This is a genomic window from Sinorhizobium glycinis (assembly GCF_001651865.1).
GTDB lineage: Bacteria > Pseudomonadota > Alphaproteobacteria > Rhizobiales > Rhizobiaceae > Sinorhizobium > Sinorhizobium glycinis.
Map to the genome: position 1 here is coordinate 1 of NZ_LPUX01000067.1, position 112709 is coordinate 112709.

Below are 112709 nucleotides of genomic sequence, written 5' to 3' on the forward strand. Positions count from 1 at the left end.
CTTCGCCGGTCGGATCATTTCGGGGTGGCTGACGCGTTATCTGGCCACCGACGCGCCGCAAGGGACTGCGCCTATCGAACAGGTGCGCGTGACGGAAACGGGCGAAGGCAGGTTTCAAAACGCGGTCCAGGCCGGCAGCCATCGGCTATTCGCGGACGAATCCGAAAGCGTGGGCGGGCTCGATTCCGGACCATCGCCTTATGACTTCCTGTCGATCGCACTTGGCGCCTGCACGTCGATGACGTTGCGTCTATATGCCGACCACAAAAAGCTGACTCTCGGGCGCATCGGGGTCGACGTCTCGCACGCGAAGATCCATGCCAGGGACTGCGAAGAGTGTGCCGAATCGGAACGCAGCAGTGGCGCCCGGATCGATCGTTTCGAGCGCGTCATTTTCGTCGATGGCGAGGTCTCCGAGGAGCTTCGCGACAGGATTGCCGAGATTGCCGGCAAGTGCCCTGTGCATCGCACGCTCGAAGCTGTGGCGAAGATAAAAACCGTGGTGAAATCAGAATCTCGAGTGACAGAACGATAGCNCAGTATCACTTCTAAGAAGATTATCATTGGCCCGCTTGAGGTTAAGCGCTGCGGCTGTGGAGGGTGGTTTTCGGGAGGAAAGCTATGTCCAGTTGGAACTCCGGCCGCATCGTCGGTCAGAAGCCTCCATTGAAACCGAAAGAGGTCTGGGCCATCCGAACCCGCCTCCAGTTGCTGGGTGCGGTGCGCGACCTGGCGCTTTTCAATCTCGCGATCAACAGCAAATTGCGAGCTTGTGATCTCGTGGCGATCTCGGTTGGTGATGTTTCGATTTCTGGAAGGGTTCGGGACCGGGCGATCATCATCCAGAGGAAGACCAGCCGACCTGTGCAATTCGAACTGACCGACCAAACGCGGGAGGCTGTCGCTGCATGGATTGGAAGTCGCAGGCTGGGTGAACGGGATTACCTGTTTCCCAGCCGCGTGCACGCCTTGCCGCATCTGTCGACTCGACAATATGGCAGGATCGTCGAGCGGTGGGTGTCGAGCATCGGACTTGACCCCAAGCGCTACGGCACGCACTCGAAGAGGAGAACCAAGGCGGCGCACATCTACAAGAAGACCGGCAACCTGCGCGCCGTGCAGCTCTTGCTCGGCCACAAAAAGCTGGAGAGCACCGTCCAGTACCTCGGGATCGAGGTTGATGACGCCCTAGCCATCTCTGAACAAGTTGAATTGTAGGTTGCATTGCGGCGCTTCTCATTGAAGCGCCGTTTGCTGGCCGCACTGAGGGCAAACGTCGACCCAAAGCCGTCGCCCACGATGGGTAGAAGGAAAGTCACGACTTGGCCCGAATGCGGTCATGCGTGCGTGTCGCTGTCGCGAATTGCCCCGTCAGCCGAAAAGCGAATGTCTTTGCAGAGGGCATTTCCGAGACGTCCGCCGCATGGTCGTTGCAGTGATGACCTTGGGGCCCTGCTACCATCGCCAGACGGAATTATAGCTCCAGCCTTCGCAGGCATCGATGCGAGTTGCGCCCGACGCGATCAATTCCAGCGCGGTCAGTGCCGTGACCTTGTAGGTGCGGCGAGTGCCGCAGACCACGCCATCGTTCGCGAAGATCTCGAGCACGCCTCTATCGAAGAAGACGGTCAGATTTTCGAGTGAGAGCGGTGTCGAGCGGTATTCAATTTCGCCGGCATCTTCCGCGACGTTGACCTGTAGACGTCCAGAGACGTGTGCGATTGTAAAGCTTTCACCGTCACCACCGCGTCCGACGATTCGAATTCCATCGAGAGCGCCTGTCAAGGATAGTTCGATCGGCTCTCCGGGTTCGCAGATGAAATGGCCGGCGGCTGCTTGCGTCAATGCGTGGGAGCGCAGAGCTCGATAGCCCACCTCAGGCAACATCGTCAGACGTAGCTGAGCGTCGACACCGAGCACGCGGGGCAACGACAGTTCGCCGCTGTAGGGCGATCCTGCCGGCTTTCTGAATTCCCAGTTGAAGAGCCAAGCAAAGGCGATCTGCCGCTCCTTGGCGCGGAAACTCTGCATTGCATAGAAATCGGTTCCGAAGTCCAATTCCTGCAATGCAGGGGTCAGGGGCATGAAGCGGTCGTCGTCAAATGTGCCGACCTGTGCGTAAAGAAGGTTGTGGCGGCCGGTTGTCGGCTCGGTGTACCCGACGAAGCCCATCACGAGCACGAAACGGCCGTCGAGTTCGAAGAAGTCGGGGCACTCGACGCAGCGTGCTCCATGCTGACGGAAATGTTCCGGGGCGCGGTAGAGGACCGACAGGAATTTCCAGTCCGCACCATCCTCCGAGCCGTAGAGCAGCACAGCCGGGTCTCCGTCGATTGCCGCTCCGAGCACCATGCGGTATTCCCCGCCCGCCGCATCGTACCAGACCTTGGGATCGCGGAAGTCATGGGCACTGCCGGGCGGGCCATTGTCGAGTACAACACGATTGGTCTCCGGACGGAGCAAGTCCGCCGATGGGACCACCAGCTTCTGCACCTCCTTGTATTCCTTGAACAGGTCGTACGCTGGCAATCGCTCGGTGTAATAGAAGCTCAACCCGCCATCCGGGCCGACGAAGGCGCTTCCGGAGAAGGCGCCGCCGGTGGCACCTAGCGACCAGAGGTTCTGTTCTGGATGGAGAAAGACCGGCAGATGCGTCCAGCGGTAAAGGTCGTCGCTTACGGCGTGGCCCCAGTGCATCGGTCCCCATTCGGCCTCGACCGGATGGAACTGGTAGAACAGGTGATAGCGGCCGTCGACGAAACACAGGCCGTTTGGATCGTTCATCCACGCCTGAAACGGTGAGAAGCGTAGCTGCGGCCGGTCGGGATCGCTTTCGCACCACGTTGGCCAAGCCACCTTCGGTCGAGCGACGAGGCGGCCGCCCTGCAGATCCAGGAAAGTCACCCCTTCCTCAGCCACGCGGATGGGATCGAAGCGATAGAACAGCGAAAGCTCGATGATGTTCTCGTCCCACTCGAGTGTGAGCGGGCCGCCCGCGTGGTGAGTATACGCGTAGAACTGACAGTAAGGCGGCGGCGGCGCGATCCGGTAGACGATGCGCTTACCAGCACGAAGTGCGAATACCTCGCCAGCGGAATCCTCCGCCCGTGATTTTGCCGCCTTCCGACGGGCCCAAAACTCGAAGCGCGTTCCGCGTGCCGCGTCCAATTCCACGATGTTGCTCATTGCTCCTCCACTGCGCCGCACTGCGCGCTGAACTTTCAAGCTTGACAAATGTCGACGTCGATATTTAATTTCGACGTCGACATTTGGCAAGTCCGTATGCTGGAGGATGCGTCACGGGGCCAGGTCGAGGAGGAGAATATGGCTGATTTATACCTTGAGGGCGTCACCAAGTCGTATGGTGCCGCCACGGTGATCCGCGGCATCGAACTTCAGATACCATTCGGCGAATTCGTCGTTTTCGTCGGACCGTCGGGCTGCGGAAAGTCCACGCTGCTGCGGATGATCGCCGGCCTGGAACCGATTTCCGGAGGCGTGATCAGGATCGGCGGAACCGTGGCAAACCTGCTCGAGCCCGCTGAACGTGGCGTGGCGATGGTGTTCCAGTCCTACGCACTCTATCCGCATATGACCGCCTACAAGAACATGGCCTTCGGCCTGAAAATCGCCGGACTGGACAAGGGCGAGATCGACCAGCGCGTCACCCGCGCTGCCAGGATGCTGCAGATCGAGGAACTGCTGCACCGCATTCCAAAGGACATGTCCGGCGGCCAGCGCCAACGCGTTGCGATCGGACGTTCGATCGTGCGCGAGCCGCGCCTCTTCCTGTTCGACGAGCCCCTGTCGAACCTCGACGCGGCGCTCAGGGTTCAAACGCGGATCGAGATCGCGAAACTCCACAAAATCGTGGATGCGACGATAATCTACGTGACCCACGACCAGGTCGAGGCGATGACGCTCGCCGATCGGATCGTGGTGCTCAACCAGGGCCGCATCGAGCAGGTCGGCACACCGCTCGAACTTTACCGAACGCCGGCAAATTTGTTCGTCGCCAGCTTCATCGGCAGCCCCAAGATGAATTTCTTTCCGGTAACCCTTGAACGCGAAGGGCTGGCCCGCGGCCCACTTGGGACGGCCATCCCGGCCCCTGCCGGCCCGACAGGCCGTGCAACGCTGGGCGTGCGGCCGGAAAGCCTCGTTCTGTGTGAACCAGATCAGGCCTTTCTCAGCGCTCGGCTGCAGTTCGAGGAGCATCTCGGCGAGCACCGCCTGATCTACGCACAGACGGGCGACGGCATTGAGCTGATCGCCAAGGAGCCGGACGGGCCGTCCCTGGCCGAGGGCTCCATCCTCCATTTCCGCTTTGCGCCTGAGAGCGCGCACTTCTTCGGGCCGGACGGCAATCGTCTGGGCCTTTCAACCAAGGGAACTCATTGATGACGAGCAGCCACCCAGGACATTCGATGCTTGCCGACCTCGCGCGCGTCAAGGACGCACGCACCGGACGCCTTTCCAGTTGGGACCAGGAGGGCAAGAACCAGGACTATTGGCTGATCCCGGCCAACTCCACCGTCCGCCTCGCCACTATTGAGGGTCCGGGCTGCATCACGCATATCTGGATGACGCAATTCTGCCGTCGCGTTCTCGGGGCCGGCCTGATTGATCCGACCGCCGGCAATTACGTCGCGCCGGTCTTCGAGATCCACAATGCTCTCGGCCTCAACTGGGAGGTTGCCGACCCGCATTACTATCGCAAGGTGCTGCTGAAGATCTATTGGGATGATCAGGACACTCCGTCGGTTCTGGTGCCGCTCGGCGACTTCTTCTGCACCGGTCATTCGATGCCCGGCAACTTTTCTTCTCTGCCGATCTCCGTCTCGAGCAAGCCGGAGGAGCGCTATCGCTTCGGCGGCAGCGCTGCATTCAACAGCTATTTCCAGATGCCGTTCGGCAAGCGCGCCATTATCGAAATCGAGAACCAGAACGACGTCCCCTACGGCCAGTACTTCTACATCGATTTCGAGCGCTACGAGGCGCCGCTGGCCGACGATATCGCCTACTTCCACGCGTCCTGGCGGCGAGAGAACCCCTGCGGTGGCTGGGGTCCGAATCTGCAGACCAACAGCCCCGAAACCAACATTCCCAATCTCGACGGCAAGGAGAACTACGTCATCCTCGAGACCGAAGGACGCGGCCAATATGTCGGCTGCAACCTGTCGGTTGCGCACTTCCAAGGCTCCTGGTGGGGCGAAGGCGACGAGATGATCTTCGTCGACGAAGACACCTGGCCGCCCTCGATCCATGGCACTGGCACAGAGGACTATTTCAATCACGCCTGGGGGATGCAGAACAACGCCTTCCTGACGAACGGCTCGGTGATCCACGAGAGCATCGTTCCCGGCTATCAGGTCTCCTATCGCTTCCATCTCACCGATCCCGTTCGGTTCAAGAACCGTATCCGCGTGACGATCGAGCACGGCCACGCCAACCACCTCAGCGACGACTGGGCCTCCACGGCCTATTGGTACCAGACGCTTCCATCGCCGAAGCTGAGCATCCTGCCGGTTGAGGAAAGGCTGCCAACGCCGCCCGGCGACCGCACTCCGGAGAGGGTCGCCCGCGATCGCCTGACGCCCGAACAGGCCAGGCAGATCGATGCTGCCGACGAGCGTTTCCGCGCCTATGCGGAACTCCGCGACATCGAAATCGAAAAGAAGTTGGAGATCACGCGGCGCCGCTCGGCGGCGAATGTATCGAAAGGAAACTGAAACGACGCTGAAGCGCGTCGCATTCCTCATGCGACGCGCTTCGGGTCTTTGTTCTTGTGCCTGTCGCTACGAAAACCGCTGACATGCACTCGGCGCTCATCCTGAGGAGGAGAAGGAAATGAGCATGAACAGACGAGACCTTCTGACCAAGGCGACGGCGTTGGCCGCAGCCGGTGTCCTGACACCAACCCTGTTCCCGGCAAAGGCAGCGCAGGCAGGCGCTCCGGCAAAAGACACCGCAGCCCAGCTCACCACCTACAACTGGGGCAACCCGTCCGAGGCGAAGACCTATGGCGAGGCCTTCGAACGATTTCGAAAGATCTATCCGAACGTCACGGTGCAGGACAACATCGCTCCGATCTCCTCATGGTCGGACTACGCTGACAAACTGGTAACCCAGATCGCCGGCGGGAATCCCCCCGACATCATCAACATTGCGGTCGAAGGGTTGCGACTCGCCGTCGACAAGAAATTGCTGATGCCGCTCGACGAGCTGATCGCCGCCGATCCGGAAGCCAAGGCCCTGGTCGACAAGATCCCGGCCAAGCTGAAGGACGCACTCACCGTCGACGGCAAGCTCTATGAAATTCCGAACGGGGGCCAGACGATGGTCATCCACTACAACACCCGCATCTTCAAGGAGGCGGGCGTCGAGCCGCCGAAGCCGGACTGGACCTGGGACGACTTCGTCGCGATCGCCAAGAAGCTGACGACCGGAGAAGGCGACAAGAAGATCTACGGATATGGCCTGCCCTGGTTCAATTTCGCCATTCATCCCTGGTACCTGACCAACGGCACCTATCCGGTAACCGCGGATTTCAAGCATTCCAACCTCAACGATCCGAAGATCCGCGAGGTTGCCGAGTTCATCCACGCGCTCGTTTATGAGCATGGTGTCTCTCCCGACCCGATCGGGCTCAACGTCTATGACCAGTTTGCCGCCGGGCGTTTCGCCATGGTCGGTGCTGGCCGCTGGCCGGTGACCGGCTGGGTGGCGAACGGCTTCACCGATTTCGACATCGTGCCCTGGCCGCGCAAGGCAAGCGCCGAAACGGTGTTCGGCTGCGGGGGCTGGGGCATCAGCCCGCAATCGAAGAATCCAGAGCTCGCCTTCCAGGCGATCAAGCAGTTGATCTCACTCGAGACTGTGACCGCGCTGATGGAGATCGGTCAGCAAATCCCGATCTACGAGGAAGCGGCGAGGAAGGAGAGCTTCCTTTCAGCGCCGAAGAGCGCACCGGTCTTCTTCGATGCTTTAGAGACGGCGAAGCCCGTGGCGGCGCCCGCCTTCTTCAACGCGCTTGACCGCATCCTGGGCCGCACCTTCGATCAGATCATCACCGAAGAGTTGACGGCGGAGGAAGCGCTGGCCGCGGCCCATGAGGAACTCGAAGCCGAGATCCAGCGGGGTTGACCCATGACCAGTATCGCCAATGATGCGGCGGCGGGTTGGTTCTCGCCGCAAAACCGCAAGGAGACCATTGCCGGGCTCCTGTTCATCGCGCCGGCCTTGATCGGCTTCGCTGTCTTCGTCGCAGGACCGATGGCCGCCACGGTGGTCCTCAGCCTGATGAAGTATGACCTGTTCAGCAATCCCAGCTTCGTCGGGCTCGCCAATTTCGAAGCGATGCTGGACGACCGGCGGCTTTGGAAGGTCCTCGGCAACACGGCCTTCTTCGCCGTCTTTGCTGTGGCCGGCAATGTCGGCCTCGGCGTGGTCCTGGCGGTTCTGCTCAACCGCAACATGTCGAAGACTGTGCAATATGCATATCGCGCCGCCTATTTCTTCCCGTCCCTCGTCGGCCTTATCTTCGTTGCCGTGATCTGGCAATTCCTGTTCCAACGCGACATCGGGGTAATTAACTACTACCTCGGTCTTGTCGGCATCGAGCCCGTCCGCTGGCTTTCGAGCGCCCGCAACGCTCTCTGGTCAGTCATCATCCTCGACATCTGGAAGAACGTCGGCTTCGCGATGCTGATCGCGACGGCAGGTTTGCAGAGCATCTCAAAGGACTATTACGATGCCGCACGAGTCGATGGCTCGAGCAGCCTGCGGACCTTCTGGCAGATTACCCTGCCGCTCCTGTCTCCGACGATCCTTTTCCTGCTCACCATGAACACGATCGGCGCCTTCAAGGTGTTCGAATCGATCGTCGTGCTGACCAATGGCGGGCCGGGCGATGCCTCACGCAGTCTGGTCATGTACATCTACGAGCAGGGCTTCAAGTCGTTCAACATGGGCTACGCGTCGGCGATCTCGCTGCTGCTGCTCACGATTACCGTCATTGTCACGGCGATCCAGTTCGCCCTTTCCAAGCGGTGGGCTTTCTATGAATAAGCCAATGCACATCTCATGGGATATGACGCCGGCTCGCCTGTCGGCGCGTCGTCTCTCTCCGGAAACGCGGGCAATGATCTCGCGGCTGCGCACCGCGCTGATCTATGTGGTGCTCGGGCTCGGCGCGCTGGTGATGGTGGCGCCGTTCCTGTGGATGTTCACCACCAGCTTCCGGCCCGTGGCGGAAGCCTTCACGCTGCCGCCACGCTGGCTGCCGGGACTGGATTCCAGCCTGGAAAGCTACCGCCGGCTGCTTGCATCGGATGTTCCGATCGGGCGCTTCTTCTGGAACTCGACCGTGCTTGCGACCACAGTCACTCTCGGTTACGTCGCAACGACCACGATCGCCGGGTACGCCTTCGCGCGGCTCCGCTTCCCGTTCAAGAACGCCCTCTTTGCTCTGCTCCTCGTGTCGCTGATGGTTCCCATCCAGACGACGCTGGTGCCTCTATTCCTGCTGATGCGCTGGCTCGGATTGGTGGACAGCCAGTGGTCGATCATCGTTCCCGGCCTCACCGGCGCCTTCGCGCCCGGCATGTCGGGCGTGTTCGGCATCTTTCTGATGCGGCAGTTCTTTCTTACCCTTCCCAAGGAACTGTTCGAGGCGGCGCGCGTCGACAATGCCGGGCATTTTCGCACCTTCTGGTCGATTGCCGTGCCGCTCGCGGGCCCGCAGATCGCGGCACTCTCCGTCATTATCTTCACCATGACCTGGAACGACTATTTCATGCCGCTGATCTTCCTGAACTCGGTCGACCAGATGGTGCTGCCCGTCGGGATCATGTCGATCCGCGATCCGGTCGGGAACTCATCGGCGACCTCGGAAGTCATCGCGGCGGTATCGCTGTCGATCCTGCCGGTGCTGCTGGTGTTTCTGGTGGCGCAGCGCTGGATTATCGACTCCTTCGTGCGGGCCGGCGTGAAAGGCTGACACGTTGTGGTTGATGAGGTGGAGCGCATGGCTATGGAACCAGTCGTTATGCTATCGGAGACGCCCGTGAGGCGGTTTGAGTGCTCAGTTGGGGAAGAGAATGGTCAGTATCAAGGACGTTGCAGCACTTGCCGGCGTGTCGGATCGAACGGTATCGCGCGTCGTCAACGACGAAGGTCTGATCCGTCCGAAGACCAAGAAAAAGGTGCAGAAGGCGATCGAGGCGCTGGGTTATGTTCCGAACCAGGCGGCGCGGTTGATGCGCACCAGCCGTTCCAGCGTGCTTGGATTGATCACTGACGTCGTCTCGACGACGCCGTTTTCGACCGACATCGTGCGCGGCATTCAGGACGCCCTCGATGACACGCCTTACACGCTGCTGACCGTGAACACCTCCGCCGATCCGGCGAAAGAGCAGCGCGCCTGGAAGATCTTCCGCGAGCATGGCATCGGCGGCGTATTCTATGTGACGATGTTTCATCGTCACGTTCCGCGGGATACTGAATTTCCGAGTACGCCGACCGTGCTGGTAAATTGCAGCGCTCCCGACCAGGCTCTGCCGTCAATCGTACCGGACGACTATCAAGGCGGACTGGATGCTGTCCGCCATCTCGTCGAGCAGGGACATCGAAAGATCGCCTATGTCGTGCTGAATGAACTGATCCTGGCGGCCGACCTTCGCGGCCGGGCATTCTTCGACGGGCTGGCGGCGGCTGGCATCGAGGTTCGAAAGGAATGGATCGTTCCGGGGCGCGTAGGAGCCATATTTGCCGACAAGCTTGTGGCTTTCGAGAACGCGCGGCGCATTCTTGACAATCCTGACCGACCGACGGCAGTCGTTTGTGGCAATGACGAGATCGCGCTGCAGGTCTATTGCGCCGCCACGGATCTCGGACTGCGGGTGCCAGATGATGTCTCCATCATCGGCTTCGACGATTTCCAGGTCATCACGACCGGCATTCAGCCACCCCTCACAACGATGGCATTGCCTTATCGCGACATGGGCGCTCTGGCAGTTCGAATGTTGCTCGACATCATCGCGGGCCACCCCCCGAAAAAGAAACATGTCGAGTATCGCTGCGAGCTCGTCATTCGCAATTCGGTTTCCCCACCGAAATAGCTGACGCCAGATCTGCTCAGCCCTTGATCCGGGCGGTTCCCGAACGGCGCGCTCCCCACGGCTTCAAGCCGATGGCGTCGCCATGGCGGCATTGATTAACAGAGGATGCTCCGTTCGAGAAAAAAGGCCGGCGCGAACGCCGGCCAGTCTGCTCGGGAGGAAAGCTTATCGATCCCACAGACCATGTTCGGCCAGCGGCGCACGAGCCGTTGGTCGTCATGAATAAAACTCCGAATTGTCCATGAAATTTCCACAAAAAGACCTAGCTACGATCGGTCTATATGGAATTTCCTCGACTATTGTCCAGGAACTGGAGTGCCCCTAAATGCATTCATCGCTCTATCCATCTCTACCTGTTCGTCACTGCCTGTATCTAGGACTGTATTCCGCGCAGACCCCTTTTTCACCAGTACTGCCGTTACTTCGAGCGCCGTCAAATTGCTCGTTGAAAGCAATGCTCCCACTTGTGTTGAAAAACAGGCACTGTTTGGTGCATCATTGATCTGCGATTTTTCGGTTGTGGCCACAATGTGATTATTGGCTATGTAATTGCCGCTACCGGAAACCACGTTAATTATCACGGGCTTTACGGCAATGGGCTTGAGATATTGAGTATCTATAGTTACCGAAATGTGATTCGCGATTACCGAATTGTTGCTGCCGTGAATTTGCAAAAGTCCGAACAGATCATCCAAGCCGTTATCGTATTTCTGCATGGGCGCCCACGGCTCTCGATCTCGCAAAAAGTGATTTGAGGAAACCAAATTTTCGCAACAGTTCGCAGCAAAAACCAGCATTCCGGGATAAAACGAATGGAATCTATTTCCTGTGACCGAGGAACGCACCACGGCGGAAAAATACACACTACTAGCACCTCGAGGGAATACGTTGTTTGAGGATACTAGAATGCCCCCATAATTTTCAGCATAAATGGAATGCCCCCTATAACCGGCTCCGATAAAATTATTTGCTATTCTTGAGGCCTGCCCCATACCTTTCAATTCGATACAGTTTCCGCACTCCGCAATGAAATTGTTGTCTATCGCCAGCGCGTCTGCATCATGAACAATAGCTCCATGCTCTAGATAGATAAGACCCATCCCCGTTATTCGGCATGAGTCATTGGCGCTGCCTACATAGATTCCCGTTTTGCCATTCTTGTATGTATTTTCTGCATCATTGTGCCCCGAACCATCGTCAATGAAATGCAGGCCATCAATGCAAAAGTCAGCAAACTCCACAGAGCTTATACGAGGATTTCCGGTGCGCTTAACATAAAATGCGGCTCCAGCAGTCTCACCGTCAGCGGCCTCTGGAGAGATGTCCACAAGTATACGGCTACCGCCCGGCCACACTTCGTGCCAGCGCGCCAGCTCGTTTGTGGGTGTGTTGAAACGGATGCTCGAAGACGTAAAACCGTGTCCAGAGCCCACTATTTTCAGATAGCTCACGTCAATAACGACTTGAGTGGCAAGACGGTAATCGCCCGGCGGTACATAGATAACTGCTCCAGGTTTCCCGCCATCATTTAGATCGCAAACAGGTTGCCTGCTTTTAATATCTGCAATGATGCTATTGATGACCGCTCCAATATCCTCATAGGGATTACCGACGGAATACTTTGTTACGTCGTAATAGTTTTCGCTAACCATTGGTAACGTCTCCGCGGACATTTCTTACTCCAGAGCGGTGGTAGACTGATGTTCGTGATTAGGTTGTTGCTTGCAAGCCGCCTGGAAATGCATCCAGCTCTCTGTTTGATCGAGATCCGAAAGAGTTGCGGCGTTTGATCACGATAGACGGGCTAGTTATTCTTGTTTTTCTCCTGGCTATACCATCACCGGATGCTGGTGCGGGTATCCGGTTCAAAGAAGTGAAGTTCTTCGGCATCGACAGCGACGCGCGCGATGTCACCTGCGCGTATTGTGCTCTTCGGAGAAAAACGGGCTACAGCAGCTTTTTCGGCGCCGATGTCGGCGACGGCGTCCGGGTCGCCAGCATCCACCCAAGATGCATCGATATTCAGATGCACCATGGATTCAGAACCTAGCGCCTCAACAAGAGTGACCGGGGCCGAAATCTCGGCCGAAGAAGGCCGGATTGCGGCGTCGTTCATGTGCTCGGGCCGGATACCGACAATGACCTGACGGTTAGACGCACCGTTGAGCGAGGGTCGGCCTTCGAAAACCCGGTCAGGGATTTCGAAACTGTTGCTGCCCAGGGTCAGCGTTCTTCCATTCAGAACGGCTTCGTACAAGTTCATCGAGGGCGATCCGATAAACGCGGCGACAAAGACATTGTCAGGGCGCTTGTACAGGTTCTGCGGTGTGTCGACTTGCTGCAGCACGCCGCCTTTCATGACTGCTACGCGGTCACCCATCGTCATCGCCTCGACCTGGTCGTGGGTCACGTAAATCGTAGTGACATTCAGTTTTCTTTGCAGGCTTGCGATCTCGGCGCGCATCTGTACGCGCAGCTTGGCATCGAGGTTCGACAACGGTTCATCCATCAGGAAGGCTGCCGGCTTTCGGACGATCGCTCGCCCCATGGCGACGCGCTGGCGCTGTCCCCCGGAGAGAAGCGCCGGTTTGCGGTCGAGCAAGGTAGTCAGCTCGAGGATGCGCGCGGCCTCGTTCACGCGGCTGTCAATCTCAGCCTTGGGCAGTCCGGCCATCAGCAATGGAAAGGCGATGTTTTCGCGCACCGTCTTATGCGGATAGAGCGCGTAGGATTGGAAGACCATGGCAATGTCGCGCTCTTTGGGATCGACATCGTTGACGAGCCGGTCATCGATCTTAAGTTCACCGCTGGAGATGCTCTCCAGGCCCGCGATCATTCTGAGCGCTGTCGACTTCCCACATCCCGACGGACCGACAAACACCATGAACTCGCCGTCCTTGATGTCGAAGCTGAGATCATGCAGAGCGTGAAAGCTGTTTCCGTAGATCTTGTTAATATTGCGCAGTTCTATACCGGCCATGCTTGTCTCCTCATCCCTTCACAGCGCCGAACGTCAGCCCGCCGACGATCTGTTTTTGAAGTGCGAGCGTTACGATGATGACGGGCAGCGAATAGAGCACGGCCGCCGCGGTCATCGCTCCCCAGGCAAGTCCGTAGACGGAATTGTATTCGGCAATGACGATCGGGGCCGTCTTGGTCGATTCGGACGTCAGCAGCAGCGCGTAGAGGAACTCGTTCCAACTCGTGATGAACGTGAAGAGCGCGGTCACCGCGATCCCGCCCGTGATGATCGGAAGGATGATCTTGCGAAAGGCCTGGAAACGTGTGCATCCGTCCATGCGCGCGGCCTCTTCGAGTTCCTTCGGCACGCCTTCGAAGAAAGCCGACATGAGCAGCAGCGCCAGGGGCACAGCTGCGGAGGTGTGAGCGAGAACGAGGCCAGGAATGGTGTCGAGCAGGCCTATGGACTTTAAAAGCTGGAACAGCGGCACACCGAGAGACACCGATGGGACCATACGGGTGACCAGGGCAAAGAGCAGGAAAAACGTCGTGATCCGGCGGCGATACTGGGTGGCAACATAGGCGGCCGGCACGGCCACCATCAGCGAGAGCGCCGTCGTCAGCATCGCCACCGTGAGCGAATTGATGAAGGCCTTCGGCAGAGTAGACGATTGCAAGACTTCGCGAAAATTCTCGAACGATATGACGGCGGGGAAAAAGCTTGGCGGGATCTGCTGGACATCGGCCGCCGGCTTGATGGACGTCATCAGCAGATAGATGTAGGGCAGCGCGTAAGACAGCACGAGCACGAGGGCTGCGGCGTTAATCAAGATTCCGCTGACACTGGGGCGGGACACTCTATGCATGGGCCGGCCTCCAAATTTTCCAATAGGCAATCCCGGCCAGGACCATCATGACGAGAAGGAACAAGGTGCCGGACGCGGAGGCTTCGCCGAGGTCGCCGAAACGAACCATCCTCTGATAGATGTTCATCGAGAACACTTCCGAAGCATGGCGGGGACCACCCTGCGTCTGAATCCAGATGAGGTCGAAGGTCTTGGCCGCATCCACGCCACGCACGATTACGACGACCGCGATCACCGGCCGCATCAGCGGCAGGGTCACATGCCAGAATCGTTTGAGCGCGTTCGCCCCGTCGATCCGTGCCGCCTCAAGCAGGTCCTTCGGGATGTTCGTCAGCCCTGCGTAGGAGACGAGCGCGACAAAGGAGGTCGTCAGCCAGATGTCGGCAAAGGATACGGAATAGATGACGATATCCTCGCTGGATAGCCAAGCGATCTCATTAGGGTCGCTGATCAGCCCCAACTGTACGAGGCCATAGTTCAGGATGCCGATATTGCCGACGAGGAGGAATCTCCAGAGCAGGCCGGCAACGATGGGCGGAACCATCAGCGGCAGAGCGAAGATCGTGCGGTGCCAACGCGACTGGCCGACCATGGCCGAGAACAGCAGCGCCGCACAGAAGCCGAACGTGAATTCGAAAAAGAGGGCGAAGACCGAATATTGCAGCGTCCGCAGAGCACTTTCGGCGACACGTTTCGAGGTTAGGGCATCGATATAGTTCTGCAGCCCGACCCATTCGCGTATGTGGGGCGTGATCGTTTCGACCTTGAAAAAGGAATCGAAAATCAGCAGCCCCACCGGGTAAGCGACCAACAAGCCGAGGATCGCAACCGCGGGCGCGAGCATGCAGAGCACAAATCGGTCTTCATCCGACATGTCGGTCTCCGAAAGCTGGTGGCGCGAGCGGCATAGATCCGCCCGCGATTGAGGAACGTACGAGGTTAGTCGAGAATGTCCTCGATCGTTTCCTTGGCTTCCGTCAGGACTTCGCCGACATCGGCCTTGCAGGTCAGCGCCTGCTGGACCGCGGGCAGGACGGCTTCGTCGACGATTTCCTGATATTTCTCGTTGATCGGCCGGCCTTGCGTTGCAGGCGCACCCAGCGTCTCAAGCAACGGCGTGAAGTGCTCGTAACCGGGCTTGCTGGCATAACTGCTATAGGCGGAATTCGTCGCGGCGAGGCCGAGCGGGGCTTCGATGCCCAAAGCGTTGTTGGCGATCGCAAAAGCGATGAACTTCTTCGCCGCTTCCTTGTGCTGTGAAGTCGAGGGGACGACATTGTACCAGGGACCGGGAATAGCTGCGATCCCTGCATCGCCGGCGAGCATCGGAGCGACGCCGACATTACCGCTGACCTTTGAATCCTCTGGCGTCATCTTGTAGGCGTGCGCCCAGAATTTCATCATCGCTGTCTTGCCCTGATAGAACAGGTTCTGCGCTTCGCCCCAACCGATCTCGTTGACGTTTTCCGGGACGGAATGATCGGTGCAGTGCGGTGCGATGTAGAACTCGAGCGCCTTCTTGTGCGCCTCGTTGTCGATGATGACCTTGCCATCCTTGTCGAGGATCACGCCGGGCGAGCCCGCCTGCAGCACATGCGCCATCCATTCCTCCGAGAAGGTGCCGATGGTGTCGGTGCCCCAGAAATCGACCTTGCCGTCACTGTCAGTGTCGCGCGTGAAGAATTTTGCTATGTCGCGCCATTGCTGCCAGGTCTTGGGCGGAGCAAGGGGAGATCCATACTTCGCCTGGAAGGCCTCTTTTTCCTCCGGCTTATCGAACAGGTCCTTTCGATAGAAGACAATCTCGGCGTTCGCCCATGTGGGCATCCCGATCAGTTTGTCTCCGACCTTCGCGTCAGCGAGCAAGGCAGGCGGCAGGTCCGCGCGAACCGCGTCGGTGAAAAGAGCCGACAGATCCTCGACATGTTTTGCGAATTTTGCATTCCAGACCACGTCGATCGTTACGACATCGAATGCCGACGAACCGGAAGCAATCTCCGCGGAGAATTTGTCGAATACGCCCTGATAGGGAACGACGGTGAACTTCACCTCAATACCGGTCTCGGCGGTGAACTTCTCGGCTACCGCCTTCTGAAGCATCTCGCCGCCACCTTCCACCAGGACGTTGATGGTTTCGGCTCGGGCGGAGGCCGCCATGAACACAAGCGCAAGCGCGCTGGCACTAAGCAGTCTATTCATCGTTTCCTCCCTGTTTTAAGCCCGAGATCCTCACCCGGGCTTTTACATAGAGGAAGCATAATGCTGTGTTGACGACGTTGTCAATACGAATTGTCGACGTTGTCATGCCCAGTTTCGCAATTCTTGACGAGTTCCCGGACGATTAGCGGCGCGAGATGGTTGAGATGACGATGCGCAGAATGGAAACGCCCTACTCAGCGGTATACCCGAGATCTCGGGTTAGATGATCGCGACCGGTGTGCCCGGCTGCCAACCCTGAGAACCTTCGACTCCAGACAGCTGTTTCACACCGAACACACAGAATCGCGTTCGATCAAATTGCACGCCAGAACGCGACGACTCGGGCGGATCTTGTCGCCCGCCACCACCCTATTCAACCACTCCGCGCCCTGAAGGCCGAGATCATAGTAAGGCAGCGCGGCAGTGGTCAGTTGGGGTTTCAGCGCCATCGAGACTGTCCGGAAATCGTCAAAGCCGACGATGCTGATGTCCTGCGGAATTCTGAAGCCCAATGCCATGGCTGCGATATAGATTTGAATCGCCATCTCGTCGTTGCCACTCATGATCGCGGTCGGGCGATCCCTTTGTTGAAGAATCTCGGTCGCCGCCGCGAAGACATAGTTCTCCTCAGCGCCAACCGGTCCCTCCATGCCAAGACGGATGGAGAGGTCGCTGTCCGCCAGACCAAATTCCCTCGCGGTCTGGCGGACTGCGTCGAGGCGGAGCTCCGCGCCCAACAGGATCGGGTTGAGCCGGATGTAACCGATCTTGCGATGCCCACGTTCAAGCAGATGGCGGGTCAGATCCTGCGCGCCTTGGAAGTCGTCAGGCTCAATAGACGGCCAGTCCTCGGCGGTTTGCGGCCTGCAATTGACCATCACTGTTGGAATGCTGACATCGCCGGCTGCGGGGTCGACGATGCGGCGGTACATCGTCACATAGAGAACGCCATCGATGCGATGGGACTGGAACATTTTCCAGATTGTCGCCTCCCTCTCGGAAGATCCCACTGTGTTTGCGATCAGGATGGTTTTCCCATTGGCGTTCGCCCAGTCCTGGATCCCGCGTACGATGTCGACCGAATAGGGCGTCGTGGAAACATAGTCGGTGATGATACCGAATGTATTGGAGCGGCTCGACCGAATCTGGCGCGCGGCCATGTTCGGAACATAGCCCAAATCCCGGATCGCCTTCTCTACGCGCTCGCGCGTTTCTTCCGTCACATGCGGCTCGCCGTTGATGACGCGCGAGACGGTTTTGTTTGACACTCCGGCCGCCTTGGCGACGCTGATTATGCTGACCATGCCTTCATCTCTCCTGCTCAGTGCACCATAAATCAGTTCAATGACAACGTCGACAAATATTGTTGACAACGTCGTCACACCGAGTTTATGCATTCTGCCCGATGTGAAGACGTGATGATCGTAGCTTTCCTGGAGGAGGATGCTGCGCGAGAGAGAATGCGGCCGTTATCCCTTTGTGCGCGCCGATGAGCAAGCAATCACTGTTTACACCGGGGAGGAAAGGAATGAGTTCTGGCAAGGCAAACCGCGCATTCCTTCGAAATTGCCGAGGATGAGTTCATCTAGGGGCCATACGCCCACTCGACGCTACGGCAGAGCTCCACATCTCCCCTGACATCAGGCCGGGGGCTTCGTTTCGCCCTTCGGTACTGAACATGCTTTCGCCGCCTCCTGGGTGGCGCCGATTCTCATCGAGACGACGACCAACAGCGGCTTCGTCCGCGATCACCAATGGATTAGATGCCGAGGATTTCCTGGTCGGTCAAGGCGAGGATACTCTCGCCAAAGCAATCACGAAAACAACCCAGCTCCCAGACGATCCCGCATCGAACGCACACAGGACCGGCTTGAGGGACGACGACGGACCCCGAACGGCCGAAAGGGTCCGCAAAGCGGCCGTCCTGTCCCTTCGCAGTGAACTTCCGCTCCCCACCCTATGCGGCCGTAGGGACGAGGACCGGAATGGCTCGATTGAGCCCAATCCAGTCCTTCCAGGTGTCTCGTCGGCGGCACAGGTGAGTGGGTGAGCGGTCCTCCGAGGCTAGGTATCGCCGCCACCAACCGACAAGGTCATGGGCAGCGCCACCGATTTGGCGACCCCATCGACCATGAATTCCAGCGGCAGCACGCCACCCGTCGCGGAGGAACGGAAGCCGACCATGCGATGTCCTTCCAGTTCATTCCAGCTTTCGGGCATGCCAAAGCGCGCGGTGTAATCAGGCGAGGCGACCGTGACTTCCCGCAGCAGCGCGATGCGTCGGCTGACAAGATCGCTCTCCTTCGGCGTGCCGCTGCGCAACACGCAGTCGATACCTTCGCCGACCAGATCGACATAGCGGTCCGTCTCGCTCAGATAGAGTTCGATATCGGGATATTCCGAGAAGAATTGCGGCAGGGCTGGCACGATGAAGCGCCGAGCTTGGGCGCCATGCACATCCACATGCAGCAAGCCCCTGGGCCTGGTGCCGCTGAAGGCGGTTTCTGCCTCCTCTATATCGGCCAAGATGGACAGGCAGCGCCGATAATAGGCTTCACCGTCCAGCGTGACGCGGACCTGGCGCGTGGTCCGCTGCAGCAGTCGAACCTTAAGCCGAGCTTCGAGCTGCTTCACCGCATCTGTCGCCGTGGAGGCGGGTAGGTCCAGATCTTCGGCGGCGCGGACAAAACTGCGGCGCTCTACGACCCGCGTGAAGACGCGCATGGAATCGATCCGGTCCATTGTCCGAGTTTCCCGAATGAAGTTCCCGAAAAATGCCTGATTACAGGCCTCTTGGGAAGTGTCACTTGTAGATCGCCCGAAGGGACCGGGCCAGACATTCAAGGAGACATCCCATGACAAACAGCAGCACAAAGATCGCCCTCGTCACCGGCGCCTCACGCGGCATCGGCGCGGCTGTCGCCCGCCGGCTCGCCTCCGACGGCTATACGGTCGTCATCAACTATGCCGGCTCAGTCGGCCCGGCCGAAGAACTCGCGTCCGAGATCGAGAAGGCGGGTGGCAAGGTCCTCACCGTCCAGGCCGACGTGAGCGACGCAGCCGCGGTCGCCCGCATGTTCGACAGCGTCGAGGCCGCCTTCGGAGGCATCGACGTCCTCGTCAACAATGCCGGCATCATGAAACTGGCGACGCTCGCCGACGGCGACGACGCGTTGATCGACAGCCAAATCGCCATCAATCTCAGGGGCACGATCAACACGCTGCGCGAGGCGGCGAAGCGCCTGCGTGAAGGCGGCCGCATTGTCAACTTCTCGACCAGTGTCGTCGGGCTCAAGCTTGAGAGCTACGGCATCTATGCCGCAACCAAGGCGGCGGTGGAGATGCTGACCGCCATTCTCGCCAAGGAGCTGCGCGGCCGCTCGATCACCGTCAACGCCGTCGCGCCGGGACCGACCGCGACGGCGCTGTTCCTCGACGGCAAGTCGCCCGAGCTGATCGAGCGCATGTCGAAGATGAACCCGCTCGAACGGCTCGGTACGCCCGAGGACATCGCCGCAGCGGTCGCCTTCCTCGTCGGCCCCGACGGCGGCTGGATCAACGGCCAAGTGCTGCGCGCCAACGGCGGCATGATCTGACCGATCTCGCCATGTCCAAGATCGTTCTCGTCACCGGCTCGTCAAGCGGCTTTGGCCGCTTGACCACCGAGGTCCTCGCCCGCGCCGGCCACACCGTCTATGCCTCGATGCGGGACATCGCCGGCCGCAATGCGAGGTGGAAGCGGAAGCTCCAGGCGAAGGGGCCGGCAGCCGCTTTGCGGAGAAAAAGACAAATGACCGCCGCTGGCCGACATCACAACACCCGTACGCTGCCCGGCCAGCAGATAGAGAGTGGCCGTGAAAACCGAAAGCGGTCCAGCGCATATAAGCACCCCAGATGTCTCCGACCGTGGGAAAGCTGCAGTTCGCGCACCGGGGCTCGGCCGCGCCGGAGGATTGCAGGCTGGGAATATAGCCAGCGCCTCCGGGACTGTCTCGTTCAGGTTTGGCACTTCCATTCTCCTTCTGCCTTCATTAAAATTGGGACAATCGAGACATAGAGGAATTGAATTGGCTTGATTCTCCGGCGAAATCGGTCTTCATTGTCCCGGATTCGGCGGCAAATGGGGGTGGTCCATGCTGCGTGACTTCAGCGATACGGTGGCGTTCGTAAAGGTCGTGCAGGAGGGTAGCTTCACCGGTGCCGCGCGGGCGCTGCGAACGCCGAAGACGCGGATCAGCCGCAAGGTTCAGGAACTGGAGGCGCGGTTAGGGGCCCAGCTTCTCCACAGGACAACGCGCAGGCTGAAGCTCACCGAGGCTGGCACGATCTACTTCCAGCGTTGCGAGGGCTTGGTCAAAGATATCGAAGATGCCGAAAGCGCTGTGGCCGAGCTGCAGCAACGTCCCAAGGGCTGGCTCAGGATCACAGCCCCACACTGGTTGTCGACGCGCATTCTGGCGCCGGTGCTCAGCGAATTCAGAAGGTTCTACCCGGATGTCTATCCGCAGTTGCTTCTGGCCCATGAGGTGCTGGATGTCGTTGCCAAGGAGATCGATATCGCGCTGCGTCTGTCGGAGGGGCCCTTGCCCGATTCCTCGCTCAGTGCCCGCCGGCTTGGCGATCTGCCAATGGGCATATATGCGGCTCCCGCTTATCTTGAACGACACGGAAGCCCTTCGAACCCGGCAGAGCTCGTCAGTCATGCTTGCCTGTTGACACAGTTCTATTTCGACAAGCCGGTCCACGCCTGGCCTCTGACACTCGAGGGGCGGCGCCACGAGTTCCCGGTACGCCCCGTTGCGGTGGCCAGCGATCCCGAAGGGTTGCACGGCTTTCTGCTGGCCGGCGAAGGTCTGCAGATGACGAGTCATCTCCGTGTCAGGTCGGACGTTGCCGCAGGACGTCTCGTCCGCGTGCTTCCCGAATGGTCCGGGCCGGCCCCCACGCTTTACGCGATGAGAGCCGGCGGACGTATCCAGCCGCCAAAGGTCAGGGCGTTCCTCGACTTTCTGGTGCCGAGACTGAACCTCACTGAGATCCGCGACGAGAATCTGGCCGCTTCGCACTGATCGGCTCTGCGGCAGGGGCATGGTGAGGAGGGCTTCATGTTCCCGGTGGTCGCAATCAGTTGGTTGGTCGCACAGGGGCCTATCGAAGCCGGGACCGATGGCGATCGGTGCCGCCCAGACATGGAACCGGCGCAACGGGCTCCGCTCCGTTGCGCCGCGATGGGTCATTTCAAGAGGCGTAGTTGATGGGAACCCAGTCGTAATTCGTCGCATCGCGGCGAACATGGCCGATGCCCGGGAAGGCAGTATGAGCGCCGGCCACCAGGTATTTGCCGTCGGCCGCATGCGCGAAGGCCGCCTCTCTGGCACGAATGGCCTCGGACTGATCCGTATCGAACTGGATCGCCACGTCCGGCTCGTCGAACTGAAGCACGTCTCCATGGGTAATGTCACCCCAGAAAACGATCTTCGCGCCGGCGCTTTCCACAACGATCGAGCTGTGCCCCGGCGTGTGCCCGGCCCGCAGGATCGAGCCGATGCCCGGCAAGATTCTGGCATTATCGGCGAAGGTCCGAACCCTGCCGGCTTCGGCATAGGGCCCCAGACTCTCATGCGCCTCGACGAAATAGCTCAGCGGCACATTGGCCGGTCGGCTCTCCACCGGCGTCTCCAGCCAGAAAGCATGTTCACGCTTGTTGACGTGAACGGTCGCATTGGCGAACACCGGCTTGCCTTTGATCGTCAGCCCGCCGGAATGGTCGGTGTGGATATGGGTCAGGATGATGTCGTCAATCTGGTCCGCTTTGTAGCCGGCCGCCTCGAGATTGGCGACGAGCTCGCCGAGCGCACCATCGAGATAGCTGCCCGTGCCGGCGTCGATCAACACCAACCTTTCCCCCGTGTTGACGAGGAAGGCGTTGACCGACGTATCTGTCGGCGTGCCCATGAACGCCGCGGCCAGCGCTCTCCGCGCATCTTCGGCGTCGGTGTTTGTGTAAAGCTCCGGAAGAGGCAGCGGAATAGTGCCGTCCGAAAGCGCCGTCAATTCGAAGCTCCCAAGCTTCATTCTGTAAAAGCCGGGAGCCTGGAAAGATTGAAAGGGTGCCTTCGCGAGGGCCGGGGTGAACCCGCCCGAAACGGTTCCCGCTGCGACGAGCGCCGCTGCGCTCTTGATGAGGCCTCTACGGGTGAGCATGGCAGTTCTCCGATGTTTGACGTTTCGTTCACCGTTTCCATGTTGATGGCCAACTGGTGTGAGCAGAAACCTAATCGGGATCGGATGATCGCAGTAGGCGATGAAAATGGACCGCATTGTCTCGAAAATAGATACAATTCGCATGAGTCTATTGCGTGAGGGGAGACGGGTTTGCAGGTCCCGAGTTGCGATTAGCACACCACGGCACCGACACTTGTTCCAAGAACGAAGCTTGCCAAGAAAGGTGAACGTCCGCTTCGCGCCCCCAGCACGGACATATCGGCCGTATCGGCGAGCGGCAGCTACGGGCCGAACGCGGCCCTACCAGCCGCCAATTCGAACGACTTGAAAGTCCGCTTTTCGGCCGTGCAGTTTGCCCGCAGCGATCGGCGCGGTTGAGCCCTATGCGGTCCTTCCAGGTGTCGAGGCCAGCGGCTTAGATGCGCCACAAGCGGAAATCAACCCAACGTACCTGCGAACCGTTCTGGCCACCTCTCGCGTTGGAAGACCTCGCCTAGGAAATCGATAAACACGCGGGTTTTGGTGGGTAGCAAGGTCCGGCTCGCATAGTAAACCGAAATCGGACCAGCATCGGCGTACCAAGCAGGTAGCAGCCGGACAAGCTCGCCGTTCTCCAGGTAGGGCAGCGCGTCCGGCTTCGCGATCATGGCGACGCCTAGTCCGAGAACCGCGGCGGACCGCATTGCGGCCGGGTCGTTGACGACGATCCTTTCCTTCAACACCGCCGGCTGCTCGTCGCCTGCGACGTTCCTCATCTGCCATTGCCGGATTCGACCGGTGCGCATCGAACGCATGACGATACCGTCCAGCTCAACCAGACCGGACGGATCATGAGGAGGAACACGGCCCTGCATGTAGGATGGTGAGGCAACCGCTATAATGTGAGCCGAGGCCAGTGTCTTTGCGATGATGCCTGGCGTCAGATCGAAACCACCGCCTATTGCCGCGTCGTATCCCTCGCCGATCAGGTCAACCTGCCTGTTCTCGAACATCCATTCCGGCCTGATCAGCGGATATCGGGTCATGAACTCGGGCAAGGTCGGAAGAATATACTCAACCCCAAATGTGGGGCTCATGCTGAGTCTCAGCACGCCCGCCGGTTCGGCCTGTTCATTTGAAGCCTCGGCAATCGCAACTTGAAGGCTCTCCAGGTGATCACGGACCGAATGGAGGAAGCGCTCGCCTGCCTCCGTCAGTGTCAAACTCCGCGTGCTACGCTGGAAGAGCCGGAGCTTCAGGTTGGCTTCGAGGGCGGCGACGTTCCTACTCACTGCGGCTGGAGTCAACCCCATCCTACGGGCTGCGGAAGAGAAGCTGCCAAGTTCCGCGCTGCGAACGAAGGATTCCAGATTTGCCAGCGTTTCCATTTTCTTCTTTCAACGAATGCTTGAAATTAATAACAGCCAATTCCGTCTAATCATAGGGGAATAGGAGAGCGATATTCACTCCGTCGAAACCAAGCAATGGAGTGAACGCAATGACCGACACCTCTTTGAAACTGTCCGGCAAGACCGCTCTCGTCACGGGCGGTTCGCGCTCTATCGGCGCGGCCATCGCACAGCGCCTCGCGGCAGATGGAGCCGCAGTCGCTCTCACCTACAGCGCCTCGCCGGAGAAGGCAGCCGCGGTCGTGAAGGAAATCGAAAACACAGGCGGTCGTGCCATCGCCATCCATGCCGACTCCGGTAATCCTGAATCCGTGCGTGCCGCGGTGGCCAAGACGGAGGAGACCTTCGGCTCTCTCGACATCCTCGTCAACAATGCCGGTATCGCACTTGGTGGTCCGATCGAGGACATCAAGTTCGAAGACTACGAGCGCATGATTGCGGTCAACGTGACCGGCGTGTTCGTCGGCACGCAGGAAGCTGCACGCCGCATGAAATCGGGCGGTCGCATCATCCATATCGGTTCGTCCATGGTCCGCTATGCAGCCTTTCCGACAGCCTCTCTCTACACGCTGACGAAGGGAGCTGTCGCCGGCTTCAACCGCAGCCTCGTGCGCGATCTCGGTCCCAAGGGGATTACCGTGAACACCGTGCACCCTGGACCGACCGACACCGACATGAATCCGGATGGAGGTCCCGTCTCGAAGATCGTCGGCCCCGGTATGGCGATCGGCCGCTACGGCAAGGCCTACGAGGTCGCCAGTGTCGTGGCTTATCTCGCCAGCCCCGAGGCTGCCTTCGTAACCGGCGCTGACATCGTCGCCGATGGCGGCTTCACCGCCTGATCAGCGATCCAACCTGGAGACTACCAATGTCTATCGGCATCATTGGCGCCGGCGAGATCGGCGCCGCATTCGCCCGCGCGCTTGCGCGAAACAGTATCGCCGCAACGATCGCGAACAGCCGCGGTCCGGACACGCTTCGGGACTTCGTACGCGAACTGACACCACACATCACGGTAGGCACTGTCGAGGAAGCGGCCAAGGCCGATCTCGTACTGGTCGCCGTGCCGTGGTCGAAGTTGCCAAAGGCCTTGGCGGGTCTTCCTGATTGGGCCGGGCGCATCGTGATCGACGCCAACAACCCGATCGAGCGTCCTCTCTTCCAGCCAGCGGAGCTCAATGGTCGACTGTCGACCGAAGTGTTCACTGACCTGGTGCCAGGCGCCCGTGTCGTAAAGGCGTTTAACCATCTCCCTCCGCATCTGCTCTTTGGTGATCCGCGCGCCGAAGGTGGAAGCCGCGTCCTCTTCTACTCGGGAGACGAGGCGAGGTCGAAGGCCGAAGTTGGCGCATTGATCGCCAAGCTGGGCTTCGCGGGGATCGATCTCGGTCCGGTCTCGGTCGGTGGAAAGCTCGTGCAGTTCCCAGGCGGTCCGCTCCCCGCACTCAACCTTGTGAAATTTGGATGAGAGAGATTTGCCGGGAGCGAGAACGCTTGCTTCCGGCCTTCCCTTGCATCCACAAAGTCGCCTATTAGACCGCTTTGGGCTGAATTCGGCCCTACCAACCGCCAATTCGAACGACTTGAAAGTCCGCATCTCGGCCATTCGGGCTAACCGCAGCAGACGACCGGTCACGACCCGAAGCTGCCGCTCGCCGATAGCGCCCGCAACGCCCGCAGACTGCCCGAGAGCAGCCGCTTGCGCAAAATCTTACATATATCCCATCATTGGAGGCACAAGCAGCCTGTCGGCCATCTGTTTCTGCGCTTCGTTGAGCGACTGATAGAGAGGAGCGAGGGCGCCTTTCAACTTGCGTATGCTTTCGAGCCTGTTGGCTAAGGTGCCTTCCCGCTGTTCAATAAGCTGCAATGGGCTTTCAACGGCTCGGCTCGCCCCTTCCATTCCGCCAGGCATCTGCATCATGCCATCCTGTGCGCCGCGAGCGTTCGATCGCAGCACCTCAGCGAAGGCGCTCCACAAGGACTCCTGCTCGGAGGTTATCTTGAGCTCCGTTTTCAGGAAGGCAATACGCCCCTCGATGTGTTCAGGGGCCGTCATCTGCGCCATCGCGCTCATGCCGGTCTGCCCCATAGGTGCCTGACCGGCCATCATGCCCATGGGATTTTGTCCGCCGGTCATCATGCGCATCATGCCGCCCATCATGTCACCGCACATCATGCCGCTCGGCATCGTGGCGCTCGGGTTGGCAGCGGGAAGCTGCTGTTGCGCGGCTTTTTCACTCGCTTGTCCCGCGGCGGCCTCGGGATGATGCGCGTCTTCGGCAAGGCCTGGCGTCCCCAGCATAAGCAGTGAAGTAGCCAGCAGGAAAGTTCGCAGCGTGCCCATTTGACTTCTCCTCACCTTGCATAATGGTTTGACTCAAAGGATACGATTGCCGAGAAATCCTCACCTTGACGCAGATCAAGTCCGGATTGGCTAGGCAGACGTCGCCTTCACACATCAACGTCCCGAGCCAGCCATCGCCAGTTCCGTATCTCCCGCAAGTCCTCTCCATTCTCGCGGATGTAGGCGTCATGTTCGGCGAGCTTTTCGTCGATGAAGCGGGCGAAGCCCTCCCGTGACGCGGCCAGAGACGGGACTCGGTCGACGACTGCCTTCGCAAGGTGGAATCGATCGAGCCTGTTGAGCACGGTCATGTCGAAGGGAGTCGTGGTCGTCCCTTCCTCCTGATAGCCGTGCACATGAAAATTGGCGTGGTTGGCGCGGCGGTAGGTCAGCCGGTGAATGAGAGAGGGATAGCCGTGATAGGCGAAGATCACCGGCTTGTCGGTCGTGAACATCCGGTCGAAAAGATCATCGGCTACGCCGTGCGGATGCTGGCTGGGGGCCTGCAATGCCATGAGATCGACGACGTTGACGACCCGCTGCCTGAGCGACGGAAACGCCTCGCGCAGAATTAGGACGGCAGCAAGTGCTTCCATAGTCGGTATGTCGCCAGCGCAGGCGACCACCACATCCGGATCGCCTTCGTCATTGGAGGCCCAATCCCAGACGCCGAGCCCGGTTTTGCAATGCGCTATGGCCGAGTCCATGTCCATCCACTGCAACTGTGGTTGTTTGCCGGCGACGATCACGTTGATGTAGTCGCGGCTCCGAAGGCAGTGGTCGACGACCGATAGAAGCGTATTGGCATCCGGCGGAAGGTAGACGCGGATGACGTCCGCCTTCTTGTTCGCGACGTGATCGATGAAGCCGGGGTCCTGATGCGAAAAGCCGTTGTGGTCCTGCCGCCAGACGTGCGATGTCAGAAGGTAGGTAAGCGACGCAATCGGCCTGCGCCAGGGGATGTCTTGGCAGACCTTCAGCCACTTGGCATGCTGGTTGAACATGGAATCGACGATGTGGATGAAGGCCTCGTAGCACGAGAAGAAGCCGTGCCGCCCTGTCAGCAGATACCCCTCCAGCCAGCCTTGGCAGAGATGCTCGCTCAGCACTTCCATTACTCTGCCGTCAGGCGCTAGCTGGTTATCGCTGTCCAATATCTCGCCGGTGAAAGCGCGACTTGTTAGCTCAAAAACCGGCGACAGGCGGTTCGACTCTGTTTCGTCGGGCCCAAAGATCCGGAAGTTCCGCTCTTCCGCGTTGAGTTTCAACACGTCGCGAAGATAGAGGCCGGCGATGCGGGTCGACTCTGCCGCCCGGCTTCCCGGTGTACTGATCTCCACCGCGTATTGTCGGAAATCCGGCAGCTTGAGATCTTGCAGGAGAAGACCGCCATTGGCATGAGGATTTGCCCCCATGCGACGGTCGCCCTTTGGTACGAGGTCTCGCAAGTCTGCGCGAAGTCGGCCGTTTTCGTCGAACAGCTCCCAAGGGCGGTAGCTCCTGAGCCAGTCTTCGAGAAGTCCGAGGTGCTCCGGCACTTCTGCTAGTTTCGAAAGCGGCACCTGATGCGAACGCCAGGAGCCTTCGGTCTGCTTGCCATCGACTTCTCGTGGGCCTGTCCAACCCTTCGGAGAGCGGAGTACGATCATCGGCCAGACGGGGCGACCGGAAAATCCCGCGCTGCGCGCCTGCTGCTGGATTTCGACGATCCGCCCATGGGCCTCGTCGAGCGCTGCCGCCATAAGCAGGTGCATTTGCCGCGGATTCGATCCCTCGACGAACAGCGGCTCGTAGCCATAGCCGCGGAACAGCGCCTCCAACTCTTCATGGCTGATGCGGGCAAGAACTGTGGGATTGGCGATCTTGTAGCCGTTGAGATGCAGGATCGGCAAAACCGCGCCGTCTCGCGCCGGGTTGAGGAACTTGTTGGAGTGCCAGCTCGTCGCGAGCGCTCCCGTCTCTGCCTCTCCATCACCGACGACGCAGGCGGCGATCAGGTCGGGATTGTCGAAGACTGCGCCGTAGGCATGCATGAGGCAGTAGCCAAGCTCGCCGCCTTCATTGATCGATCCCGGCACTTCTGCCGCCACGTGGCTCGGGACGCCCCCCGGATAGGAGAACTGCGTAAACAGTTTCTTGAGGCCGGCTTCATCCTGGCCGATCTCGGGATAAATCTCGGAATAGGTTCCTTCAAGATAGGTATTCGCAACGAGACTGGGGCCGCCGTGACCCGGCCCTGTGACATAGATCATGTTCAGGTCATGTGCCTGGATCAGCCGGTTCAGGTGGACATAGAGAAAATTCAATCCCGGCGTCGTGCCCCAGTGGCCGAGCAGGCGCGGCTTTACGTGGTCCAGCGTGAGCTTTTGTTTCAGGAGCGGATTGTCGCGAAGGTAGATTTGCCCCACGGAAAGGTAATTGGCGGCTCGCCAATAGGCGTCCATTTGCTCCAGAAGTTCGGGCGACAGCGTATCGGTCATCGGGAGGAATCCTTCCTGGTGAGGACATCGTTGACCAAGCACAACTGGCTGCGATCGAATATGATCCCTGGCAACATGCGCGGATGATGCTGGGCCGGTCCTCAGGCAGTGAAAATCGTGTAGTCCCGACAGAAGAGGGTTCGGCTCGAACCAGCGGTACCCGTTATGGCTCTGCGCTCAGTTCCCAACAATACGCAGTCTATTCCTGACGCCGCCGGCACCGCTGATCGTCTCGGCGGCGACACGGGCCGCCTCGCGCAGCGTCTCGCTGTTGACCTCGCCCCATAAATTGACGTTTCCGTGCTCTATCGTCACGTCTATCGACCCTCTGTCGAGGCCGAGATCAGAACAAAGCCGCGCCAGGACGGCCCGCCGCACCGCCTCGTCACCGGCAGCGACAACATCAGGCCCAGAGGCGGCAATGGTGCGAAGGATATCGCTGCGCGTGATAATGCCCACCATCTCTTCCCCTCGCATGACCGGAATTCGCTTGATCCTTTTCGCAGCCATGAGTTCAGCGACGCGGCCAAGGGGAACGTCTTCATCAACCGTGACAACAGGCTGCGTCATCACGTCGCCGACGCGCCAGCTATGCCCCTTGATGAACGCTTCCGGCTTCGCTCCGGCGCGCCCAGTGCCATCCCACGCAGCCAGCCCCAGCTCCGCACGCCGCAACAAGTCGCCCTCCGATAACATGCCAATGAGCCTACCGCGGTCGTCGGATACAGGCAGGCCGCTTATTCTGGCCTCGAGCATTGTGCGCGCTGCGTGACTCACGCTGTGATCGGGGCTGATCGACAGCACCTTTTTGTTCATAATGTCTCTGGCCAGCATCCTAATGCCCTCCGATTAGTGGGCACAGCATACCCGGCACCGCGGAGCACGAGATTGATTTTGGTCAAAGAATTGACTGCTGAAATGAATACCATGCCGGGATGGGTATTGATCCGAGCCATCGTCACAGTCGGACAAATGAGCACGCCCCGACCGCTCAAGCGGAGGGTTCGCGTGTCGCGCTGACGGAAGGCGTGATCTACACCTGCCCGATGCACCCGCAGGTGCGGCAGATCGGCCCCGGCAACTGCCCGATCTGCGGCATGGCCCTCGAACCGGAAGTCGTCACCGCCGAAACCGGCCCCAGTCCGGAACTCATCGACATGCGGCGACGGTTCTGGGTCGGGCTGGTTCTGACGCTGCCTGTGCTGGCGCTCGAAATGGGCGGTCATCTCACCAACCTGCACATGCTGCTCGGCCCCCAGACGTCGAACTGGCTGCAGCTCGTCTTCGCAACGCCTGTCGTGCTTTGGGGAGGCGCTCCCTTTTTCGAGCGGGCCTGGCGGTCCCTCCTCACCCGACACCTGAACATGTTCACCTTGATCGCCATGGGCACGGGCGCCGCCTGGGTCTACAGCGTGGTCGCCACCGTCTTCCCCGGTCTGTTTCCAGCGACGTTCCGTTCTGAGGAAGGTTCGGTCGCGATCTACTTCGAGGCGGCCGCCGTCATCACCGTCCTGGTGCTGCTCGGACAGGTGCTGGAGCTGCAGGCGCGTGAGCAGACGGGCGGCGCAATCCGCGCCTTGCTCGACCTTGCGCCGAAGACCGCCCGCCGCATCCGCAGCGATGGCAGCGACGAGGACGTGCCGCTCGAAGCCGTTGTCGTCGGCGACCGGCTACGCGTTCGTCCGGGCGAGAAGGTTCCGGTTGACGGGGCTCTCGTCGAGGGCCGCAGCTCGGTCGATGAATCTATGATCACCGGGGAGTCGATGCCGGTCACCAAGGAGGTGGGCGCGAAGCTGATCGGCGGCACGATGAACAAGACGGGCGGCTTCGTCATGGAAGCGGGCAAAGTCGGCCGCGACACCATGCTGTCGCAGATCGTCCGCATGGTCGCCGAGGCCCAACGGTCTCGCGCTCCCATCCAACGCCTGGCCGACGAAGTCTCTGGCTGGTTCGTTCCCGCTGTTATTCTGATCGCCATCATCTCATTCGCCACGTGGATGGCTGTCGGGCCGGAACCTCGCTTCACCCATGGACTTGTCGCCGCGGTGGCGGTGCTGATCATCGCCTGCCCCTGTGCGCTCGGCCTCGCCACTCCGATGTCGGTCATGGTCGGCGTCGGCAAGGGTGCAAGCGTCGGTGTGCTGATCAAGAACGCCGAGGCGCTCGAACGCTTCGAAAAGGTCGACACACTGGTCGTCGACAAGACGGGGACCCTGACTGAAGGCAAGCCGAAAGTTAAATCAGTCGTTGCCGTAAGCGACATATCCGAGGATGAGCTGCTGCGACTGACAGCAACGCTGGAGCGGTCGAGCGAGCATCCTCTCGCGGCGGCAATCGTCGAGGCCGCCAACGAGCGCGGAATTGCACTGGGAAAGGCGGAAGACTTCGACAGCCCGGTTGGCAAGGGAGTGACGGGTCTGGTCGATGGCCGCAGGCTGGTTATCGGCAGCCACCGGATCATGTCCGAGGAAGGGGTGGACGTCTCCGCCCTCTCGCAAAAGGCGGAAGAGCTGCGCGGTGAAGGAGCGACCGTCATCTTCGCGGCCATCGACGGTCGTCTCGCCGGATTGTTCGGAATATCCGACCCGATCAAGGGGACGACACCCGCCGCCGTCGAGGCGCTGATCAAGGACGGCGTGCGTGTGGTCATGCTCACCGGGGACAACAAGACCACGGCCAATGCCGTTGCTCGTAAGCTTGGCATCACCGAGGTGGAGGCGGAAATCCTGCCCGAGCATAAAAGCGAGATCGTCGCGCGTCTGCGTAACGAAGGCAGGATCGTCGCCATGGCGGGCGACGGCGTGAACGACGCTCCTGCCCTTGCCGCCGCCGACGTCGGCATTGCGATGGGAACCGGGACGGACGTGGCAATCGAGAGTGCGGGCGTAACGCTGCTGAAGGGCGATCTTCGGGGCATTGTACGGGCGCGGCAGCTCAGTCACGCTACGATGGCGAACATCCGGCAGAACCTGTTCTTCGCGTTCATTTACAACGCCGCTGGCGTCCCGGTTGCGGCTGGCGTTCTTTACCCCGCCCTCGGCCTTCTGCTTTCGCCGATCATCGCCGCAGCCGCCATGGCGCTTTCGTCGGTCAGCGTCATCGGCAATTCGCTCAGGTTGAGGAGTGCTCGGATATGACCTTAGATCGCAGATGGATACTGTTCGCCGCCTCACTCGCGGTAATCGTCGCGTTCTTCGTTCTCCGCGAGCACTGGCAACATGCACTTGGGCTCGCACCCTACCTGCTGCTGCTGGCCTGTCCGTTGATGCACCTTTTGCATGGTCATGGCGGTGATCGCCACCAGGGCCACCACAGGAAAACGGGCGATCTCACATGACTTACGAATACGCGGCACAAGCCATTGTCGATGTCGGGACGCCCGCGGAAGTCCTTTTTGACCATCTCGATGACCAGGCGAGTCTCGGCTCGCACATGCAGAAGCCTTCGATGATGATGCTCGGCGGGAGCATGTCGTACGAGTTCGACGAAGCCAAAGGCCGCGCTGTCGGCTCGCTTATCAAGATGCGGGGCTCCATACTTGGCCTCGTCCTTTCGGTCGAAGAAGTAATCGTCGAGCGGCAGCCACCCCGTCGCAAGGTGTGGGAGACGCGAGGCCGTCCGAACCTCCTCGTCATCGGGGGCTACCGGATGGGATTCGAGATCAGCGCCTCGGGTGCTGCATCGCGACTGCGCGTGTTCATTGACTACGGCTATCCAGCGACGATCGCGGGCAAGCTTCTCGGCCCCTGTTTGGCTCGATCTACGCACGCTGGTGCGTAAACCGGATGGCCAAGGACGCAGCGGACGCGTTTTGCTAGCGTGCGGTGAATCGATGTGCGCATGAGCCATAACATGCCTGTTGTAATCGCGACTCCACTCTGGTTGGACTGCTGGCAGTCAACAGATTATCGACACAGATCTGGCGATGCCCCACGACAGGTTTTAAGGAATTCGATCAAAAGCCCCGGCAAATCACCGATCCATAACGCCTAAGCGGCTTTCGAGTGCTGTGCTGATTGGAAAAGAGTGAGGAAGGCCGGAAACTCGGTGCTTCCGGCTTCTACAGAGCACCCGGTCTTTGACGCCGATCAATGAGGCTGCCACAGCACAGCGGTTTAATGATCTCATCTGGGTGGCGACCGGCGGAGAAGCGCCGGGAGAAGTCGGCCAGACTGGCTTGCGGCCGCGCGCATGAGCAACCAGCGGCGAGACGAGCCTGGAACCACCGCTTTGAAGGAGGAACCAGCCATGGCTGAACCTGCAACCAAACTGCCCATCAAGTCGGAAGAAAAAGGCGTCGAGCGTCGTGCGGAGTCGTGGCCCCCCTTTGAGAGCCTCAGATCCGAAATCGATCGGCTGTTCGACGACTTTGCTCCAAACCTGTGGCATCGCCCCCTGGCTTCCGCCCTCATGCGTCGGGTGCCGCGGCTGTCAGACCTGGACGTGGCGCCGGCCGTTGATTTGGCGGAGACAGAAAAAGGATACGAGATCACCTGTGAACTGCCGGGGATGGAAGAAAAGGACATAGAGGTAGCCATCTCCAATGGGATCCTGACCATCCGAGGCGAGAAACAGGAGGAGAAAGAGGAGAAGAAGAAGGAATATGTCCTCTCTGAGCGCCGCTATGGCTCGTTCCAGCGGACGTTCCGGATGCCGGATGGAGTCGATGCAGAAAAGGTTGCTGCAAATTTCTCGAAGGGCGTTCTGTCGGTAACCCTGCCGAAGACCCAGGAAGCGCAGCAGAACGAGCGCAAGATCCAGATCAAGTCCGCTTGACCATCCCGCCTTCCCCGTCCGCAATAGTTCAACACCTTTGCGGACGGGAGGCCCGTCACGGCTATTCGATGCTCCCGAGGTGCACACCGAACTGGTGCTGCTGCTGCTGCCCAACGTTCTCGGCCGCAGCGCGCGAGTCACCGCCGAATGTCAAATGATCTGCTAAAGTTCACATGCCTGAGATCGCGCGGTGCACTTCCCAATCTACCTGAACTGCGCGAGTCAACGGTACGCAGGCACTCCGAGGAGCTTGTAGTGGAGAACGATGGATCGGCGATTGCCCTTGAGGCACACGAGCTCACCAAGATCTATCGGATGGGCGCGGTAGAAGTTCACGCCCTGCGCGGGGTGGACGTGGAGTTCAGCGAGGGCGAACTGATCGTTCTATTGGGGCCATCGGGGAGCGGCAAGTCGACATTGCTCAATATCCTTGGCGGGCTTGATACGCCCACGGGCGGGACGGTCACGTTTCGCGGCCAGCTCCTAAGGATGGATAGTGAACGCGCGCTCAACCTTTACCGCCGAGATCATGTTGGCTTCGTTTTCCAATTCTACAATCTCATCCCTAGCTTGACCGCGCGCGAAAACGTCTCCCTCGTGACGGAGATCGCCAGAAATCCAATGTCACCGGACGAGGCGCTTTCTATCGTGGGTCTCGGTGATAGGATCGACCATTTCCCGGCGCAACTTTCCGGTGGCGAACAGCAGCGCGTCGCCATCGCCCGTGCCATCGCCAAGCGCCCCGATCTGCTTCTCTGCGACGAGCCAACGGGCGCACTCGACAGCAAGACGGGAGTCCTCGTGCTCGAGGCAATCCTCAAGATCAATCGTGAGCTTGGCACGACCACAGCGCTCATCACCCACAACGCCGTCATTGCCGAGATCGCCAATCGCGTGCTCTACTTTGCCGATGGGCGCATTGTCGAAACGCGGCAGAATGCCGTTCAACGCGCCCCCGGCGAACTCGCCTGGTGAGCATGATGAGCAGTCTCGATCGAAAGCTGCTTCGTGAACTCTGGAGGCTGAAGGCCCAGGTTCTTGCCATCGCGCTGGTGATCGCGTCCGGTACCGCGCTGCTCATCATGGCACTGACGACGATCGAGGCGCTCGAGGAGACGACCGCCGCCTATTACGAGCGGACGCGCTTTGCTGATGTGTTTGCCCAGGCAAAGCGTGTGCCCGAACATCTTGGCCGCGACATCGCGGAAATCCCAGGTGTTCGCCTCGCCGAAACGCGCATAGTCGAAGGCGCTATTCTCGACATGCCGGGCTTTGCCGAGCCGGTCGTTGCCCAATTGCTGTCGCTGCCCGAACGAGGCCCTGCGCTACTGAACGCATTGGTAATCCGCAGCGGTCGCCTGATTGACCCGACGCGCCCGGACGAGGTGGTCGTAAGCGAGCCCTTCGCGGAAGCCCACCGCTTGAAGCCCGGCGACACGTTCGAAGCAGTCTTGAGGGGGCGCAAACGCACGTTGCACGTCGTCGGTACCGCCCTTAGCCCTGAATTCGTCTATGCGATCGCTCCCGGCGGCTTGATGCCGGACGACGAGCGTTTCGGGATCCTGTGGATGGGCCACGATGCGCTGGCGGCCGCCTTCGACCTCAAAGCCTCCTTCAACAGCGTTAGCCTCAGTCTCCTGGCCGGCACAGACGAAAAGGACGTCATTCAGCGGCTCGACGGCCTCCTGGCTCCCTTCGGCGGCATCGGTGCCTATGGTCGCGCCGACCAGACCTCGAACTGGTTCCTGGAAAGCGAAATCGCCCAGCAGAAGAACATGTCCCGGATCATGCCGATGATCTTCCTGGCAGTCGCGGCGTTCCTGACCAACATGGTGATGGCACGGCTGATCGAGACGGAGCGCCGCGAGATCGGCCTTCTGAAAGCCTTTGGCTACGGCAATCTGGCGATCGGCTGGCATTACGCCAAGATGGTGCTCGTCATCGGCACGATTGGCGTCCTGATCGGATCGTTGCTCGGTACCTGGCTCGGCCACTGGAATACGGAACTCTACACCAAGTTCTATCGCTTTCCGTTTCTGCTCTATCGTCCAGGACCTGCCGGCTTCGTCATCGCCGGTGCGATCAGCCTCGGTGCGGCGCTTGCCGGCAGCCTCGCCACCGTGCGCCGCGCTGTCAGGCTTGCGCCTGCGGAAGCAATGCTCCCACCTTCCCCGCCGATCTATCGGCGTAGCTGGGCTTCTCGAACGGCTCTTGCCGGCGCGCTCGACGAACCGTCGCGCATGATCTTACGGCGCATCATCAGGTGGCCGGTCAGGGCTTTCCTCGCCAGCCTCGGTCTCGCAATGTCGATCGCCGTGCTGATCATGGCGCTGCAATGGGTGGACGCTATAGACTCCCTCGCCGAAACGGCTTTCGAGCGTGGGCAGCACCAGGATGCGACCGTTGCCTTCAACGAGCTGCAGCCCGTAGACACGGTGACAGACTTCGAGAATCTGCCTGGCGTGCTGTCGGCGGAACCTTATCGCCATGCATCGGCGCGCATCAGCCACGGGCATATCGTCGAGCGTCAGGGAATCATCGGCGTTCGGGACGGCGCCGTCCTCAGTCCGGTCTTCGACGTCGAGCGTGGCCGCGTTGAGGTTCCTCCGGGCGGGGTCATGATCTCGCGCAAGCTCGCCGAACTTCTGAATGCCAGGGTCGGCGACACCGTCGCCGTCGAACTCTTGGAGGGCCGTCAGGCTCGATTGACCCTGCCGGTGGCGCAGATTTTCGAAACTTACCTCGGCACGCCGGCCTACATGGACATGGCCGCGCTCAATCGCATCGCCGGGGATGGCCGCGTCGTAAGTGGCCTGCATATTCGTGTGGATGCCCGCAGCCGCACGAACCTGCTGGAGAGACTGAAGGATGTCCCGAACATCGCCTCCGTTCTTTTCCGCCAGGCTGCAATCGACACCTTCTACAAGACCATGGGCGAAACGATCTTCATTTTCATCGGTTTCTTCGTCGCCTTCTCAGTGACCCTCTCCGTCGGCGTCACTTATAACTCGATCCGCATTGCGCTTTCCGAACGGGCCCGCGAACTCGCGACACTGCGTGTCCTCGGCTTCAGCCGTTGGGAGATCTCCTACATTCTGCTCGGAGAAGCCGGCATTCTCACCTGGATTGCGGTGCCACTTGGCGCGGCGATCGGCTACGGCCTCGCGTGGTACATGACGAGTGCCTTCGAGACGGAACTCTACCGCGTGCCGCTGGTGCTGCGGGATGCGACCTTCGGCAAGGCAGCCCTGATCGCGCTGACGGCTACGCTGATCTGCGCCGCAATTCGTGCGCCGGCGGCTCGATCGCCTGGATCTGATCGCCGTGCTGAAGACAAGGGAGTAGCCTGTGAGCGTCGCGAAGCGCAGATTGGCCATCTGGGGCAGCTTACTGGTCCTGCTCGTGGCCGGCATTGCCTATGCGCTGCGGCCGCAGCCTATTCAGGTCGACCTTGCCGTTGCGGAGGCCGGAACGTTGCGAGTGACGATCGACGAGGAGGGCGAGACGCGGGTGCGCGACGTCTACACACTTCACGCGCCGTTGCGTGGTCAGTTGCAACGCATCACCGCCGAGCCCGGCGACATCGTCAAGGCGGGGGAAACCTTGCTCGCGCAGATCGAGCCCGCTGCGCCCGCGTTTCTCGACGCGCGCACGGAGGCGGAGCTGCAGGCCGCGGTCGAGGCAGCTCGGGCCGCGCATAATCTCGCCGCCGCAGAACTCAACAAGGCCAAGGCCGACCTGACCTTTGCCGAGGGAGAGCGCGCCCGCGCCCGAATGCTGATCGAGCGCAGGACAATCTCGCAACGCTCCCTGGAAGATGCGGAACGTGCCTATAGCGTCGCACAAGCCAATCTCGCTACGGCCGAAGCTGGTCTGAAAGTGCGCGAGCACGAGCTTCATCAAGCCCGGTCGCGGCTCTTGTCGCGCCAGGAGATCAGGAGTCGCAGCGGTGCGTGCGAATGCATCGCCGTTACTGCGCCGGTGAGCGGCGTCGTCCTGCAGGTCATGCGCCGCAGCGAAGGCGTCGTCGAGGCAGGAACGCCATTGCTCGACATCGGTGATCCTGCGGATCTGGAAATCGTCGCCAATCTCCTCTCGGAGGATGCGGTCCGGATCAAGCCCGGCCAGCAAGCGCTCGTCACCGGCTGGGGCGGAGAAGATCTTAAGGCTGTCGTGCAACGCATCGAGCCCTTCGGTCAAACCAAGGTGTCGGCCCTCGGTATCGAGGAGCAGCGGGTCGATGTCGTCCTGGATTTTGCCGATCCACCGGAACGATGGCGTTCGCTCGGGCATGGTTATCGCGTCGACGTGCGGGTCATCCTGTTCGAAGGCGAAGTCCTCAGGCTGCCGCTTGGCGCCCTGTTCCGGCAACGCGAAGATTGGGCCGTGTTCGTCGCCGCAGAGGGACGCGCGCAACTGCGCCCCGTCGGCGTCGGTCAGAGGAACAGCCTCGCAGTCGAAATCCGAGAAGGGCTTTTGCCTGGAGATCGAGTCATTCTCTACCCGAGCGATCGGATCAAGGATGGGGTCGCTATCGTGGAGCGGTAGCCGGACGCGTTTGCCTTATTGAACATCGATGCGGTATGCGGTTCCTGCGCGCAGGATGTCGATGGAACCGCTGCCTTCCGTGCCCTCCAAGACGCTTCCAATTTGATCGGCTGACACGGGAGGTTTGCCGTTGATCGCCGTTAGGTAGTCGCCGGTCCTCACTCCGAACGAATAGGCGGTGCTACCTGGCGCAACATCGACGAGGACCGCTCCTGACGGCGCACAAACCGGTGAACCGCTCGCGGATGGAAATTCAACGACGACTGAGCCTTGGTCAGAGGCGTCGCGACCAGCGGCCGGATCCGAGAGCGTCACGCTCAGCTTCTGCGACGCTTCTCCCCGACGGATATCGAGCGTGATGCGGGCGTTCGCCGGAAGCAGACTGATGGCATTCCTGAAGGCTGACTCCGTCGGGAAGGCGCGGTCGTCCAGGGCCATGATCACATCTCCAAGGCGTACACCTTGCCTCTCCGCCGGCGAATTGCAGGCGAGTTCGTTCACAAAAAGCCCTGGCTCCTGAGTGGCCCTCCCGTCTTGCGCATCCGCTGCGGCCGTCACTGAAAGGCCGAGCCAGCCTCGCTTGAATTCTCCGTGGGCGATCAGTTCGCGGACGATCTGCGCCACGACATTAGACGGAATTGCAAAGCCGATGCCGGTACTCGTCTGATCCGGCGCGGCGATCCCGCGCGCAATGCCGATCAATTCGCCAGAGACATTGACGAGCGCTCCGCCGGAATTCCCCGGATTGATGGCCGCGTCGGTTTGGATGTAATCCTGATATTCATCGGCACCGAGGCCCGAGCGGCCCAAGCCGCTTACAATGCCGAACGTCGCCGTCTGCGCCAGGCCGAAAGGACTGCCTACCGCGGCCACAAAATCACCGACCTTGAGTTCGGATGAATTTCCCCACCTGAGTGCAGCGATTCTCGAGGCATCGATCTTTATTACCGCGAGGTCGGTCGGCGCATCCTCCCCTACCCTGTCCGCCTGGAAAACCCGTCCGTCCGCGAGCGTCACGGAAACATCATCGGCATCGGCAACCAGGTGACGGCTGGTGACGATGTAGCCTCCCTCCCGATCGATGACCACGCCGGAGCCTGTCGCGGTCGCACCTGTTTGAACGATGAATACCTCATCCGGAAGACCGAGGACTTTGCGTACATTCGGATCCTCGAGCAACTCGCTTCTGAAAATCCCGCTGCTGACGGTGCGGATGCTGACCACCGCAGGCTGCACCTGCTCCAGCATCGCGGATACGCCCGCGTCGATGTCTGTCGCTTCGGCGGCTTCTCTGAAGGGGTCGAATAGGACGGCTAAGACCAGCAGTCTCGAGATCTTGAGCATCGTCGCCCTCCATGGATTGACGCTGAGATCTCAGCCGGATTCGCCGCCCGTTGCATTGGCGCGCATCAATTCGCGACTTTCGTGCCGGCATGCGCGTGGTCGACGCGGATCAGGAGCATGGACTCATCAGCGCCAGCCTGACGCCAGCACGTGCTCAGATGCTCTCGCCGTGATGGGCCCGCATCGGCATTTCATGGTTTTTCCTGTAGGGCGCGGCGCAGCCGGCGGATCACGCCTCCACGCGCCTTATCGTCCGCGGCCTTGGCCAATTCGTCCTGAAGGTCGAGGACGAGCTTCTGGAATTCATTGTGCCAATCCGTCCTTCCCGCCCGCAGCGGATCGATGCGTGGCGGAGCGACTGCTTCGGATACTTCGACTGCACCTTGCGAACGGAGACGGAATATGCTGTCCAGTCGCGGACGGATCAGGCGATCTTCCGCTAAGAAGGTGGAGAGACGTTCCCGGAGCCCTTCAAGCGCGTCGTCCTCTCCGTGGACCAGAAAGACACCGGCGTTGATCGGCTGCCGCGCACGCACCCAGTTGGCAAGCTCCTCGCCATCGGCATGGCCGCTATAGATGTCCAGCTTCCTGATGCGAGCTCTGACGCTGATGTCGTCCCCCTGGATGCGCACGACCGAAGCACCCTCTTCGAGAAGGCGCCCGAGCGTGCCATTCGCCTGATACCCGACCAGCAGCACTGTCGCCTCGTCGCGCCAGAGCCAACTCTTCAAGCGATGCCGGATCCGCCCCGCTTCGCACATTCCGCTCGCGGCGATGACGATGTGGAAGCCCCTGACGAGGTCGACGGCCTTTGACTGCTCTGCCGTCTCCGTGAACCGAACGTTTCTCGACTCGATGGCCCTGACAAGAGCGTCGCCGTTTTCAAGCTCGCGCGCATGTCGGCGGAAAATCTCGCTGGCACGGGTCGCGAGGGGAGAGTCAATGATGATTGGACATCTGGTAACGGCGCCGACTTCCATCAGATGGACAAGATCGGTCAGCAGTTCCTGCGTGCGTTCCACCGCGAAAGAGGGGATGAGAAGTGCCGTTCGGATGCGTCGCGTTTAAGACCTGCGATCGCAGAATATTACGCCGGACGGAATCGTCGGCTTCCTCGCGCTCGACATCGCCGTACGTGCTCTCGCAAATGACATAATCCCAGCCGGTCGGCGCTTTCGCATCGAACTGCAAGAGCTTGTGGCGGGGACCGATGTCGCCCGAAAACAGCAATCGCATTGCAGATGGCCCGGTATCGATCTCCATCTCGACCGAGGCAGATCCGAGCAGATGTCCCGCATTCCAGAATCGAAAACGGACTCCCTCCCCCGCCCCTTCCCAGGCTCCAAGACGCACCTGCCGAAACAGTTCGACCGCGACGGCGGCATCGCGGGCGGTATAGATGGGTGTCACGGTCTCACGGCCCCGGCGCAGATTGCGTCGATTGAGCTGATCGACTTCGCTCTCCTGAATATGAGCGGAGTCCGCCAGCATGACGGAGCAAAGGTCTGTCGTGGCGGGAGTCGCAAAGATCGGGCCGTCGTAGCCAAGCCGGGCAAGCTTCGGCAGCAGGCCGGAATGATCGATATGCGCATGTGTGAGGATGACGGCATCGAGCTTCTTGGGATCAAAGGGAAAGGGACGGTAATTCAGTTCTTTCTCGGTCTTTGACCCTTGAAAGAGGCCGCAGACGACCAGGATCTTCGTGGCACCGAATTCGACGAGTTGGCAGGAACCCGTAACGGTCCCGGCTGCCCCATGAAAACGGATGGTCGGTTCAATCGCCATGGTTCAAGGCCCTGATCTTAAGAACGGCAGATCTAAACATGCACACTTGCGCAGACGGGCGACTTGATGCGGATCAAAGATGCTATGATCCGGCCAGAACCTCCCAACTTCTAATGTTGGTCAACCGCCTTTCGGCTCGGTCGGACAATCCCTTGGCCGCTTCGTCGGGCCACGTTCGATTTCTCCATGCACCGAGTAGGCAGCCACGTCATGCGGGGCTTTAGCTTCTTGTCGCCGATCTGCGTTTGGCGGACAGTCGCCTCCGATCAGCGCTGAGGAGTGATGCGACTTCCATTCACATGATCTAGCTCAATGTGGTGACCGCAATGTGGGTGATGCTAAGGTGTTGCCGCATCAGAGGGCATACCATGCCGTTCACCGAGGAGCAGTTTTTCAAGTATTCGCCGCCTATAACGCGGCGATCTCACCGCTGCCCGCGGTCGCTTACGTCCTCGGATTTACAGCGTTCGGTCTCCTATTCTGGCGGTCTCGGACCTCCACTGTACTGGTTATGGCGATCCTGGCGCTGGTGTTTCTTGTTAACGGCGTGGGGTACCATTGGTCATTCTTCGCCAGCATCAATCCCGCTGCTCAATCTTCGGCGCGGTGTTCGTCCTCCAAGCGCTGCTCCTCGCTGCCGCTCCATTTGTCTCACCGGGCTTTCGATTGGCGCCCTCGAATGATGTGCGCACGGTCGCCGGTCTCGCACTCGCCGCTTACGCGATCTTGATCTATCAGGTTCTCGGTTGGCTATTCGGCCACGTCTACCCGGCGGTGCCCGTGTTCGGGATCGCACCTGGCCCAACCACGATCTTCACAATCGGAATCCTGCTGCTGGGGCCTTGGCACGTCACGCGATGGCTCCTCTTGATCCCTGTGCTTTGGACGATTATCGGCGGCAGCGCGGCCCTTCTGCTCAACGTGCCGCAGGACCACGGCCCGCTGGCCGCATTTCTCGTGGTCCTCGCGTTCGGGCCGCAAACTGGTTCCACGCGGGTATCGGGCGCCGCATGGTCAAAGCGACTCGCGCTCGTAGCGCAAATCCATGTGGTCGCCCCGGCTAGTCATTAAGGGTCTTTATCTCGCGCATCGGACTTCCGGTCCCCAATGGTCGCGACGAAAATGGCTTTGATCGTGTGCACCCGGTTTTCCGCCTGGTCGAACACAACGGAAGCTTTCGATTCAAAGATCGCATCCGAGACTTCCATGCAGTCGAGCCCGAACTGTTTCGCGATGCAGGCGCCGGCCTTCGAGCTGTTATCGTGGAAGGCAGGCAAGCAATGCATGAACTTGCAATCTGGATTGTCAGTGGCTTCCATAACATTGGCCCTGATGCCGAAAGGCGCCAGCAGCCTGATGCGCTCGGCCCAGCCCGCCTCCTGCTCTCCCAGCCACGAAGCCGTGTAGACGAAATCGGCGCCCAACACTCCGGCGCCGACATGTTCCAGGACCGTGAACTTGCCGCCGTTCTTGTGCGCTTCCGACGCCACTTCGTCGATGAAGGACGAAGCGGGCCAGAAGATCGGCGGCGAGACAATGCGGAAGTCCATGCCGAGCTTGGCCGCTCCGATGGCGAGTGACCCGGCAATAGCACAGCGGCCGTCGCCCAGGAATGCGGTCGTGACTTCCGGCAGCGCCTTGTCCGCCACTTCCTGCATCGTCAGCAAATCTGCCAATGCCTGTATTGGTAGGGATTCATCGGTAAAGCCATTGTGGACAGGCACGTGGGCATGTGCCGCCAGCTCCTTCAAGGTCCGAGCGTGGCCGCAATATTCGATAGCGTCGTAGATCCTGCCGAGCACGCGGGCCGTGTCCTTGATTGATCCGCAACGCCCCGGATGGCTCGCGGGGAGCGTGAGACTGACGACGCGCGCGCCTTGATCATAGGCTGCAATTTCAGATCCGAGGAGAGTGCCGATGGAATCGTCCTCGCTGACAAGCGCGATATTCTTGCCACGAAGCCGCAGTATTTCATTGCCGCCTCCCTTTTCGGCCTTCAACTCGGCGGCGAGCTGCAACAGAAACCCGATCTCCCCTGCAGTGAATTCGTCGAGCGTAACGAAACTGCGGCCGCGAAGATTGTTGGACATGGCATGCCCCGTCGCTTTGGTTGTTGGCGCAGAAGCTGCAACGTTGCGCAGCAGCGCGCATTCGGAATTGAACAACAGATACGACCCGCAGGCTTTGACTCTCATCAAAACCAAGGACTTCCACGGCTTTGATAAACATCAATGACGGCGCGTCCCGCCTCTCGGAGAATGCCTCTGAATTCTGGCGGTCGCAGGTCTGCAAGAGTTGACGCCGCGATCGTCAATTGACCGTTTCTGAAACGGGCCAACGATTAAGCTGAGATACATTTTGATGGAGAGCAACATGGCTGCTGCCTACGCCGTAGGTCCGATCAAGCGGCACCAAGTTGACAAAGCGTACCGGCTGATCGACGCAGCCGGCTGCCATTTCGACTTGCAGACTTGGCGCGAATTCTGCGCAGCGACCAGTGCCCGAGAATGCTCGGCATCCTGTGTGGAAGGAATAGTGACCGCAGAGAATCCGCTCGGTTATATCGCCGGAATCTGCATCATGCGCTCAGTGCAGAACGAAACATACGGCAGGATGGTGGACGTGCCTGTATTCATCGTGACAAGTGCGGGGGACACGCGTGGCGTATCAAACTCGCTTCTTGCGTATTTCATGGCGGTCGCCCGCAAGAACAATTGCGGGTTCATTCGCGTCGCCGCACTCGATCCAACCGACTGGCCAAGCTCAATCGCCACCTCGCCCCGAGAGGACCGCGGCATCCTCATACCTGTTCAATAGCCCTGACTTGAGCTGAGAACCCGATTTCGTCCTGGCGCCGCTGCGACCGGCGACGCTAGGAACGCTGGCGTGTCGTCCTCGCGCTGAAAACGTATCCAACCCCTCTAACCGACTTGATCAGAGCAGGGCGGGTAGAATCACGCTCAATCTTGCGCCTTAGGCGAGCAATCTGGGCGTCGATGGTGCGATCGAAGGCCTCTAGGTTTCGACCTCTTGTAAGATCCATCAACAACTCGCGTTGCAGCACACGGCCCGCATGCTTGACAAGTACGTGGCCTTGGCGGCTTCTTATCTCGCCAGATGGTCGAAGGCGCAGGAGGCGCTGGTCTGCGTGCCACCGATCGAAAGCCAAGTGCCTCTCCAGCGGGGCTTCGTGCAATCCATTTTCCGGAAAGTCACGGCCGAAGGTCGCCGGATGCTGGCTGAGCCGGAGGCGAAGGCGGTAATCGCAGCGTACGGCATTCCCGTCCCTCAGACGGTCGTCGCAAAAACAGCAGAGGAGGCGGAAGCGGCGGCCCGCTCGCTGGTTGCGAGCGCACCGAAGGTGGTGGTCAAACTGATATCGAAGTCGGTCACGCACAAATCCGATGTGGACGGCGTCGTCCTTGACATCCGGACTCCCCTCGCGGCCCGGCAGGCTGCGGAGAGCATTGCTGCGCGGCTCGAAGTGCACGACCCGACTGCCGTGGTCGACGGTTTTGCAGTCCAGCCGATGGTCGAACGCAGACAGGGGTGGGAACTGATCCTCGGCGTCACCCGAGATCCCATCTTCGGTCCGGTTATTCTGTTTGGTTCGGGAGGTATTTCGGTGGAAGTGGTCGCAGACACCGCGGTGGCGCTTCCCCCACTTGATGCCGTGCTCGCAGGCGACCTGATCGACCAGACGCGGGTCGGAAAGCTCCTCGCTGGGTTCCGCAACCAGCCGGCCGCGGATAGGAAGGCGGTCTGCAATGCTCTCACAGCGCTGTCGCAGATTATCGTTGATTTCCCCTGCGTGCTCTCGATGGATATTAATCCGCTGGTCGCGAGCGCCGAGGGCGTCATCGCTGTGGACGCGCGCATCGAAATCGACCTACAGGCGGTCGTCCTCCCCGGCCCTAATCGCGATCTCGCGATCCACCGCTATCCGAGCGATTGGGAGAAGCAGATCGCGCTCGCCGACCGGCTTTACCATCTGCGGCCGATCAGACCGGCAGACGCGGCACTCTATCCTGATTTTTTGGCAAAGACGTCCTCAACGGACATCCGATTTCGGTTCCTGTCATCGCGCAAGCACTTCCAGGACCAGATGCTGGTGAGGCTCACGCAGGTAGACTATGAACGCGAAATGGCCTTCGTCGCGCTCGACAAGCAAACCGGCGCGCTCGCCGGGATTGCCAGGCTTTACGCGGATCCCGATCACGAGGTCGCGGAATATGGCTTGCTGGTCAGGACCGACCTGCAGGGGCATGGTCTTGGCTGGGCTCTGCTCTCTCATCTTAGGGACTATGCTGCCGCCGATGGTCTGCAGCGTATCGAAGGCCTCGTTCTGAGTGACAATGCGAAAATGCTCAGAATGTGCAGGGAGTTTGGCTTTGCGATTTCAACGCATCCGGCAGATGCAAGTCTGAGGATTGCGACACTGGTGCTGTAGCGTCAGGCGGGAGCTTCTTGACGAAGATCAATGTTGCGGCCCCCGTCGGGTTTAGAGTGCTTTCAGAACTCCAAACCGCTCGGGGAGACCGAATCAATGACCTACAAGACAGTTCTTCAAGTGCTCGATGCAAACCAGTACCAAACAGACCTCGCAGCGGCGGCAGAACTCTGCGCCGCAGCCAACGCCCATCTCTCGGTCCTCCTGGTCAAGGTCGCGGCTCCACCTCGGTTCGGGGACCATGCAGGCCTCTCGGTCGCGTGGCTGGACATACAGGCGGCCGAGTTCGAACAGCTCGAAAAGGCCGTCGAGGCAGTACGAACGACGCTCAAGGACATGGGTTTATCGTTCGACGTCGCCGGCGAATACACCGAGCCTGCACGGGCAGACGACCTGGTCGGAGAGCGGGCACGCTACGCTGATGTTACATTGATCGGGACCAACATGGACCCGTCGTTGCGGGCGCGCGCCATCGAAGGCGCCCTTTTCTATTCGGCGCGCCCGGTCCTGCTTGCAAACCAGCGTCAATCGGCAACCTTGCTTCCGAAGAGGATTCTGCTGGCGTGGAACTCCAGCCTAGAATCCACAAGGTCGGCTCGCGAGGCGCTCGATATGATGAAAAATGCCGAAGGCGTAAACGTGGTGTTGGTCGACCCCACAGCCTCTCGCTGGAACGGCGACGAGCCCGGCGCGGATGTCGCGACTTATCTTGCCCGCCACGGCATAAACGTGACCGTCGATCGGCTTCCGAGCGCTGGACGCGGGGTCGAGGAAGTTCTCAATCAGCGTGCAATGGACACCGGCGCCGACCTGATCGTGATCGGGGCATACGGCCATATGCGTCTTCGCGAGAGGATTTTCGGTGGTGTCACGAACGCGATGATCGAGGCACCGATCGTACCGGTGTTGATGGTCCGTTGATATCACTCAGGCCACACCGAAAACATGGGCGCCGCTTTTTCGGCGCTCAGTTCGGGTGTGCGATCGCGCCGCGCTCGGCCAATTCAACGCCAAGGAACGTAACACTCGCACCGCGGAAGCTTCTTGACAGGAATCAATGTGGCCACGCCGCGTGGAGATACATTGCTTAAGAAACTGCCTATCGATCTCGGAGGAGAAAGCAATGACCCACAAGACAATTCTTTTGGTGACCGATGCAAACGAGCACGAAAATGATCTGACAGCGGCAGCAGATCTCTGCACGGCCGTAAATGCCCATCTTTCGGTTCTCCTGGTCAAGCTCGCCGCTCCGCCTCCGCTCGGCGAATATGCGGCCATGTCGGTCGCCTGGCTGGACGAACGGGCCGAGGATATACAGCAACTGGACGAGGCAGTGGAGAGGGCCAGGGCGACGCTAAAGGGCCTTGAGATCTCATTCGATGCAAATGGCATCTACTGCGAGACCGCATGGGCCGACAACGATGTCGGCAGCCGCGCGCGCTATGCCGACATCACGTTGATCGGCGCGAGCCTGAGGACAGATACTCCGTTGCGGGCGCGAGCCATTGACGGAGCGCTCTTCTATTCGGCGCGACCGGTTCTGCTCGCAACCAATCGCCACTCCCTCACCTTGCGGCCCAAGAAGATTCTTCTCGCATGGAATTCGACAATGGAATCGGCGCGAGCGGCCCGCGAAGCCTTGGAAATGATGGAGAGCGCCGAGGAAGTGAATGTCGTGCTGATTGATCCGGACGCAGCTTCGACCAAAAACGGCCAGGAACCGGGTGCTGATGTTGCCACCTATCTCGCTCGCCACGGCATCACGGTGACCGTCGATAGGCTTCCGAGCGCCGGTCGCCGCGTCGAGGAGGTTCTGATCCAGCATGCCATCGATACCTCTGCCGATCTGATCGTGATGGGGGCGTACGGACATACTCGTCTTCGCGAAAGAATATTCGGCGGTGTTACCAAGGCGATGATTGAAGCACCGGTTGTTCCGGTGTTGATGGTGCACTGAACATTCCCTATCACGTCAAAGAAAGGCGCCGCATCGAACGGCGCCTTTGTCATTTGTCCTCATGCCTCACCTTCGTATGCGGCGCGGCCGGTCATGCCTTCGATATCGACACAGAAGAAGACATGCGGCGAAGAGGTGGCGACGCCTTGTGGTGCCGGCTTCAGCCCGCCCGGCTCCCACCAGTTTGGCCGCGCCTCGAGAAGCGACCAGGCATGCATGCATTCTCTCCCCCATTGCCCTTCCGGTGGCAGCTCCTGATAGCGGCCGAATACAAGGACGCTCTTCCACTGGCGCTCGCCTGCAAACTCATCGACTTGAAGGCACACCTTCGGGTTGGCGCGCAGCCAGTCGATCTTCTGACCGGGCATAGAAAAGCAGTAGATGCAGTTGCCCGTAAAAGCATAGGTGATGGGCACGACATACGGCCGGCCTTCGTTACAGCAGGCAAGACGAGCCAAATGACCGGCCTGGACCACGCTGCTGCATTCGTGACGGGACATTTCCTTAATGAACATGATCTCCCCTCCTTAGAGGCGTCGGTCTACAAATTGAGGGTAAGCCTGCAAGGAATGCCTGTGCCTTGATGTCCCTCAAAGACCGATGGCCGGAAATGGCCAATACTTGAGCCAGTGTTTGCCGGTTTTGAGGAAGGAGACGATCATGAGCGACATTCGCCTGCGCCAGGACATCCTGGATAAGCTCGAATATGAACTCAGCATAGACGCAGCGAACATCGGAGTAACGGTCGAGGACGGCGTTGTCACTTTGACCGGCCATGTTCACAGCTTTGCGGAAAAGCACACTGCGGAACGGGTGGCGCAACGGGTGAAGGGCGTGCGCGCAATCGCCGAGGAAATCGTCGTGCGTTTGCCTGAGAACAAGAAGGCCGCCGACGACGAGATCGCCAGGCGCGTGATAAAAATTCTCACCTGGGGAGCCGCAGTTGCCGACCTCAAGGACATCCAGGTCAAGGTCGAAAACGGTTACGTGACCCTGGAGGGAACGGTCGATTTTTATTTCCAACGCAATGCGGCCGAGAGTTTGGTGCGACGCTTGAGCGGCATCACGGGGATCGACAACCGTCTCAGGATTCGCCCCGTGATGGATGCGCTCGACATCCGGCATGGCATCAGGGAGGCGCTCAAACGCAATGCTGAGATAGAAGCCGAAAACATCGACGTCGAAGTATCCGGCAGTCATGTCACCTTGCATGGAAAGGTTCAAAGCCGGCGCGAAAGAGCCGTGGCCGAACGAGCGGCCTGGTCGGCTCGCGGCGTCACGGCCGTTGAGGACCACTTGAAAATCGAAGAACCCCGAGGCCGGCTCAATACCTGAATGGAGCGCTTCAAATGACCTTCGTGGCACTCCCAGACCTTGCCGCGCGCGGGGGCTCACTGGTCGGCGGTGCGGGACTTAGCCATGAGGAGGCTCGTCTCCGGCTTACGCGCCTTGGTTCGAACAGCCTTCCGGAACCGCAAGCCTCCTCGCTGGCGATTACTTTCCTGCGCCAGTTCCGCAGCCCGCTGATCTACATTCTGCTGGCCGCGGCACTGGTGTCTCTCCTATTGAGCGATCTGAAAGATGCGTTATTCATCAGCATCGTTCTTATCGCGAACGGCATCATCGGGTCTTTGCAGGAGCACACGGCCGGCAAAGCCGCATTGGCGTTGCGCAGATTGGAACAACCGAAGGCGAGTGTCATCCGCGACGGACGCTTGCAGGAAATCGACGCTCGACTGTTGGTGCCGGGCGACGTGGTCGCGCTCGAAGCGGGCGGACGCGTGCCGGCCGATATCCGGCTCCTCTCAGCGACCGATCTCGTTTGCGACGAATCCCTCCTGACGGGAGAATCAGCACCGGTTCACAAGCCCAGCTCGATTGTCGAGGCTGCCCCCGGAAAGGACGGGCGCTCCATGACCTTTGCGGGCACGCTCGTCACGCGCGGCCGCGGACAGGGTGTGGTCGCGGCGACCGGAGCAGCAACCGAGATCGGCAAGATTGCCACCGAGATCGGCAAGGCGTCCGTCACCAAGCCCCCCTTGATGATCAGGCTGGAACGCTTCTCCAAATTCATCGCCTGGATCGTCGCGGTCGCGATCGCTCTTCTCGTCGTTGTGGGGATTGCCCGCGCGATGACGCCGAGCGAGCTCTTTATGATGTCCCTTGGCCTCGCGGTGAGCGCGATCCCTGAAGGCCTACCGATTGCGATCTCGGTCGCGCTGGCAATCAGCATGCGGCGTATGGCGAAAGCACACGTCATCGTGCGCCGAATGCCGGCGGTGGAAGCTCTCGGCTCCTGCACCATGATCGCCACCGACAAGACCGGCACATTGACGCTCAACGAACTGACCGTGACGGATATCCGCTTGCCGGACGGCACCGAGATTGTCTGCGATACGGGCGCTGATCTGGACGCCTGCACGATTCGGGGGGATGGAACCCCTCCGGCGGAGGCACGGGAACGTGCCCTTGCCCTGTTCAAGGCCGCGTCGCTGCCCAACGAAGGATCGCTGGTCAAGGAAGCGCATGGCTGGACCGCCGTCGGCGATACGGTCGACATTGCATTGCTCGCGGCCGCCCACAAGGCGGGCTTGCCGCGGGAGGCTATCGAGAACGACTATCCGCTTGTCGCCCGAATCCCCTACGAGCCGGACCTCAAATACGCAGCCTCGTTTCACCGCCACGGCGACAGCGTTCGCATCTTCGTCAAGGGCGCCGCGGAAACCCTGATCGACATGGCCGACCGCATGGACGTGGCCGGAAGCGCCGAGCCGATCGATGGGGATATCCTCCTCCATCAGAAGAAAGAGATGGCCGCGCGTGGGCTACGAGTCCTTGCCTTTGCGGAGGGCGAGACGGCAATCGAAACAGATGGCGGCTTTGGGCGGCATCTCCTGGTCGACCTCGTCTTTCTGGGGCTTGCAGGAATGCAGGATCCGGTACGCCCTGAGGTGCCGCAAGCCATCCGCGATTGCCACTCCGCAGGCGTGGACGTGGCAATGGTCACCGGCGACGATCCCAGGACCGCGGCGGCAATTGCCTCCCATGCCGGGCTGATCTTCGCCGAAGATCAGGTGGTCATCGGCGAAGACGTGCGCAGGGCCGAGGAAAATGGGCAGGAAAGTCTCGACGCGTTGACCCGCCATGGCCGCATCTATGCGCGCGTTGCCCCGTCACAAAAGCTGGCGATCGTCCTGTCGCTCGCCCGCAACGGCCACTTCGTCGCCGTCACAGGTGACGGCGTCAATGACGCGCCGGCGCTGAAGCACGCGCATATCGGCGTGGCGATGGGGCGCAAAGGCACGGAGGTGGCGAAGGAGAGCGCCGACATCGTCATCACCGATGACAACTTCGCGTCGATCGTCAGCGGCATCCGCGAGGGCCGGGTCGCCTACGCGAATATCCGCAAGGTCATCTTCATGCTGATGTCGACGGGGGCCGCAGAATTGCTGCTGTTCCTGCTGGCAATCCCACTCGGCTTGCCGATGCCTCTTCTTCCCGTGCAGTTGCTTTGGCTCAACCTCGTGACCAATGGCATTCAGGACATTGCCCTTGCCGGCGAAAGTCCGGAAGGCGATGAACTTAGCCGCGCGCCACGCAGGCCGTCCGAACCGATCTTCGACCAGCTCATGATCCGGCGCATATGGCAGTCCACGCTCGTCATGGGAGCCGGAGGCTTCGCGATGTTGTATGTTCTGCTCGAGCAGGGCTATGGCGAGAGCGAAGCCCGCAATCTGCTGCTGCTGTTGTTCGTGCTTTTCGAGAACTTCCAGACGCTGGCGAGCCGCTCCGAGCGCAAATCCGTCTTCCAGCTCGGCTTTCTCGCCAACCCGCTCCTGCTACTCTCCATCGCAGCGGCTCAGGGCCTTCATATCGCTGCCATGTACATTCCGGTCCTCAAGGAAACGCTACAAGTTTCCCCGATATCATTTTCCGAGTGGGCGCTCCTGCTTGTTACCGCGTCTTCTGCCCTCCTGGTCGTGGAAATCGACAAATGGCGGGTCCGCAGCAAGCCGGTCGCCCTTTGCGCACTGTGAGTTCATCACCGTCGGGGATCACGGCTATGCTTCAGGATATCCGCGACGACATCGTTCGCGGGGCGATCGGCATCCATTCGCTGCCAATCGATGCCCCCGAGATCGTAATTTAGTTGCTGCGAAAGGACATTGAGATCCGCATCGGAGGGCCCTACCGTCCTTTCGGCAACACGGCCGCGAAGAAGCGACGGGCTCGCGTCCAGCCAGAAGGCCGCATATGGTACATGCGCCTCGCGCGCAGCCGCCTCGATGCGCTGACGGTTGGCGAACTTGTCGAAGACGGCTTCCGCGACCACGGATCCTCCCGCACGCAATATCGATACCGTGCGGCAGGCAATCTCGTCGTAGACCTTCTCTGAAATCTCCGAACGATAGGCATCCGCCGGAAGTCGCGTCTTGGCCGCAACGCCGTACATCGCCTTTCGGACGCGGTCGCTTTCAATGATCCTCGCGCCCGGAGGCGAACCGAATTGCGCAGCCAGAATTTCCGACACGGTCGTTTTGCCGGAACCACTCAATCCGCCAATCACGATCAAGCGGGGTGCCCGCGTTTCAAGCAGGGATAGCGCCAGGTCGAAATAGGATCGAGCCTCGGCGGCGAGCGCGTCCAACCGCTGGCCACTCTCTTCGATCTGTGTGGCTGTGACGTGCGCCCTCACCGCAGCGCGGATCGCCATGAAATAAGGCAGTAGAACGAAGCCATCCTCGTCGCACGCCTCGTCGAGGTAACGGTTCATGACCAGGTTGGCAAACTGCGGAAAGCCGCGATGCCAGAGATCCATGAGCAGAAACGCGAGATCGTAGAGGGTATCGATGGTTGCAATCTGGTCGTTGAACTCGATGCAGTCGAACAGCCGAGGTTCACCTTGCAACAGGCAGATGTTGCGCAGATGCAGGTCACCGTGGCATCGCCTGACCTTGCCCGCGACTTCACGCGCATCGAGCAGCGGTGCATAGGCCGCCAGGTTACGCTCGAAAGCGCGTTCGAACTCGGCAAGCTCGACTGGGTCGAAGAACCTGCTCGTGGCGAAACCGGCCGCATTGACACGCAGCACGGCGGCGATGTTCGCGGAGCCGGAACCCTGATGAACGACTTGGGCGTCCCCGTGAAAGCGGGCGATCATATGTGCTGTCCGCTCCATCAGTTCGGCATCGAGCTTGCCTCCAACGGCCATGCGATCGAACAACGCATCCTGGTCGAACCGGATCATTTCGATGACCGCATCGACGAGCTCCTCGCCCCGATCATAAGCAAGGCGGCCGTCGCGGCCGCGCATGATCCGTCGTACGCCGACGTAGAGGCCCGGTGCAGTGGCGCTGTTCAGCGCCACCTCCTTCTCACAAGCGGCGAGCCTCAGTTCCGCCGTCGAGAAATCCACATAGGGCAGCTTCACCGGTCGCTTGATCTTGTAAGCGCGATCGCCGGAAAGGAAGATGTAAGAGATGTGCGTCTCGATGATCTCGACCTTATCCGCGCCACGCAAGTGAGGCGCGCTCAATAAGCCGACGACCTCCGCCTGATCCTGGGCAATCATACCAAGCCTTTCTGTCCAGCTCTGGCCATTTCGTCGATCCGCAATTCACGGGTCTGAACTCGTGGCGTCGCACAACGAAATGATGATCAACGCTACAAGCATGCGCCTCATTGATCAGTATCAAGGAACCATGGCGCGATGCCGGTAAGCAAAACACCACCAGACCGATATTCACGCTCGCCAATGAGCTGCGGCGGAGTTGTGCGACGTCGCAAATAGCGCCGCGGCGCGTACCGGCCGCATCGAAGCTGGAAACACCCACTCACGGCAACGGCAGCGATGAAAACTAGGCACTCATTTAGCGGACAATGAGGAAATAAACCGCGACTCCGGTCCCTGCGGCGAGAAGCGACACAACGGCGAGCGACGCCCAATAGCGTATTGTTCCGGACGCCATCGCCACCAACACCCGTCCGCCTGCGTTTGCGAGTACTGCGCTGAGCACTGCGGCTCCGACGATCTGCAGCGGTGCGGATCCGCCTCCAGCGCGCAGCGCCGTCAGTACCGCAACGTCGACGTCGAATATCCCCGACGCGGCCGATATGCCGACTAAGCTGTTGTCGCCCGTACCGGCCATCAAGGCCGCGCCGGTCGTCGCCGTCAAGGCAAACAGGCCCGCAAAAACAAGAAGCGAAAAGAGCTCAAACGGATTTCGTGCGGTGATTGGTTCGTCGGCGGGAGGTGCAGTTTTTGTCATCAGAGCGGCACCACCCGCGGCAAATACCAACGCTGCCGCGATGATTGGCAGGACAACTTCGGGGAAGAGCGGCGGGGAGACGACAAGGATTACCGCCAGCACGCGCAATAGCGAGACGACGGCGGCGATGCTTGCGGCCCCAGCCAACGGCCCTGGCTCCTCGCCGGAGCGTGCCTTTTGCCCAAAGCTGGCTGTCACGGCAGTCGATGAGACGACTGCGCCGACCAGCCCGCCCACCACCAGTCCTCTTGACGAGCCAAGCAGGCGAACCGCCACGTAGCCTACAAATGAAATGGTGGCGCTCAGAACCGTGAAGAACCAGATTTCACGTGGATTGAAACCACCCCATGGGTCAATGGCATGGTTTGGAAGGAGAGGCAGCCCAATGGCGGTCATCGCCGCCAGCACGAGAGCCGAACGCAGTTCGATCCACGACAGCTTCTTGAGGAGATTGTGCACAAGCTCGCGGCTGGCGAGTACGCCGGCGAGCGTAGCGGCGCCCGCCGCCGCCACCCTGTAGTCGCCAGTTACCGCCAATCCGCCGAGCGCAAAAACCGCCAATCCGGCAATGACGCCGGTGACGCTGAAATCCTCATCGTGCCGCGCTTCGCGCAGCTTGAACCAGGTGAAACTCAGCGCGAAGCTCATAAAGCCGGCAGCAAAGATCAGGTCGGTCCTCTGTGCATCGGACAGTGCGGCCAAGATCCCGCCAAGCAGACCCGAAATGCCGTAGGTGCGGATGCCTGCCGTGCGGCTGCCTTCCGGCGCTTCCCTTTCCCGCCATCCACGCTCGAGACCCACGAGCAGGCCTATGGCAAGGGCGAGCCCTAGACGGAGAATAACAGGTTCCATTCGCTTCCGGCCTCGCCCCCGTGCAACGTGTTGATGTCGGCGCTCCGTGGACGCTCAAGTCGTGAGCCACCGCTCCGGTGAGCCAGGCCGCAGAGCATATCCCATTTGGAGCGCCGCGCAGCAAGCCGAACGCCATTAACGATGTTGAACGAACCTGCTTTGCCAATGCTGGGGTATTTGGATCGCGACTGCTGTCAAAGCCAGGGCAGTAGCAACCGGCACCCCCTGCGGCGTTGCCATCACGAAGGTGATCAGTCCGCCGATGAGAAGCACTCCCGGAGGGCCCTGTATCAGAGCGACGGATGCGTGAGTCGTATTGCCGCTCATGAAGAACACAAAATCTTCGGGGGACATAAGTCCTATCGCATCGGTCATGCCTTCAAGGAACGAGGAGAACACGCTGTGAATAAACAAGCCCGCGGAACTTGTTCAGGTTCTTCATCATGTTCATTGCAGCCGACGAGCGCCAAACCAACAGAACTCCTCTGACGCTCAATGATGCGCCGCCGCCGCTGTACCGCCTGGGCCGCCGTTTAGCGTTTCCGCAGGCCTGTGCGCGGAATCAAGCCAACGATCCTGTGATCCAGTATCCTTCACAAGACCTGTCGGAGAGCACGTTGAGCGAGAGCCAAGTTGTCGAGCCGTTATGGCGAGGGCGAGAGCTGGGTAGGCGGCTTTCCCTCATCGCTGTAGCCTTGCTCGCCGGTACGCCCGCCTGGCTCGCGGGACCGGCCCGATCTCAGCGCCTCGTCCTGGGCCGCGGGCACCGAGTTACGCTTGCGAGCCTCCTTCTGCGTGCGCTGTCTCAGTGGCCGACAGAATCGGTAGCGGGGTGAGAGCCCTAAGTGCCCATCCCTGCACGTCAGTCTCCCGCGGTTAGTATGCCATGAACAGCGGCACCGGGCTCTGTTTCAGAAGAGATTGCGTGACGCCGCCGAATACCAGCTCACGCAGCCGCGAGTGGACGTAGCCGCCCATCACAATGAAATCGGCCTGGATCAGCGTTGCATGCTTGCGCAGCGTCTCGGCAACGTCGCCGTTCAGGACCGGAAGAGTCTGTGCCTTCACCTTCACACCATGTCGGCCTAGGTGTAGCGCGGCGTCAACACTGGTAGGAGCGGTGGCGGGCAGGTCCTTCTCTCCCGTCACGGCTACCACCTCCACGACCTCTGCGGCCCGCAGGAACGGCAACGCGTCGGCTGCCGCTCGGGCAGCCCGGCCGCTGCCATCCCAAGCTACGATAATTCGCTCGGCGCGGAATACATCTTGCTTGGGCGGGACCACAAGCAGTGGACGACCGCTCTCCATCAGCAGAGTTTCGATCAGGCCTCGGTCGATGGCGAGAGATTCGGATTCTGCATCCACGATAGTGAGGTCATGTAGGCGAGCCTGCGTTCTGAACACTGCGAGCAGCTCGGGATAGTTGAGGTGCGGGCTCTCGGCAGAACAGGCGACATCCGCTGAGGAAGCATGGGCCTCCGCAGTGCGAGCGGCAGCCTGCGCAAGGGAATGAAGGCGCTGGTTCTCTTCCCGGACGAGGCCGGCGACAACCTTGCTGACCCCCGCGCTCGACAGAGTGAGCTTAATCGAGGCAGCCCGAATAGTGACATGAGCACCCGCCTGCTGCGCAAGGGAAATACCGTAGGCCAGGGCGGACGAGGTTTCGTCAGGGCCGAATTCCTTCGTAAGGCCAATCAGTATGCTTTTGATGTTCTGGACCATGTCAATTCCTCCCGACCAACGGCCTCAGAAAATAATAAGCGCGTGTAGGAAGACCGCAATTGATCCAGCGCAATATCTCAGATGACATCGCTTGTTTGGGGGATCGAGGATTCCTGGGGCGCCTTCGATCTTCTTCGATAGCCGCAGGCTGCCGGTCAAGTAGCGGATAATGAAGAAATAAACGGTGACTCCGGCTCTTGCCGCAAAGGCTTCGACATCTGCAGCGGTGTCGCTCCGTCTCCGGAGTGAAGCGCCGTCAGTACCGCCACATCGATGTCGAAGGCCCATACAGATGGCATCTCCTTGGGGGAGCAATCGCTACTGGACGAGGAATAGCAGCCGGTCGCAACGCTGGCTGTTCTAGTGACGCCAGCAGATTGCTTCGCTCAACGAGCGGAGTTTGATGATGCGTGCCCCGCCTCTATAAACAAACGGCCCGCTGGCGGCGTTGATGCGTTGGCAAACCGGCGCCATGGAGCCGGGGTCACTAGCCGGACACCGCGCTTGCCACGGCCGCCAACGAGAACGCGCCCAGTATCAATGAGGCCAGTTTGTAGGAGTGTCGTCGCACCCTCAAGGGTAGGCAGCCGCCGAAAACGACCCAGGCAAGGCCTGCAAGTGTCGACATGGCAGCGTAGGTCGCCAGCCAAACGGGAGCCTGGATGTTGGCACCGGACGGTATCAATACCGTGCCGACCAACATGGCCTTCGGGTTTACTATGGTGGTCAGCAATACGCGAACGAACAATTGCCGGACCGACCTCGCATCGCTCAGGAATGGCATACCCCAAAGCCGGACGGCCGAATACAGCAACCAGCCCGCCGCCAGCAACTTCATTGTGGCGAATGCGATTGCGTTCCCCTGGATACCATCGGTTAATCCAATGAAGAACGATACAGCCAGGATATAACCCATTGCTTCCGCAATGGGCATTATTGCTGCCCGTCGAATACCGAGCGATGCTCCGCATGTGGCCAGGACGGTGTTCGTCGGACCGGGCGTCAGCAGGATCAGGAGCGCGGAGAGGATGAAGGACAGAGTGACCATGGCGACGAATTGCAGGGTGGGGCCAAAGACATGTTTACCCTTCACCACGTCGGTCAGCCTTGATGCAAGTCAACCACGCTCTTGACGCAACAGGGGCCCACATACAGATCCAACGGCCACGTCAGAACCGTTCGAGCGCCTGGCGGTCGCGAATCTCGATCATGCGGCCTTTAACCGTGACGCCCGACTGGCGCAACGTCGAAAAGGCGCGTGACAGGGCCTCTGGAGCCAGCCCAAGTTTGCCGGCGAGAACGTTCTTTTGAAATGGAAGGCGGAAGGAGAAACTAGTCGAGCCGTTCGGACAATGACTGAGAATATAGCTCGCAACACGCTGAGGGGCCGTGAGCAGGCGATCCTCTGCGAGGAGATCCTCGGTCATTTTGCCGCGATGGCAGAGGTGCTCGATGATAGCTTGCGCCACCTCGGGGTCTGCCGCGGCGAGCTGACGAAGCTTACGGCTGTCGAGCCGCAAGATGATCGATGCTTCGGCAGCTTCTGCGCTGGCGGTGACGCGATGACCGAGAAACATTGCGTTCTCGGCAAACATTTCCCCCTTCGGAAACACGGCGACATCGGCTTCGCGCCCTTCCTTTCCCAGCCGATAGAGACGGACAAGCCCCGAAAGCACGAAGAAAACATCGTCGATGCTGTCGCCTTGGCGGAACAGAACATCATGCTCTTCGTGACTGGAAAGCGTTGCACCCTCGAGAATAGCGTCGACGGTGGAGTGCGGCAGCCGCGCGAAAAAGCGGGAACGGACGAGGATGGCCCTGTCGCTCGAAGTCAATTGCAAGGTCTTCATTGCACATGCCCCAATAAAGATCATATCAAATTAGCAGTCTAAAGGGTGCGGCTACTTGACCTCGGTCAAACAACTGCAGAGCAGCGCTGCTTTCACGGCCTGCCATCGCCATCATCGAGGACCCGCCAGGATGCACCGTCGAGATCCTCGTATTGCCCGTTCTTGAGCGCCCACAGAAAAGCGGCCAGCCCGAGCCCTCCAAGAATGAGCGCTATTGGAATGAGGTAGATAAGCGTGTTCATGCGGTGGCCCCACTCGAATGCAGGGACGGAGGAAGCATAGCGGCTTCGTCCAGGACAGTGGAAGCGGTGCCCTTCAGTCTCAGGGCGTTGACGACCACCACGAGCGACGAGGTGGACATCGCGACCGCGGCGACGAGCGGGGTCGCGTAGCCAAGCATGGCGATCGGCACCGCGATGATGTTATACCCAATCGCCAGCGCGAAGTTCTGCCGGATCAGGCGGCCAGCGCGCCTCGCCGTTTCAATAGCGAAGGGAACGGCCGATAGTGGTTGATGGATGAAGACGAAGTCGGCCGCCTGACGACCGACATCGGCGGCAGTGGCCGGTGCCATGGAAACATGTGCCGCACGCAGAGCCGGCGCGTCATTGATGCCATCGCCAACCATCAAAACCCGGTGGCCGCCCGCTGCAGCAGCGAGGGCCGCGACCTTCCCGCTTGGAGAGAGCTCGGCACGCCAATTCGCGATCTCTAGCTTACGGGCAAGTGCCGCCACCACCGGCTCGCGGTCGCCGGAGAGAATTCCGGTTGAAAGACCCAATCGGCCAAGGGTCTTAATCGATTCATGAGCCGCCGGTCGCAGCCGGTCTTCGAAACGGAGGCAGGCAAGCTCCTGATAATCAAGCGACAGGATTGCCTCCGATTGCGCGCTTTCAGAGCCCAGCTCTGCCACCGCAAAATCGCGGCTCCCGAGCCGATAGACGCCATTCTCCGTTTTCGCCTCTATGCCAGCCCCGGGGATTTCCCTGATGTCGCCCGTAAGCGGTGGGACTGCCCCAGCCGCATCCTGGATGGCCTTTGCCATCGGGTGCCTCGAGTGCACGGCAAGCGCAGCCGCCATGGCGAACGCATCGGGCGCAATTTCCGCCGCATTCATGAGTCGCGGCTTGCCGACCGTCAGCGTTCCGGTCTTGTCGAGCAGCACCGTATCGATTTCGGCGAGCCGCTCCATGGCAGAGCCGTCCTTGACCATGACACCCCCTTGGAATAGTCGTCCGGCGGCAACGACTTGGACCACCGGTACGGCCAGGCCGAGCGCGCAGGGGCAGGTGATGATCAGAACCGCCACTGCGATCAGCATGGCATGGCGGACGTCGCCTTCCACCAGGATCCAGCCGACGAACGTCAGAAGCGCCAGTAGATGGACGGCCGGCGAGTAATAGCGAGCGGCGCGATCGGCAATGCGCCGGTAACGCGCTCTGCCCCCTTCGGCAGCCTCCATCAGTCCCATGATTTCGGCGAGAAAGGAGTCGCGCGCCGCGGCCGTCGCCTCGAGCACCAGCGGGCCGGTAAGGTTGAGCGTGCCGGCCTCGACGGCATCGCCGGCGCCGACCGAGATCGGCGCGCTCTCCCCGTTGACGACCGAGCGGTCCAGATCACTGGTGCCCGAAACTACGCGTCCGTCGACCGGTATTCGCTCGCCGGCAGCGATCATCAGACGCTCGCCAGGCTCGATCTCGCTTGTGGCGCGATATTCCCGCGACCCGTCGGCATTGAGGACCGTCGCGCCACGGGGCGACAACCGTGCGAGGCCGCTGATCGCGGAACGGGCGCGGCCGCGCATCATGTGGTCGAGCGTCCGACCAATGAGCAGGAAGAACAGAAGGGTGACGGACGCGTCGAACCAGGCATGCTCTCCATGGCCGATCGTCTCGTAGAGCGACATGCCATAGGAGAGTGTGACGGCAAGCGCGATTGGCACATCCATGTTGGTCCGCCCGTGGCGCAACGCATTCCAGGCCGACTGATAGAAGAATCGGCCCGCATAGATCAGCGTCGGCCCTGCGATCATGGCCGAAATCCAATGAAAGAGATCGCGTGTTGCCGCGTCCGCGCCCGACCAGACGGACACGGAAAGCAGCATGATGTTGGCCGCAGCAGAGCCCGAAACGGCGACCGCACGTATTAACTGCGTCAGGAGGGCATCGCCCTCTTCCTCGCCAGGCGTGAAGAGATGCGCCTCGTAGCCGCGCTCGCCGATGGCGCGTACGAGTTCTCGAGGATCGCTGCGCTTGCCCGCGACGTCCTCCTTCCAGACGATCGAAACGCGCCGCGAGGAGAGGTTGACGCGCGCCCCTTCGACTTCAGGTCTCGCCCGCAACGCCGCCTCGATCGTCGTGATGCATGAGCCACAGTGAACGCCCGGCACGCTGAGATCCGTCTGTCGCAACCCGTTCCCAAGCGCCCGGCTTGCGAGCCACAGTTCTTCTGAAGGGGGCAGCCCCTGCCTCGCCGCGTCGGCAATAAGGGTGGCGCCGACCGCCGTCGCACAGCAGCTCATTGGCCCTCTCCCGCTGCGATGAACCTGATGGCCTGGCGATAGACGAGTACTCCGCCCGCCTTGGACGTCACATCCGCGATCCACTGCCCTGGTTTGAGCGCCTGCGTCGAAACGAACACGCCCTCACCGTCGCGAACGAGCTCGAAGCGAACATCCTCACGAGCCTCGACGGGCCTTTTGAGCACTGCGACAACCTGATCGACCTCCCGCTCCGGCTCGCCTCTGCGGGTCAACACGTAACGGAGGCCGTTCTCGGCCGTGAGTTCGCCCTTGATGCCGCTTGCCGCAAAGGCGCGTGTCTCGGCCAGCTTGCCATTGAACTGTTGGCTGGCAACGTAGGCATTCTCGACGACGAGGCCGCTCCAGCTTCGGCTGGCGTTCCAGGCCATGACGAAGTTTACGGAGATGATGGTGCCGAAGAACAGCGCCATCACCGCCACCATATGCCATCCGGTAAAACGACGCGGTTCACTGCCTTGGCTGATCATAGCGGCTCACTTTGCTGCGGGTTGATTGAAGTTCGCGCGGTAGACATCCCGCTCGTGGCTGGAAGGGTCTTCGGCTCTGAAAGAAAAGCCTTCCTCGGCCTCTGAGAGCTTCGCTTTCGGCACGGCGACGAACACCTTGAGGGACGTGACCTTGTCCGGATCGACGGCAACTGAAAAGCTGCGGCCGTCGCCCTGCGCCTGGCCCGCAATCCGCATCTGCGCTGACGGAATCCCTTCGAGGGTGAGCGTGATGCGCCGCTGCTCGGGGATCATGTTGAGCAGCTTGATCATGTAGCCGTTGCGGACGGACCCGTCCGACTCGACGACATATTGCGGGTTGCGGTCATGCAGCACGTTCAGTTCTAGCCTGTCGCGTGAGACGAGCGCGTAGAGCATGCCGAGGCCAACGAGCACCCAGACGCCGAAATAGACAAGGACACGCGGGCGGAAGATGATCCGCCAATCGAAGTGCCTGATGCTGTCAACGAAGGCGCCGTTGGCGCCGCGCACGCGCCGGGGGTCGATCGCAGTCGCACCGCCGTCAGTGGCAAGAGCCATGTTGGCGGCATAGTCGCTGAGCGTCGCATAGGAGATCAAACCGCGTTCGCGGCCGAGCTTGTCCATGACGCCGTCACAGGCATCGATGCAGAGCGCGCAGGTGATGCATTCGAGCTGCTGGCCGTCACGGATGTCGATCCCCATGGGACAGACCGCGACGCAGGCATTGCAGTCGACACAATCGCCGACCACCTCGCCGGCTGCGGCCGCCTTCTTGGCATGACGCGAGCGCGTTTCGCCGCGCCAGTCGTTATAGGTGACGACCAGCGAGTTCTCATCCAGCATCGCTGCCTGGATGCGCGGCCAAGGACACATATAGGTGCAGACCTGCTCGCGCATGAGCCCGCCGAAAACATAGGTGGTGGCGGTGAGGATCGCCACGGTCATGTAGGCCACCGGCGGAGCTTGCAGAGCGACGAAGCTCTTCAGGAGCGTGGGAGCGTCGGCGAAGTAAAATATCCAGGCACCGCCCGTAGCAGCGCCGATCATCAGCCAGATCGCATGCTTGGCGACGCGCTTGCGTATCTTGTCGAGCGTCCAGCGTCCGGCGTCGAGACGCATGCGGGCATTGCGGTCGCCCTCGATGAAGCGCTCGATCACTAGGAATAGATCGACCCAGACGGTTTGCGGACAGGCATAGCCGCACCAGGCGCGGCCGACGGCCGAGGTCACCAGGAACAGGCCGAAGCCCGCCATGACCAGAAGGCCGGCGACGAAGAAGAATTCCTGTGGCCATATCTCGATGAAGAAGAAGTAAAACCGCCGCGCCCCAAGATCGATGAGGACCGCCTGGTCCGGCGCATGCGCGCCGCGATCCCAGCGGATCCAGGGCGTCAAATAGTAGATGCCGAGCGTCACCAGCATGACCAGCCACTTGAACCGGCGGAAACGGCCCTCGGCCCGCTTTGGGAAAATCTTCCGCCGTTTCTCGTAAAGCGGCCTGCGGTGCCGCGCGGCATTAACCGGCTCGGCTTCGAGCCGCTCGACGGAGCCAGCTTTGGAGGCGGGCTGGTGAAGCATTTGGATAGTCCCTACCAATGCATGTCGCCCAGAAGTGTGCAGCGGTTTTGGGACAACGACATGCGCAAAAAACACGGACCTAACGTGCGTCGCATACATTCGATTGGGCGCGACGCGCTTTAGAACTCGATCGTCAGACCAGCTTTTGCGCCACGTGCCGGCTCTGCGCCTTGATCTGCGTCAAGTTTGCGTCGGAGTGCTGCCCATGCGCAGCGGGCGACGCCGGGAATAATTCCGCCGTGGCCGGGATGTCTTACTCGCCGGCCGGCGCTTGAGACGGATTTGGGATTGGATCGGAGCCGGTGCGCGGCGCAGCTCGCGTTGCTGAAGTGGCGGCCACATCGCGTTTGAGCCGCCACCCGTGCGCGTACTCGCTACTCGCCGCCGCCGAGCGAATGGACGAAGACCGCAAGCTCTTTTACCACCGGATCACCGATGCGCTGCAGCCAGGCCGGCATGACGCCATGCTTCGGCGACCGCATCTGGTCGACGATCGCCTGCTCGCCCTCACCCTTGAGCCAGATCGCGTCGGCAAGATTGGGCGCGCCGAATTCGCGGCTGCCCTTCGCGTCCGCACCATGGCAAGAGGCGCAATTGTCGGCGAAGAGCTGCTTGCCAGGTTCCACCAGCGCCGGGTTGGAGGGTGTTCCGGTGAGGCTTACGACATAGGCAGCGGTCGCGCGGAGCTCCTCGGGCGCCAGCATGTCGGCAAAGGCAGGCATTTCCGACACCCGCGTCTCCCCGTCACCTTGGTGACGGACGCCATGCGCGATCGTCTGGTAGATCTCCTCGGGCTTGCCGCCCCAAAGCCACTCGTCGTCATTCAGGTTCGGGAAGCCCTTGCCACCGGCCGCGCCTGAGCCGTGGCATTGCGCACAGTTCACTTTGAAGACGGACGCGCCGGCCGCAATGGCGAACTGCCTCAGTTCCGGATCCGCCATGATGTCCTCGACCGTGCTCGCGGCGATGCGTTCAAGGTTGCCGGCCTGCGCGGCCTTCGCATTGGCCAGTTCCGCACTGACCTCCGCCCGGCTTGAATAGCCGAGCACGCCCTTGGTCGCCTCCGTCAGCATCGGCCATGAGGGATAGGCGACCGCATATCCAATCGCCCAGATGATCGTCGCATAGAAGCTATAGACCCACCAGCGCGGCATCGGATTGTTGAGCTCGCGGATGCCGTCCCATTCGTGCCCGGTGGTTTCTACGCCGCTGACCTCGTCGACGTGCTTATGCTTGTCCGCCATGGATCAGTCCTCCTTCAGCGGGATGGCAGAGGCCTGAGCGGCAGCCTTCTTGGCGCCGGGCCGGAAGATGAAAAGGACGACGCCGAGGAAGAACAACGTCATGGCGAGCAGTCCCCAACTATCGGCGAAATGGCGCATGGCCGTGTAGGTTTCCATCTGCGTTCCCCTCAGCGGTAGCCGGTGGTGTCGTCATAGGTGGAGAAGTCGACGAGCGTGCCGAGCATCTGGAGATAGGCGACGAGAGCGTCCATCTCCGTCAGCCTTTGTGGATCGCCATCGAAGTCACCGAGTTTGGCCTTGGGGTAGCGTGCCTCCACGCCCGAACTGTCGGCATTCGGATCGGCCTGGGCCTTGAGGTCCGCAGCCGCGTTGTCGATCATCTCGTCCGTGTAGGGAACGCCGACCGCCCTGTTCGCCTTGAGGTTCATGGCAACATTCTTCACCTCTAGCGGCGTTTCCTTGAGGAAGGCATAGCTCGGCATCACCGATTCCGGCACGACCGAGCGCGGCTCGATCATGTGCTGGACGTGCCATTCGTTGGAGTAGCGGTCGCCGACGCGCGCGAGGTCCGGCCCCGTGCGTTTCGACCCCCATTGGAAGGGATGATCGTACATCGACTCCGCCGCCAGCGAATAGTGGCCGTAGCGTTCGACTTCGTCGCGGAAGGGGCGGATCATCTGGCTGTGACAGACGTAACAGCCTTCGCGGATGTAGATGTCGCGGCCTGCAAGCTCGAGCGGCGAATAGGGCCGCATGCCCTCGACCTTCTCGATGGTGTTTTCGAGATAAAAGAGCGGCGCGATTTCCACAATCCCGCCGATCGAGACGACGAGCAGGGAGCCGACGAGCAGCAAGGTGGCGTTGCGTTCGAGTAGCGCGTGTTTATCGAGAATGGACATTATCTGCCCTCCTATTCCGCGGGCGCCGGCAGCGGCGCGGCATCCAGCGCCGCGCCTTCATCGCGCACGCGGCCGAGGATGGTCATCGTTACGTTGAAGGCCATGACGAGCGCGCCGGCGAGGAACAGGGCGCCGCCTGCGGCACGCATGATGTAATAGGGGAACATCGCCGCCACCGATTCGGCGAAGGAATAGACGAGGAAGCCCTGGTCGTCGTATTCGCGCCACATCAGCCCCTGCTGGATGCCGGCGACCCACATAGTTGCGGCATAGACGACGATGCCGAGGGTCGCGAGCCAGAAGTGCCAGTTGACCATCTGCAGGCTATAGAGCCGCTCCCGGTTCCAGAGTTTCGGCACCAGATAATAGATGGCGCCGAAGGTGATGAGACCGTTCCAGCCGAGCGCGCCGGAATGCACGTGGCCGATCGTCCAGTCCGTATAGTGGCTGAGCGAATTGACCGCCTTGATCGACATCATCGGCCCTTCGAACGTCGCCATGCCGTAGAAGGCGACGGCCATGACCATCATGCGGACGATGGGATCGGTGCGGACCTTGTCCCACGCGCCCGAAAGCGTCATCAGGCCGTTGATCATGCCGCCCCAGGAGGGCATCCAGAGCATGACGGAGAAGACCATGCCGAGCGTCTGAGCCCAGTCGGGCAGCGCCGTGTAGTGCAGGTGGTGGGGACCGGCCCAGATATACATGAAGATCAGCGCCCAGAAGTGGATGATCGACAGGCGGTAGGAATAGACGGGGCGGTTCACCTGCTTCGGGATGAAGTAGTACATCATCGCCAGGAAGCCGGCGGTCAGGAAGAAGCCGACCGCATTGTGCCCGTACCACCACTGCGTCAGCGCATCCTGGACGCCGGCAAAGGCGGAATAGCTCTTCGAGCCCAGAAACGACACCGGCACCGCCAGATTGTTGACGACGTGCAGCATGGCAATCGTGACGATGAAGCCGAGATAGAACCAGTTCGCCACATAGATGTGCGGCTCCTTGCGCTTCAGGATCGTGCCCATAAAAGCGACGAGATAGGCGACCCATACGATCGTCAGCCAGAGATCGACGTACCATTCCGGCTCCGCATATTCGCGGCTCTGGGTAATCCCGAGCAGATAGCCGGTCGCTGCAAGCACGATGAAAAGCTGGTAGCCCCAGAAAACGAACCAGCCGAGATCGCCGCCGAAGAGACGCGCGCGGCTCGTGCGCTGAACCACATAGAAGGAGGTGGCGATGAGCGCATTGCCACCGAATGCGAAGATCACCGCCGAGGTGTGGAGCGGCCGCATGCGGCCGAAGTTGAACCAGGGCTCGACATTGAGATCGGGAAAGGCGAGCTGCAAGGCGACGACGACGCCGACGAGGAACCCGACGACGCCCCAGAACACCGTCGCGATGACACCGTATTTGACCACCTCGTCGAAGTATTCGGTCTGTAGGGCCCGATGACCCGCGACCGCCGGACGGAAATCAACACGGCGCATGAGCACCAACGTGCCGCCGAGCAGCATGAAGAAGAGTATCCACATATGCGCGCCGAACAGGCGGTCCTGGGCAAAGCCGGCCCCGACCAGCGCCAGGAAGGCGCCGACGGCAAGGACGACCATCTCGACTGTATGTTTCATGGTTGGACCCCCAACTCTTTTCTAATCGCTGACTGGCGCACGCCTGCACGCAAGCGCCGAAGTCTTCTGAGAATTGCCAGAGCCGGGTCTTCGGTACCTTGATTCAGATCAAGACAGTTGGAGCGCTCGCCAGGCATGCCTCGGAGGTCGCCCAAGGGAGCCTGCAGCGAAGGCCGAGACATGATAGCAATGACGCTCGTCCTCCTGCGCAGCGGTAAGTGACCACGGCATCGGAAACACGTCCGCAGGCTCCTGATGCGGGATCAGTCAGCCGGCCGTATTTCGGTTCGTGGCAGGAAGCTCTAGGAATTTGAAAGGATGCAATCTGGTCGCATACAATGGCGCTGATTGGTGCGGCTAACGCTCGCCCTCTCCGGCTGCACGGCCGGTCATTTCCTCTATGTCCACGCAAAAGAAAATGTGTGGAGACGCCGCTGAAATCGTCTGCGGAACTGGTCTAAGTCCCCCTGGTTCCCACCAGTTGGCTTTTTTTTCGAGGAGGGACCAGGCGTGAATGCACTCGCTGCGGCGGCCCGGCGCCGCCGCTGGTAGTTCGCGGTAACGGCCCGTAACGACCACGCTCTTCCACTGGCGATTGCTAGCAAACTCGTCGATCTGGAGGGAAATGTTGGAGTTGCTGCGCATCCAGTCGATTTTCTGGCCCGGCATGGAAAAGCAGTAGAGGCAGTTGCCGGAGTGCGCATAGGTGATCGGCACTATGTACGGCTGGCCGTCCTTGCAGCAGGCCAATCGCGCCAGATCCCCTGCCGCGACTACCGCTTGGCACTCCTCGCGGCGCATTTCCCTGACAAACATAGCTCTGCTCCTCCCGCTAGTCGCGGATGGCCGGCACCTCCAGAGCGCCAGAGGAGGGTCTGCTATGCAGACTCTCAGGCAGGCTCAGTTGCAAAGCGAATGCAGGGCGTCCGGCTTCATAATGTCGATTGTCCGTGCGTCCCGCAGGACGATCACGCTGCGCTCCTTCAGCTTTGTCACGACCCGCGATACGGTTTCGATGGTAAGGCCGAGATAGTCGGCAATGTCTTGCCGCGACATTGGCAACCGCAACTGTCTGCCGCCGCCTTGACGCTCGCAAAGGTCGACAAGGAATGCGGCAATCCGCTCCACCGCACATTGCCTGCCGATCACCAGCAGATGCTGCTGAGCCCGCGCCATGCCGGTCAAGGCGAGCGCGAGAAGGTCCCGCGAACGCTCTTGCATCTGTCTGCGGCCGAAGACAGCCAGTGTCGTTTCCGTGATCGCCTCGGCGAAAAAGCAATGGCTGAGGCCTGCTTCGAAGCCGAACATCTCACCCGGGAGATGAAAGGACACGACCTGTCGCCGTCCGTCCGAGAGCAGGCGGTAGACACGCACCGCTCCAGTAGAAACCTGGTAGCACTTCTCGATCAAATCGCCTTCAGCATAGATCTCACGACCGGCCCTGTAGGTGGCGACTAGATGCGGCCCAGCAATTTGGGTCAGTGCAACGTCTTCGGCGTGTTCCTTGGGTTGTGCAGCGGCGTACATCTCTTTATCCCCTGTTCGGTGTGGGGATAGATTGGCAATTCCCAGGGCCGGGAGATATTCGGTTAGATCACTAAGGGAAATTACTTAGCCGCTTCGATCAGGCTGCTGATCACGCCGAGCAGGTCGGCACCAGTGAAAGGCTTCGTCAATATCGCATTGCCGACATTTGGCTGAAGGGCCGACAGGCCATCGACTAGCAGGATGCCCCGGGCTCCGAGCCTCTTGAGGAATTGAGTGGCGGCCTGCGGCTCTGATCTTAGTACCTCATCGTCGACAATCGTGCAGAGCGCCCCCTTGGAAGATTCTTCTGCATTTTGCACGGTGTCGTAGGACTCGGTCGAATATCCTTCGACCTCGAGCGCGAACGCCACAGATCGTCGGAGCCCCTGGTCCGCTGCAACGACGATAATGCCTCTTCCGCCTGACAATTCGAAATCTCGCTCATTTGGCGTGCTTCTGGCAGCCATGAGCCGGTATTAGAGTGCTTGCGGCGACGCGACGCATTGCGCGAGATCAACTCGGCAAATCAGGCAGGACCAAAACCTGCGGCGAGAGCCATTCGCACGAGATGGGGGAGGCTCTTCGCCTTCATCTTGGCCATCACATTGGCGCGGTGCACCTCGACGGTGCGCGGGCTGATGTCCAGATCATAGGCAATCGACTTGTTGGGAAGGCCGGCCACGACGGCCGAGAGGACCTGGCGTTCTCTCTCACTCAGCGTCTCGAGCCTCGCCTGAATGTCATTGACCTCGTCCGCATCGGCATCCGGAACGACCAGATGCGCCGAGGCTCTCTCGATGGCCTCGATGATCACGGAATCTTCGAAAGGCTTCTCGATGAAATCCACCGCCCCCGCCTTCATAGCCTCCACCGCCATGGGGACGTCGCCGTGCCCGGTAATCACAATCGAGGGTATCTTGATCTTCCGATCGCCGAGATTGCGCAGGAGGTCGACGCCTGACATGTCCGGCATTCTCAGATCCGTCACGAGAATTCCGTTTCTAACGTCCGGTGCGAAGACGAGGAAGGCCTCGGCCGATTGATGCATTTTGACTGCGAAGCCGTTCATCGTCAGCATGAACGCAAGCGACTTCCTGACCGCCTCTTCGTCATCAACAATATGCACCGTGTAATCAGTCATCTGCATTGATCCGTTCTTCAACATACGCGGGCAGCGTGAACCGGAAAGTAGCCCCACCAGCCGCATTTTTCGAGACAGTCATCTCACCGCCATGCGCCTCGACAATGCGCTTCGAAATGGACAGCCCGATGCCCATTCCGCTGGCCTTTGTCGTGACGAATGGCTTAAAGAGCTGACCCGCCATTTCCTCCGGAATACCTCCGCCCGTGTCTTTAACAACAACGACAATCTCGCCCGGATCGGCCGGCATGGTGCGGATCGTTAGCTCTCGGCGCTCGACGTGGCGCATTGCCTCGATTGCGTTGCGCATCAGGTTGATGAGGACCTGCTGGACCTGGATCCGGTCCACCATTACCATTTCGGCGCCGGGCAGATATTCGAACACGGTCCGCACCCCCTGCTCGCGGGAGCCGACCAGAGCCAGCGCGGCGGCCTCCTCCACCAGTTTGCGAATGTCTTCCGGCGCCTTTTCAGTTTCGCCCTTCGTGACGAACTCCCTGAGATGCTTGATGATCTGACCGGCCCGCAGAGACTGGCCTGCCACCTCTTCAAGCGCCTCGCGCATTCGGGTTGCGACGGCATCGTCCATGTCACGCAACAGCCTCACACATCCGTGCGAGTAGTTGGCGATCGCCGACAGGGGCTGGTTCAGCTCATGCGCAAGTGTCGATGCCATCTCCCCCATCTCGTTGAGCCGGGCAAGCCGCGCAAGCTCCGCCTGAATTTGCTCGAGCCTCGCAGCCGACTCCTCCCGCTCCGTAAGGTCTCTGATGAAGCCCGTGAAAAACCGCTCACCGCCCGATCTCATCTCGCCCACAGCGAGCTTCATCGGAAACGTCGATCCGTCTTTTCGCTGACCGGAGACGACCCGGTCAATACCGATGATGCGCTTTTCGCCGGTAGTCAGATAACGATGCATGTATCCATCGTGTTCGCGGCGATAGGGCTCCGGCATCAATATGCGCAAGTTCTCGCCAATGACTTCCTCCTCCGCATATCCGAACTGCCGCACGGCCGCGGCGTTGAAGGAGAGGATGGTACCATCTGTCGCGCTGACCACTGTGGCATCCGGAACCGTGTCCAAGATCGACCTCAGATGTGCGTCGCGGGCCTTGACGACGTCCTCGGCCCGGTCAACGTCGCGTTTGACCGCCTGAAGGACTTCTCCCAGCGCCGCGGTCAGAAGCACTGCCAACCCGAAGACCGCCAGTTCCACGACACTCGGATCGTCGACACTCCTGATCCGTTGAAGGAAGACCGCAGCAAAAAGCGACAGCCCCGCCGCAAAGAGGATCGCAGTCCGGCCGCCGACCAGCGCTACGACGAGGATGGCAGGGATGAACGAGAGGAGAAGAAGGCCGTCGCCGATTTGTTCAGCCAGCGTCAATCTCAGCGCAAGAACGCTCAAGGTGGCTACCGCGGCGACAATATAGGATACGGCCCCCTCGCCTCGCCACCTGACGAGCAACCGTCCCAACCGAGTCCTCTCAACAACGCTTTCTGAAAGCATCCCATTATCACCGAAGGACTATTTACCGCTGCAATGCCGAGCGTCTTGGCTGTGTCTGCACGATGCGACTCTTCCATAGACCATGCTGGCGGAAACAGACAACCCGCACTTGCTGCAAATCGTCCCAGGACGGAAGCGCTTCGCCACGTACTTGTAGCCGCTGAGGCGCAGAGTAGGATCGCTCCTGCATCCATCGGTTTCGGAGACGAGGCCAATGACGTATAAGACGATCCTTCTTGTGGTTGGTGTCAGCCAATTCGAAGATGACCTGAGGGCAGCGGGCGGCAGATCTGTGTGCATCGGAGGGTGCGCACCTCCCGGTTCTCGCCAGCAGGATAGCCACTCTCCCTCCGATGGGAGACCTCGCAGCCATTTCCGCGGCCTGGATTGACAGCCGCGACGGTGACCTGGAGCAACTGCGCCACGCCGTCAGAGAAGCCAACGAGATACTCGGAAGTGCCGGAATTTCATTCGATGTGGTTGGGCGATACTCAGAGACGATGCGGCTCGGGCAAGACATCGGAGAGCGTGCCCGATATGCCGATGTCACCTTGATCGGCACAAGTCTAAGGGTAGATGAGCTCCTCCGGCGGGGAGTCATAGAAGGCGCTCTCTTCTATTCGGCACGGCCGGTCCTGCTCGCTTCGGATCTTCGATCAGCCACCTTGCAGCCGAAGAACGTCCTCGTGGCGTGGAACTCGACCGTCGAGTCCGCAAGGGCCGTCCGCGAAACGTTGGACATGATGAAAAACGCCGAGGGCGTGAACCTGGTGCTCGTCGATCCAAAGACCAAGAACGGCGAAGAACCGGGCGCCGATGTCGCCACCTATCTTGCACGCCACGGCGTCAAAGTGACAGTCGACCGGCTTCCGAGTGCCGGCCGCACAGTCGAAGAGGTACTCGCCCAGCACGCACACGACGCTTCGGCCGACTTGATCGTGATCGGCGCCTATGGGCACTCGCGCATCCGCGAGAGGGTATTCGGCGGAGTAACCAAGGCGATGATCGACGCACCGGCCATACCGGTCTTGATGGTCAGATAACCGCGTACCGTTTACCGGGAGGCCGCAGAAGCGACGGCGTGGTCAATTCGCGAGCGCCGCGCTGTGAGCCGTGTCCATGACCCGCTTCAGCTCGTCGATCGCGGAAGCAGAAGGCAGCTTCTCTCCTTCGAGTTCGGGCGGCAGCTTCCACCCGGGCTCGACGCCCTGCATGTTCGGCAGCTCGTGGGCAATGCCCTTGTGGCAATCGATGCAGGTCGCCTTTCCGGGCAGCAGGTAGCGGGTATGGATCTCGGCGGCGCGTTGCGTCTGCTTCGAGAGGTCCATCGCCGCCGAGGAGTGACAGTTGCGGCACTCTAGGCTGTCGTTAGCCTTGAGCCTCGCCCATTCATGTTTGGCGAGTTCCAGCCGATGGTCGAGGAATTTCTCGCGCGTGTTGATGGTTCCGAAGATCTTGCCCCAGACTTCCTTCGAGGCCTGCATCTTGCGGGCGATCTTGTCCGTCCACTCATGCGGCACATGACAGTCGGGGCAGGACGCCCGGACGCCCGAGCGGTTGGAGAAATGGACCGTGCGCGTAAGCTCCTCGAAGACGTTGGTCCGCATCTCATGACAGGAGACGCAAAACTCCTCGGTGTTGGTAAGCTCCAAAGCGGTGTTGAAGGCGCCCCAGAAGATCACGCCGCCGACGAATCCGCCGAGCGTCAGGAAGGCGAGGCTGAGCGTTGCGGCCGGCGTTGTCAGGATCTTCCACACCCAGAGCAGAAAGCGCTTTGCCAAAGCCATGGCCTACTCGCTCCCTGCCTGCTTGACGCCCATCTCGCTCATGTCCCGGAAGGTGTTGCCGACGAGCGGGCGCACGTCGGCCTGCGGCACATGGCAGGCCGTGCAGAAATAGCGCCGCGGCGAAACGTCCGCGAGCATCTGCCCTTCCCGCGTCATGTAGTGCGTGACGCTGATCATCGGCGCGCCGGACTCCTGCGTCAGTTCGCGCTTGTGGCAGGAGAGGCACCGGTTGGTGTTGACCGAGAGCTGGTAACCCTCGATCGAATGCGGAATAACCGGCGGCTGGTCGGGATAGGCGCGCTCCTTGCGGGCGTCGTCGACGACCCATTTGGGGATCGGGTGCGCCTCCACCTCGCCCATTTCCTGCGGCGGTCCGGAGAGCTCCGGCACCCTCTCGCCCGCCATCTGGGCGATTGCCCCCGTAGCGACGAAGAGGATCGCCAACAGCGCTCCCAGCATCGATCCGGGGCTTCTCATCATGCGACAGAGACGATCTTGACCGCGCATTTTTTGAAATCCGTCTGTTTGGAGATTGGATCGGTTGCGTCGAGCGTTACCTTGTTGATGAGCCTGCTGGCGTCGAACCAGGGTACGAAGATGACGCCCGGCGGCATGCGGTTGCGGCCGCGCGTCTCGACGCGGGCGCGAATTTCGCCGCGACGGGAAACGATCCGCACCTCGGCGCCCTGATTGATGCCGCGATCGCGGGCGTCTCCGGCATTCATGAAGCAGACCGCACCAGGGAAGGCCTTGTAGAGCTCCGGCACCCGCATGGTCATTGAGCCCGAGTGCCAGTGTTCGAGCACGCGACCAGTCACCAGCCAGATGTTGTATTCGTCGTCCGGAGATTCCGCCGGCGGTTCGTAGGGAACGGCGAGGATGACCGCCTTCCCATCCGGGCGGCCGTAAAACTTCACGCCCTCGCCCTGCTTCACATACGGATCATAACCCTCCCGGTAGCGCCACAGCGTCTCCTTGCCGTCGACGACGGGCCAGCGCAGCCCCCTCTCCTCGTGGTAGCGGTCATAGGGCGCAAGATCGTGCCCGTGTCCGCGCCCGAAGGAGGCGTATTCCTCGAAAAGCCCTTTCTGGATGTAGAAACCGAAAGCCTCGGCCTCCCGGTTGGCGTATTCCTTGTTGATCTCGCTTGCCGCGAAACGGTCGACATTTCCGTTCTTGAAGAGCACGTCGTAGAGCGTCTTCCCCCGATAGCCCGGATTGGCGTCGAGAATGTCGGCCGGCCAGACCTCGTCGGTGGTGAAGCGCTTGGAAAACTCCACCATCTGCCAGAGATCGGAGCGCGCCTCTCCGGGCGCATTCACAAGCTGGTGCCAGACATGGGTACGGCGCTCCGCATTGCCATAGGCGCCCTCCTTTTCCACCCACATGGCGGCCGGAAGGATCAGGTCGGCGCTCATCGCGGTGATCGTCGGATAGACGTCCGAGACGACGACGAAATTGTCGGGGTTGCGGTAGCCCTGGTAGGTCTCGTTCTCAGTATTGGGCGCCGCCTGGACGTTGTTGTTGACTTGCACCCAATAGAAGTTGAGCTTGCCGTCTTTTAGCATCCGGTCCTGCTCGACCGCATGATAGCCCGGCTTCTCCGGAATGATGCCGTGAGGCACGCGCCAGATTTCCTCGGCGTGCTTGCGGTGCTCCGGGTTGGTGACGGTCATGTCGGCCGGCAGCCGATGGGCGAAGGTTCCGACCTCGCGTGCCGTGCCGCAGGCCGAGGGCTGCCCGGTCAGCGAGAACGGGCTGTTGCCGGGCTCCGATATCTTCCCGGTCAGGAGGTGGAGGTTGTAGACCATGTGGTTGACCCAGACACCGCGTACGTGCTGGTTGAAGCCCATGGTCCAGAGCGACATGACTTTGCGGTTGGGATCGGCATAAAGATCGGCCAATTGTTCGAGGAAACCGGCCTCGACCCCGGTCAGTTCGACAGTCTTGTCGAGTGTGTATTCGGAAACGAATGTCTTGAAGCTCTCGAAGTCGCTCGGCGTCATCTTCGCCGCATCCCGGGCGTTTGTCGCCTTGACCTCGAGGGGATCGTCGGGCCTCAGGCCGTAGCCGATATCGGTCGCGCCAACCATGAAGGTCGTGTGCTTCTCGACAAAATCCTGATCAACCCGGCCGCTCTGGATGATGTGATTGGCGATGTAGTTGAGAATCGCGAGGTCCGTGCCCGGCTTGAATACGATCGGGATATCGGCGAGATCCATGCTGCGATGGGTGAAGGTCGAAAGCACCGCCACCTTCACATGCTCGTGCCCGAGCCGCCGGTCGGCGAGCCGCGTCCAGAGGATCGGGTGCATCTCGGCCATGTTCGAACCCCAGAGCACAAAGGCGTCCGCGTGTTCGAAATCGTCGTAGCAGCCCATAGGCTCGTCCATGCCGAAGGTGCGCATGAAGGCGTAGGCTGCCGAGGCCATGCAGTGTCGGGCATTCGGGTCGAGATTGTTGGAGCGGAAGCCGGCGCGCATCAGCTTTGTGGCGGCGTATCCCTCGAAGATGGTCCATTGCCCGGAGCCGAACATGCCGAGAGCTGTCGGTCCCTTCTCCTTCAGGACCTTCTTCGCCTGCTCGGCCATGACGTCGAACGCCTCGTCCCAGCTCACCGGCTCGAACTCGCCGTCTTTGGCAAAGACGCCGTTGCGCTTACGTAGCAAGGGCGTCGTGAGGCGGTCGGCGCCGTACATGATCTTGGAAAGGAAGTAGCCCTTGATGCAGTTGAGGCCACGGTTGACCTCGGCCTGCATGTCGCCATGGGTGGCGACGACCTGCCCCTCCTTGACGCCGACCATGACGCCGCAGCCGGTGCCGCAGAAGCGGCAAGGAGCCTTCGCCCATTTGATCTGCAGCGCCTCCACTCCGCCCGGCACGGGCTGCGCCGCGGCCGGAAGCGCAATGCCCGCAGTGGCTGCGGCGATGCCGGCGGCATGCGCCTTCAAAATTTCACGCCGGGTCAGTTCGGCGGTCATGGCTGATCTCTCCTTGAGTTTCGACATGCTCAAACACCATGTTGGCTGCCACCACGCCCTCGAGAACCGCGATGCGCGAAAGGCTTTCGCCGAGCATCCCGGTGCTCGTGCCCTCGATCACCACGACGATTTTTCCCGCCTCATGGGCGTAAACTTCGACGTTCGACATCTCGGCAAGCTGAGCGACGACGCGCTCTTGCATATGCGGCATCGTCACGATGACGGCGCTGGAGACGTGATATGACGCGCTCGGATCAGGCATGGGCGCTCTTCCACGCGACCTCGCGAATGCCTATGGCCGCCACCGGGCACACCGCAATACAGGCGCCGCAGCCTGTGCAGGCGGTTTCATTCAGTTCAGGCAGGAAGGGGCCGCCGGCGCGCGGTCGAAACCGGATCGCTTCCGTCGGACAAGCGTCGCGGCAGGCTTGGCAGTCGGTGTGGTTCTTTGCAAGACAGCTCCCGCCGATAGTTGCGACATGTGGGAAGTGCTGTGGCCGGCCGGTGAAGACCGGCTCGGGACAGAGTTCCGCGCACTGGCCGCAGAAGGTGCACTCCGCGATCGAGAAATCCAGCGAGGGACGATCCGAAATCAGCCGGATGATGTGCGTCGGACAGAACTCAACGCACTTCCCGCACCCAGTGCAGGCCTCGAGACTCGCGGCGGTGACGCCGGGGGGAAGGACACGTTGTCTTCGTCCCTCGTAGCGACCACGCAGAAAGTTCCGCCTCGATGTGTCGACAGATTCACCCATTTCGCCCTCAATGCCCTGGCGGACCAGGTGGGCCGAAGACGATCTGAAACATCCAGACGAGAAACCCGTAGGCACCGACTACGCCCACGGCGAGGATCGGCCAGATGCCGAATGCCAACACGAGGAAGGTGATCAGTTCGTTTAGCCGCCGCGTGCGTGACAGGCTCGCCCCTGGCTGGTCGGCATCTGGCATTCAAGCGTCTCCTCTCCAAACGCATACGCCTAAAGGAAGTCTAGTGCCTCGAACAAAAAAATAAAGAGGAGGCGCTGGATAATTCCTGTTCGATCTTCGGAAAAATTGATTTTTGTCAATACTTGGAAAAAGCTCGCCCCACGGCGGTAATATTTTCGACGTAGCTAATATCTACACCAAGTGGGGCCGGCACAGACAGGTTGTGTTGTACCGAGCCCCTTCTATTTAGTTTGGCGTTCCCTCAATCTACTGGAGGGCTCCCGCGAGAGCGGCGTCGAGGCGCTCCCTCGCCTTCTTCGGCAGCTTCACTGCCTTCACCTTCTCGACATTCGCGGGCGCGTCACCGACGACGACCGCCGCGACCATGCCCATGCCGACATGCGGCGCGCACTTGACGCCGTAGACTCCAGGCACGTCGAAAGTCACCTTGTAGGTTTCGTTCATCTTGCTCTTGAAGGCCGTGGCCCCGTCGGGAATCATGTCCTTGATGGTTTCGACGTTATGTCCCTTGTCGGTTGGAACAAACGTCACGCTGTCGCCCGGATTGACCTTGACGAATGCTGGCTCAAAGACCATTGCGCCCTCGGCGCCCTTGTTCAGCATACGGACCTCGAAATCGGCGGCGGATGCCGTACCGGTGAGAGCGGCAAGAACTGCGGCGGCTGCCATGCCCTTTGCGATTATGCGCACTTGAATTTCTCCTTGGTTTCAGAACCCTGTTCGGTCGTTGCGGCAAGGAGATAGGCCAGAAAGAGCAACTGCTCTTTGATGCTTGTCAAATAGCCATGGGAAATCTAGTCCCGCCCGCCTTCGGCGAGTGCCGCCAAGCCTGGCAGGTCGCGGATGATGAGCTTCTGACGCCCCCCCTCTACCAGCCCCTTCTGCTCCCAGGCACTGAGAATGCGCGATACCGTGTGAAGCGTCGTTCCCGTCATTTCGGCGATGTCCTGGCGGGAAATCGGAAAGTCGATGCGGACGCCGCCTTTTTCCTGCTTGCCTGCCTGTCGCGAAAGACGCAGCACCGCATGAGCGACGCGCCTCTCCACCTCCTGTGTCGACATCTCGCGGATACGCGTGTGCGCTTCTTCGAGCCGCTGGCCGATCGTCTGCATCGTGCTGACCGCAAGAAGTGGGTTCTGCTCGACAAATTGCGGCCAAAGGTCCGTCGGCCAGGACAGAGCAAGACTTTCCGTGGCAGCGGTCGCGGTACCCGGATAATCCGAACGCTGTAGCGCCTTGGCAAAGCCGAAGAGGTCGCCCGGATGGACGACGCGCACGATGATCTGCTGGCCGTCCTCGGTGACCTGGGTCACCTTCAGCCGCCCATGCAGCAGGAGAAAAAAGCTTGTGGCTTTCTGACCCTGCTCGAAAACAGCGTCGCCTTGCGGCACGCGCCTGGCGGTCGCATGGGCGAGCAGCCTATCCAGATCTGCGTCGCTCATCCTGTCGAACAGGGCAAGCGACCGTACGACACTCCGGTCGATCTTCATTCCATTTTCCTACTGCCATTCCTTGAATCGGAACCAACACGGCCGTGATCTCAGTATCATGGCGGAAGGAGGGAAAAAAGCAGAGTATCCGCGGCGTTGACTGAAAGCGGGTATTGTCATGAGTGGTTGAAAAGCACTTCAAAGCCGTTCAAATATTTTTTTCGAGCGCCGGCGCTGACTGTTTCTACCTGACCAATTTCCTGAAGGCAGGCGGGTAGATCGAAACATTCGACATTAAGGTCCGACTGCGGGTGATGAACGACCGTCACTTCCGCGTACCGGACGCCTGGCCGCACTAAGCGCCTGCTTACCGCCGGTCTTGTATCGCCGCCCCGAAGCGCTCACGCTCGTGTCCGAATCCTTCGCTTCGGTTCCCAGGAGCTCTTCCGCGGCTGTGTCGAACTAGCACCCAAGGGTCCGACCTAGATGAGCTGCGGAAAGACCGGCGAGGCGCGGGCTCGTCCATGGCGTCCGAAGGCGACAGCGGAGAGCGGCTATCCTTTGTCCGGCTCCGAACCGGCAAGGACTCGTTCGATCTCGAGCGTCGGCCCTGTCCTGCGCCGTCTCGACTTCCGCAGCGCTTCAGCACTGCGTTGCACATCAGACGTCGAGGCCCTTCTCACGGAGCGTCTGCAGTAAGGGTGCATACCACCGCGTATCCTTCACCAAGCGGAAGCCGACGTTGTCCGGCGGCGCGCCGACGGCGCAGCCGCCCCCTTTGGGGTTGCGGACGAAGGAGCTGAGCGCGGCCCGATGCTTGCCGGTGGCGATGTAAATGCCGCAGGACGAGGCATCGCTGGTAACCTTTCCAGTGCGATCGAGCGTGACGCGCCGAATGCAGGTCGACGTCCATTCCCAGACATTACCTGCGAAGTCGGAGAGGCCAGACTCGCTCTCGCCGAAGTGGCCAAGCCGCTGCGGCTCCGGCTCGCGGGATGCCTTGCGCCCCGTCTCGCGGTAATAGTCGGCGAGCCAGGGCAGGGCCGGATTGGAGCTATCTTCATCGACACCGAGCGCATCGTCAGGAAAGCGCGAGCCGGCGGCAAAGGCGAGTTGCTGGTCCGTAGGCAACACCCAGACTTCCCCCGTCCGCCGGCTGAGCCAGACAGCATAGGTTTGCGCGTCGTCGTAGCTGACGCCGGTTGCCGGCACGCGCTCGGGATCCGCCGGCACGTGCTCGGGTTCGGCGGGCAGACAGGCCTCTTCCGCGACGCAGCGCGCATAGTCCGCGGCTGTTACCTGATATTTCGTGATTGTGAGCGGTGCGCTCATGCGCACCACTTCCACCGGCCCATCGACGGCATAGCCGTTCTTGAAGAACTCCCCGGCGACGCGATAGCGAAATTCCCGTGGGGCCACGGTCACAACCGCTGGTTCATCAAGCGGGGCACCGACCGGAGCGCTACCAAGAAGCCCCGTTTCATTGGCAAGAAATCCTGTGAGAAGTAGGAGCAGGACGGAGGGTATCGCAAGCGAAACGGGAGTGACTTCTCTTTTTTCTGAAAACACGGCCATGACGGCCTCCCTGCGACCACTTCCAAGGTCTATGCCGGCAGCATCGGTCCGCCAACGACACGCGCTCCGCCGACGGGGGCGCGCGTCGCGGTGGCTGGCGTCAGGTGCCCGAAGGAGCACGAACCGCGGTCATCAGGTCGTCATTCCAATCGCCGGTGACGGTGAAATGGGCGGCAGCGCCGAGCTCGAAGGCCTCGATCAGGTTGTGGTTGACATAGGCATATATGCCGGGCTGCTCGAAGGTGTAGAAGGCAGCGCCCGCCGTACCGCCCGGGATAAACCAGGTCTCCTGGTCGACGTCCGGAGGATTGCGGAACTTGCCGGTCGCCCAGACATAGTCGCCATGGCCGCCGATCAAATGCGGGCGCGTGTCGCGGTTTGCCTGCGAATGGACGATCAGAACCTTCTCGCCAACGGCAGCCTTGAGCGCATTTTCGCCTGTGAGTGCCCCCACTGCACCGTTGAAGACGATATGGGTCGGGGTCAGGGTGCGCATCACTTCAAGCGTGTCGGCATAGGCTTCGCCGGCGCTTTCGTACTTATTGAAGTTGCCATTCTCGTCGCGCGGCACATAGAAGTCCTGCTCACCGATGTAGTAGACCTTGTCATAGGCGATCGACTTGCCCTTGCCGTCAGTCAACCCTTCGCGCGGCAGCACCATGATCGCGCCGTTCATGCCGGAGGTGACGTGCCAGGGCACCATGCCGGGAGGTGCGCAATGGTAGACGAAGACGCCGGCCTTGGTCGCCTTGAAGCGCAACACGGCGCTCTCGCCAGGGTTGACGACCGTTAGCGCACCGCCTCCAAGCGCACCCGTTGCCGAATGGAAGTCGATGTTGTGCTGCAACTGATTGGTTTCAGGATTGATCAGGGTCACCTCGACATAGTCGTCCTGGTGAACGACCATCAGCGGGCCGGGGACCGAACCGTTGAAGGTCATCGCATTGAGCTCCGTACCCTGCTCGTCGATGACGATCTTCTTCTCCTCGATGGTCAGGGTGAACTCGACGACTTTCGGGCCACCTTCGGCCTTTTGCGTGTGAGCGTGGACGAAGGGCGGCTTCACCAGGTCAACCTTGACGCGTGGCAGCGAAGCGATATCGACAGGGGCGGCCTTGGCGACCGCCTCTTCCGCATGCGCGGAAACCGCACCGACAAGCGGCGTCAGCGCGCCCGCGACTGCGGCGCCAGCCAACATGCTGCGGCGTGTCATCTGGAATAGTTCAGACATGGAACCTCTCCTTGAAAAGGACGGAGCGAACATCGCCCGGTCGCCTTTCATCGTAGGAGCACTCGCGCCACCCTCTTTGTGGTGGAACAAATACGCAAATTGCCCTGGTGCGACATTTTGACTAGCAGAGACGACAATCCGTGTGGTGATCGCCGCCGGATCGAACTGACGTGTCTTTGCCCATTGTCAAAGAAGACCTTGCGGAACTCCGTTAGATAGATGCGAGCCAAACATCAGGAGTTGAATAATGGATGGACCAAAGGTAGCCGAGCGGCCCGGCTACGTGCCGCGGGGCCTCGCCCGCACTGGCCCGGTGCTGTTTTCCTATGGCTTCAGGCCATTCTTCCTGGGCGGCTCTATTTGGGCGATCGCCGCCATGACCTTATGGATCGTGGCGCTCGCCGGTCATATCGAACTCGGTGGCAGCTATGGTGCGCATGCCTGGCATGCGCACGAGATGCTGTTCGGCTTCGCCTCGGCCGTGCTTGCCGGATTCCTGTTGACGGCGGTGCCGAACTGGACCGGGCGGCTACCGGTTTCCGGCCGGCCGCTGGCCGGTCTGCTCGGGCTCTGGGTGGCGGGGCGGATCGCACTCCTATTGCCCGATACGATCGGCCTCCCGACGGCCGCGGCGATCGACAGTCTCTTCCTTCCGGCGCTCCTCATCATTTGCGCGCGCGAGGTGATTGCCGGCCGCAAGTGGAAGGATCTGAAGGTCCTTGGTGCGCTCCTGGCGCTGTCGGTCGCCAATGCCTGCTTCCACATTGCGATCATTGACGGCGACCATGCCCATGTGGCGATGCGACTCGGCATTTCCGCCTATGTGGCGCTGGTCACCATCGTCGGTGGCCGGATATTGCCGAGCTTCACCCGCAATTGGCTGAACCGCTTAGGCCGCACCGATTTTCCAGTTCCCTACAATCGCTTCGACATGATCGCCATTCTCGCAGGCATCACAGCGCTGGCCGCCTGGACGCTTGTTCCCGACCATCGGATCACGGCGGTGGCCGGCCTTGGGGCCGCTCTGCTGCACACCGTCCGCCTCGCCCGCTGGCGGGGCTGGGCGACATATCCGGAAATGCTGCTCGTCGTCCTGCATGTGGCCTATGCCTTCGTTCCCCTGGGCTTTGCCGCAATCGGCTTCGGCGCTCTCGGCTTCGTCGAAGAGCATTCGGTCATGCATGTGCTGACGGTGGGTGCCATCGCTTCGATGATGCTCGCTGTGATGACCCGTGCGAGCCGCGGCCATACGGGACATCCGTTGTCGGCTTCTCGCCTGACCACCGCCTCCTACGGAGCGATCGTGCTCTCGGCGCTGTTGCGTCCTCTCGCGGAAATGCTGCCCGAGGCCGCCACTTCGCTCTATGCCGCATCGGGCGGCCTCTGGATCACAGCCTTCGCGCTCTTCTGCCTCGAATACGGGCCGATCCTGCTGCACAAGCGCCGCGCGCTGCGCTGAACGCCGCCAAACCTACAAGCCAGAACGGCCCGGAATACATGCCCGGGCCGTTGTTATTCGCTTGGCCGCAGCACCTCAGGCGCTCATCATCTCCGGCGTCCATGGTGGCTCATAGGTGAGCCGGATTTCGGCAAATTCGACACCCGGCACATACCAGACGCAGTTGCGGACGGCCTCCTTCAGATACTCGCTGGCAGGACAGCCTCGTGTGGTCGTCGTCATTGTCACATGGGCGACGCCGCCATCCTCGACCGAGACGTCGTAAATCAGGCCGAGATCGACGATATTGTGGCCAAGCTCCGGATCGATGATCATCCGCAGGGCCTCTCGGATGGCATCGCATACTGACGCGTTCATCGCTTCGCTCATCGTTTCAGTCCCTGCTTTCCGACGCGGATGAAAATGCGGAAGGTGCTGCGGGTCTCGTCGAAGTTGCCGGCCCACTGGTGCCCGCGCCTGGCAAGCTCCGGGAAAAGGAAGATCGGTTCGCGCGACAGCAGGGCAAACAGCACCTCGCCCGGCTCCATCCGCTCGGCAGCCGCAAGGATGCGGACCATCGGTTCCGGCGGATCGAGCTCGGTGAGGTCGAGGTGTTCTACCGATTCCGGCCAGGTGTCCGGATTGTCGGCGTCGGCGGAGACCTCAACGGGGGCGCCGGTCCGCTTCGGCGTGAACAAGACCTCCCAGTCGCCGCCTTCTATCTCCTGTGCCTCATGGCCGAAGCCGCGGCCTTCCATGACCTTGAACAGCGGCTGCGGGCGAAAGGGAGCAAACAGCCGCAAGGCTTGCCCGGGCTTCAGCCCGTTCACCGCCTCCATGATCGCCTGGAACGGCTCGCCGCCGCTCCTCAAGATAGGTCGAACGTCGAGTTCCCTTGGTGCAGGGTTCGGTTGCGCGGGGGTCATCGATTACTCCTGTGGTCGAGAGATCGGAAGAAAGAGACGCGGCCTCGGCGCGCCCGCAGGAAAGGGCATGGGCGCAGCGACGGAGGAAAGTATACGGGCGCGGACGAGTTCCACTATCAGGCCCACCGTCGCGCAGAGCTGCGCCAGCAGGGCTATGCGAAACGCCGTCGGACTTTCCGCAAAGAGCGAAAACGTCGCCGCCGCAACGGCGCCATAGTAGAGGCAAAACCAACGGCTGGCCCGCTTTTCCTCGACGAGGTCCTGCACGCGTGGGACTGCGGCCCGGCCGAGCACAGGGCCATAGCATTCGAGCCAGGTCAAAAACGGAACGATCTTGTAAAGCTGCGCCAGCCCGAGCCCGGTGAGCCAGCCAAAGACGAAGAGGTAGACGACAGCCGCGGCGCCTTCGCCGTCAGCCGAGCTCGTGACTGGCAGGGCGAACATCACGACAGAAACGAAAAGCGCCGCGAAGGCCGCATAGCTCGCGCGGATATTGAGCTCCACGGTCTTGCGGCGGCGCTCGCGAAAGAGACGCACGAGATCGGCCGAATAGAAAAGGGTGGCGACGGCGGCGAGAAGTGCCGCAAGGCTCAGCGGCAACTTTACCGCCGCACTACCCGTTGCAATCGAGACGACGCAGGCCGCAACGAGCGCCAGTGCTGCGACACCTGTCCACCAGACAGCCTTGCTGGTCGCGCGCGTGCAATCGGGCGCAAGCATGAACATCGGCAGCAGGCGGTAACTGACGCCGATCGCGGTAAAGGTCAACCACCCGGCGAGCCCAAGCGCGGCGTGCAGGGGCACGCCCTTAAGGAGAAGCGCGATTGCCGCATCATTCGCGACTGCGCCGGATAGGACGAGTGTAAAGGTGCCGCCGAGGAGGATTGTTACGCTTGACGCGATGAGACCCACCGCGACGAAGCGGGCGGGAAGCGGGAGCGGACGCGCCGCAGCGAGCGTCGCTGCGAGCATGATAGTGACGAGGCCGAAGCCGATTGCCAGAAACAGCGCACCGAAAGGCAGCATGCCGGGCGCCATTCCCTCCGTCCCGGCAACTGCTGCGAAGCCGCCGACGAGCAGAAGAAGTCCCGCGATGAGGAGAAGCAATGCCGGCAGTGCAAGCCGCCCGCCGCGCAGCGAAGCGGTCACGAGCACGGGCACGAACTGCAATAGCGCCCCCACCATCAGCAGGCCCAGCCAGCCGATGGCGAGAATGTGCACGAGTGCCAGAGTGGCCGGGGCTCCGACATCCGCAAAAGGATAGCCGTAACCCGACACCATCATGCCCTGGCCGATTACCAGGAAGAGGCAGGCGGCTGTGAAATAGGACATCGTCCATTTGGAAAGCGTAGCGTCCGACATCTCGTCTCACCCTACCGCATCGGCGGTCAGCGCCGGTGGATCAATGATCGGACCCGCAGCAGCATTCGCAGCCCGCCGCGTCCTTCAGCCGGGCGATCTCGACGCGCCAGACCACCGGCCCTTGCTCCAGATAATCCCAGCCGAACTCGCCGGGGAAATTTGTTTCCAACTGATAATGGAGCGGCCGCGGATCGTGATCGCTGGTGATCAGCATCGAGCCCCCGGGCAAAAGCGCGCCGAGCATGCCAAAGATGCGCGGATGACGCTCGCGCGGCGGAACGGTGCGGACGTCGATGGATGGTTTCGCCTGTGTTTCCGTCATTGTCGTGAAAATCTCTCTTGGCCGCCCCTCGCGCGTTCCGATGCGGCGGCGGCCGTAACCGGATCGGAACCTGGCAGACCCTATCCCCGAGCAAGCGACGACACTTTGATGGTAAGCAAACAATTGGGCGAAAGCGCTCTGTCCCATTCCTTGACATTGCTCAAAGAGAAAGACCCGGTACGTCTCTAGGATGGCGTTCGATCCTGTTTCGCGCACCAGAAGGACATATTCATGCAACCGGCCCTTGTCGCAAAATATGGCGAGGCACGCCTGCCCCGCTACACGAGCTATCCGACGGCGCCCCGCTTTTCGCCGGCAATCGACGCCGACACCTACGGCGGCTGGCTTGCCGCCACCCCACCGGAGAAGCCGGCGTCGCTCTACCTGCACATCCCATTCTGTCGATCCATGTGCTGGTACTGCGGCTGCCATACGACGATCACCCAGCGCGACCAGCCGATCTTCGATTATCTCGACATGCTTCGCGAGGAGGTCCATCTAGTCTCGGCAAAGACGCGGGCGCCGCTTAGCATTAATCACGTGCATTTCGGCGGGGGCACCCCGACTATCATGCAGCCGAAGGAATTCCTGGCGCTGATAACACTGCTGCGTGAGCATTTCGAGTTCGCGAACACCGCTGAAATCGCCGTAGAAATCGACCCGCGAACCCTCGAGCCGGAAATGGCGACGGCTCTCGGTGAAGCCGGTGTTTGCAGGGCGAGCCTCGGCGTCCAGAGCTTCGATCCCGTCGTACAGAAGGCGATCAACCGGATCCAGAGCGAGGAGCAGACGATGGACGCGGTCACTCGGCTGCGCAAGGCCGGTGTCGACAGCATCAATTTCGATCTGATCTACGGACTGCCCCACCAGACGGTCGAATCCTGCATCGCCACCGCCGAGGCGGCCATCCGGATGGGACCCGAGCGCTTCGCCGTCTTCGGTTATGCCCACGTACCGTCGTTCAAGAAGCATCAGAAGCTGATCGACGAGAAAGCGCTTGCCGATGCGGAAGGCCGTGTCGCCCAGGCCGAAGCCATTGCCGCAACACTCGTCGCCGCCGGCTACCGCCGCGTCGGTCTCGACCATTTCGCCCGCCCGGACGACGGCCTGGCGATCGCACAGGCAAGAGGTCAACTGCACCGCAATTTTCAGGGCTACACGACAGATGCCTGCGAAACCCTCATCGGTCTCGGCGCTTCGGCTATCGGGCGAACGAGGGACGGCTATGTGCAGAACGAGGTGCCGCCAGGGGTCTACGCTCAGCGCATAGCCTCGGGTCGGCTTGCAACGGTGAAAGGCTACCGGCTGACGCCCGAGGATAGGCTGCGGGCAAGCATCATCGAGCGGCTGATGTGCGACTTCGGCGTCGATGTTCCCGCCCTTGCCGCGGCGCATGGCTTCGATCCGCAGATGCTGCTCCGTGGCAATGCCAAGCTCGCCATGCTGGAAAGCGACGGCATCCTTGAAAATGCCGACGGCGTCATACGACTGCGCGAGGGAGGACGCTTCCTCATCCGTGCAGCCGCCGCCGCGTTCGACGCCTATATCGAGCAATCGGGGCGGACGCATAGCAAGGCGGCGTGAAGGCCGCCTCAAGCTGAAAACAGAAAGGCCCGGCATGTACGCGCATGCCGGGCCTTCCGTCTCGCGGCCTGCCCCCGTCTACCTTACCAGACCGCGATAGATCGCCGGCAGGGCTGCAGGCAGCCTGCCGATATTGCTGACGACGGCGTAGCCGTTCTGACCGAAGATGACCGGCACATAGGACTTCGCCTCGCGATCGACCGTCACCCCGAAAACGTTGACGCCCGAGCGGCGCGCTTCGCAGACGGCGCGCCGGCTGTCCTCGAGTGCAAAACGACCTTCGTAATGGTCGACGTCGTTCGGTTTGCCGTCGGTCAGGACGATAAGGAGCCTGCGACGGTTCGGCCGCCTGACGAGTCCGGCTGCGGCGTGACGGATCGCTGCGCCGATGCGCGTGTAGTAGCCGGGCTTGAGCGCGGCGATCCGCGCCTCGACCGCCGAACTCATCGCCTCGTCGAAGGCCTTCACCGTCTCGAGCCGTACCCAGTCGCGCCGCCGCGAGGTGAAGGTGAGAATCTCGTGGCTGTCGCCACAGGCCGAGAGCCCGTGCGCCAGAACCAGGAGCGCCTGCTTTTCGACGTCGAGAACCCTGAGATCGTCGAACCAGGCATCAGTCGAAAGCGATACGTCGACAAGGATCGTCACCGCAAGGTCGTGCGCTTGCGGACGGCTCATCATGTGGATGCGGTCGCTGCCCTGCCCTCCGGCCGTGAGGTCGGTGCGAGCGCGGACGACCGCATCGAGGTCGAGATCGGCGCCGTCGATCTGCGCCCGCAGCATCTCATGCCGCGGCCGCAGCACCTCGAACTGGCGGCGGACACGGCGGATCAGGCTCTTCGTCGCGGGGTCCGGCTCACCTGCGGCGCCTTTTGAAGATGCCGGCGACGCGAGCACACGGCAATGATCCTTGAGATAGCTGCCGCTGCGATAGTCCCATTCGGGATAGGTCAGCTCGACCGTCAGCGGCGTCCGGTCGAGCGCCTCGGGCGGCAGATCAAGGTCGAAACGGAAGCGCGCCGCCGGCCGTCCCTGACGCTCGCCGAGCGTCATGTCGTCGAGCTCCTCGGCGGCCTGCGCGTCATGATCGCTGCTGTCGTCCGCCGGGCGATCGACATTGACCATCTCGGCCATTGCGAGGATCTTCTCGAAACGGTTGAGGATGAAGGGGCTGCGCTCCGACTGCCGCTGCGCTTCCCGCGTTGCGACATGGCGCGTCGTCTCGGCTCCTTCCGTTCTGCCGCCGCCGCGGGCGGGCTCGTCCTCACGGCGGCCCTCCGTCTCCTGGCGCAGCAGCACGTCCGGCCACAGCGGCATCGGAAGCATGGGCAGATAGCCGGGCGGCGCCTTCTGCGGAAAGATGATTGGCAGCATTTCGTCGCCGTCTAGGCCGGCGCCGTGTCTTAGCATGTACAGGACGCGGTTTTCGACGCGCTGCTCGATGGAAGGAAGCGACCGCCGCTGTCGAACGTTGAGCACCGCCCTGCAGAGGCGACGATAGCGTTGGCGCATCGCAGGATAGGTGGCCAGCACGGACTGTACCGTCTCATCGGCCCGTGCAAGGAGTGCCAGATCGCGTGATAGCGGGTCGGCTGCGTTGACGGGCGAGAGCGGCATGACGGCCATCATCGCAGCCAGCCAGAAATAGAGATCGCTGTTGAGACGCCGCAAGGGAAAGAGATCGACCTCTCCCGGCAGCATCAGCGTCGCATGATCGCGCGCCGGCTGGACGAGCTTCTCCTCGCCAAGGCCCATGCGCTGGCGCAGGCGCAGCCGGTGCGCGGAGGTGCGGCCGCGGGCCGGCGCGATCTGCACCGCCCGCTCGCCGCCAAGACCACGGAAGTAGATTGCCAGCACGGTCTGGACGTCCTCGAGCCGGACCGCCTCGTCCGGAAAGCGCGGCCAGGTGCGCGTATTGCCGATGAAGCGATGCCAGGCGCGGCCGACCGTTTCTTCGAGTTCGAGGAAGTCCACCATTGTCTAGTCCTTAGCGGATGACCGCGTCTGCGATCTCGATCAGTGCGGACTTGACGTCCGGCTCGTCGGTTAGCGGTTCGATCATCGTCGCCAGTACGGCGTCGCGCACCGTAACTCCGCTGTCGACCAGGCTGGCGCAATAGACGAGCAGGCGCGTCGAAACGCCCTCCTCGAGATCATGACCTTTGAGGCTCCGCAGACGATGCGCGAGGTCGACAAGCGGCGCGACCCGGTTCTCGTCGAGACCGCTCTCCTCGGAAACCACGGCGATCTCCCGGTCCCGCGGCAGGAAATCGAACTCGATGGCGACGAAGCGCTGACGCGTGCTCGGTTTCAGGGTTTTGAGTAGGTTCTGGTAGCCGGGATTGTAGGAGACGACCAGCATGAAGCCGGGCGGCGCCTCAAGGAGTTCACCGGTTCGCTCCAGCGGCAGGATGCGCCGGTCGTCGGTTAGCGGGTGAAGCACGACGGCGACATCCTTGCGGGCCTCGACGATCTCGTCGAGGTAGCAGATGCCCCCTTCGCGGACGGCGCGCGTCAGTGGCCCGTCCACCCAGACGGTGTCGCCGCCTTTTAGGAGATAGCGACCGGTAAGATCCGCGGCGGCAAGATCATCGTGGCACGACACGGTCGAAAGCGGCAAACCGAGCTTCGCCGCCATATGGGCGACGAAGCGGGTCTTGCCACAGCCGGTCGGGCCCTTCAGCAGAAGCGGGAGCTGGCGGCTCCATGCGCTTTCAAAGAGCGGGCATTCATTGCCCGAGGGAGAGTAGGCCGGAATATCGCAACCGGGAATGGGCGGGCTTTTCAGGGCGATGTTCATGGGGGAGACTCCGTTATCGAATTCGGGGCAAGGCGGCCGGCCACGAGGACCGGCCGCTTCGCATCATTCGGCCGGTTGGACGGCCTGGTTGAGGGCTGGGCTGCGGCTCCTACCGGGAACCAGGACGGCCCAGAAGAACATCAGCGCCGAGATGAGTACGACGACACCCGATCCGAGGCGGATCCAGTAGAAGAGTGCGAGTTGCTCCTGCACGGCCATGAAGCTCTCGCCGAGGACGCGCTGCAGGTGCACCTGAACGACGCCGGCGAAGGTGAGCGCGAAGGTCATGACGGACATAGCGCTGCACATGGCCCAGAAGCTGGCGATCGACAGCCACTGGTTATACGGCGCCCGGCCTCGGATCTCCGGTATCGCATAGGCCATGACGGCGAGGTTGAGCATGACATAGGCGCCGAAGAAGGCGAGGTGTCCATGGGCGGCGGTGACCTGCGTGCCATGGGTGTAGTAGTTGACGGACGACAGCGTGTGCAGGAAGCCCCAGACGCCGGCGCCGAAGAAGGCCATGACGGAGCAGCCGATCGACCAGAGGAGCGCCGCCTTGTTCGGATGCTTGCGGCCGGCCTTCCAGGACATCACGAAGGTGAAGACCACCATGGTAAAGAAGGGTGCGACCTCGAGCGTGGAGAACAGCGAGCCGATCCATTGCCAGTAGCCCGGCGCGCCGATCCAGTAGTAGTGGTGGCCGGTGCCGAGGATACCTGAGAAGAGCGCCAGGCCGACGATGACATAGAGCCATTTCTCCACCACCTCGCGGTCGATGCCGTTGAGCTTGATCATCAGGAAGGCCAGGACGGAGGCCATGATCAATTCCCAGACACCTTCGACCCAGAGATGGACGACGTACCACCAGTACATCTTGTCGAGTGCGAGATTGATCGGATTGTAGAAGGCGAAGAGGAAGAAGATCGCCACGCCCCAGAGGCCGAAGATCAGGATGTTGGTCACCGTCGTCTTGCGGCCCTTCAGGACGGTCAGGGTGATGTTGAACAGGAACATCAGGGCGACGACGACGATGCCGACCTTGATCGCGAAGGGCTGTTCGAGAAATTCGCGGCCCTCGTGGATATGGAGGAGGTAGCCGACAACGGCAATCGCCGCGGCGACCAGGAAGATCCAGAACTGGGCGACGGCGATCTTCGGACTGTAGAGCTCCGTCTCCGCCTCCTCCGGGAGGAGGTAGTAGGTGGCGCCCATGAAGCCCATCAGCAGCCAGACGATCAGCGCGTTGGTGTGCACCATGCGCACGATGTTGAAGGGCAGCAGTTCGGAGAGCGTGTTGGGCAGCACGTAGATCGTACCGGCGAGGACGCCGAACAGGACCTGGGCGAGGAACAGGCCGAGCGCGCCGTAGAAATATAGCATCGCGACCTTCTGCGTTTGATATTTCATGTTTTTTCTCCTTGTCCCGCTGCCTCAGCCCGCCTCGTTCGGAGGCCAGTTCTGCGTCTTGATGCGGCTCGTCCATTCGAGGAAGTCGGCGAGATCGTTCAGTTCCTGCTCGGTGAGATTGAATTGCGGCATCTGCCGCCGGCCCTCGGCGCCGGAGGGCTGCGCGGCCATCCAGGACTTGAGCGTCTCGCGCGCGCCTTCCGGGTCGGACTCACCGCCCCACCGCTTCCACACATTGCCGAGCTCCGGCGCGAAATAGGCTCCCTCGCCGAGCAGGGTGTGGCAGTTGATGCAGGAATTCTTCTCCCAGACGTGCTTGCCGCGCGCGACGGAATCCGTCAGCGTCGTCTCGTCTGTGGATTCGGTCTTCATGTAATAGTGGCTGTGGGCCGTCAGGCCGACAAAGATAGCGAAGAAGAAGATGGAGCCGCCATAGAAGACGTTGCGTGCCCCTGTCTTGGTTAGGCGTTCTGCCATCCCATGGTCCTTTCGATTCCGGGAGGCCGCAAGTAGCGGACCGGCCTGAACAAAATCCGCCGGTCGAACGGGTACGCCTGGTACCCTGCCGCCGGCAAACGCGATCCGTTCTAGGGATTTGGCCGGAGCCGTCTTTGCGTTTCGGCAAACAAGTACGAAGAGCCATTCAACCGACGAGCGAGACGGCGCCGATGAGTGCTTTTGCCGCAGCGACGAGTGCAAAGAAGGACGGCCAGGCGAGAAGGCCAATGCGCAACGGCCGCGGACCAAAGCGCATGCCGAGGAAATCGAGCACGACGAGACGGGCCTTGAGTACGGCGAGCAATAGCAGGGCGAGGGCGAACCCGAGCGGCACTGTCGTATCGTGTAGTTCGCGGGCAAGCAGCATTCCCAAGAGGACCATTCCGAGCAGGAAAATCCAGGTCCTCATCAACTGTTTCGGACTGCGGTCGCTCATGGGAATCACGCCAGATAGAGGACTGGGAACATGACGATCCAGACGAGATCGATCACGTGCCACAGAGTCGTCGCTAGATCGACATTCGCTGGCCGCGGTTTCCAGGCGACGAGCAAGAGGACCACACCGACGAAGGCGACGTGGACAAGGTGGAAGCCGGTCAGGAGGAAGTACAGCTCGAAGAAGGACTGAAACGCGTCCTCCCCGGCAAAGCGGAGCTCCGTGCCGTACTCGTAGAACTTGATGGCGACGAAGACGAAGCCGAGAAGCGCGGCAATCACCAATGCTCGGCGCTTCTTGGCGGTGGACGCGCCCTTCCCTGCTGCCACCGCCGCCTGCCATCCGCTCGTCAACAGGACGAGCGTGTTAAGGGCGGCGATTCCAGGCTTCAGGTGCAGCCGTGCCACGGCGAAGTCCTCGGGAGAAACGATCGAAGCGACCAGGAAAGCGCCGATGAGCACGCCGAAGGCGGCAAGCTCGCTCCAGATCAGAACCCAGAGAATAAAGGCGTCCGTTTCCTCTCCGCCGGCCGCGCTGGCCACTGCATCTTGCATGCCGCATCTCCGCACAAGTCCCGGAAAGCGGATAGGAGAAAGGGGCCATCGCTTCTTTGCGCCCGATCAAAGACGGTTGCACGAGGCGCGTTATGTTCCAAGGGAAAATGGAGATCACAATGAACGACGCACAGATCGGCCTCTCGGTCGCCACCCCGATCATCATCATCTTCGCGCTTGTGCTCTACCGTATGGGCGTCCTGCAACGGACCGGCACGGTCGCCGCCGTGCTGGCGTCGGTCGCCTGCGCTGCGGTCCTGTTCATCGAGGGATGAGAGCGAGGTCCAACGACGGTGCCCTATACGCTCGATTGCCTTCAGGACCAATATGGCGAGCTGCTTGCTCTATGCGATGCCATCGAGTCGATTGCCGATTCGATTGCCGGACGCGTGGACCGCGAGCTCTTCCTGTCTGTGGCGGAAAGAATTTCCTCGCTAAGCCTCGCGCAAACGAGCGAACTGCCGCGTTGGGATGAAACCAGCCCTTGGAAGCCCTCGCCAGGCATCGCCGAGGCGTTGCGGTCGGCGGCGATGGGCAGGAGTGCATTCTCCTGGCAGGCAATCGAATCCATGTTGCGGACCTTGCTCGAGGGTCTGCGTCTTCATGTTGCGAAGGAGCAGGCAATGATTGAAGCAATGAAACCGTCCAAGCGGCCGAACTGAGGCTAGTCCCGATGGCTGAATTTCTGCTGGCGCTGTTCGTCTTTCTCGTGCTGCACTCGATTCCGGCGATCCCCGCCATCCGCGGGCGGCTGATTTCGCTCCTAGGCCGCGCTGCCTACTTCTCACTGTATTCGCTCGTCTCGATCGTCGTGCTCGGCTGGGTGTTCTACGCGGCACTGAACGTCGATTACATTCCCCTCTGGGAACCTGCCGCTTGGCAAGCCTGGATGACGTTGCTTGCCGCCCCGGTCGGCGTGTTTCTCGTGGTTGCCGGTCTCTTCAGTGTGAATCCGCTGTCGGTCTCCATCCGTCAGGGGCAGAGGCCGGGCGCGATCGTCTCGGTCACCCGCCATCCCGTTCTCTGGGGCTTCACCATCTGGGCGCTCGGCCATCTCGTCGCTAACGGCGATTTGCGCTCACTGATTCTCTTCGGCGGCTTCGCGCTCTTTGCGCTCGGCACTATACCTATGATGGAAAGGCGCGCCCGTAGCCGACTTGGAGATCAATGGCAGCGACTGGCCGGCGAGACCTCCATCCTGCCCTTCGCGGCCCTTTTCCATGGACGCACGCCGCTTTCCGGCGATGCGCCGCTCGTCATCGCCGCCGCGGGTACCGCAGTGCTTACCCTATGGCTCCTCGCCGGCGGCCATGCGGCGCTCTTCTACGCCGACCCTCTTGTCCTGGCGACGGCGTTCTGAGCGAGCGCTTGCGGGTCCCATTCGGTTGCCAGCGACGCGACCGGCAGACCGATAAGATCGATCGCGCGCGCTGCAAGATGGTCGATGATCTCTTCGACGCTTTGCGGCCGATGATAGAAGGCCGGCACAGGCGGCATGACGATCGCGCCCATTTCGGTGAGAGCCGTCATGTTGCGCAGGTGCCCGAGATGCAGCGGCGTCTCGCGCGTCATCAGCACGAGCTTTCGCCGCTCCTTGAGGTGCACATCCGCCGCTCGCACGATGAGATTGTCCGCAAGACCGGCTGCGATCGCCGCCAGGGTCCGCATCGAACAGGGAACTACGATCATACCAGCAGTTCTGAACGAGCCGCTCGCCGTTGCCGCGCCGATGTCGCCAACCTGATAACTGCGATCGGCGATCGCCAGCAATTGATGCAGCGCGTGCGGGCCGACCTCGTGGAGCAGCGTGCGCCTTCCGGAATCCGAGACGATGAGATGCGTCTCTACGGAAGGGATTTCCGCGAGCCGCTCGATGACCCTGAGCGCCAGCGCCGCACCCGAGGCCCCCGAGACACCGACCACAACCCGTTCCTTGCTCATAGCGCTTCTCCCAGGCCCAGTTCAGTCCAAAGTTGATCGACCTTCCCGACGACTTCCGCCGGCATTTCGAGCACGCGTCCCCATTCGCGCTCCGTCTCCGGCCCGAGCTTGCGCGTCGCATCGAGCCCGAGCTTGCCGCCAAGCCCCGGCTTCGGAGACGCGAAATCGAGGTAGTCGATCGGCGTGTCGTTGAGAATGGTCACGTCGCGGCTGGCGTCGAACCGGGTCGATAGGGCCCAGATGACGTCGCTCCAGTTCCTAATGTCGATATCGGGGTCGACCGCAACGATGAGCTTCGTGTAGTTGAACTGCGGCAGCATCGACCAGAGTCCCATCATGATTCGTTTCGCCTGGCCGGGGTAGCGCTTGTCGATGGAGACGACCATCGCACGATACGAGCAGGCCTCCGGGGGCAGGTAGAGATCGATGATTTCCGGGAATTGCCGCTTCACCAGGGGCAGGAAAAGCTCCATCATTGCCTCGCCGAGCTTCGAAGGCTCGTCGGGCGGGCGGCCGGTGAAGGTTGAGAGATAATAGGGCTTGCGTCGCATGGTGATCGCTGAGAGCGTCATCACCGGAAAACGTTCGACGGAGTTGTAGTACCCCGTGTGATCGCCATAGGGTCCCTCCTCGGCGGTGTCGCCTGCCGAGATGAATCCCTCGAGCGCGATTTCGGCATTCGCCGGAATAGACAGCGGCACCGTCACCGCCGGCGCAACCGCCGGCCGCTCCTCCTTCAACAGCCCGGCGAAGGCGAGCTCGCCCATGCCTTCCGGCAGCGGCATCACCGCGGCGAGGATCGTTGCTGGATCGGCGCCGATGGCGACCGCCACCGGCATGTCTTCACCGCGCCGCTGCCACATGCGATGGTGCCGCGCGCCGCCGCGATGCGCCAGCCAGCGCAGGATGAGGCGGTTCGGGCCGAGCACCTGCATGCGATAGATGCCGACATTGACGTCGCTGGGATCGTCCGGCGCACGGGTGATCACCAGCGGCCACGTGACGAGAGGCGCCGGCTCGCCTGGCCAGCACCATTGGATCGGCAGCCGCGAAAGGTCGGCCTCTGCGCCGCGCCAGACCGACTCCTGCACCGGCGGCCGTGCGACGCTTCGCGGCCGCATCGCGAGCGCGGCCTTCAGCAGCGGGAGCTTAGCCCAGGCATCCGACAGCGATTGCGGCGGTCTCGGTTCTCGCAGTTCCGCCAGCGTTTCCGCAAGGCCCGGAAGACCGCCTGCCGAAAGCCCGAAACCCCACTCTATCCGCTCGAGTGTGCCGAACAGATTGGCGAGCAGCGGAATGTCGCATACGCGGCCGGAGGCGTCGACCGGCTTCTCGAAAAGCAGGGCTGGCCCGCCCGCGTGAAGCACGCGCCGATGGATCTCGGTGACCTCATGCACGAGCGAAACAGGCCGCGAGATGCGGTGCAAGCGGCCGCGCCGCTCGAGCATGGCGGCGAAGTCCTGGAGGCCTGAAGGGCGGCGGGCGGCTTGATCCCTGCGATACATGCGAGGTGTCTCGCCTGCCAAAACCCTTCTGTCTTTGCTCCAGCGCAAATTGCCTCGCGGAGCTTGCCGCTAGGTTCTCCGCCGCAACAGCCGAGTCGTCATTTGCAAAAGGCGAGAGAGATGGAATTTCCGCGCCCGCTGGCCGCACCCCTTGCCGCCGTGCCGATCCCTCTGATCGACCGGGCGGTGAAGCTGATGTTCAAAAGCCTGCTCAGACGACATCCGGGGCTTTTCGAGCGTCTCGGAGAGCACAAGTCGAAACGCTACGCTTTCCGGCCGACCGACCTGCCGCTCGTCTTCGTAGTGGAACCGGCACGCGCGGCGGTGTCCGTAATGCGCAAGCCAGCCGATCCCGCCGCAGATGCTGTCGTGGAAAGCCCGCTATTCCTGCTGTTGGCGCTTCTCGAGGGCCGCTGCGACGCGGACGCCCTCTTCTTCTCGCGGTCGTTGGCTGTGATCGGCGACATGGAGGCGGTTCTGTCCCTCCGCAATGCGCTCGACGGCTGCGAGATCGACCTGCCGCGCGACCTCTGCGCTTTTGCGGGTCCGCTCGCGCCGCTCGTCAGCCGCACCGCGGACGCGCTCCGCCGCCGCGTACTTGCCGGGGAGCATGCCGCATGGAACTGATCTGCCCGGCCGGAACGCCGGCCGCTTTCCGCGAGGCCGTCGAAGCCGGTGCCGACGCGGTCTATTGCGGTTTCCGCGACGAGACCAATGCACGGAATTTCCCTGGCCTCAACTTCTCCCGCGAGGAACTCGGCGAAGCGATCGCCTATGCCCGGCGCAAGGGAATCAAGACCTTCGTCGCCCTCAACACCTTCATGCGCGCGGGCCACGAGGACCTATGGTACCAAGCCGCCGCCGACGCGGTCCACCTCGGCGCCGACGCGCTCATCCTTGCCGACTTCGGCCTCATGGCCCACGTCGCCGAGACCTATCCCGAACAGCGGCTGCACGTCTCCGTGCAGGCATCCGCATCTAATCCGGACGCGGTGAATTTCCTGGTCGAGGCCTTCGGCGCCAAACGGGTTGTGCTGCCGCGCACGCTGACGATCTCCGACATCGCCCGCCTCGCCCGCCAGATCCGCTGCGAGATCGAGGTCTTCGTCTTCGGCGGGCTCTGCGTGATGGCGGAAGGACGTTGCTCTCTGTCATCCTACGCCACCGGCAAGTCGCCGAACATGAACGGGGTCTGCTCGCCGGCGAGCCACGTGCGGTACCGCCAGGACGGCAGCGACCTCGTCTCGGAGCTCGGCGCCTACACGATCAATCGCTTTCCTCGCGGCGAGGCGGCCGGCTATCCGACGCTTTGCAAGGGGAGGTTCGACATTGCCGATGCGAGCGGCTACGCCTTCGAGGATCCGGTCTCGCTCGACGTTATGGACCAGATCGACGCCCTCCGGGAGGCGGGCGTCAGCGCGCTCAAGATCGAAGGGCGGCAGCGGGGCAAGGCCTATGTCGCAGAAGTGGTCTCGGCCCTGCGCAAGGCCCTCGATGCCAGGCCGGAAGAGCGCCGGGCGCTTCTGGCCAGACTCAGACTATTGAGCGAGGGCCAGCGGACGACGTCCGGTGCCTATGAGAAGCGCTGGAGGTAGATTGTCCATGGCCGTCGACAAACCCACGCTCACGCTCGGTCCCGTTCTCTACCTCTGGGAAGGGGAGAAATGGCGGGACTTCTACTTTCGCATGGCAGACGAGGCCCCGGTTAGCCACGTCGTCATCGGGGAAACCGTCTGCTCAAAGCGGCTGCACTTCGCCGACCCCTATTTCCCGTTGGTGATCGAGCGGCTGGTGGCGGCGGGAAAACGCATCGTCCTTTCCACACTCGCCCTCGTAACGCTCGAGCGCGAGAGCCAATATGTACGGTCGCTGATCGCCGATAGCCCCTACCCCGTCGAGGCGAACGATCTCTCCGCTCTGGCCCTGCTCGAGGGCGAGCCGCATTGGATCGGGCCGCTCGTCAATGTCTACAACGCGGCGGCGGCCCGAGTGCTTGCGATGCGGGGGGCAAGGATAATCTGCCTGCCGCCGGAACTGCCGGCAAGCTCGATCGACGAGATCGTTTCGCAAACGCCCGGCGTCGACTTCGAAGTGCTGGCCTTCGGCCGCATGCCGCTCGCGATTTCGGCCCGCTGCGCCCATGCACGCGCGAAGGGGCACATCAAGGACAACTGCCGGTTTGTCTGCAAGGACGATCCGGACGGCCTGCCGGTGAAGACGCTCGATCGCCAGTCCTTCCTCGCCCTCAACGGAGTGCAGACGGTATCCTTCACCTGCCAGGCCCTCCTCGCCGAACTGCAGGACCTCGTCGCCTCCGGGGTGGGGCGCTTTCGACTATCGCCGCAGGACTGCGACATGGTGGCGGTCGCCCGCCTCTATGACGAGGTCCTGCAGGGCCGCGTGGAAGCCGAAGACGGTGTCGCGCGGCTCAGGCAGATCTATCCGGCCACCCCGCTCTCGAATGGGTTTCACCACGGAAAGGAGGGCGCCGCCTGGGTCGCCCGAGCGCGAAACATCGCACATGGAGCAAACGCATGAGAACGAGCGACTCCGTATCTGCACCCGTATCGACCTTCGCACAAGCAAACGAGGAAATCAGCCGCGCAGTCGGCCGCATGCGCGGCGCGGTTCTTAGCAGCGCCATAGATTGCGAATGCCGCGACCGAGTGGACGGGGCGCTGCGCGATCTGGAGAGGCTCGAACGGGACCAGATCGTTCGACGCCTGCTGGCCGCTGCCGATGAGCAACGGCGAAGAATCGAGGCGCTGCTCGTGCTGCTCGGCGATTCGACCCGAACGAGCCGGTGCCCCCGGACGACGGCATGATTGCTGAAGCCGGCCTGCTCTTCGGCGACATCGCCGCGGCCGCAGATCTCGGCTCCGGTCTGCTGAGACAATCGCGTCGGTTACGGCTTGCAGCCGAGGGGCTTCATGAGGTTGCCCCAGAGACTAATGGGGCCAGGCCCCTTGATTGAAGCCCAGAAACCAAGATTGGAAGGGTCGCAGATGGACAACTCGAAGCGAAACCGCTGGCGCGACGCAGCTTTGGATATCCTCGTGTCTCAAACGGCCGGCCTCGGAGAGATGAGCAATATTCTTGAAGCGCTCCAGGAGGATTGGATGCGCGGCGGGGCACATCCTCGACATTTCCGTGACACAGGTCTGCCAGTCCGCCTACGATCATGACGCCCAAGTTGTACGGCCTGCTTGGGCGAAGGCTGGCTGGGACAGATAGCCATTGGACCGAATAGGGGGACGTCCTCTTCCTTGATGCCTTCGGCAAGAGGCCGTGGCCATTACACCTTTCGGCTTTTCGGCCCAAAGGCCGCGACCACCAACCAGCGGGCGCTAGAAACCTCATCGACCGCCGCGATCCACGGCGAGACGGCCTGGGGTGACAGCGTTGTCCATGACTCCTCTGTGCCGCGGCCCCTACGGCTAGCCGCCCGCCGACAAGAATGGTCGGCAGGCAGCATACACTCTTCAACAACGTGTCATTCTGATCGTCTGATCGAAACCTTCAACCGTTCAGATCGAGAACGATGCGGCCGTCGATCCTGCCTTCTTCCATCCGCTCGAAGATCGCGTTGATATTCTCGAGCTTGTCCCAGGAGAAGTGGGCCGCGACCTTGCCCTCGCCGGCAAACTCCAACGCTTCCTCCAGATCCTGCCGCGTGCCAACGATCGAGCCCCGCACAGTGATGCGCTTCAGCACGGTGTCGAAGACAGGCAGGCAGATCTGGCTCGGCGGCAGACCAACGAGCGCCATGGTACCCTTGGAGCGCAGCATCCTGTAAGCCTGCTCCATCGCCTTTGGTGAAACCGCCGTAACCAACGCCCCGTGCACGCCGCCCGTCCGCTTCTGCACTTCCTCAACGGCATCCGGCGCCTGCGCGTCGATGGCAACGTCGGCGCCGAGCTTCTCGGCCAGCGCGACCTTGTCCGGAAAGATATCGGCCGCCGCAACATGCATGCCCATGGCCTTCGCATATTGCACGGCCATATGGCCAAGACCGCCGATGCCGGAGACGAGAACCCACTCGCCTGGCCTGACCTCCGTCTCCTTCAATCCCTTGTAGACCGTGACGCCGGCGCAAAGCACCGGCGCGGCCGGGCCGAACTCCAGCCTGGCGGGCAGCCGCCCGACGAAATCGGGATCAGCCAGGCCATATTGGGCGAAGGTGCCGTCAAGCGAATAGCCGGTGTTCTGCTGGCTGCCGCAAAGCGTTTCCCAGCCGGTGCGGCAGGGCGTGCAGCAGCCACAGGCGGTGTGCAGCCATGGCACGCCGACCCGGTCCCCCTCCTTCAACCGCGAGACGCCAGCGCCGAGCCTGGCGACATAGCCGACGCCTTCGTGGCCAGGAACGAAGGGAGGTTTCGGCTTCACCGGCCAATCCCCCTTGGCGGCATGCAAGTCGGTGTGGCACACACCCGTGGCCTCATATTTGATGAGGACTTGGCCGGGTCCTGGCTGCGGTATCGGTACATCCTCGATCACGAGCGGCTTGCCGAACTCGCGCACCACAGCGGCTTTCATGGTCATATCGATCTCCTCCGATGCTCGATGTTAGCGCCGGCACGGCCGGCATTACGCACCTCCTCTAAGGGAGGACTGCGGACTGGAGCTTAGCTGCGAAGGGAACCTCGGTCCCTTGACGTGCATCAAGGGAGGATGCTGCGGGGCGCAAATCGTCTCAGAGTTGAGACAGGCTCGCGCTGAAAAACGGCGGCCGTTCAATCTCGTTCGCACTAGCGATCTTGAATGAACCTACTTTGCCAGCGGCGCGGTATTCGGAACGCCACGGTTGTGAGCGACAGGGCGGCAAGCGACGGCACCCACAAGGCGAGATCCCCTGCTTCTCGCACCAGGACTGCACCCATGATGGCTCCAGCGAACATTCCAAGCCACGGCACGACCTGAATTATCCAATGCGCACTGCGGATACCTATGACCCAACGTCCCAGTCCGCGGCCGAAGCGCGACAGAGCTCCGGTGACGTACGTCAGCCCAACCGGCAGTCCTTCGATCTGCTCGACTGCAGCGTTGATGGCACCCATCGCCAGGATAAGCAAAAGGAACTGGAGCTCGCTTTCGGCCGCTGAAAGCGCTGCGCATGCGAGTATGGCGGATACCAACAACAAAACGACTCGCGGCCCGAATTTGATCGAAACCATCACTCCCGCGGCGTTCCCGAATACAAATGTGATCAGGCCGGCAATGAGAAGTACTCCCCGCGCGACGTCGCCCTGAAGCAGGGCGACCGATGCGCGAGTCGTATTGCCGCTCATGAAGGACACGAAATCTCCGAGGGTCATAAACCCCATGGCATCGGTCATGCCGGCAAGGAACGATATTGCAGCGACGAGCGCCAAACCAACAGAACTCCTCTGACGCTTAATGATGCGCCGCCGCCGCTGTACAGTCATTTGTGGTGATCCAAGTGAGGCCTCGCCTAAGAAAGCAAACGCCGTACGGCATTGCAAGCTCGCAATAGTCGCAGAACGACGCCCTCATTCTCATGCCATACATGTTCGCGTCGGCCGCCGTTCATCGTTTTCGCACTGGGTTTTGCGCCGGATCAAGGTAACGCTTTTGTCCACCGATATCCTGCGCGACATCTGCGGGAGGGCGCCTTGAGCAAGAGCCGACTCTTCGAGCTTCTTTTTCAGGAGGGCGAGCTGGGCAAGCGCCTCCTCCTTGGCCTCATCGCTTTCGCCTTGCTCGCCGGCACGGCCGCCTGGCTCGCGGACCGGCCCCACCTCAGCGCCTCGTCCTGGGCTGCTGGCACCGCGATAATCCTGGCGAGCCTCCTTACCGAAATTGCGATCAGTCTCGGGAAGAAGGAATTCGGGCTGGATCTCATCGCGGCGCTCGCGATGGCTGGCGCCCTTTTCCTCGGCGAATACCTGACCGGCAGCATCGTCGCACTGATGTACACGGGTGGGCAGGCGCTCGAGGATTTCGCTCAAAGGCGCGCACGCCGAGAACTGACCGCGCTGCTCAATCGCGTACCGCGCACCGCCGCTCGTTACGTGGATGGGCAGTTGCAGGAGGTTTCCATCGAAGAACTGAATCCTGGCGACCGAATCCTGATACGCCGGGGCGAGGTGGTGCCCGTCGACGGAAACGTGACAGGTGGCATGGCCGTGCTGGACGAGTCGGCCTTGACGGGCGAGGCGATGCCGATCCGGCGCCGATCCGGCGAGCCGGTGACGAGCGGCACGACGAACGCCGGCGATGCCTTCGAAATGGTCGGCTCAAGCGCGGCGAGCGACAGCACCTATGCGGCAATCCTCAGGCTGGTGGCGGCCGCAAAAGCCGCTAAAGCGCCTATCGTTCGGCTTGCCGACCGTTATGCGTTGGTGTTTCTTGTGGTCACACTCCTTTTGGCCGGCGGCGCCTGGGCCACAAGCGGGGAGCCGGTCCGCGCGCTCGCCGTGCTGGTCATTGCGACCCCCTGCCCGCTCATTCTCGCGGTCCCGGTGGCAATCATCGCCGGCGTCTCCCGCTGCGCCGGCAAAGGCGTGCTCGTGAAGGGCGGAGGCGCACTCGAGGTGCTTGCGCGCATGAAGACAGTGGTCCTCGACAAGACTGGGACGATTACCGACGGCAGGGCCCGTCTGATCGAGGTGAAGACCCGCACCGATCTCGACCCTCTGGAAGTGCTGCGTAGCGCGGCATCGCTGGATCAGGGCTCACACCACGTGATCGCCCGTGCGCTAGTCGCAGCCGCAAGAGAGCGGGGCTTGGAACTTGTTGCACCAACCGAGCTCCGTGAAGCGGCGGGTTCCGGCGTGAGCGGCAACATAGATGGCCACGACATCGAAGTGGGGGGCTGGGACTTCATCAGCGAAAGGATCGATGAGACCGCCTTCTCGCGAGATATACGGGAGTGGATCCGGAGGGATGGCATCGTCTCGGTGCTCACTGCCATGGACGGAGTTCTGGCGGGCGCGTTTCTCCTGGCTGACGAGGTCAGGCCAGAGGTCGGCAGCGTGCTCAGGCAATTGCGGGAGGCCGGCGTCGAGCGGATCGTGCTTGCGACCGGCGATCGCACCGAGCTCGCGGAGAGCCTCCAGTCCTTCCTGGGGTTGGACAGTGTTGCCGCCGATTTGAAGCCGGAAGACAAAACCAGGATTGTCGAAGCGGAAAGATCGGCAGGACCGGTCATGATGGTCGGCGACGGCGTCAACGACGCACCGGCGCTCGCAGCCGCCGACGTCGGGGTAGCCATGGGCGCGCGTGGGGCTGCCGCCTCCTCCGAAGCGGCCGACGTGGTGATCTTGGTGGACCGGCTCGATCGCCTCGTCAGCGCCATCCGCATCGCGCGTCGCTCACGCGGCATAGCCCTCCAGAGCGTCTATATGGGGATGGGCTTGTCCGCCGCTGGCATGATCGCGGCCGCCTTTGGATATCTGACGCCGGTTCAGGGGGCACTGCTGCAGGAAGCGATAGACGTCATCGCCATCTTGAATGCGCTGCGCGCTCTGGGGCAGCCTTTCGGCGGGTGGCGGAAAACAACACGTTTGGCGCACGCGGAGCTCCTGAAGCTCGAAGCCGAGCATGGTGCCCTGATGGACGTTGTGGACGAGATACGCCATACGAGCGCGCGCATCCAGCAGCTCCCGGAAAAAGAAGTCGGCACGCAGCTTGCGCACCTGGACGCGCTGCTGCGACAACGTCTTCTTCCGCACGAGCGGCAGGACGACGAGGAACTCTATCCCAGGCTGCGCAGGCAGGCGGGCGCGCCGGATGCTCTTGCCGGCATGAGCAGAACTCACATGGAGATCCAACGTCAGGTCCACAGCCTCACTTCGCTTCGACAAACGCTCGGCGAACATGGGCCGAGCCCGGCACAGCGCTACGAGATCCAGCGCCTGCTGCACGGTCTGGAAGCTATTACTCGCCTCCACTTTGCGCAGGAGCTGGAAATCTATCGATCGCTCGAGGACGAGTAGGCCAATCCAAACGAAAAGACGGATCGATCCGATTGCCGAGCATCTCATCGATTCATTTGAGGTAGATCAAGGTCCTCGCGGCTCATCTCGACTAGGATGCCCGCAAATTGGAACTCCGGGATGACGGTCATGGGTCGGATCGGATGGACATTATCAGCAGTCTTAATCGCTATCGCGGTCGCAGGCGGGATTGTTTTCCTGTCCTACAGCAATGACATCGATCGCGCGCGCTCCGCAGTCGCCAATGGCGCGCGAATTGCCAGTACGACCGCGGGTCCCATTGAATATGCCGAGAGAGGCGGCGGCATTCCGCTCCTGTCCATCCATGGTGCAGGTGGCGGATGGGATCAGGGTCTGACCAACGTTGCCGATCTGGTCGGAAGCGGATTTCGGGTGATCGCTCCGTCTCGCTTCGGTTATCTCGGGACGCCTATTCCGTCCGATACTTCGCCCGCCGCTCAGGCCGATGCCCATATGGCGCTACTCACCGAGCTTGAGATCGACGAAGCCGTCGTCGTTGGTGTCTCGGCTGGGGCACGCTCGGCAGTCGAACTGGCGCTTCGCCATCCGGATAGGGTGTCAGCTCTCATTCTGATCGTCCCTGGAACTTACGCGCCCGAGAGCCCCGTGATGGTCGAGGGGAGCCGCGGCAGCGCATTTGTCTTCTGGCTGGTCAATACGGGCGCCGATTTCGCCTGGTGGACGACCGAAAAGATTGCTCCGTCGGTTCTCATTCGCTTCCTCGGCGTGCCACCCGAGGTGGTCGAAGCTGCAACGGCGCAGGACCAAGAACGGGTAATGGCCGTTATCCGCAGCGTCGAACCGCTTTCGCGGCGCTTCCCCGGCATCAACATTGACAGTGCGCCCGATCTCCACCGCCTACCCCTCGAGAAGATCGCCGCTCCCACGCTGGTCGTCTCGGCCGAGGACGATCTGTTCAATACGCTCCCCGCAGCCAAATTTGCGGCCGCTAGTATTCCGAGTGCGAAGTTGGTCGTCTACGACACTGGCGGCCATCTGCTCGTTGGACGTGGCGAAAAGGTTAGGGAAGCCGTCAGCGATCTCCTTGGTCAGACAGGCACAATGCAGCCCTCGGGATCTGGCGCCCGGACGCCTGTTCGGCCAAATTCGCCCGCACCCGCCGTATCGTCGACGCGGTCATGAGGGAACAGCCAAGAGGCACGCAATGGCGTGCCTCAGGTATTTACGGAGCGCAGCAGATGACCAGGCACATAGCGATTGTCCAGGGCCACCCGGACCCGGCCAGGCACCACCTCCTGCACGCCATGGCTGACGCTTACGCCGAGGCCGCCACGGCCGCGGGACACGAGGTGCGGCGCATAGAAGTGGCCAAGCCGAGTTCCGGCTGCTGCGGACGCAGGAAGATTTCGAAACCGGCACATTGCCAACCAGCCTGGAGCAATCGCGGGAGGACATGCGCTGGGCAGAGCACTGGGTCTTTCTCTTTCCCCTTTGGCATGGAACGATGCCGGCCCTGCTCAAGGGCTTCCTCGAGCACATTTTCAGGCCGGGCTTTGCCATGGAATACAAGAAGCGCGGCTTTCCCAAACGGCTGCTTGCCGGGCGCTCCGCCCGCATAATCGTCACCATGGGAATGCCGGTGCTGCTTTATCGATGGTATTTCGGCGCCTATGGCGTGCGCAGCTTCGAGCGCAGCATGTTGGGCTTCGCCGGGATCAAACCCATTCGCGAGAGCTTCTATGGCCTCTCGTTTGCCGACGAGAAGAAGCGCGCGCGCTGGATCAACGACATGCGCGAATACGGCAGACGGGGCGGTTGACTTAGCCTCGAACGGATCGGGATTGGAGATCCGACTTTGAGCTTGATCAAGGAGTTTCTCTGCGTGCGAAGCATAATGCTTGAGTGAGCATGGCTTGATCGCATTCATGCCGGGAGGACGAAAATGCCCTTGAAGTTGATCAGTGGAATGATGAAGGCATCGGGTGACGAGGCGCTTCTGATCATGGAAAGAGACGTCGGAGGCGACGAAATCGTTCTTGTTACGAAGGAGGCGCTTTTCGATATCGCCGATCCGCCGCTTTGCAACGAGTGTCGATTGCAGCAATACGTCACAGTCTTCAGCGAAATCGCGTCCAACAAATTCGATGGGAAGAAGCTCACGTCCGATGGGCACGTGGCAGTAACCGCGACTGATGTTTCTGCTTGGAAGGCTCTTCATCCGGACGCGGCTTGAGAGGCGTCAAGTGCAATGCTAGCCGGTGACGCGAACGCTGAGTTGCTGGCGAACTCAATGGACACGGCTGCAATGAAGCGAATATGTGGACTGCAAAGCGCTGTTGCCGTTGCTCTCCTTCTAATGGTCAATGGGGAGAGCGCCGCGGCCGATCGACTCCGCGGCCGCGCCATCGCCCAACGCTGGTGCAGCGAGTGTCACGTCGTTGCACCTGGACAAGTGCGCGGCTCTGATACCGTTCCGACGTTCGCTCAGATTGGTGAATCGGAACGATTTGACGAGAGAAGCCTTTCGACATTCTTGGCTACGCCTCACCACTCCCGCATGCCCAATCTGTCCCTGACACGTACCGAGATTGCCGATCTCGTTGCGTATATGAAGTCGAAAGAACCTTAGACGATCCGTCCGCGGAGACCGACTCCCGAACCGAGAACGCAGTGTGAGCGCAATGACTGAAATAAATTATCTCTGGCCACTGACCGGCGGCCTCCTGATCGGCCTGTCGGCAGCCCTCTACCTTCTGCTGAACGGAAGGATAGCCGGGATTTCCGGTCTCGCGGCCGCCGCAGCAGGCCTGACCGAGGACGACGACAGCAAGTTGGGATTGGGTTTCCTCGTCGGCATCATCGCAGGCGCTTGGCTGGCGGCGGCCCTCGCCCGCAAACCCGAGATCGTGATCACGTCTTCGCCTGCACTGCTGATTTCTGCTGGACTCATCGTCGGCTATGGCACCCGACTCGGATCGGGTTGCACGAGCGGCCACGGCGTTTGCGGAGTCGCGCGGCTTTCGCCGCGTTCGCTTGTCGCCACAGCAATCTTCATGGCTGTTGCGAGCGCGACGGTCTTCGTCACCCGACATCTTCTTGGAGTCCAGCCATGAGGACCCCGATATTAGCAGCGATCGTCTGTGGGCTCATTTTCGGGGCGGGTCTGGCAATCTCCGACATGATCAACCCCGGACGTGTGCTGGCGTTCCTCGATGTCGCGGGTCACTGGGATCCGTCGCTGGCCTTTGTCATCGGGGGCGCGCTGATTCCTTCTGCCGGGGCTTACATCATCCGCGGTCGCCGTCCGGCGCCTTTGCTCGATGACCGCTTCTGTGTTCCGGCGAATAAATCGATCGATTGGAAACTGGTGACTGGCTCGGGCTTGTTCGGACTCGGGTGGGGGCTGGTGGGGTTCTGTCCCGGCCCCGCCATCGCTGCATTGTCGACGGGGCGATGGGAGACCGTCCTGTTCGCCGCGGCCATGCTGGTCGGCATGTGTTTATACCGCTTCACCGCCAACGCCTTCCGAACTACTCAGCAAATTGAAGTGTCACCCCCTCCTCCGTGATAAAGCGCAATGTCGAGACGCTTAGGGATGGCAGGACGAAGGTAAGCGGCAAGCAGATCCCGTCTGGCGGAGGGGGTGAGCGGTCGGATATCGGTAGCGGACACGATGAGCTGCTGTGAGCTTCTATGTCTGCGCCTAGTTCTGGAACTAGAACCTTCCATATGATCGAAGCTGTTGCCGACCGCCTTGAGGGTGCGCCGCGGCAGCTTCGCCGACGCTGGTCGGATGAGTTCAAGGCACGGGCGGTGGCGGAGGCATTGGAGCCAGGCGCGAGCGTCTCGGCGATCGCGCATCGGCTGGGCATTCACCCGTCGCAGCTCTTTGGCTGGCGTCGCGCGGTCTTAGACGCTCGGAAGGTTTCCACGGAACCGGCGCGTTGTAAGGTAGTCGCGGCGTCTGCTGGCGAAGCGGTGATCGAGGTTGTCATTGGCGAGGTGATCGTGCGTGCTCGCGCAGACGTCAGCGAGGCGCACTTGCAACGGGTGATCCGGGCGGTGCGGTCGGCATGATCCCCTCCGGCGTGAAGGTGTTCTTGGCCAGTCATCCGGTCGACTTCCGCAAGGGCCCAGACAGCTTGCTGTCGCTGGTTCGGGATGCGGGCAGTGATCCGTTCAACGGCGCGCTTTACGTCTTCCGGGCCAAACGGGCGGACAGAATTAAGATCGTCTGGTGGGACGGCTCCGGCGTCTGCCTTTATGCCAAGCGATTGGAAAAATCGCAGTTCTGCTGGCCCCGCATCGGTCATAACCGGGTTCAGCTCAACCATGCCCAGCTTCTGGCGCTCATCGATGGCATGGACTGGAAGCGGGTTCGATCCGTGCCGGTGAAGCCGCCGGAGATTGTTGGGTAAAAGCCCTGCGGCGAAGTGAATCAGCAGCCTGAAAGGGCAGGAAAACCGGAGCAAAATGTGCTCTGGTCGGGTCGATGACGCCGCCCGATCTCAAACTCCCGGATGACGTAGAAGCGCTGAAAGCCATGGTGCTTGCCATGGCCGAGAAGGCGGCGCGCGCCGATGTCCTGGAGAGGGAGGTCGCAGATCTCAAGGCACGAAACGCCGATGCCGATGAGCGCATCGAGCGGCTGACGCAGATCCTGAAGGCCTTCGATCGCGCCCGCTTCGGCCGCCGGTCGGAGAAGCTCGGCTCCCCAAGCACCGACGACGAGCAGCAGGCCTTTGTCTTCGAGGAGATCGAGACCGGCATCGCTGCGATCAGGGCGCAGGTCAGCAAGGGCCGCGAGCGTCCGGATGGCAAACGTCCGCCGCGGCCACGCAAGGGCTTCGCACCTCACCTGGAGCGGGTCGAAGTCGTCATCGAGCCGGAGGATCGGCCGGAGCATGCCGGCAAGCAGAAGGTGCTGATCGGCGAGGACATCTCGGAGCGGCTGGATGTCATGCCGGCGAAGTTCCGCGTCATCGTCACGCGCCGGCCGAAGTATGCCTTCAAAAACGAGGACGGCGTCGTCCAGGCACCGGCGCCGGCACACATCATCGAGAGCGGCATTCCGACGGAAGCGCTTCTGGCCCAGATCGCCGTCTCCAAATATGCCGATGGCCTGCCGCTCTACCGACAGGAGGCGATCTACGCTCGCGACAAGGTCGAGCTCGACCGCAAGCTGATGGCGCAATGGATGGGCAAGCTCGGCTTTGAGCTGGAGATCCTCGCCGACTACCTCTTTGATGAGATCAAAAAGGGGGAGCGGATCTTCGCCGACGAGACCACGCTACCCACGCTCGCGCCTGGTTCCGGATCGACAAAGACGGCTTGGCTTTGGGCCTATGCCAGGGATGATCGAACATTCGGAGGCAGTGGGCCGCCGATGGTAGCCTATCGCTTCGAAGATAGCCGAGCCGGCGAATGCGTCGCCCGGCATCTGAACGGCTACCGCGGCATCCTGCAGGTGGACGGCTATGCCGCCTACAACAAGCTGGTCCGCTCCGATCGCGGCAATGACGGCGTCACATTGGCTGGCTGCTGGTCACACAGTCGGCGCAAGTTGAGCTGCATGTCGCGGAAAGCTCGAAGGTCGCAACGGAGACGGTAGAGCGGATGGCGACGCTCTGGCAGATCGAGGAGACCGTCCGCGGGCAAAGCCCTGACGCCCGTGTCGCGGCGCGTCAGCAAATCTCTGCGGCGGTTGTCGCCGAGCTCTTCGCTCTCTGGCAGAAGACCCTGCCGCGGATCTCCGGCAAATCGAAGCTGGCCGAGGCGCTTCGCTATGCGATCTCGCGTCGCGCCATCTTCGAGCGCTTCCTGACCGACGGCCGCATCGAGCTCGACTCCAACATCGTCGAGCGAGCAATCCGGCCCCAGGCAATCACGAGAAAGAACTCACTCTTCGCCGGCAGCGACGGCGGCGGAAGGAGCTGGGCGACCATCGCGACGCTGCTGCAGACGGCGAAGATGAACAACGTTGATCCGCTCGCCTGGCTCACGCAAACGCTCGAGCGCATCGCCAGTGGCTGGCCGAGCAGCGAAATCGACGCGCTCATGCCGTGGAACTACGCCCGCTGAACGGCCTCAGCTTGCCGCTTACGGACGAAGTTGTGTTCCTGGAGTCGCGGCCGCTCCGAATTGAAGCAGAGCAGCGACCAGGAACTCTAGCATTCCGTCGAGAGGAGACCGCTCTTTATCCGTTCTGACTGCAAGCATGCGCCATGAGCCGATCGGCCGATAATGCTGCCAAAAGCGGCCATTTGAGACCTCTCCGTCGAACTCCCGCTCACCACCCTATCGAGAAGTTCGCGAACGCGAGGCGTTTTCCAGCCGCGCCGGCATCGCCGGCACAAGCGGCCGCAGCGAGCATCAGTGAGCGGAGCAGCCGAAGGCAACCCGCGCCCGCCAGGTAGCGCCGTAGGGTTTGCCGGAGGCTTGTGGGAAACGCCTGGAGATATTGCGTCCCGATGCTTGAAATCTCAGATTGAATGGGTGAGCATTGGGCATCAACCAACAATGGAAGACTTCGTGAACATGACGAGCAACGCGGTTCAGCAGGTTCAGGAAGACATGGCGCTGATCGCCCGGGGCGAGGAAATCGACCTTCCGTGGCGCCGGCTTCGCGTTCTCCTCGATCACCGCCTGGTCGAGATCAACACACCTGTCCTCCTGGGTGGACCGCTTGCAGGAAGTCGAACATCCATCTCGTGGACAGACGAGGGCATGCGGTTCATGGGACAGGCCAGCTCAGGCATCGACGAAAAAGGAGGTATGATCGCGTGAAAAGCATCTTTGCAGGTAATTTCGATCAGGAGAGCGCCATCGAAGCCGCCGTCGAGCTCTACGGTGTCGATGCCACAACGGCAGTGGCGCATTGCGCGCTAGAGGCCTACTTCGATCGCCGAGAGGCGGACCACGAATTCTGGTTTCGCATTTTCGCTCAGCTCAGGGGCATTCCGCTGTCCGACAGCAAGCATTGAAGAAGTTGTTGAACCGCTTGCTGGGGCAGTCGGACCCAGTTTCGCCGTTCGCGCGGCGAATGCTAAACCTCCTGTAGGTGCCCTTTTAACTGGTCCACGGGCGCCGCTGATTGGTACGCTGAATCAGAGCCGCGGTAAAACGCAACGTGCTCGTCCATGGCGACCGTCCATATGACAAGGGGCGCATGAACCATCACATAGAAAAAGAAGATAGGCATTTAGTTGCCTCCTTTGCGAGTTTTCCATTGCCGGAACGCGCGGCACGGTTGTCCAGTTCCTCGGCAATGCGATTTGGAACTACGTTGTTGCAATTATTAGGAAAACCCAGCAGAGCAGAGCGCGACCACGCCGTGGTGGTTGCGACCGCCACCTCGATCTTAAGCTCACCGATCACGCAAAGGGTGAACTGATCGAGTACCTCAAATCAATCTGACGCAGGTTGGAAGTGAGGACGGGCGTCACTCAATCATATCGGGGAAGAGGTTAAAGCCAGTTCTCAATTGCCCCCGTAAAGCATCAAGAGGCAGTTGAGCTAGGCCCGGCGTGAATGTTCGGGCGTTCGTGTAACAGCCAATGCACCGAACAGCGCCACGAACGCCGCCAGCCCGACCCAGCCGATGATTTGGCGCGTGCGCTCCTGGTTTTCCGGCATCTCGAGGGCCTCCACTTTTGGCCACATGACATGAATGTAGCCATCCGGCTCGGCGGCCAGGCTCTTCTCTTCGGCAGCGATCTCCAGCATCACGCCCTGCATTGGCCCGTCGGTGAGGACCATGACATGGGCGGGTGCGGCTCGCGCGATCACCTCGCCGTTGCGGCTCACTTCCGCCCAGCCCCAGAGCGCGATCTTCGGCCGCATCCGCGGCAGCTTGTCGGTGCCTATGCCCGTGTCGCCATGCATCTGGTGCTCGAGGACAGCGCCCGACCACGTTGTGTAGAGCCCGAGCGGATGTCGCGGCATTGGCCTGTCGATCTTGACATCATAGGTGGCCTCGCCGCCGGTGAACCGGGCGGTGACCGTCATCGCATCGGTGTTTTGCACGTGCGACCAGCGGTTTCCCATCTCCACCGCCTGGATGGTGATCGTGCCGGTCACCGGTTGGGTGCTGTTCATGTTCACCGGATCGGCCCCCACGATCCGGACAGCTTGGCCCGAGGCGCGCGCCGAGGCCGCCAGGCCATCGGTGCCTCTGCCCTGCGCGTACAGCGGGTCGGCAGGCAAGCCCATCATGATTCCAGCGATGACGACGCTTGAGACAGTGATCATCCGCCGGTTCTTCATCGCCCATCCGCCGACCCACCAGCCGATCACCGCGGAGACGAATCCACCCGGGAAGGAGAACCACCACAGGTCCCAATAGCCGGAATAGTAGGGCTGCTCGAACGGCAGCCCGCGCGGTCCGAGATACATGCTGTAGGTCGTCCAGACGAGCGCGAGCATCAGCGCCCCCAAGGCCACACCGGTGCGCCCGGCGCCGGCATATGCCGTCCAGACGCAAACGAAAACGAAACTGATCAGCAGGCGCTGGACGAAGAAGGTGATGCCGGGGAAGTCCTGCAGTAGCAGGAGTTGGGTAAAGATTCCGTCGGTCGCCACAATGATTGCGGACGTGACCAGTCCATAGACGACGAAACGCCATGTCTCACCCCGCTCAGACTCGAGCACCGGATGATTGCGGCGCCACAGCCAGAGCGCCAATGCGTATCCGCCAAGAATGGCAAGGAAATGCACCGGCAGGCCGGTGACCCAGAGGTGATTGAAGTCGAGCCATTCCGGTTCCTGCGGCAAGCCGACTGGCGCCAGCCATTGATAGTAGATTTCGAGAATCAGCGTATGCACCGCCGTCAGGACCAGGCCGGGCACGATACCTATTCCGATGAACGCAGTGCCGAACAGAAACACCGTGGTAATCAGGAAGGTTTTGGTCACCCAATAGGTCCAGTAGGGATCGTTCTCCCATAGTAGTCCGTGGGCGATGGAGGCATCGACGAAGATCGCCGCAAGTCCGACAAGAATGCTGAACTTGATTGTGTCTTTTGCGACCAGAAACATAAGCCGCTCCCGCATAACGCGATTTTTGCATCAAATCGCGATATGCCGGGATTGTTCCGCCATCGTTGCGAGACCAATCTCGGCCCGGTATGGCGCAATTTCGCTCAGTGTTTTGCCGTCAGCGAGCGAGCCCTTCACGACCTCGTCGTCGACGAAGAGGCCACTTAGCCCCTGACCGAACGCGACCATCTTTGCAGCGATATCCTTGAGACCGGAGGTGCCGCCGCTGACCCGTTCCAGGCAACGCTCCAACATCGCCGCCTGATCGCGGGTCTCCTGGAGGTGCTTATCGATCTGCGCCTTCAGTTCCGGGTAATTTTCCAAGCGCG

102 protein-coding genes and 11 pseudogenes (1 of these 113 running past the window's edge) are annotated in these 112709 nt (G+C 61.2%); 50 read left to right on the forward strand and 63 right to left on the reverse strand.

Annotated features, from left to right (window positions below; translation table 11 throughout):
* Both AU381_RS24905 and AU381_RS24910 read left to right on the forward strand, forming a co-directional pair.
* A partial coding sequence (locus AU381_RS24905) for an OsmC family protein (protein ID WP_162273459.1) occupies positions 1 to 535 on the forward strand: 535 nt, incomplete at its 5' end.
* An 86-nt stretch (positions 536 to 621) separates the two neighbouring features.
* Positions 622 to 1218 (forward strand): tyrosine-type recombinase/integrase, encoded by a 597-nt coding sequence (locus AU381_RS24910; protein ID WP_064244304.1) that lies wholly within the window; start codon positions 622 to 624, stop codon positions 1216 to 1218.
* A gap of 237 nt (positions 1219 to 1455) precedes the next feature.
* On the opposite strand, the gene AU381_RS24915 is transcribed toward AU381_RS24910, so the two are convergent.
* Complete coding sequence (locus AU381_RS24915; RefSeq protein ID WP_244520129.1) at positions 1456 to 3276, reverse strand: GH32 C-terminal domain-containing protein; 1821 nt, start codon at positions 3274 to 3276, stop codon at positions 1456 to 1458.
* A 48-nt stretch (positions 3277 to 3324) separates the two neighbouring features.
* Here AU381_RS24915 and AU381_RS24920 point away from each other — a divergent pair, with 48 nt between their 5' ends.
* The 6 genes from AU381_RS24920 (at position 3325) to AU381_RS24945 (ending at position 10121) form a co-directional block, all read left to right on the forward strand.
* Complete coding sequence (locus AU381_RS24920) at positions 3325 to 4401, forward strand: ABC transporter ATP-binding protein (RefSeq protein ID WP_064244537.1); 1077 nt, start codon at positions 3325 to 3327, stop codon at positions 4399 to 4401.
* Positions 4401 to 5732, forward strand: a complete 1332-nt coding sequence (locus AU381_RS24925; RefSeq protein WP_064244306.1) for a glycoside hydrolase family 172 protein — start codon at positions 4401 to 4403, stop codon at positions 5730 to 5732. The genes AU381_RS24920 and AU381_RS24925 overlap by 1 nt, the downstream gene beginning before the upstream one ends.
* A 118-nt stretch (positions 5733 to 5850) precedes the next feature.
* A complete protein-coding gene (locus AU381_RS24930; RefSeq protein WP_064244307.1) occupies positions 5851 to 7146 on the forward strand; it encodes an ABC transporter substrate-binding protein in 1296 nt (431 codons plus the stop codon).
* 3 nt (positions 7147 to 7149) lie between these two features.
* Positions 7150 to 8070, forward strand: a complete 921-nt coding sequence (locus AU381_RS24935) for a carbohydrate ABC transporter permease (RefSeq protein ID WP_082910346.1) — start codon at positions 7150 to 7152, stop codon at positions 8068 to 8070.
* Between the two features lie 4 nt (positions 8071 to 8074).
* Positions 8075 to 9001 (forward strand): carbohydrate ABC transporter permease, encoded by a 927-nt coding sequence (locus AU381_RS24940; protein ID WP_162273460.1) that lies wholly within the window; start codon positions 8075 to 8077, stop codon positions 8999 to 9001.
* A 100-nt stretch (positions 9002 to 9101) separates the two neighbouring features.
* The gene (locus tag AU381_RS24945) at positions 9102 to 10121 is read left to right on the forward strand and encodes a LacI family DNA-binding transcriptional regulator (RefSeq protein ID WP_064244309.1); all 1020 of its coding nucleotides are present in this window, start codon (positions 9102 to 9104) and stop codon (positions 10119 to 10121) included.
* A gap of 296 nt (positions 10122 to 10417) precedes the next feature.
* Here AU381_RS24945 and AU381_RS29125 read toward each other — a convergent pair whose 3' ends face one another.
* The 7 genes and pseudogenes from AU381_RS29125 to AU381_RS24975 form a co-directional block, all read right to left on the reverse strand.
* A complete protein-coding gene (locus AU381_RS29125) occupies positions 10418 to 11773 on the reverse strand; it encodes a NosD domain-containing protein (protein ID WP_156528671.1) in 1356 nt (451 codons plus the stop codon).
* A gap of 185 nt (positions 11774 to 11958) precedes the next feature.
* The gene (locus AU381_RS24950) at positions 11959 to 13101 is read right to left on the reverse strand and encodes an ABC transporter ATP-binding protein (RefSeq protein ID WP_064244310.1); all 1143 of its coding nucleotides are present in this window, start codon (positions 13099 to 13101) and stop codon (positions 11959 to 11961) included.
* Positions 13102 to 13111: 10 nt separating this feature from the next.
* Positions 13112 to 13948 (reverse strand): carbohydrate ABC transporter permease, encoded by an 837-nt coding sequence (locus AU381_RS24955; RefSeq protein WP_064244311.1) that lies wholly within the window; start codon positions 13946 to 13948, stop codon positions 13112 to 13114.
* A complete protein-coding gene (locus AU381_RS24960) occupies positions 13941 to 14822 on the reverse strand; it encodes a carbohydrate ABC transporter permease (RefSeq protein WP_064244312.1) in 882 nt (293 codons plus the stop codon). Before AU381_RS24960 ends, AU381_RS24955 begins: the two co-directional genes overlap by 8 nt.
* A 65-nt stretch (positions 14823 to 14887) precedes the next feature.
* Complete coding sequence (locus AU381_RS24965) at positions 14888 to 16147, reverse strand: ABC transporter substrate-binding protein (protein WP_064244313.1); 1260 nt, start codon at positions 16145 to 16147, stop codon at positions 14888 to 14890.
* Between the two features lie 284 nt (positions 16148 to 16431).
* Positions 16432 to 17451: a LacI family DNA-binding transcriptional regulator gene (locus AU381_RS24970; RefSeq protein ID WP_064244314.1), complete on the reverse strand. Its 1020-nt coding sequence runs from the start codon at positions 17449 to 17451 to the stop codon at positions 16432 to 16434.
* Positions 17452 to 18214: 763 nt separating this feature from the next.
* A pseudogene (locus tag AU381_RS24975) lies at positions 18215 to 18889 on the reverse strand (LysR family transcriptional regulator); the annotation flags it as partial.
* Between the two features lie 113 nt (positions 18890 to 19002).
* Between AU381_RS24975 and AU381_RS24980 the strand changes: the two are divergent.
* From AU381_RS24980 to AU381_RS24985, 3 genes and pseudogenes are all read left to right on the forward strand, one after another.
* Positions 19003 to 19743 carry an SDR family oxidoreductase gene (locus AU381_RS24980; RefSeq protein ID WP_064244315.1) on the forward strand — a complete coding sequence of 247 codons (741 nt, stop codon included), beginning with the start codon at positions 19003 to 19005 and terminating at the stop codon, positions 19741 to 19743.
* Positions 19744 to 19754: 11 nt separating this feature from the next.
* Positions 19755 to 19877, forward strand: a pseudogene (locus AU381_RS30895) (oxidoreductase); the annotation flags it as partial.
* Positions 19878 to 20280: 403 nt separating this feature from the next.
* Positions 20281 to 21216 carry a LysR family transcriptional regulator gene (locus AU381_RS24985; protein WP_064244316.1) on the forward strand — a complete coding sequence of 312 codons (936 nt, stop codon included), beginning with the start codon at positions 20281 to 20283 and terminating at the stop codon, positions 21214 to 21216.
* Positions 21217 to 21385: 169 nt separating this feature from the next.
* On the opposite strand, the gene AU381_RS24990 is transcribed toward AU381_RS24985, so the two are convergent.
* Complete coding sequence (locus AU381_RS24990; RefSeq protein ID WP_064244317.1) at positions 21386 to 22351, reverse strand: MBL fold metallo-hydrolase; 966 nt, start codon at positions 22349 to 22351, stop codon at positions 21386 to 21388.
* A 458-nt stretch (positions 22352 to 22809) separates the two neighbouring features.
* Positions 22810 to 23739 (reverse strand): LysR family transcriptional regulator, encoded by a 930-nt coding sequence (locus tag AU381_RS24995; RefSeq protein WP_064244318.1) that lies wholly within the window; start codon positions 23737 to 23739, stop codon positions 22810 to 22812.
* A gap of 110 nt (positions 23740 to 23849) precedes the next feature.
* Between AU381_RS24995 and AU381_RS25000 the strand changes: the two genes are divergently transcribed.
* Positions 23850 to 24602, forward strand: coding sequence for a 3-oxoacyl-ACP reductase family protein (locus tag AU381_RS25000; RefSeq protein WP_064244319.1), 753 nt, complete (start codon positions 23850 to 23852; stop codon positions 24600 to 24602).
* A 26-nt stretch (positions 24603 to 24628) separates the two neighbouring features.
* A complete protein-coding gene (locus tag AU381_RS25005) occupies positions 24629 to 25228 on the forward strand; it encodes an NADPH-dependent F420 reductase (protein ID WP_064244320.1) in 600 nt (199 codons plus the stop codon).
* 243 nt (positions 25229 to 25471) lie between these two features.
* Here the strand turns inward: AU381_RS25005 and AU381_RS25010 are convergent, their stop codons facing one another.
* The 3 genes from AU381_RS25010 to AU381_RS25020 form a co-directional block, all read right to left on the reverse strand.
* On the reverse strand, positions 25472 to 26107 hold the full coding sequence (locus tag AU381_RS25010) for a Spy/CpxP family protein refolding chaperone (RefSeq protein ID WP_064244321.1): 636 nt from the start codon (positions 26105 to 26107) through the stop codon (positions 25472 to 25474).
* A gap of 107 nt (positions 26108 to 26214) precedes the next feature.
* Positions 26215 to 28587 (reverse strand): phosphoketolase family protein, encoded by a 2373-nt coding sequence (locus AU381_RS25015; protein ID WP_064244322.1) that lies wholly within the window; start codon positions 28585 to 28587, stop codon positions 26215 to 26217.
* Between the two features lie 177 nt (positions 28588 to 28764).
* Entirely contained in the window at positions 28765 to 29421 is a 657-nt protein-coding gene (locus tag AU381_RS25020) for a CBS domain-containing protein (protein ID WP_064244323.1), read from the reverse strand.
* A 101-nt stretch (positions 29422 to 29522) separates the two neighbouring features.
* On the opposite strand from AU381_RS25020, the gene AU381_RS25025 reads away from it, so the two are divergent.
* The 7 genes and pseudogenes from AU381_RS25025 (at position 29523) to AU381_RS25050 (ending at position 37911) form a co-directional block, all read left to right on the forward strand.
* The gene (locus AU381_RS25025) at positions 29523 to 31724 is read left to right on the forward strand and encodes a copper-transporting P-type ATPase (protein WP_064244324.1); all 2202 of its coding nucleotides are present in this window, start codon (positions 29523 to 29525) and stop codon (positions 31722 to 31724) included.
* Positions 31721 to 31924 (forward strand): DUF2933 domain-containing protein, encoded by a 204-nt coding sequence (locus AU381_RS29135; protein WP_082910351.1) that lies wholly within the window; start codon positions 31721 to 31723, stop codon positions 31922 to 31924. Before AU381_RS25025 ends, AU381_RS29135 begins: the two co-directional genes overlap by 4 nt.
* Positions 31921 to 32367 (forward strand): SRPBCC family protein, encoded by a 447-nt coding sequence (locus tag AU381_RS25030; RefSeq protein ID WP_244520130.1) that lies wholly within the window; start codon positions 31921 to 31923, stop codon positions 32365 to 32367. The genes AU381_RS29135 and AU381_RS25030 overlap by 4 nt, the downstream gene beginning before the upstream one ends.
* A 468-nt stretch (positions 32368 to 32835) precedes the next feature.
* Positions 32836 to 33363, forward strand: a complete 528-nt coding sequence (locus AU381_RS25035; protein ID WP_064244539.1) for an Hsp20/alpha crystallin family protein — start codon at positions 32836 to 32838, stop codon at positions 33361 to 33363.
* A gap of 255 nt (positions 33364 to 33618) precedes the next feature.
* On the forward strand, positions 33619 to 34338 hold the full coding sequence (locus tag AU381_RS25040; RefSeq protein WP_064244325.1) for an ABC transporter ATP-binding protein: 720 nt from the start codon (positions 33619 to 33621) through the stop codon (positions 34336 to 34338).
* Between the two features lie 860 nt (positions 34339 to 35198).
* A pseudogene (locus AU381_RS31125) lies at positions 35199 to 36593 on the forward strand (ABC transporter permease); the annotation flags it as partial.
* Between the two features lie 118 nt (positions 36594 to 36711).
* Positions 36712 to 37911, forward strand: a complete 1200-nt coding sequence (locus AU381_RS25050; RefSeq protein ID WP_064244326.1) for an efflux RND transporter periplasmic adaptor subunit — start codon at positions 36712 to 36714, stop codon at positions 37909 to 37911.
* Between the two features lie 15 nt (positions 37912 to 37926).
* On the opposite strand, the gene AU381_RS25055 is transcribed toward AU381_RS25050, so the two are convergent.
* A complete protein-coding gene (locus AU381_RS25055) occupies positions 37927 to 39255 on the reverse strand; it encodes a trypsin-like peptidase domain-containing protein (protein ID WP_064244327.1) in 1329 nt (442 codons plus the stop codon).
* 191 nt (positions 39256 to 39446) lie between these two features.
* A pseudogene (locus AU381_RS25060) lies at positions 39447 to 41040 on the reverse strand (MBL fold metallo-hydrolase).
* Between the two features lie 343 nt (positions 41041 to 41383).
* On the opposite strand from AU381_RS25060, the pseudogene AU381_RS25065 reads away from it, so the two are divergent.
* Positions 41384 to 42111, forward strand: a pseudogene (locus AU381_RS25065) (DUF6064 family protein).
* On the opposite strand, the gene AU381_RS25070 reads toward AU381_RS25065, so the two are convergent.
* Entirely contained in the window at positions 42108 to 43130 is a 1023-nt protein-coding gene (locus AU381_RS25070; RefSeq protein ID WP_064244540.1) for a Rossmann-fold NAD(P)-binding domain-containing protein, read from the reverse strand. The pseudogene AU381_RS25065 and the gene AU381_RS25070 overlap by 4 nt on opposite strands.
* Positions 43131 to 43401: 271 nt before the next feature.
* Here AU381_RS25070 and AU381_RS25075 point away from each other — a divergent pair, with 271 nt between their 5' ends.
* Complete coding sequence (locus tag AU381_RS25075) at positions 43402 to 43857, forward strand: hypothetical protein (RefSeq protein ID WP_064244329.1); 456 nt, start codon at positions 43402 to 43404, stop codon at positions 43855 to 43857.
* Between the two features lie 55 nt (positions 43858 to 43912).
* On the opposite strand, the pseudogene AU381_RS29140 reads toward AU381_RS25075, so the two are convergent.
* A pseudogene (locus tag AU381_RS29140) lies at positions 43913 to 44128 on the reverse strand (winged helix-turn-helix domain-containing protein); the annotation flags it as partial.
* On the opposite strand from AU381_RS29140, the pseudogene AU381_RS25080 reads away from it, so the two are divergent.
* The 3 genes and pseudogenes from AU381_RS25080 to AU381_RS25090 form a co-directional block, all read left to right on the forward strand.
* Positions 44129 to 45490, forward strand: a pseudogene (locus AU381_RS25080) (GNAT family N-acetyltransferase); the annotation flags it as partial.
* A 96-nt stretch (positions 45491 to 45586) separates the two neighbouring features.
* Positions 45587 to 46411 carry a universal stress protein gene (locus AU381_RS25085; protein ID WP_064244330.1) on the forward strand — a complete coding sequence of 275 codons (825 nt, stop codon included), beginning with the start codon at positions 45587 to 45589 and terminating at the stop codon, positions 46409 to 46411.
* A gap of 202 nt (positions 46412 to 46613) precedes the next feature.
* The gene (locus AU381_RS25090; protein WP_064244331.1) at positions 46614 to 47447 is read left to right on the forward strand and encodes a universal stress protein; all 834 of its coding nucleotides are present in this window, start codon (positions 46614 to 46616) and stop codon (positions 47445 to 47447) included.
* 59 nt (positions 47448 to 47506) lie between these two features.
* Here AU381_RS25090 and AU381_RS25095 read toward each other — a convergent pair whose 3' ends face one another.
* Positions 47507 to 47962: a pyridoxamine 5'-phosphate oxidase family protein gene (locus AU381_RS25095; RefSeq protein ID WP_064244332.1), complete on the reverse strand. Its 456-nt coding sequence runs from the start codon at positions 47960 to 47962 to the stop codon at positions 47507 to 47509.
* A gap of 145 nt (positions 47963 to 48107) precedes the next feature.
* Between AU381_RS25095 and AU381_RS25100 the strand changes: the two genes are divergently transcribed.
* Complete coding sequence (locus AU381_RS25100; protein WP_082910352.1) at positions 48108 to 48782, forward strand: BON domain-containing protein; 675 nt, start codon at positions 48108 to 48110, stop codon at positions 48780 to 48782.
* A gap of 14 nt (positions 48783 to 48796) precedes the next feature.
* A complete protein-coding gene (locus AU381_RS25105; protein WP_064244333.1) occupies positions 48797 to 51484 on the forward strand; it encodes a cation-translocating P-type ATPase in 2688 nt (895 codons plus the stop codon).
* 5 nt (positions 51485 to 51489) lie between these two features.
* Here the strand turns inward: AU381_RS25105 and AU381_RS25110 are convergent, their stop codons facing one another.
* The 19 genes and pseudogenes from AU381_RS25110 to fixL all read right to left on the reverse strand — a co-directional run bounded on the left by AU381_RS25110 (position 51490) and on the right by fixL (position 70679).
* Positions 51490 to 53019 carry a bifunctional aminoglycoside phosphotransferase/ATP-binding protein gene (locus AU381_RS25110; RefSeq protein WP_064244334.1) on the reverse strand — a complete coding sequence of 510 codons (1530 nt, stop codon included), beginning with the start codon at positions 53017 to 53019 and terminating at the stop codon, positions 51490 to 51492.
* Positions 53020 to 53317: 298 nt separating this feature from the next.
* Positions 53318 to 54568 (reverse strand): MgtC/SapB family protein, encoded by a 1251-nt coding sequence (locus tag AU381_RS25115; protein WP_064244335.1) that lies wholly within the window; start codon positions 54566 to 54568, stop codon positions 53318 to 53320.
* Between the two features lie 210 nt (positions 54569 to 54778).
* Positions 54779 to 55068, reverse strand: a pseudogene (locus tag AU381_RS31290) (hypothetical protein); the annotation flags it as partial.
* A 376-nt stretch (positions 55069 to 55444) separates the two neighbouring features.
* Positions 55445 to 56290 (reverse strand): universal stress protein, encoded by an 846-nt coding sequence (locus tag AU381_RS25130; protein ID WP_064244338.1) that lies wholly within the window; start codon positions 56288 to 56290, stop codon positions 55445 to 55447.
* A gap of 487 nt (positions 56291 to 56777) precedes the next feature.
* Positions 56778 to 57386 (reverse strand): LysE family translocator, encoded by a 609-nt coding sequence (locus AU381_RS25135; RefSeq protein ID WP_244520133.1) that lies wholly within the window; start codon positions 57384 to 57386, stop codon positions 56778 to 56780.
* Positions 57387 to 57459: 73 nt separating this feature from the next.
* The gene (locus tag AU381_RS25140; RefSeq protein ID WP_046118152.1) at positions 57460 to 58140 is read right to left on the reverse strand and encodes a Crp/Fnr family transcriptional regulator; all 681 of its coding nucleotides are present in this window, start codon (positions 58138 to 58140) and stop codon (positions 57460 to 57462) included.
* A 92-nt stretch (positions 58141 to 58232) separates the two neighbouring features.
* A complete protein-coding gene (ccoS, locus tag AU381_RS25145) occupies positions 58233 to 58382 on the reverse strand; it encodes a cbb3-type cytochrome oxidase assembly protein CcoS (RefSeq protein WP_026617476.1) in 150 nt (49 codons plus the stop codon).
* Positions 58379 to 60661, reverse strand: coding sequence for a cation-translocating P-type ATPase (locus AU381_RS25150; protein WP_064244340.1), 2283 nt, complete (start codon positions 60659 to 60661; stop codon positions 58379 to 58381). Before AU381_RS25150 ends, ccoS begins: the two co-directional genes overlap by 4 nt.
* Positions 60658 to 61149, reverse strand: coding sequence for a FixH family protein (locus AU381_RS25155; protein ID WP_064244341.1), 492 nt, complete (start codon positions 61147 to 61149; stop codon positions 60658 to 60660). The genes AU381_RS25150 and AU381_RS25155 overlap by 4 nt, the downstream gene beginning before the upstream one ends.
* A gap of 6 nt (positions 61150 to 61155) precedes the next feature.
* The gene (ccoG, locus tag AU381_RS25160; protein WP_064244342.1) at positions 61156 to 62727 is read right to left on the reverse strand and encodes a cytochrome c oxidase accessory protein CcoG; all 1572 of its coding nucleotides are present in this window, start codon (positions 62725 to 62727) and stop codon (positions 61156 to 61158) included.
* A gap of 374 nt (positions 62728 to 63101) precedes the next feature.
* A complete protein-coding gene (gene ccoP / locus AU381_RS25165) occupies positions 63102 to 63971 on the reverse strand; it encodes a cytochrome-c oxidase, cbb3-type subunit III (protein WP_064244343.1) in 870 nt (289 codons plus the stop codon).
* A gap of 3 nt (positions 63972 to 63974) precedes the next feature.
* Positions 63975 to 64127: a CcoQ/FixQ family Cbb3-type cytochrome c oxidase assembly chaperone gene (locus AU381_RS25170; protein ID WP_026617471.1), complete on the reverse strand. Its 153-nt coding sequence runs from the start codon at positions 64125 to 64127 to the stop codon at positions 63975 to 63977.
* An 11-nt stretch (positions 64128 to 64138) separates the two neighbouring features.
* Positions 64139 to 64870, reverse strand: a complete 732-nt coding sequence (ccoO, locus tag AU381_RS25175) for a cytochrome-c oxidase, cbb3-type subunit II (protein WP_064244344.1) — start codon at positions 64868 to 64870, stop codon at positions 64139 to 64141.
* Positions 64871 to 64881: 11 nt separating this feature from the next.
* Positions 64882 to 66501, reverse strand: coding sequence for a cytochrome-c oxidase, cbb3-type subunit I (gene ccoN / locus AU381_RS25180; RefSeq protein ID WP_064244345.1), 1620 nt, complete (start codon positions 66499 to 66501; stop codon positions 64882 to 64884).
* Between the two features lie 357 nt (positions 66502 to 66858).
* A complete protein-coding gene (locus tag AU381_RS25185) occupies positions 66859 to 67317 on the reverse strand; it encodes a pyridoxamine 5'-phosphate oxidase family protein (protein ID WP_064244346.1) in 459 nt (152 codons plus the stop codon).
* 84 nt (positions 67318 to 67401) lie between these two features.
* Positions 67402 to 68028 (reverse strand): helix-turn-helix domain-containing protein, encoded by a 627-nt coding sequence (locus AU381_RS25190; RefSeq protein WP_026617468.1) that lies wholly within the window; start codon positions 68026 to 68028, stop codon positions 67402 to 67404.
* An 80-nt stretch (positions 68029 to 68108) separates the two neighbouring features.
* Complete coding sequence (locus AU381_RS25195) at positions 68109 to 68495, reverse strand: response regulator transcription factor (RefSeq protein ID WP_064244347.1); 387 nt, start codon at positions 68493 to 68495, stop codon at positions 68109 to 68111.
* A 59-nt stretch (positions 68496 to 68554) separates the two neighbouring features.
* On the reverse strand, positions 68555 to 69169 hold the full coding sequence (gene fixJ, locus AU381_RS25200) for a response regulator FixJ (RefSeq protein ID WP_064244542.1): 615 nt from the start codon (positions 69167 to 69169) through the stop codon (positions 68555 to 68557).
* Positions 69162 to 70679, reverse strand: coding sequence for a PAS domain S-box protein (gene fixL / locus AU381_RS25205; RefSeq protein ID WP_064244348.1), 1518 nt, complete (start codon positions 70677 to 70679; stop codon positions 69162 to 69164). The genes fixJ and fixL overlap by 8 nt, the downstream gene beginning before the upstream one ends.
* A gap of 214 nt (positions 70680 to 70893) precedes the next feature.
* On the opposite strand from fixL, the pseudogene AU381_RS25210 reads away from it, so the two are divergent.
* Positions 70894 to 71722: pseudogene (locus AU381_RS25210) on the forward strand (universal stress protein).
* A gap of 42 nt (positions 71723 to 71764) precedes the next feature.
* Here AU381_RS25210 and AU381_RS25215 read toward each other — a convergent pair.
* The 10 genes from AU381_RS25215 to nirK form a co-directional block, all read right to left on the reverse strand.
* Positions 71765 to 72466, reverse strand: a complete 702-nt coding sequence (locus AU381_RS25215; protein ID WP_064244349.1) for a cytochrome c3 family protein — start codon at positions 72464 to 72466, stop codon at positions 71765 to 71767.
* 3 nt (positions 72467 to 72469) lie between these two features.
* Complete coding sequence (locus AU381_RS25220) at positions 72470 to 72973, reverse strand: nitrate reductase cytochrome c-type subunit (protein WP_082910353.1); 504 nt, start codon at positions 72971 to 72973, stop codon at positions 72470 to 72472.
* Entirely contained in the window at positions 72943 to 75447 is a 2505-nt protein-coding gene (gene napA, locus AU381_RS25225; RefSeq protein WP_064244351.1) for a periplasmic nitrate reductase subunit alpha, read from the reverse strand. The genes AU381_RS25220 and napA overlap by 31 nt, the downstream gene beginning before the upstream one ends.
* The gene (locus AU381_RS25230) at positions 75422 to 75709 is read right to left on the reverse strand and encodes a chaperone NapD (RefSeq protein WP_064244352.1); all 288 of its coding nucleotides are present in this window, start codon (positions 75707 to 75709) and stop codon (positions 75422 to 75424) included. The genes napA and AU381_RS25230 overlap by 26 nt, the downstream gene beginning before the upstream one ends.
* Complete coding sequence (locus tag AU381_RS29150; protein WP_082910355.1) at positions 75702 to 76202, reverse strand: ferredoxin-type protein NapF; 501 nt, start codon at positions 76200 to 76202, stop codon at positions 75702 to 75704. The genes AU381_RS25230 and AU381_RS29150 overlap by 8 nt, the downstream gene beginning before the upstream one ends.
* Positions 76203 to 76209: 7 nt before the next feature.
* Positions 76210 to 76395 (reverse strand): periplasmic nitrate reductase, NapE protein, encoded by a 186-nt coding sequence (gene napE / locus AU381_RS25235; protein WP_064244353.1) that lies wholly within the window; start codon positions 76393 to 76395, stop codon positions 76210 to 76212.
* A 246-nt stretch (positions 76396 to 76641) separates the two neighbouring features.
* The gene (locus tag AU381_RS25240; protein WP_064244354.1) at positions 76642 to 77085 is read right to left on the reverse strand and encodes a pseudoazurin; all 444 of its coding nucleotides are present in this window, start codon (positions 77083 to 77085) and stop codon (positions 76642 to 76644) included.
* Between the two features lie 104 nt (positions 77086 to 77189).
* The gene (locus AU381_RS25245) at positions 77190 to 77885 is read right to left on the reverse strand and encodes a Crp/Fnr family transcriptional regulator (protein WP_064244355.1); all 696 of its coding nucleotides are present in this window, start codon (positions 77883 to 77885) and stop codon (positions 77190 to 77192) included.
* Between the two features lie 600 nt (positions 77886 to 78485).
* Positions 78486 to 79400, reverse strand: coding sequence for an SUMF1/EgtB/PvdO family nonheme iron enzyme (locus AU381_RS25250; RefSeq protein WP_064244356.1), 915 nt, complete (start codon positions 79398 to 79400; stop codon positions 78486 to 78488).
* A 100-nt stretch (positions 79401 to 79500) separates the two neighbouring features.
* Entirely contained in the window at positions 79501 to 80631 is a 1131-nt protein-coding gene (gene nirK, locus AU381_RS25255) for a copper-containing nitrite reductase (RefSeq protein WP_064244357.1), read from the reverse strand.
* Positions 80632 to 80878: 247 nt separating this feature from the next.
* Here nirK and AU381_RS25260 point away from each other — a divergent pair, with 247 nt between their 5' ends.
* Complete coding sequence (locus AU381_RS25260; RefSeq protein WP_064244358.1) at positions 80879 to 82090, forward strand: NnrS family protein; 1212 nt, start codon at positions 80879 to 80881, stop codon at positions 82088 to 82090.
* 75 nt (positions 82091 to 82165) lie between these two features.
* Here AU381_RS25260 and AU381_RS25265 read toward each other — a convergent pair whose 3' ends face one another.
* The 4 genes from AU381_RS25265 to AU381_RS25280 are packed head-to-tail and all read right to left on the reverse strand — an operon-like array spanning position 82166 to position 84679.
* Positions 82166 to 82459, reverse strand: coding sequence for a metal-sulfur cluster assembly factor (locus AU381_RS25265; protein WP_064244359.1), 294 nt, complete (start codon positions 82457 to 82459; stop codon positions 82166 to 82168).
* The gene (locus AU381_RS25270; protein ID WP_064244360.1) at positions 82456 to 82995 is read right to left on the reverse strand and encodes a DUF2249 domain-containing protein; all 540 of its coding nucleotides are present in this window, start codon (positions 82993 to 82995) and stop codon (positions 82456 to 82458) included. Before AU381_RS25270 ends, AU381_RS25265 begins: the two co-directional genes overlap by 4 nt.
* Positions 82996 to 82998: 3 nt before the next feature.
* On the reverse strand, positions 82999 to 84357 hold the full coding sequence (locus AU381_RS25275; protein ID WP_064244361.1) for a hypothetical protein: 1359 nt from the start codon (positions 84355 to 84357) through the stop codon (positions 82999 to 83001).
* 40 nt (positions 84358 to 84397) lie between these two features.
* The gene (locus AU381_RS25280; protein ID WP_064244362.1) at positions 84398 to 84679 is read right to left on the reverse strand and encodes a DUF2249 domain-containing protein; all 282 of its coding nucleotides are present in this window, start codon (positions 84677 to 84679) and stop codon (positions 84398 to 84400) included.
* A 231-nt stretch (positions 84680 to 84910) separates the two neighbouring features.
* Between AU381_RS25280 and hemN the strand changes: the two genes are divergently transcribed.
* Positions 84911 to 86263, forward strand: coding sequence for an oxygen-independent coproporphyrinogen III oxidase (gene hemN, locus AU381_RS25285; protein ID WP_064244363.1), 1353 nt, complete (start codon positions 84911 to 84913; stop codon positions 86261 to 86263).
* 78 nt (positions 86264 to 86341) lie between these two features.
* Here the strand turns inward: hemN and AU381_RS25290 are convergent, their stop codons facing one another.
* From AU381_RS25290 to AU381_RS25315, 6 genes are all read right to left on the reverse strand, one after another.
* Positions 86342 to 88237, reverse strand: coding sequence for a nitric oxide reductase activation protein NorD (locus AU381_RS25290; RefSeq protein ID WP_064244364.1), 1896 nt, complete (start codon positions 88235 to 88237; stop codon positions 86342 to 86344).
* Positions 88238 to 88247: 10 nt separating this feature from the next.
* Positions 88248 to 89060: a CbbQ/NirQ/NorQ/GpvN family protein gene (locus AU381_RS25295; RefSeq protein WP_064244365.1), complete on the reverse strand. Its 813-nt coding sequence runs from the start codon at positions 89058 to 89060 to the stop codon at positions 88248 to 88250.
* Positions 89061 to 89123: 63 nt separating this feature from the next.
* On the reverse strand, positions 89124 to 90470 hold the full coding sequence (locus tag AU381_RS25300; RefSeq protein WP_064244366.1) for a nitric-oxide reductase large subunit: 1347 nt from the start codon (positions 90468 to 90470) through the stop codon (positions 89124 to 89126).
* Positions 90471 to 90494: 24 nt separating this feature from the next.
* The gene (locus AU381_RS25305) at positions 90495 to 90947 is read right to left on the reverse strand and encodes a c-type cytochrome (protein WP_064244367.1); all 453 of its coding nucleotides are present in this window, start codon (positions 90945 to 90947) and stop codon (positions 90495 to 90497) included.
* A 166-nt stretch (positions 90948 to 91113) separates the two neighbouring features.
* A complete protein-coding gene (locus tag AU381_RS25310; protein WP_244520134.1) occupies positions 91114 to 91377 on the reverse strand; it encodes a cytochrome C oxidase subunit IV family protein in 264 nt (87 codons plus the stop codon).
* 32 nt (positions 91378 to 91409) lie between these two features.
* Positions 91410 to 91958 (reverse strand): cytochrome c oxidase subunit 3, encoded by a 549-nt coding sequence (locus tag AU381_RS25315; RefSeq protein WP_064244369.1) that lies wholly within the window; start codon positions 91956 to 91958, stop codon positions 91410 to 91412.
* A gap of 119 nt (positions 91959 to 92077) precedes the next feature.
* Here AU381_RS25315 and AU381_RS30380 point away from each other — a divergent pair, with 119 nt between their 5' ends.
* Genes AU381_RS30380 through AU381_RS25325 form a run of 3 tightly spaced genes read left to right on the forward strand, consistent with a single transcriptional unit; the run spans position 92078 to position 93318 of the window.
* Complete coding sequence (locus tag AU381_RS30380; RefSeq protein ID WP_082910356.1) at positions 92078 to 92233, forward strand: hypothetical protein; 156 nt, start codon at positions 92078 to 92080, stop codon at positions 92231 to 92233.
* 18 nt (positions 92234 to 92251) lie between these two features.
* A complete protein-coding gene (locus AU381_RS25320; protein WP_064244370.1) occupies positions 92252 to 92620 on the forward strand; it encodes a hypothetical protein in 369 nt (122 codons plus the stop codon).
* Positions 92621 to 92631: 11 nt separating this feature from the next.
* The gene (locus tag AU381_RS25325; protein WP_064244371.1) at positions 92632 to 93318 is read left to right on the forward strand and encodes an NnrU family protein; all 687 of its coding nucleotides are present in this window, start codon (positions 92632 to 92634) and stop codon (positions 93316 to 93318) included.
* Here the strand turns inward: AU381_RS25325 and AU381_RS25330 are convergent.
* Positions 93282 to 93899 carry a UbiX family flavin prenyltransferase gene (locus AU381_RS25330; protein WP_064244372.1) on the reverse strand — a complete coding sequence of 206 codons (618 nt, stop codon included), beginning with the start codon at positions 93897 to 93899 and terminating at the stop codon, positions 93282 to 93284. The genes AU381_RS25325 and AU381_RS25330 overlap by 37 nt on opposite strands.
* Entirely contained in the window at positions 93896 to 95404 is a 1509-nt protein-coding gene (locus tag AU381_RS25335; protein ID WP_064244373.1) for a UbiD family decarboxylase, read from the reverse strand. Before AU381_RS25335 ends, AU381_RS25330 begins: the two co-directional genes overlap by 4 nt.
* A gap of 120 nt (positions 95405 to 95524) precedes the next feature.
* Here AU381_RS25335 and ubiT point away from each other — a divergent pair, with 120 nt between their 5' ends.
* Genes ubiT through AU381_RS25355 form a run of 4 tightly spaced genes read left to right on the forward strand, consistent with a single transcriptional unit; the run spans position 95525 to position 98229 of the window.
* Positions 95525 to 96031: a ubiquinone anaerobic biosynthesis accessory factor UbiT gene (gene ubiT, locus AU381_RS25340; protein ID WP_064244374.1), complete on the forward strand. Its 507-nt coding sequence runs from the start codon at positions 95525 to 95527 to the stop codon at positions 96029 to 96031.
* Positions 96022 to 96999 carry a ubiquinone anaerobic biosynthesis protein UbiU gene (ubiU, locus tag AU381_RS25345; RefSeq protein WP_064244375.1) on the forward strand — a complete coding sequence of 326 codons (978 nt, stop codon included), beginning with the start codon at positions 96022 to 96024 and terminating at the stop codon, positions 96997 to 96999. The genes ubiT and ubiU overlap by 10 nt, the downstream gene beginning before the upstream one ends.
* Before the next feature lie 7 nt (positions 97000 to 97006).
* Entirely contained in the window at positions 97007 to 97942 is a 936-nt protein-coding gene (ubiV, locus tag AU381_RS25350; protein WP_064244376.1) for a ubiquinone anaerobic biosynthesis protein UbiV, read from the forward strand.
* Positions 97939 to 98229, forward strand: a complete 291-nt coding sequence (locus AU381_RS25355) for a hypothetical protein (protein WP_244520135.1) — start codon at positions 97939 to 97941, stop codon at positions 98227 to 98229. Before ubiV ends, AU381_RS25355 begins: the two co-directional genes overlap by 4 nt.
* Positions 98230 to 98923: 694 nt before the next feature.
* Here AU381_RS25355 and adhP read toward each other — a convergent pair.
* Positions 98924 to 99946, reverse strand: a complete 1023-nt coding sequence (adhP, locus tag AU381_RS25360; RefSeq protein WP_064244377.1) for an alcohol dehydrogenase AdhP — start codon at positions 99944 to 99946, stop codon at positions 98924 to 98926.
* Between the two features lie 206 nt (positions 99947 to 100152).
* On the reverse strand, positions 100153 to 100830 hold the full coding sequence (locus tag AU381_RS25365; RefSeq protein ID WP_046117963.1) for a YoaK family protein: 678 nt from the start codon (positions 100828 to 100830) through the stop codon (positions 100153 to 100155).
* Between the two features lie 207 nt (positions 100831 to 101037).
* Between AU381_RS25365 and AU381_RS25370 the strand changes: the two genes are divergently transcribed.
* The 13 genes and pseudogenes from AU381_RS25370 to AU381_RS29945 all read left to right on the forward strand — a co-directional run bounded on the left by AU381_RS25370 (position 101038) and on the right by AU381_RS29945 (position 110737).
* Positions 101038 to 103362 (forward strand): heavy metal translocating P-type ATPase, encoded by a 2325-nt coding sequence (locus AU381_RS25370; RefSeq protein WP_174552541.1) that lies wholly within the window; start codon positions 101038 to 101040, stop codon positions 103360 to 103362.
* A 120-nt stretch (positions 103363 to 103482) separates the two neighbouring features.
* Positions 103483 to 104526, forward strand: a complete 1044-nt coding sequence (locus AU381_RS25375) for an alpha/beta fold hydrolase (protein ID WP_064244378.1) — start codon at positions 103483 to 103485, stop codon at positions 104524 to 104526.
* Positions 104527 to 104582: 56 nt separating this feature from the next.
* Positions 104583 to 105163 (forward strand): annotated as a pseudogene (locus AU381_RS25380) (NAD(P)H-dependent oxidoreductase).
* Positions 105164 to 105286: 123 nt separating this feature from the next.
* Positions 105287 to 105577 carry a hypothetical protein gene (locus AU381_RS25385; RefSeq protein WP_064244379.1) on the forward strand — a complete coding sequence of 97 codons (291 nt, stop codon included), beginning with the start codon at positions 105287 to 105289 and terminating at the stop codon, positions 105575 to 105577.
* Positions 105578 to 105700: 123 nt separating this feature from the next.
* Positions 105701 to 105973, forward strand: a complete 273-nt coding sequence (locus AU381_RS31130) for a c-type cytochrome (RefSeq protein WP_342028752.1) — start codon at positions 105701 to 105703, stop codon at positions 105971 to 105973.
* Positions 105974 to 106025: 52 nt separating this feature from the next.
* Entirely contained in the window at positions 106026 to 106457 is a 432-nt protein-coding gene (locus AU381_RS25395; protein ID WP_064244380.1) for a YeeE/YedE family protein, read from the forward strand.
* Positions 106454 to 106912 (forward strand): YeeE/YedE family protein, encoded by a 459-nt coding sequence (locus tag AU381_RS25400; protein ID WP_064244381.1) that lies wholly within the window; start codon positions 106454 to 106456, stop codon positions 106910 to 106912. The genes AU381_RS25395 and AU381_RS25400 overlap by 4 nt, the downstream gene beginning before the upstream one ends.
* Positions 106913 to 107073: 161 nt before the next feature.
* A complete protein-coding gene (locus AU381_RS25405; RefSeq protein ID WP_244520136.1) occupies positions 107074 to 107421 on the forward strand; it encodes a transposase in 348 nt (115 codons plus the stop codon).
* The gene (gene tnpB / locus AU381_RS25410) at positions 107418 to 107762 is read left to right on the forward strand and encodes an IS66 family insertion sequence element accessory protein TnpB (RefSeq protein WP_064244383.1); all 345 of its coding nucleotides are present in this window, start codon (positions 107418 to 107420) and stop codon (positions 107760 to 107762) included. The genes AU381_RS25405 and tnpB overlap by 4 nt, the downstream gene beginning before the upstream one ends.
* A 74-nt stretch (positions 107763 to 107836) precedes the next feature.
* Positions 107837 to 109425: pseudogene (gene tnpC, locus AU381_RS25415) on the forward strand (IS66 family transposase).
* A gap of 438 nt (positions 109426 to 109863) precedes the next feature.
* Positions 109864 to 110130 carry a hypothetical protein gene (locus AU381_RS25425; RefSeq protein ID WP_064244385.1) on the forward strand — a complete coding sequence of 89 codons (267 nt, stop codon included), beginning with the start codon at positions 109864 to 109866 and terminating at the stop codon, positions 110128 to 110130.
* Entirely contained in the window at positions 110127 to 110327 is a 201-nt protein-coding gene (locus AU381_RS25430; RefSeq protein WP_082910358.1) for a hypothetical protein, read from the forward strand. The genes AU381_RS25425 and AU381_RS25430 overlap by 4 nt, the downstream gene beginning before the upstream one ends.
* Positions 110328 to 110512: 185 nt before the next feature.
* Complete coding sequence (locus AU381_RS29945; RefSeq protein ID WP_156528662.1) at positions 110513 to 110737, forward strand: hypothetical protein; 225 nt, start codon at positions 110513 to 110515, stop codon at positions 110735 to 110737.
* 122 nt (positions 110738 to 110859) lie between these two features.
* Here the strand turns inward: AU381_RS29945 and AU381_RS25435 are convergent, their stop codons facing one another.
* On the reverse strand, positions 110860 to 112380 hold the full coding sequence (locus AU381_RS25435) for a hypothetical protein (RefSeq protein WP_064244386.1): 1521 nt from the start codon (positions 112378 to 112380) through the stop codon (positions 110860 to 110862).
* A 30-nt stretch (positions 112381 to 112410) separates the two neighbouring features.
* Positions 112411 to 112709: the 3' portion of a DUF892 family protein gene (locus AU381_RS25440; protein WP_082910359.1), read on the reverse strand. It continues 91 nt past the right edge of the window; 299 of the gene's 390 nt are visible here — the last part of the coding sequence; its start codon lies off the right edge, out of view — the gene reads right to left on this strand; its stop codon occupies positions 112411 to 112413.

Excerpts from the sequence above, each read along its gene's own strand:
- ubiV (WP_064244376.1), top strand. The coding sequence starts at position 97,007 with ATGGCCGTCGACAAACCCACGCTCACGCTCGGTCCCGTTCTCTACCTC.
- AU381_RS25260 (WP_064244358.1), top strand. The coding sequence starts at position 80,879 with ATGGATGGACCAAAGGTAGCCGAGCGGCCCGGCTACGTGCCGCGGGGC.
- fixL (WP_064244348.1), bottom strand. The coding sequence starts at position 70,679 with ATGCTTTCAGAAAGCGTTGTTGAGAGGACTCGGTTGGGACGGTTGCTC.
- AU381_RS25400 (WP_064244381.1), top strand. The coding sequence starts at position 106,454 with ATGAGGACCCCGATATTAGCAGCGATCGTCTGTGGGCTCATTTTCGGG.
- ccoG (WP_064244342.1), bottom strand. The coding sequence starts at position 62,727 with ATGCTTCACCAGCCCGCCTCCAAAGCTGGCTCCGTCGAGCGGCTCGAA.
- tnpB (WP_064244383.1), top strand. The coding sequence starts at position 107,418 with ATGATCCCCTCCGGCGTGAAGGTGTTCTTGGCCAGTCATCCGGTCGAC.
- AU381_RS24925 (WP_064244306.1), top strand. The coding sequence starts at position 4,401 with ATGACGAGCAGCCACCCAGGACATTCGATGCTTGCCGACCTCGCGCGC.
- AU381_RS29135 (WP_082910351.1), top strand. The coding sequence starts at position 31,721 with ATGACCTTAGATCGCAGATGGATACTGTTCGCCGCCTCACTCGCGGTA.
- AU381_RS25435 (WP_064244386.1), bottom strand. The coding sequence starts at position 112,380 with ATGTTTCTGGTCGCAAAAGACACAATCAAGTTCAGCATTCTTGTCGGA.
- AU381_RS24970 (WP_064244314.1), bottom strand. The coding sequence starts at position 17,451 with ATGGTCAGCATAATCAGCGTCGCCAAGGCGGCCGGAGTGTCAAACAAA.
- ccoN (WP_064244345.1), bottom strand. The coding sequence starts at position 66,501 with ATGAAACATACAGTCGAGATGGTCGTCCTTGCCGTCGGCGCCTTCCTG.
- AU381_RS25000 (WP_064244319.1), top strand. The coding sequence starts at position 23,850 with ATGACCGACACCTCTTTGAAACTGTCCGGCAAGACCGCTCTCGTCACG.
- ccoS (WP_026617476.1), bottom strand. The coding sequence starts at position 58,382 with ATGAACACGCTTATCTACCTCATTCCAATAGCGCTCATTCTTGGAGGG.
- AU381_RS25100 (WP_082910352.1), top strand. The coding sequence starts at position 48,108 with ATGAGCGACATTCGCCTGCGCCAGGACATCCTGGATAAGCTCGAATAT.
- AU381_RS25365 (WP_046117963.1), bottom strand. The coding sequence starts at position 100,830 with ATGACTGTACAGCGGCGGCGGCGCATCATTAAGCGTCAGAGGAGTTCT.
- AU381_RS25325 (WP_064244371.1), top strand. The coding sequence starts at position 92,632 with ATGGCTGAATTTCTGCTGGCGCTGTTCGTCTTTCTCGTGCTGCACTCG.
- AU381_RS24980 (WP_064244315.1), top strand. The coding sequence starts at position 19,003 with ATGACAAACAGCAGCACAAAGATCGCCCTCGTCACCGGCGCCTCACGC.
- AU381_RS25095 (WP_064244332.1), bottom strand. The coding sequence starts at position 47,962 with ATGTTCATTAAGGAAATGTCCCGTCACGAATGCAGCAGCGTGGTCCAG.
- AU381_RS25025 (WP_064244324.1), top strand. The coding sequence starts at position 29,523 with ATGGGTATTGATCCGAGCCATCGTCACAGTCGGACAAATGAGCACGCC.
- AU381_RS25310 (WP_244520134.1), bottom strand. The coding sequence starts at position 91,377 with ATGAGGACCTGGATTTTCCTGCTCGGAATGGTCCTCTTGGGAATGCTG.
- AU381_RS25290 (WP_064244364.1), bottom strand. The coding sequence starts at position 88,237 with ATGGTGGACTTCCTCGAACTCGAAGAAACGGTCGGCCGCGCCTGGCAT.
- AU381_RS25220 (WP_082910353.1), bottom strand. The coding sequence starts at position 72,973 with ATGCGCGGTCAAGATCGTCTCTGTCGCATGATGAGAAGCCCCGGATCG.
- AU381_RS25335 (WP_064244373.1), bottom strand. The coding sequence starts at position 95,404 with ATGTATCGCAGGGATCAAGCCGCCCGCCGCCCTTCAGGCCTCCAGGAC.
- AU381_RS25010 (WP_064244321.1), bottom strand. The coding sequence starts at position 26,107 with ATGGGCACGCTGCGAACTTTCCTGCTGGCTACTTCACTGCTTATGCTG.
- AU381_RS24935 (WP_082910346.1), top strand. The coding sequence starts at position 7,150 with ATGACCAGTATCGCCAATGATGCGGCGGCGGGTTGGTTCTCGCCGCAA.
- AU381_RS25015 (WP_064244322.1), bottom strand. The coding sequence starts at position 28,587 with ATGACCGATACGCTGTCGCCCGAACTTCTGGAGCAAATGGACGCCTAT.
- AU381_RS24965 (WP_064244313.1), bottom strand. The coding sequence starts at position 16,147 with ATGAATAGACTGCTTAGTGCCAGCGCGCTTGCGCTTGTGTTCATGGCG.
- AU381_RS24990 (WP_064244317.1), bottom strand. The coding sequence starts at position 22,351 with ATGCTCACCCGTAGAGGCCTCATCAAGAGCGCAGCGGCGCTCGTCGCA.
- fixJ (WP_064244542.1), bottom strand. The coding sequence starts at position 69,169 with ATGACTGATTACACGGTGCATATTGTTGATGACGAAGAGGCGGTCAGG.
- AU381_RS25105 (WP_064244333.1), top strand. The coding sequence starts at position 48,797 with ATGACCTTCGTGGCACTCCCAGACCTTGCCGCGCGCGGGGGCTCACTG.
- AU381_RS25110 (WP_064244334.1), bottom strand. The coding sequence starts at position 53,019 with ATGATTGCCCAGGATCAGGCGGAGGTCGTCGGCTTATTGAGCGCGCCT.
- AU381_RS30380 (WP_082910356.1), top strand. The coding sequence starts at position 92,078 with ATGAACGACGCACAGATCGGCCTCTCGGTCGCCACCCCGATCATCATC.
- AU381_RS25150 (WP_064244340.1), bottom strand. The coding sequence starts at position 60,661 with ATGAGCTGCTGTGCGACGGCGGTCGGCGCCACCCTTATTGCCGACGCG.
- ccoP (WP_064244343.1), bottom strand. The coding sequence starts at position 63,971 with ATGGCGGACAAGCATAAGCACGTCGACGAGGTCAGCGGCGTAGAAACC.
- AU381_RS24950 (WP_064244310.1), bottom strand. The coding sequence starts at position 13,101 with ATGGCCGGTATAGAACTGCGCAATATTAACAAGATCTACGGAAACAGC.
- AU381_RS25085 (WP_064244330.1), top strand. The coding sequence starts at position 45,587 with ATGACCTACAAGACAGTTCTTCAAGTGCTCGATGCAAACCAGTACCAA.
- AU381_RS25140 (WP_046118152.1), bottom strand. The coding sequence starts at position 58,140 with ATGAAGACCTTGCAATTGACTTCGAGCGACAGGGCCATCCTCGTCCGT.
- AU381_RS25375 (WP_064244378.1), top strand. The coding sequence starts at position 103,483 with ATGACGGTCATGGGTCGGATCGGATGGACATTATCAGCAGTCTTAATC.
- AU381_RS25230 (WP_064244352.1), bottom strand. The coding sequence starts at position 75,709 with ATGCCTGATCCGAGCGCGTCATATCACGTCTCCAGCGCCGTCATCGTG.
- AU381_RS25275 (WP_064244361.1), bottom strand. The coding sequence starts at position 84,357 with ATGTCGGACGCTACGCTTTCCAAATGGACGATGTCCTATTTCACAGCC.
- AU381_RS29150 (WP_082910355.1), bottom strand. The coding sequence starts at position 76,202 with ATGGGTGAATCTGTCGACACATCGAGGCGGAACTTTCTGCGTGGTCGC.
- AU381_RS25005 (WP_064244320.1), top strand. The coding sequence starts at position 24,629 with ATGTCTATCGGCATCATTGGCGCCGGCGAGATCGGCGCCGCATTCGCC.
- AU381_RS24920 (WP_064244537.1), top strand. The coding sequence starts at position 3,325 with ATGGCTGATTTATACCTTGAGGGCGTCACCAAGTCGTATGGTGCCGCC.
- ccoO (WP_064244344.1), bottom strand. The coding sequence starts at position 64,870 with ATGTCCATTCTCGATAAACACGCGCTACTCGAACGCAACGCCACCTTG.
- AU381_RS24995 (WP_064244318.1), bottom strand. The coding sequence starts at position 23,739 with ATGGAAACGCTGGCAAATCTGGAATCCTTCGTTCGCAGCGCGGAACTT.
- hemN (WP_064244363.1), top strand. The coding sequence starts at position 84,911 with ATGCAACCGGCCCTTGTCGCAAAATATGGCGAGGCACGCCTGCCCCGC.
- napE (WP_064244353.1), bottom strand. The coding sequence starts at position 76,395 with ATGCCAGATGCCGACCAGCCAGGGGCGAGCCTGTCACGCACGCGGCGG.
- AU381_RS25395 (WP_064244380.1), top strand. The coding sequence starts at position 106,026 with ATGACTGAAATAAATTATCTCTGGCCACTGACCGGCGGCCTCCTGATC.
- ubiU (WP_064244375.1), top strand. The coding sequence starts at position 96,022 with ATGGAACTGATCTGCCCGGCCGGAACGCCGGCCGCTTTCCGCGAGGCC.
- adhP (WP_064244377.1), bottom strand. The coding sequence starts at position 99,946 with ATGACCATGAAAGCCGCTGTGGTGCGCGAGTTCGGCAAGCCGCTCGTG.
- ubiT (WP_064244374.1), top strand. The coding sequence starts at position 95,525 with ATGGAATTTCCGCGCCCGCTGGCCGCACCCCTTGCCGCCGTGCCGATC.
- AU381_RS24955 (WP_064244311.1), bottom strand. The coding sequence starts at position 13,948 with ATGCATAGAGTGTCCCGCCCCAGTGTCAGCGGAATCTTGATTAACGCC.
- AU381_RS25270 (WP_064244360.1), bottom strand. The coding sequence starts at position 82,995 with ATGACCCCCGCGCAACCGAACCCTGCACCAAGGGAACTCGACGTTCGA.
- AU381_RS31130 (WP_342028752.1), top strand. The coding sequence starts at position 105,701 with ATGGTCAATGGGGAGAGCGCCGCGGCCGATCGACTCCGCGGCCGCGCC.
- AU381_RS29945 (WP_156528662.1), top strand. The coding sequence starts at position 110,513 with ATGAACCATCACATAGAAAAAGAAGATAGGCATTTAGTTGCCTCCTTT.
- AU381_RS25295 (WP_064244365.1), bottom strand. The coding sequence starts at position 89,060 with ATGAACATCGCCCTGAAAAGCCCGCCCATTCCCGGTTGCGATATTCCG.
- AU381_RS25055 (WP_064244327.1), bottom strand. The coding sequence starts at position 39,255 with ATGCTCAAGATCTCGAGACTGCTGGTCTTAGCCGTCCTATTCGACCCC.
- AU381_RS29125 (WP_156528671.1), bottom strand. The coding sequence starts at position 11,773 with ATGGTTAGCGAAAACTATTACGACGTAACAAAGTATTCCGTCGGTAAT.
- AU381_RS25020 (WP_064244323.1), bottom strand. The coding sequence starts at position 29,421 with ATGCTGGCCAGAGACATTATGAACAAAAAGGTGCTGTCGATCAGCCCC.
- AU381_RS25315 (WP_064244369.1), bottom strand. The coding sequence starts at position 91,958 with ATGCAAGATGCAGTGGCCAGCGCGGCCGGCGGAGAGGAAACGGACGCC.
- AU381_RS24910 (WP_064244304.1), top strand. The coding sequence starts at position 622 with ATGTCCAGTTGGAACTCCGGCCGCATCGTCGGTCAGAAGCCTCCATTG.
- AU381_RS25190 (WP_026617468.1), bottom strand. The coding sequence starts at position 68,028 with ATGTACGCCGCTGCACAACCCAAGGAACACGCCGAAGACGTTGCACTG.
- AU381_RS25280 (WP_064244362.1), bottom strand. The coding sequence starts at position 84,679 with ATGACGGAAACACAGGCGAAACCATCCATCGACGTCCGCACCGTTCCG.
- AU381_RS24930 (WP_064244307.1), top strand. The coding sequence starts at position 5,851 with ATGAGCATGAACAGACGAGACCTTCTGACCAAGGCGACGGCGTTGGCC.
- AU381_RS25330 (WP_064244372.1), bottom strand. The coding sequence starts at position 93,899 with ATGAGCAAGGAACGGGTTGTGGTCGGTGTCTCGGGGGCCTCGGGTGCG.
- AU381_RS25035 (WP_064244539.1), top strand. The coding sequence starts at position 32,836 with ATGGCTGAACCTGCAACCAAACTGCCCATCAAGTCGGAAGAAAAAGGC.
- AU381_RS25425 (WP_064244385.1), top strand. The coding sequence starts at position 109,864 with ATGGAAGACTTCGTGAACATGACGAGCAACGCGGTTCAGCAGGTTCAG.
- AU381_RS25115 (WP_064244335.1), bottom strand. The coding sequence starts at position 54,568 with ATGGAACCTGTTATTCTCCGTCTAGGGCTCGCCCTTGCCATAGGCCTG.
- AU381_RS25195 (WP_064244347.1), bottom strand. The coding sequence starts at position 68,495 with ATGGCTGCCAGAAGCACGCCAAATGAGCGAGATTTCGAATTGTCAGGC.
- AU381_RS24985 (WP_064244316.1), top strand. The coding sequence starts at position 20,281 with ATGCTGCGTGACTTCAGCGATACGGTGGCGTTCGTAAAGGTCGTGCAG.
- AU381_RS25030 (WP_244520130.1), top strand. The coding sequence starts at position 31,921 with ATGACTTACGAATACGCGGCACAAGCCATTGTCGATGTCGGGACGCCC.
- napA (WP_064244351.1), bottom strand. The coding sequence starts at position 75,447 with ATGACCGCCGAACTGACCCGGCGTGAAATTTTGAAGGCGCATGCCGCC.
- AU381_RS24960 (WP_064244312.1), bottom strand. The coding sequence starts at position 14,822 with ATGTCGGATGAAGACCGATTTGTGCTCTGCATGCTCGCGCCCGCGGTT.
- AU381_RS24945 (WP_064244309.1), top strand. The coding sequence starts at position 9,102 with ATGGTCAGTATCAAGGACGTTGCAGCACTTGCCGGCGTGTCGGATCGA.
- AU381_RS25070 (WP_064244540.1), bottom strand. The coding sequence starts at position 43,130 with ATGTCCAACAATCTTCGCGGCCGCAGTTTCGTTACGCTCGACGAATTC.
- AU381_RS25075 (WP_064244329.1), top strand. The coding sequence starts at position 43,402 with ATGGAGAGCAACATGGCTGCTGCCTACGCCGTAGGTCCGATCAAGCGG.
- AU381_RS24940 (WP_162273460.1), top strand. The coding sequence starts at position 8,075 with ATGCACATCTCATGGGATATGACGCCGGCTCGCCTGTCGGCGCGTCGT.
- nirK (WP_064244357.1), bottom strand. The coding sequence starts at position 80,631 with ATGTCTGAACTATTCCAGATGACACGCCGCAGCATGTTGGCTGGCGCC.
- AU381_RS25170 (WP_026617471.1), bottom strand. The coding sequence starts at position 64,127 with ATGGAAACCTACACGGCCATGCGCCATTTCGCCGATAGTTGGGGACTG.
- AU381_RS25185 (WP_064244346.1), bottom strand. The coding sequence starts at position 67,317 with ATGTTTGTCAGGGAAATGCGCCGCGAGGAGTGCCAAGCGGTAGTCGCG.
- AU381_RS25245 (WP_064244355.1), bottom strand. The coding sequence starts at position 77,885 with ATGAAGATCGACCGGAGTGTCGTACGGTCGCTTGCCCTGTTCGACAGG.
- AU381_RS25250 (WP_064244356.1), bottom strand. The coding sequence starts at position 79,400 with ATGGCCGTGTTTTCAGAAAAAAGAGAAGTCACTCCCGTTTCGCTTGCG.
- AU381_RS25215 (WP_064244349.1), bottom strand. The coding sequence starts at position 72,466 with ATGGCTTTGGCAAAGCGCTTTCTGCTCTGGGTGTGGAAGATCCTGACA.
- AU381_RS25130 (WP_064244338.1), bottom strand. The coding sequence starts at position 56,290 with ATGGTCCAGAACATCAAAAGCATACTGATTGGCCTTACGAAGGAATTC.
- AU381_RS25300 (WP_064244366.1), bottom strand. The coding sequence starts at position 90,470 with ATGAAATATCAAACGCAGAAGGTCGCGATGCTATATTTCTACGGCGCG.
- AU381_RS25090 (WP_064244331.1), top strand. The coding sequence starts at position 46,614 with ATGACCCACAAGACAATTCTTTTGGTGACCGATGCAAACGAGCACGAA.
- AU381_RS25155 (WP_064244341.1), bottom strand. The coding sequence starts at position 61,149 with ATGATCAGCCAAGGCAGTGAACCGCGTCGTTTTACCGGATGGCATATG.
- AU381_RS25355 (WP_244520135.1), top strand. The coding sequence starts at position 97,939 with ATGAGAACGAGCGACTCCGTATCTGCACCCGTATCGACCTTCGCACAA.
- AU381_RS25405 (WP_244520136.1), top strand. The coding sequence starts at position 107,074 with ATGATCGAAGCTGTTGCCGACCGCCTTGAGGGTGCGCCGCGGCAGCTT.
- AU381_RS25265 (WP_064244359.1), bottom strand. The coding sequence starts at position 82,459 with ATGAGCGAAGCGATGAACGCGTCAGTATGCGATGCCATCCGAGAGGCC.
- AU381_RS25385 (WP_064244379.1), top strand. The coding sequence starts at position 105,287 with ATGCCCTTGAAGTTGATCAGTGGAATGATGAAGGCATCGGGTGACGAG.
- AU381_RS25305 (WP_064244367.1), bottom strand. The coding sequence starts at position 90,947 with ATGGCAGAACGCCTAACCAAGACAGGGGCACGCAACGTCTTCTATGGC.